This is a genomic window from Variovorax sp. 350MFTsu5.1 (genome assembly GCF_048302515.1).
GTDB lineage: Bacteria > Pseudomonadota > Gammaproteobacteria > Burkholderiales > Burkholderiaceae_C > Variovorax > Variovorax guangxiensis.
This window is the reverse complement of the sequence record NZ_CP157621.1, coordinates 394,563-509,905: the sequence shown is the minus strand read 5'-3', so window position 1 is coordinate 509,905 and position 115,343 is coordinate 394,563. Positions and strand designations below refer to the sequence as shown.

The window sequence follows — 115,343 nt, the reverse complement described above, 5'->3', positions numbered from 1 at the left end:
AATGGACGAGGAACTGCATGGGATCGCCGACAGGCGCTGGGCTGCCTTGCAGCGCACAGGTGAATCGCTTGCCTGGGAGGATGCAAAGGCCTACATCCAGGCACGTGCAGCCGGCAAGAAGGTTGCGCGACCCTCGGCACGCAAGCCAGGGGGTTGAGCGTTTTGATGATTCGCATCGAATTGGCGCCGGAAACTCTGGATGACATCGATCGCTTCATCGACCATTTGGCACGGCACAAGATCGTCGATGCGGCGGCTCGAGTCCAGGAAATTCTCGAAGCCATCCAGATTCTTTCACGCAGCCCCCTCATCGGCCGCCCCGTGAGGGACGGAAAGCGAGAATTGGTCGTCGGCAAGGACAGCCGTGGCTACGTGGCCCTGTACCGCTGCTTTTGAATCGATCTGGTCTGAACACATGCGGACAAGCCTGGCGGCCCGAGGCGTGGCAGGCTGTGCGGTCACGATAAAGCGTACGCAACAACAAGTTTGAAGGAGAGCAAGCGACCACGTGTGTGATGGGCCAGACAGGTCGGACCGGGACGAGGACGCCCCGATAGGGAATGAGGGCACCAAGCTCGATATTCAGATGGGAACCTTGTCAGCGAAAACCATCAGGACCAGCGGGCGTATCAGCCTGCACAACAGGCCGGATATAAGACTGCAGCCCTGCCGCGCCTCCTGCTTCTTCAAGCCATGAACTGCTTGTGATCCGGGAGGCGCCCATTTAGATCTTCCTTAAAAGCTCAATACAGTCCACTCGCGAGTGCAGCGATTGCCAAGCCATGCGTCAGCGCGGCAGCGGGCAGTCCGGCACGCTGGTACACGAGGCCCGCGACCAGTCCTTCGATCAACGTGAAGACCAACACTGGCAGGCCCACACGCGTGACGATCGCCGCCAGCCACACATGGCACAGGCTGAAGAGTACGGCTGCCACGACGACCGCACGCATCGGTGCCATGTGCTGCCTCAGTCGCTGCTGAAGCATGCCCCGGAACAGCAACTCCTCATAGGCATTGCCCAGCAGCGCGAAGACAAGGATCGGGCCGAGCAATGCCGGATCAGGCTTCGGCAGAGAGGACAGACCCAGGGCCGTTTTCAACGCGGCAGCCACCCCAGTGATGACCAACGCGCCAAGTACGCCATACAGGACCGAGGCCGCCGGACGCACGCCCCTCCACCATGTCAGGCGCTCGAGCCAGGCCACGCTCGTGAACAACACGGCCGACATGCCCGCCAATGCGAACAGCACAGGCGTCGGCGCTGCCAGCCGCATGGAGCCCGGACCCAGCTGCCAGAAGCCTGCAGGGCTCATCGCATCTCGCGCGAAGATGAAAAACAGGATGTGGACGCCAAGCCGTGCCGCAACCAAAGTGCGCGGAATGGCCAGCAGCAGAGTCAGCGCGAGCAGCCCCGGCGGCAGAATCGAAATGAGATAGTCGAAGAGTAGAGAAGACGATGAGGCCATCGGGATGGAGCATATGTCTTCCACGCCGATTCCGCCTGAGGGCGAACGACTTCCGTGGCTGCGTACATCGATCGACGCGGCTTGATCGACCTCCCAGCTTGCCGAAGCGACGCGCAGAAAATCTTGAACATTCAAGGCACTGACACGCGACAACTGGCCCCGCCGGGCAGCCGTACGAACCTCGCTCGCGGCACGGTTCAACCTGCCTCCCCCGCGATTGAAGAGTGGTTTGCCTGGTGCCTGACGGGTGGTTAAAGGTGTCAGGCCCGAGGGCTTGCATCAGCCCGAAACAAGCGTGCTGGGGCTGCTCCGACCAGGCCCGCTGTCGCGACCAGTTTCCGTGCCGCCTTGGAGGTGACGACGATCGGATCGCACAACGCGCTTACTCCGCGTGTTCGCGCACGTACGACCGAAGACCCTCGACGTTCAGCACGTCGATGCTGCCGTAGCGGATGCGAAGCAGACCCGCCTCCTCCAGTTCGTGCAGCGCACGGTGGGCGACCTGGCGAGAAATGCCGGCGAGCCGGCCAATCTCCTCCTGCGATATGTGAAGCACCGGATGGGTCTGCGGGTTGAGTTGAGGATTGAAGAGCTCAGCCAGGCAACTCGCCACGCGCGAGTTGATGTCGTGCATCCGATAGCTCTCAGCAAGCGCAATGAACTGGCCAAGCCGCGCGTTGAGCTGGTGCATCATGAAATGGCAGAAGCTCAAGCTATGGGCGACCAGGTAATGGAAGGTCTGGCTGGGCATCAGCGCGATGCGGCTGTCGTGCAAGGCGACAACGCCATAGGGACGCAATTCACCCTTGAGCACAGAACCCTCCCCAAGCCAGCCACCATTGGAAACCCCCGTCAAGGTGGTGCTTCTGCCGTCCGCCGCCAGGACGTCGACCTTGACCATCCCATCGACAACGCCGATCCAGTGCGTCGCAGGACTTGACTTGTGGCAGACGATCTCGCCGGCTGAATAGAACCGGTCCTGCGTCTCCAGTTCGACACGTTGAAGTTGCTCCTGCGTCAGTCCGCGAGCCCAGGCAGCCGCGCGCAACGTCGAGATGGTCTGCACGTGCTTTGTCATTGGAAAGACTTTCTTCCTCGGCCTTACTGCCTAGCATGCGCTGCGCAGGCGACATGCCTGGGGCGCCCGAGTTTATGTGGCAGCACGAACAGGAGACAAATCATGAAAAACCCTCTCTCGATGACAACCTGCGCACTGTCCATCAGCCTGCTGGTGGCCTGCGGCGGGGGCGGTGGTGGAAGCAGCTTGCCAATGCTGTTTCCGACATCCACGCCCACGCAAACTCCGCCATCGCCATCGCCGACGCCCTCGCCGGTCGCGTCGGCGCAGGAGAAGTGCGCCGTCTTCGCCGGCGTTTCGCTCGCCGGTGCGACGCTGAAGGAGGCCACGCTCGTCCCCGCTACAGCAGCAGCCGCGGAGCACTGCAAGGTCACGGGCACCCTTCATGGCACGCTCAACTTCGAGGTGCATCTACCCACCGAATGGAACAACAGGCTCTTGTATGCCGGCGGCGGCGGTTGGGACGGCAGCATCAACATCGCCCCCATCTCGCCTAGCGGTTCAACCGCCGGCTACGTGCTCGTCGCCTCGGACGGTGGTCGCCAAGGGGATGCCCTGGACGCCTCGGTCTTTCTGAGCAATCCCACCGCCCAGGCGGACTTCGGCTACCTGTCGATCCACTCGGTCAATGAGATCGCCAAGGAGATCGTTCGCAAGCGCTATGACACGGATGCCGAGTTCAGCTATTTCGAGGGTTGCTCCAATGGCGGCAGGGAGGCATTGATCCAGGCCACGCGCTTTCCGAACGACTTCGACGGGATCGTCGTGCGTGCGCCCGCCTACTCGTTTACCGAACTGTTCCAGGCTTTCGTCGCGAACGGGAAGGCGCTCGCCGCGCCGGGCGGGCAACTCAGCGATGCGAAGGTCTCGCTCGTCGGCAAGGCCGTCACTGCGCAATGCGACAACCTGGATGGAGTTGCCGACGGCATCGTGAGCAACCAGGACGCCTGCACCTTCGATCCGTCGGTGCTGCGCTGCACCGCAGGCGATGCCGATACCTGTCTGACCGACCCGCAGATCGCAACCGCCAAGACGATCTACTCCGAGCTCAAGCGTGCGGACGGAACCACCGTCTACCCAGGCTGGGGGCCCGGCGGTGAAGACCTGGGCTGGCCGGTCTGGGTGACCGGCTCGGCCATCGGTGGCACGGGCCTGCAGTTCCAGTTCGGCAGCGGCTTGGTGAAGTACTGGGTCACCGGCGATCCGTCCTTCAACGTGCTTGGTTTCGACCCGGAGTTCTACTCCGCAGGACTGCGCCTGGCCGCCACCACGCTCGACGCGACGCCGGACCTGCGCTCCTTCTTCGGACAAGGCGGCAAGATGATTCTTGCGCATGGAACGAACGACTGGGCGATCAGCTACAAGGGCTCGGTCAAATACTTCAACGACGTCGCGACTGCGGTTGGCGGCGCGTCCACGCGCGATGCCTCGATGGAGTTCTTCCTCCAGCCCGGCGTTCAACATTGCGCTGGGGGCGTCGGCCCCGACACGGTCGACCTCGTGGATGCTGTCGCAAAGTGGCGAGAAGGCGGCGCAAAGCCTTCCACGCAGAATGTCGTGGCAACGAAGCTCGATCCAACGACCCAGGCGCCTGTGCTGGCGCGGCCCCTGTGCAAGTACCCGAGCTTCCCGAAATACAAAGGCAGCGGCGACATCAATTCGGCGGACAGCTACAGCTGCCAGAGTTCTTGAGCGACTTGGCAATCTGGAGTCGGTCGGAGCCGCCGTGGCAAGGGCTCGACGGACATCGGCCGAGCGTGAAGCGATGTTTCGCTGGCGCTTGCTGCTATCGCGCACTGTGATCCGACGGAGTTCTTGAACCGGCTGCGCAATACCTTCAGGGCCTCTGCGCCACATCCCGATGATCAAACATCCTCTTCTCGTGTATGACACGGGCAGATGCGCTTTCCTCGGTGTCTCTCGGGCAGCAGAACCGCGACGGCCGACTCGCATAGCTGCAAGCAGCTACGGCCTCGGACTCTTCATGCGCGCGGTTGTCGCAATCGTGCGAGCTCAGCCCGTCCGAGCGGCGTGATGCGCAGAATCACGCCGTAACGCTCCGCGTCGTCGCCCGGCTCAGGCAGGTTCGCGTCGATCAGCTTGGCGGCCACCAGAACGGCGGCACGCTGCACATCGGCCTCGTCATGGATGGCCAGAGGGAAAGAGGCCTCCTCGATGCTTCGCAGGAAGTCCATGGGCATTGCAATTCCTCCACAGTTCGCCCGAAGGGCTACCCATATAAGGATAGATTCCTGCGGCCTCAAGCACCGAGCCGTTCGATGGACCAACATATCGAAGGAAACGTGGTCAGCGGCACTGTCACTCCCCCAAGTTACTTTACCTTGAATTTCAAAGTACTACGCTTCGGACGGGGCGGCCACTTCTCTCTTCCTCCTCCCTCCACCGGCTGTCCTTTCAGCCCGCTTCGGCGGGTTCCATCGCCATGACGAATGACGCGTCTGCAGGTACGGTGACCAAAGAAGAGAGCAGCGTGCGGGCGCAACTGGCCAGGTTACGGTGCGAGCTGAGCGAGACGCCCAAGACGCCGAAAGCACCCTGTTCGTCGGACGCCTTCCCAGGCGCTGCTCGCGCACCGGGCGCGCATGGGGCATCGCGGTGAACCTCAGGACAAGACCCACCCGGACCCTGAATGCAACCGACACCCGCTCTCTGCCGGCGAGGACATCGACAAGAACTGGGGCCAGAGACTTCCTCGCTCTGACTCGACAAGACAACTTTGTCAACGCCTCTTCTGCAAGCGCTACAAAGCGGTTTAAGCGTTGCGATGCCTACCCCCTGTCGAACAGTTGCCAGAATCGAGCGATGCCGCGCATCTGAAATCGAGGCAGTCGACCATCACTGTGGTCGTAGCGACTGAATGGTCTGAATCGATTCGACGTCTCGCTTGGGCAGCAGGGACAAATACGTGGAGATGATCACGGCTACAGCCTGCGGGTTATTCAAAATGTTCAACACGTCAAGCCTGCACGAAGGCACGTCTGGTTCCTGACTTACCGACTGAATTTCAAGCAGAACCTCTCGGGCAAGTTCATGATCGCTACGAGGTCGTCCTTGCGGCATCAGCCAGAAATTGACCTCCTCGGTCGGAACGCGACGGAAAATGCCAACCACGAGAGCCCACTCTTTCGCCTCCTCGCAAAGCGGAATCCGCATCTGGCAAGTAAGAGGATCTTTCGATGTACTTGTCACCCCAAAGCCCTCATCTGACGTCCCCTCAGCGCCGTTATGGACACAGCGGATGCGGTTCCTAGGGGACTAGGCACCCAAAGCAACAGTCCAACCTGCTCGGACCTCTCCTGCGCACGTGCACGCTCTGGCATGAGGCGTCTTCCTCCTCAACTTTGGTATTCATGGGCACAATTACCGCCCAAACGCGCTTTGACGGGAAATCGTCTACCGCCTTCTCTTTGCGCGCAAGATGTTTATGCATCGCGTAGCCACCGGGGCTGCGAAGCCATAGGACCTCTCCTCTGTGCCTGGCGCAGGCGCCCTTGGACTGCGTGCGACTGCCAAAGAGGCGGGCCGAAATGATCGTGAAGGTCCAAGGTTCGCAGCCTCGACCCGATCGTTTCGTGCCGGGCGAAGCGCCTGAACCTCGGCTTTGGGTCGAATCGTGGAGAAGGCTCCGCTGCGCAGAAATGAGCTCTCGCCCATTGCCTAGCGATCCAGTACGTGATGACGTCAGCATGTCGGCTTGCTACAGCTTCCGAGAAGCTTTCATCCTCCATACCATGGTCGAAATAGCGATCTTGGCGGACGGGAGCCGGGGCGCACAGGCGTCGGCGTGAGGTCGACGGGCGCCCAATGCGATCTGCAAGGTGCTGTGGGCGCAGCGCGTTCTCGTCACCAAAACAATGATGCAAGCCCCTCCATCGAACGCGAGGAATAGGGGTTCTGTCAAGCTTTGAAGCCAGGCACTCCTCGGCGAACCGTCGCTTCGCGGCTGCATGGCGTTTGTCCCGAGCACGCCTGAACGTTTCGCGCCTGTCAGCCAGACATCCGTTCCTTGGATTCCACGAGACTTCGGGCCGTTGGTTCGCACCTGCACACTCGACGAATGTCGCTTCACGACAACGTGACTCGGTTTTTTTGACGACCTTGAACAACTTCGCCCTACATCGCGTGTTGGCGGGTTGGCGCAGCAGGCTCCATCATTCGCAAGTCATAGCCTGCAGGAGGCGAACATGGAGTCACGCTGCAACACCAGAGACCGTTGCTTCGCGCAGGAGACGACCATCGACCGGCTGCGCACCGCGCGTTGCACCCTCGGAAGCTGCACGCAGGCGCACCAGCGCCCTTCCCTGCAGCCATCGGGCAGCGCCTGAGCCGTTCTGAGGAAGATCCATCATGCCTACGAGGAACTTTTCAACCATTGATGCCGCCAGCAGGGCCATCAATTTCGTGCTCACCGAAACGGAGCTGGGGGCCACGCCAGCGCACTACTTCGAGCCGACCAATCTGGGGGGCCTCCCACCGACAGAGTCTGAGCTCAGGGTCAAGGAAGACACGGAACTGGGCAATCGCACCCGCTTCGCGACGCACATGTGCCTCATGTCGGCGAGTCAGGCCTTGAAGGCATGCCTGGATCTGCTCAGCTGCGAAGTCGATCTGCCGCCTCATGAACGCACCCGCCAACTGGCGGAAATCGCCAGCAAGGCGCGAGCCGCCGAAGAGATGGCTGCGCAGGCCGCCGGCGTCCTAAGGGGCGAAGTCACCGTACCCGAGAACGCCTCGATCGTGGTCTCGCGCGGCACACGGTGATTGCAGCGGGCCTCGGAAAATGCGCAGGCCGAGCGCGCAACGACGCATAGGCTGGAGTTCACACGGGGTCACGGGCCGAACCTTGCCAGGCAGTCAGCCCCTGCCGCCAGATGCGATCGGTACGATATAGCTCGCGCCCGACAGAAGGCGTAATAAGGCCCTTCAATGACACGCTACGCGTTTCACTTCCTGCTTTTTTTGGAGCGGGCTCCTATGTTCGCCTGCCGGGTCCGAAGATCGAAGAAAGATCGAAGTCGAGGCTGATGGCCGAATTCGCGCTCTCGTGTTGCCTGCAAGCCAGCGCGGCCCTATCCTCGTCGGCCTTGGGGACGCAGCTGTCCACGCCAGGCAGCCGTAAGGCGCAAGCCCCCGAACGCCGCTTCGATGAGGTGCGCCCCAAGAGGCAAGGCAGGCGGCCTGAGCCCCCGTCCCTCAGAGCGAATGCCACTGAAGGTCGAACATTTCAGGTTCTGCTTGCAGTTGAACTGGGCATCGCGCGTCGGTTACCGCTGCAAACTGACGATGAGCGGGCACCGCTCTGTTTCGCGCCGTTCGCAACAGTCTTGAACCAAGCTGGACAGCGCCGCCTCGATCCGATGGAGGTCCGCGAGCTTTCCCCTGATGTCCACCAACTTCTGCTGGGCCAGCACGCGCACATCGCAACAGTGCGTACCGTCTTCCAGTTCCAGCAGTTGCGCCACTTCGCCAAGGCTGAAACCCAGGCGCTGTGCGGATTTGATGAATCGCACGCGTGCCACGTCCGCATCGCCATAGCGGTGGACACTGCCGCCCCCCGGCTTTCGGGGCATCGGCAGCAGGCCTTTTCTTTGATAGAACCGGATCGTCTCCACGTTAACGCCTGCCGAGCTCGCGAAGCTTCCGATACTGAATTTGCCGGCTTTCTGATCCATGGCTGTTGACTCCGTACTTAGGTACGGAGTTTAGGATCGGGTGCAAAAACATTGTCAAATCATCGTGACGTCACAGCAGACCGTCCTGTCCGGGCCTCTTGTTTCTACCGGCGTGGAGGAATCGTGCAACTTTGAGTTTGGCGCGCGCGAACTCGAGCTACCTCGCCAAACGGGCGAATCCGACTTGCATTGGCCGCTGCATGGCTCATCCGACGTCGACCGTCGGCTTCCCTTCCTGCGACATCCCGACGTCGTCGCCGCCCACGCTTGGACATGCGTCAGGATCGAAGTGGAGGCGTTGACCCCAGCGGCGTCCTGCGCCAGCGTCGCTGGCGCGTGGCCCATGAAAGTACTGAAGTCACACCGTGATGGCCCTGCCGCGATGTATTCGGTATTCCTGCGCTTGATCTCCGGTGCCGCCGAACGCGTCGCTGACTTTGCCACCTGCCTGGAGGCGGTGGACTACGCAAGCGCCATCATGGGAATGCAATGGAACCTGGGACGCTGTCTACCGCGTTGCGGCGAACTCTTCGCTCTGCAATGCGTCGTGCGCACCGCTGGCGTACATTTGTACCTTGGGCGAAATTCGACTGTCGATGCACCCGAATGGATCGAAGATCCTGCATCCGCAATAGTGTTCGGCCGAGGCGAAGCCAATGAGTCGTCGCTGATAACGCAAGCGCTGCGAGGCGAGGAAGCCGCGCGCAAATGCTCTTGGCTTGCGGCACAGGTCCTGCATGCGCGAGTTGCACAGGCAAGAGCACCTGAAATCTGTGCCGTGCCTGAAATGGATGTTTGGATCGGCATGGCGACGGTACTTGATCTCGTTCCATCGTTTGCAACGCTCCACGTGAGCCCAGGCTTCGCATCCACGCTCTTGCGCTTGCAGCGACTGTGCCAACACGCTTCGTTGAAAGAAATACGCGCCGAGACCACCGCGGTGTACTGGGGTTCGCCAGAGGTCTTCGGCGCACGGCACCACCAGCGGGGCGAAATGATCGTGACGCCCGCCCTGGTGCGATTTGCGTCCCTTCCGAGCGCGCGAGGTTGTCGCATGGAGACAGTGACACTGGACGTTTTCGAGTTCATGCAGGCCGTCCAGTCATACCGCTGGGATGAAGGCACGTTGGTGGTGGATTTGCATGGGATTGCAAAGGTGCCGAGCGCCTGATGGGGCCAGGACACGCCGAGACGCGCCCCGAAAGCGCTTCTGCCCAAGCAGACAGCCGGCCGTCCTCCGCTCCCATCGAGAAGCCGGTGTGTTTGCATGCTGCCTTGCTGAAGATGATGAGCGACCAACCACCCTGTAGGGACCGCCTGTGTGGATCCGGCCCTCGAACAGGAGGCAGCAGGTCAAATGTTCCTCGGCCCACGCCGCTGCAACCGGCCGAAGACGTTCCTTTGGAGTTGCGCCATGGTGCCAGCGTCCTCTGGTGATTCGGCCGGCCGGGCGGCCGGCAAGCTCGGCAGCCGTGGTCGAAGGCGTTGCTGCCTTCGCCCGGCGCATCGCCGCGCGCCGGGGCACAGGGTCAGTGCACAGGACCGCCGCGCCAGCTCGGAAAGGGCGCTTTCCCCAGCGCCACGGCCACGCCCCTAGCCGCCAGCAAGCGCGTGGAGTCGAGGGTCGGCAACGGTGAGTCGCCAGGCCCGATGAGCAGCGGAATCTCGGTGCAGCCCAGCACCACGGCATCGCAACCACTCTGGGCCAAGCGGGCGATAACGCGCAGACATTCGGCACGTGATGCATCGCGCAGGACGCCGTTGCACAGCTCTTCGAAGATGAGCCTGTGGACGAGCGCCCGATCTTCGTGCGCGGGCGACCTGCACGCCAAGCCTTGGCGTTCCAGAGCCTCGCGGTACAGTGGCCCTTCCATGGTCCATCGAGTGCCCAGCACGCCCAGCGTCCGATGGCCTGCATCCCGTGCCGCTTTCGCAACCACATCGGCGATGTGCAGACCGGGCAGCGCCAACGCGGGGCCTTGGGCCTGCAGGGCCAGGTGTGCAGTGTTGTCGGGGCACAGGAAGAAGTCGCACCCGGCAGCCAGCAGGCGCTGGACCGTCACGGCCAGCGTGGCACGGATCGGCTGCAGCGCGTGGCGCTCCCATGCAGGCATGCTGTGTCCCATTGCGATCACCGAGGTCGTGATGTCGGGATGCAAGTGGGGGCCGAGCTGTCGGCTGCCTTCGTGACAGGCCGCGAGGTAGCAAAGCGCCGAGCCTTCGGCGCTGTGGGCGAGGATTCCGAGGTGCTTCATGTGCGCATTGGATAGAGGTGGCAGAGAATCGTAGAGTTCGGCCCGCGAAATCGGCGCGCTCGTTCGCCTTCGGCGCTTTCCGGATGTTTTGTTTTTCCGCCACGAAGTGAATATCGTGAAGCTCGATGCCATCGACCGCCGCATCCTGGCCTGCCTGCAGGAGGACAACCAGATCTCGAACCTGGCGCTGGCCGAGCGCGTCGGTCTCTCGCCCCCGGCCTGCCTGAAACGCGTGCGCGCCTTGCGCGAGGCGAAGGTCATCATCGGCGACATGTCGATCGTGGACCCGAAGGCACTGGGCCAGTTGGTCACCGTCGTGATGGAAGTAACGCTCGCGCGTGCCAGCCTCGACGTGGTCGATGGCTTCAAGCGCAAGATGGTCGGGCAACCCGAGGTGTCGCAGTGCTACCTGGTGACGGGCGCCTCCGATATCGTGCTGATCGTGCAAGTGGCCGACATGGAGGCCTACGAGAGTTTCCTCACACGGGTGCTCTACAGTGACGCAGCCGTCGCGACGGTTTCCAGCTTGGTGGTCGTCAACCGGATCAAGTTCCAGCCACGCGTGGTGGTGGATGGCAACGGGCCATGAACGTCCAGCACTGCCGGCCGCTTCCTGTGCGGGGCATGCATAAACGAAGACGCCATGCGAGATCCGGAAGGACGACATCGCCGTCTGCCGCAGCGCGCTCTTGGAGATCTTGAAAATCCTCGCCCTTGAGAAGCCCCATGTCGCTGTATTCGGCGTGCGGTCAGACGCGGCGCTTACGGGGTGGGCTCCTCATGCCCCGAGCGCCCCGTTGTCAGACGGCCGCTGAAGGGACCGACTGGTTGCGCAGGTGGCGCTGCATGAAATCGCGTGCCTCGTCGGCCGGCACAGGCTTGCACAGCCAGTAGCCCTGGGCTTCGTCGCATCCGCGGCTGTGCAGGTAGTTGAACTGGACGGGCGTCTCCACCCCTTCGGCCACCACCTTCATCCGCAGCCCGTGGGCCAGCGTGATGATTCCGTCGATGAGCGCGCGCGCGTCCGCGTCCTGCGAAAGGTCGTTGATGAAGGAGCGGTCGATCTTGACCGTGGAGAGCGGAAAGTGCTTCAGGTACGACAGCGACGAGTACCCCGTGCCGAAGTCGTCGATGGCCAGGCCCACGCCCATGTCGCGGATGGTGCGCAGGATAGCCACCGCGTGCTCCGGGTCCGCCATCATCGCGCTCTCGGTGATCTCCAGCTCGAGCAGCGAAGGATCGAGGCCCGACGACTCCAGGATGGCCTTGACGTCGGCCACGAGCGTGCGGCTTTCGAACTGGCGCGGCGACAGGTTGACGCTGGTCAGCACCTCCGGCAGGCCGTGCTTCTGCCATGCGAGCGCGTCGGCACAGGCTCTTTCCAGCGCCCACTTGCCCATCGACACGATCAGGCCGAGCTCCTCGGCGATCGGAATGAACTGCACCGGCGGGATCATGCCCAGCACCGGATGGCGCCAGCGCATCAGCGCCTCCACGCCGACGATGCGCTGCGTCTGCAGGTTCATCTTCGGCTGGTAGTGCATTTCCAGTTCGCCGCGCTCCAGGGCGTGGCGCAGGGCGCTTTCCAGCATGAGCTGCTCGGTGCTCTGCGCGTTCATCTTCGCCGCGTAGAAGCGGTAGGTGTTGCGGCCCTTTTCCTTGGCGCGGTACATGGCGGTGTCGGCGTTCTTCAGCAGCGTCTCGGCATCGCCGCCGTTCTCCGGATAGATGCTCACGCCCACGCTCGCGGTGACGTGCAGTTCACGCCCCTCGATCACGAAGGGTTCGGCGCAGCGCACGAGGACGCGCTCCGCGATCACTGCGGCATCGTTGGCGCTGTCCAGTTCCTCCAGCAGCAGCACGAACTCGTCGCCGCCGAAGCGCGCCACCACATCGGTCTTGCGCAACAAGGCCTTGAGGCGCTTGCCGCAGCCCTTGATCATCTCGTCGCCCACGCCGTGGCCGAGCGTGTCGTTGATGTGCTTGAAGCGGTCCAGGTCGACGAACATCACGGCGAACTGCTTCTGCTGGCGGTTGCTGCGCCGGATGGCGCGCGCAAGCTCCTGCTGCAGCGACGAACGATTGAGCAGCCCCGTCAGCTCGTCATGGCTGGCCATGAAGCGCAAGGTCTTCTCGGCCTCCTTGCGCTGCCGGTACTGAGAGATCTGCAGTGCGATGACCCGCAGCGACTCCAACGTCTCGGCCTCACTCACGGAGGGTCTGGAACCGAAGAGCTCCAGTGCCGTGGCCGCCCCCGGGGCCACGATCGGCACGATAAGACCGGTGATGAGTCCCGCTTCGCGGGCCATCGCATCGCGGGCGAAATGGGCCGGCGACGCCTGCGTGTCGATGCGTACGACGCCACCAATGCCCAGGGCGCGCCCCAGCGAGCCTTCGTCGGGCCGGTACTCGCGCGACCGGCTGGCGCAGGCGAACTGCGACACCGCAGACTCCTGGTCTTCGGCATGCCAGATGGCGTCACAACGAACCACACCGTCCTCGCCGACGCTCCACAGCGCGCCACAGTCCCAGCGCAGTTCGCTGCAGATCGCCTCCAGGGCCAGCGCGATCACCGTCTCGGTCCGGCCGTCACCGGCGAGCAGCCGTGCGATCTTGTACTCGAGTTTCTGGCGCAGCGCATCCTTGCGCGGCCGCGTGGTGTCGCGCACCGTGCCGCGCACCAGCATCTTGCCCGCCTCCTCGCCCGACTGCGCGATGACATGCAGCCAGCGCTCGGTGCCGTCGGGCATGTTCAGGCGATGTTCGAATTCGCTGCGCTGCGCGGACTGGACGGCCGATGTGATTTGCTGGTGGACTGCCGCGCGCTCCGAGGCCGGCACGCGCGAGAGCATCGCGTACAGATCCGGCGGCGAGGAATCTCCCGCAAAGCCCAGGATCCGTCGCGCTTCCGCGGAGCATTGCAGCGCGCCGGTTTCCGGATCGAGGGTCCAGCCGCCCAGACTGGCCAGCTGCTGGGCGTCCTTCCACTGCCGTTCGCTCACCCGCAGGTGGCCGGTCATCTCGCTTGCCAGGACCTGGGCCCGGCTGCGCGAGGTGGTCAGCGAAAAGACGATGCCTGCGAGCAGCGTGCTGGTGGCCAGGCCACCGAGAACGACGAACCACGGGGTCGCCTTGTCGAGCGGGCCGAAGACCTCGCTTTGGTCTTGTTCGACCTCGACAAACCAGGAGTGGCCGCCCAGCTCGAAGCCGAGCATGCGCCGGAAGCTGTGCGCAGGCGAGGCGATCTCAACGACGGGCTTCGCCAGGGCGGCGCTGTCGAACAGCAGTTGCTGCTCGCTGAATGGGGTGGGCGTCACGAACCTGACCTCGACGCGTGTGCCAATCGCCCCCTTGCCCGGCCCGGCATCGGCAAGGCGCAATCGCAGCGTCCGCGCGCGATCGGGGCTGACCACGTCGCGCAGCATTCCGGCGATGCTCAGGCCCGTGCCGACCGAACCCATGTAGGCGCGGCGCCGCTGATCGAGCGTATCGAGCGGCATCTGCGGGCGATAGACCGGCAGCCGCATCGCCAATCCGATGTCGGCCTCGCGCCCAGGGATGCGGACCTTGCGGCCGGACGTGACGAGCCCACCGGTGTCGCGCCCCTGCTCCAGCGCATTCCCCCGGTCGGGCATCGCGCCCAGGTCATTGCCCAGCAGCTTCTCGTTGCCGACCTGGGGTTCGATGTAGAGCAGCGGATAGTAGATGTCCCGCTCGCCAGGCGGCTTGATCGCGAAACCGGAGGCAACGCCAGCGCCGAGACTCGCATCGCGGCGGACCTGCTCCTCGAAGGCGCCCTTCTCATCGGCAGCAACGAAAGGGGCGTAGGTGGCGGCCTGAAACCCAGGGTAGGCACTTGCCAGGTTGAGCCCCGTGACGTAGTTCCTGAAATCGATCCGCGTCACGACCTCGGGCGTATTGAACCGCGCCCGCAGCCCGGTGAGGACGGCGACATAGTCGTCGAAACGGTCCTCGACCTTTCGCGCCAGGTCCAGCGCGGTTGCATCGAAGCGCGTCCGCGCGCTGCGCTCGATCTCCTGGTGGACGGAGATACCGAGCGCGATCGACATCGCGAGGCCAACCCCAAGGATCGCCAACGGCAGGCGAACCTTGACCCCGATGGACTTTGACATTGGACTTGCCCCCGTCGCTGGCTCAGACCCTATTTACATCGTTGCCGCAATATATCGAGGCCACGCAGGTCCGTCACGCAATTCGTTACGAAGATAACAAGGCCGGATTCCGACGGGCCTTCAAGACTTAAGCCTTAAGAATTAAAGGCGTGACACTGGCGCCCCAAGGCAAACGGCAAGCCGTCTGTTCTCGAAAAGAGCGTCGTCGACGCTGCTCGGGCCGCGCGAAGGCGTTCGAGCGCCATTCAAGAAGTGGGGGAATGTGCCGCCGCACATACGCGATCGCGTCCCTCGATCTTGGCCTGGTACAGGGCCTTGTCGGCCGCCTCGATCAGTTCCTTGGACTGCCCGTCCGATGCGGAAGGCCTCAACGCCTCCACGCCGGCACTGAGCGTCACGAAGCCGTTCTCCACACCCGCATGCGCGATCTTCAGATCGCGCACTGCATTGCGGATCCGTTCCGCCAGCAGAAGCGCGTCCTGCACGTCGGTGTTGGGCAACAGCACCGCCAATTCCTCTCCGCCATAGCGAGCCGCGAGATCACCTGGACGCCTGGCGGCCAGGGCCGCGACCGTGCGCCCGATCTTCTGCAAGCATTCGTCGCCCGCCGCATGACCATAGATGTCGTTGTACTGCTTGAAGCAGTCCACATCGATCATGATGAGCGCCAGGGTGCTGGCGTCGCGAACAGCACGCCCGATCTCGGTGTTCAGGGTCACGTCGAACTTGCGGCGATTGGCAAGGCCGGTCAGCCCATCTTCCATCGCGAGCGTGTTGAGGGTCCCGTTCAAGGTCTCCAGCGCATCGCGCGCGCGCCGCAACTCGGCTTCCGTCTGGACCTGCAGCTCGAATTGCTTGACCAGGCGCCATCCGACGGCACCGACGACCAAGACAAGAAGAACGACGCCGGCGGAGTGCCACAGTGTCTCGCGCCACCAGTCGGCGAGGATTTCCTCCTTGGAAAGGGACGCCGCGACGAACAGCGGATAGTTCGGAAGACGCCGGAAGCTGTTGAGCCGCAGGACCCCGTCCTGCGCAGACCTGATGTAGGCCGTACCCACCGGTCCCTGAGAACGGTAGGCCTGAAAAAGGTCGCTGCCGCGCATGTCGCGCCCCGCCGTGCTCGGACTGTAGGGACGACGCGTGATCATGGTTCCATCCTCACGAATCAGCCCCAGGGCCCCTGCCTGCCCGATGTCGAGGCTGGCGTAGAAGTTCACGAAAAAATCGATCCGGATCGTGGCGAGCGCAACCCCTGCAAAGCTGCCGTCGGCATGGTTGATGCGCCGCGAAATCGGCACCAGCGCTCTGCCGTTGGTCCGGCTCGTCACGGGTACGCCGACGTGCGGCCCACGGCTCGTGTTCGCGCGATGGAACTGGAAATACTCCCGGTCAGCGTTGTTCAGGTTCTGCGGCCAGATCTGGCGGGAGTTCGCAACCCAGTTTCCATCCTCGTCGTAGATGTGAAGCCCGTCCAGTTGCGGAAGCTGCGCGACGCGTACTGCGAGAAATTCGCGCAGCCGCGCGATCTCGGCAGGCCCTGTTCCCTCGGATTCGATCCGCTCAACAAGACCGACGAGCACCGTGTCGACCAGCTTGATCTGATCGTCCGCCTGCTGCGCCATGGCACGCGCGAGATTTGATGTCGCCACGCTCATCTGGCGCAGTTGGAGCTGGCGAGACTGCCAACTGTTCCAGCCATCGATCGCGAGCAGGCCCAAGCACACGAGGGCAACGAAGACCACCGTCCTGGATGCGAGGGACAGTCGTCGCAGCACTGCTTACTCTTGCGATGAGAGGAGGAGAGCCATGCACGGACTTTGACACATCCAAGGCGATTTGAGACCCGTGGACGACGGGTTTCTCCGCCCGGAACCGCACCACTCGCGCTGAACGGTGGTCAAGCGTAAGCGGATGGTGTTACTCCTTCGCCCCACCACGCTGCCAAGCTCTGATTCAGATCGGCAGCAGGCTCGCAAGGGGTCATCGATCTGCGCGACATCGGCGAGCGCGGCACAGGTGGTGTGGCAATGACCATACGACAGCGGCCGCGCGCGCAACGGCAACAGCCGAATCCTCGTGTGTCCGAAAACGCTCACCACAAGAGGATCCCTCCGGAAACCCGCAGGGAAACAGAACCAGAACCGTACCGACGCCAAAGGGGCGTGGGCCCTCAGCACTCGATCAAAGGGCAAGCACCCGTCGGGACTACCGTCCACCGACACCCATACCGACCCAACATGCGCTAGGCACTGTAGAGTCGGCTGACTCGAGGACGTCCAGGAAGGAGGATCACGTGCAGCACTTCGGCAGCGATTCCAGTGAATCGATGTTCGTCCAGGCATCGACCGCCCAAGCCCATACCAAGATCGTAGAAGTGCACGCGTTCGATCACCAGTTGCTGCGCTTGAAACGGGCATTGGGCGTTTCCGCCGATGGAGAGGTTGCCAAGGCCTTGGGCATGACCAAGGCTGCTTTCTCCGAGCGCAAACGGCGCAACGCATTTCCCAAGGACAAGCTCTTGGCCCTCGCCGGCTTTCGGCCGGAGTTGAAGCTGGATACGGTGCATGTCATGACCGGAATACCGGCAGCGACCGCAATGCCGGAATCCGTCAAGGCCACAATGCAGCAGGCCGTGTTCGAACAGCTGCGACAGAATCTGCCGGTTGACGAGCAACTGCTGCTGGACGGGTACCGCGCCTTGGACGATCAGGCCAAGAAGCGGTTGCTCAGCCAATTGATCTCTGTTTGGCCGCCCTCCTCAAGGGATGGGTAGGCCGTGACCGCCTTGGGCAGGACAGACCTGCCGCGACAAGGTGCTTGCCCGCGCCGGAGCGCGCGCCCCGCCGGCGAACTGGGACCCTCGACACTGATTGGCATCAAGGCGAGTGATGCCCGGCAGAAGGTAAGCGCCGATGCAAGGAATGAGCATGCACATTTCACGGTCGCACGGACCCAATCGGACATGCGATGTGACATATCTCTCGCTTTCCATGCCGAGATGATTTCGCCTGCCGCACTTCGCAAAAAATGAAAACAAAATATTGTGAATCGGCGAATGTTTGCCATCCATAGGCAGCTTCCCGAAGTCGAAGCCTCGAGCCGCTGGCGTCCTTCGCTGACACCAGCGATCTGAGGGCGCCCGCTCGGCACTTGCCCCCCGGGCCTGCCGGCAGCTTCATTCGCCTGTCTCAGCATGGGCGCAACGATCGCGGCCGAAGCCCCTTTCACCGTCAAACGTAGAAACTCGCATGGAGCTACTTCTCACGCCTTCGTACAACGTGCCGCTGGTCGCGTTGTCGTATTTCATTTCGGTCGCAGGCTCTCTCATCGCGCTCGTCGCCGCCCGCCGCATCGTGGGGCCGGGAGGCCGCATCAGCGTCTATCACTGCGCGACCGCAGGGCTCGCCTTGGGCGGTGTCGGCGTGTGGGCCATGCACTTCATCGGCATGCTCGCACTGCAGCTTCGTGTGGGCGTCTCGTACTCCATGTTCGAGACGTTGATCTCGCTTGTCGCCGCGGCCGCAGCGACAGCCATTGCGCTTGCTTACGTGGCCGCGTCGCCTCGCAGCACGGTGCGACTGGTCGTGGCCGGTATCCTGCTGGGAATGGGGGTGGTCGTCATGCACTACCTCGGCATGTTCGGCATGCGCCTGGGCGGCTTCATCGAGTGGTCGTACCCGATCATCGGCCTGTCCGCCCTCATTGCCGTGGTGGTCGCGACGGTGGCGCTATGGCTGGCGTTCAACACCCGCACCATCCTCATGCGCGTGCTGGCCGCCAGCGTGATGGGCGCTGCCGTCTGCTCGATGCACTACACCGGGATGGCCGCAGCGGACTTCATCTGCACTACCGCGACGCCCCAGGCCATTCCTTCCGGCCTGGCCGTCGTCAGTGCCCTGCAATTGCCCGGCTGGGTTGTGATGTTCACCGTGGCCGCATTGTTTTTGCTGGCGCTCGATCAGTTCGTGCGCCATACGGTCGAGTCGGCGCAGGCCAAGCCATAAGCCAACTCAGGAGCGACCAGCGTGCAAGCTGGCCTGGACGCTGGAAGCCGTTCGCAGGGCGCATGGCTGTCAGGTCACGTTCATGTGCGCCTTCCTGCATTCTTCAGCTCCGTCAAGGCAGAATTTCGGACGGCCAAACCTCGGCAAGTCTGCGCACTGCAGTCTCCCGGACACTTCATTGCTTTGGCGGCTCGGGTCTCACGGAATCTCTAGTGACGGCAGGTCCACGGTGAAAGCCCGGCGCGCCGCCACTCGTCTGTGGGTCAAGTGCGAAGAGGCGGACAAGGTTCAATGCCTTCTCGCTGGGCATAGCATGCGAGAAGGCCGCAGGCAGCGTTGACCGCGCTCCCGGTCGATAGCAGTTGCATCCTGAGGAGTCCCCTTTGCCGACGCAGCGACGGAGCAGTTTCAAGGAGAAACCGCCAAGACGAAACGCGGCGCTGCAACGAAGTCAGCTTTTCACGCCCGCGAGCGATGAAGCCTGCATCGCTACCACGCGCAGCCTGCATGAATGCCGCCCCGATCAAGACGGTCTCCCAAGCCCCCGCGCCGAAACCTCTGGGCATCAACGCTCCTCTGAGATTCGTGCTCCAGTTTAGAACGTCCCTTCCTGAATGCGAATCAGGCACCCGTGAAACGGGTCGCCCTGGGGTCGCCTCGCCCCTGTCGCCCCTTATCGTTTCATCATCGGCACGGACACCGAGATGTGGTCGACCAGAGCACCGTCGCGGTAGTAGGTTCGCACTTGGCGACCGTCGAAGGTCCATTGATCCCATTCGAAAACCGCCTCATCCTCCATGGACCGTTGAGGCTCGCCATAAACGCGCAAGGCGCTCTCCCGCGTCGTGACAGCCGAATGCCCGAACGGCGCGATGCCCGCATAGCCATCGACGTGGTCGTCGCCCGCGGGGCAGAAGAAGGCGCCCGCGAAAATGTAGGGGCCGCGGCCACGCGGTTCGCCGCGCTTCAGCTCAAAGGCCGCTCGAGGGACAAAGGTCAAACTCACGTCCTTTGCCTCCAGATGAACGAAGTCACTGCCTTCTGCGCTGAGTGTCTTCGGCGACAGCGCGGCGACCGAACCCCCATGCGCTTGGATCGCATCGGCGAGCTGCGCATCCGTGTTGCTGAGCCCGAGCAGCTGGTGAATGTTCTCGATGTTCATGCGTGTTCTTTCCTGCGCTGCGCGCATCCGCGCAGATCATTTCCCGTCCTGATTTCATGCGCTTGTGCAGGCCTGCACGCCCGCGCCTTGGTACCGCTGCAGCGGCACCTCCACAGCTTGGCGCGGGGACCCGCGGGGCACGGGCAGCGAGCAACAGTGTCGCGCAGTCGGTGCGGCTGCCTAGCTGGCGGCTGCCGACGCCTCTTCCTCCTTGGTCACCCGGGCGGCCTCGATGGCCGGGAGATGCTTCTCGGCCCAGGACGACAGCGTGCTCAGCGGTTCGATCAGGGAGCGGCCCACGGCGGTGAGTTCGTATTCGACCTTCGGTGGCACCGTGGGATAGACAGTGCGCTTGACGAGGCCGTCTTGCTCGAGACCACGCAGCGTCAGGGTCAGCATCCGATGCGACACGCCGTCGATCAGGCGCAGCAACGCGTTGAAGCGCATGGGGCCTTTCGACAGGCCGCCGACCACCATGATCGTCCACTTGTCTCCGATGCGATCGAGCACCCGTCCCAGCGCCTTGCAGCGTGCATGCTCGTCCTGCCCGACCGCGGGCGCCGCCTGTGTTGTCTTGCGGGTGTTCGTCATGGCGCTCCTGCGGCTTTTCTCTTCATCGGGAACATTTTTGTTCGCTGCGAACCTGCCTGTTCGTTCTTGCGAACCTAGCCGATTGCACGCACATTTGCGCGAACATTTTGTTCGTAACGATAAAAAGGTTATCAAATGAAGATCGGCATCAGTGGCGCCAGCGGCCAGCTTGGCAAGAAGATCCTGTCCCGTCTCGCCCAGCACGGCCATGGCCACCGGCTCGTGGGCATCTCGCGCTCCCCGCAAACCATCGAGGAGGGAATCGAGGGCCGGTTCGGTGACTACGACAAGCCGAACTCGCTGACTTCAGCCTACGAAGGACTGGACCGCCTGCTGCTCATCCCCAGTGCGGACCTCGCACCAGGGGTGCGCGCCGGCCAGTTCAGCGCTGCGATCGAGGCGGCCAGGCAAGCCGGCGTCGGCCATGTCTTTCTGATGTCCGCAAGCGGCACCTGCGAGGCAGCCGTTCCCACACTGGAGCAAACCTATTAGGTGGGCGAGCAGACGCTGATCAGAACCGCGCCGCGGTGGACCATCCTGCGGATGAACTATTACGCCGAATCCATGGCCGACGAGATCAAGATGTCGCTGGGCACAGGCGTGCTGGCCGGCCTGGGCGACGAACGCGTGGCCTACGTCTCCCGGGACGACGTGGCGGCCGCAGCAGCGGGTGCGCTGCTGGGCGAGGGGCATTCGGGGGCGATCTACAACCTGACCGGCGCGGTCGCGGTCACGGGCTTCGAACGGGCCGCCATCGTCTCGGAGATCGCCGGCAAGCCCATCGCCTATGCGCCCATCACGGTGGCGCAACTCCGCGCTGGCCTGGCCCAGGCCGGCCTGCCCGAACCGATCGTGGATGCCATGGCGGAAATCAAGGCCAGTTTCGTCGCAGGCAAGTTCGACATCGTGACGGGCGATGTCGCACGTCTTTCCGGGCGCCCGCCGAAATCGCTTCGTGACGTGCTCACTTCGGCGCTTGCATGAGACCGCAAAGACGCGTGGCCCGACGCTGAGTGCCTGAGGGCTTCAGCCCAGGGAGAGCCCGCGCTGCCTCTCCCAAAGCCGCACTCGACGGGCCTTGTGCCCGGATCGCGCGAGCACGAGAGGCGGCTGCAGCTGTCTCGCAGACCGATCCGGATGTCCACCTCTTGCTCTAGCCGCGACAGCGCGCGCAGTTGTGCTGATGAAGATCGAAAGCACATCCCCAAACGCCCGCAAAAAGCGCATCATCGTGTCTGACGAACCCACGGTGCAGGCTGTTCGCGAGGCAGAGCATGACTTGGTTCAAGAAGCTGTTCTGGATCGGCGCCGGGCTCGCCGCCGCGGGCACGCTTGCCCTGTTCGTGAGGGACGAACTGAGGACCTCCCGGCTTCAATCGGCCCTATGGCACGACCTCGCCAGCGATGCGCACTACAGCGTCGAGACCGGTGCCAGCGACGCCATACGCTTTCCGCAGACTGGCCCGTTCGACGAACGGCTGGGCTATCGCCAGCTTCCCGACTTCATCGAACGCCTGCAGGGCCAGGGCTACGCCGTCACGCGCCAAGCCCGCATGTCGCCACGGCTGCTCGAACTTCAGGACTACGGCCTTTTCGCTCCCTACCGCGAGAAAAATCAGGCCGGCCTCATCCTGCGCGACTGCCGCAACGATGCGCTGCTGCATATGCAGGTGCCCAGGCGGGTGTACCAGCGCTTCGAGGACGTGCCGCCGCTGCTGGTGAACGCCCTGCTGTTCGTCGAGGACCGCCACCTGCTGGACGCGCAGCCGCCGCAGCGCAACCCCGCGATCGACCCGGAACGCTTTGCGAAGGCCGCGCTCGAGCAAGCGCAGCGGGCGATCGGCCTGGGCCGCACTGCAACGGGGGGCAGCACGCTGGCCACCCAGATCGAGAAATACCGCCATTCGCCACAAGGCCGTACCGGGTCGGTCCGCGAGAAGCTGCGCCAGATGGCATCGGCTTCACTGCGCGCCTACCAGGATGGCGGAGACACGCAGGCGCGGCGGCACCAGATCGTTGTCGACTATCTCGACACCGTCCCGCTGGCAGGGCGTGCCGGCACAGGCGAGGTCCATGGCCTGGGCGACGGCCTGTGGGTCTGGTACGGACGCGACTTCGATGAGATCAACCGCCTGCTCGCCGGCGGTGCCGAGGAAGAGGCGCCTGCGGACGAAGCGTTGCTGCTGCGCCAAGCCGAAGCCTTCAAGCAGGCCCTGTCACTGATGATCGCACAGCGCCGCCCGTCGCAGCACCTGCTCGGCGACGGTGCCGGCTTGGCCCGGCTGACCGACAGCTACCTGCGGCTGATGAGCGAAGCGGGCCTGATCACACCCGCTCTGCGCGACGCGGCACTGCCGCTGCCCCTACATCTGCAGCCCGGGCTGCCGCCGCAGCCCCGACCGGACTTCGTGCAGCGCAAGGCCGCGACCGCGCTGCGCACTCATCTCTCCGCGCTGCTCGGGGTACCGCGCGCCTACGACCTGGAGCGGCTCGACCTCGACGCCGACACAAGCCTCGACAGGGTGGCGCAGGCGACGGCCGCCCGGGTATTGGCCAGCCTTCGAACGCCCGCCGCGGCAAGGGCCGCGGGGCTCATCGGCCCTCACATGCTCGATCCGGGCGCCGATCCAGCGCCGCTGACCTACAGCTTCACGCTGTTCGAGCGCGGCGCACAAGCGAACCTGCTGCGCATCCAGGCCGACAGCATGGACCAGCCCTTCGATGTGAACCAGGGCGCGCGGCTGGACCTGGGTTCGACCGCCAAGCTGCGCACATTGGTGAGCTACCTCGAAATCGTGGCCGTCCTGCACGCGCGTTGGTCTGGCCTGAGCCCGGCCGAACTGTCAGCGCAGACACCGAGCCCCCGCGATCCGCTGGGCATGTGGGCCAGGCAATACTTGCTGCGCGCCAAGGACCGAAGCCTCGCGCCGATGCTCGAGGCAGCCATGGAGCGGAAATACTCGGCGAACCCGGGCGAGGCTTTCTTCACCGGCGGGGGCCTGCACCAGTTCGAGAACTTCGAGCGCTCGCGCAACCCCAGCTCGATGACCGTGCGCGAAGGCTTCAAGCATTCGGTCAACCTCGTGTTCATCCGCCTGATGCGCGACCTGGTGCGGCATCACATGTTCGGTGGCGCCTCGGACGCGGAACGGCTCCTGAAGGACCCCACCGATGCGCGTCGGCGCGAGTTGCTCGCGCGTTTTGCCGATCGCGAGGGTGCAGCCTTCCTCGCCCGCTTCCATCGCAAATACCAGCACCTGTCGAGCGCACAGGCCGAGACACTGCTGCTGCGCGACCTGAAGCCCACGGCACCGCGCCTGGCGAGTGTGCTGTTCACGATCGATCCGGAGGCCAGTGACGCTGGGCTCGACAAGTTTCTCGCGCGGCAACTCGGCCACGGCCCCAGATCTGCAGGGGAGCTGCGCGCGCTGCGCACCACCTACGCGGGGTTGTCGCTGGCCGACCGTGGCTACGTCGCCCGCGTGCATCCTCTCGAACTCTGGCTGGTCGGCTTCCTGCGACGCCACCCCGACGCCACGCTCGCCGAGGCAGTGAGCGCGAGCGAGAAGGAGCGCCAGGACACCTACGCCTGGCTCTTCAAGACTCGGAACAAGAGCGCCCAGGACAGGCGCCTGCGCGAGTTGCTCGAACTCGACGCCTTCGCGCAGATCCATCGTTCGTGGCAGCGTCAGGGCTACCCGTTCGCATCGCTGACGCCGTCGTATGCCAGCGCCATCGGTGCGTCAGGCGACCGGCCTGCAGCCCTGGCTGAGCTGATGGGCATCATCGTCAACGACGGCCTACGGCTGCCCACGCAGCGGGTCGGCGCATTGCACTTTGCGCGCGACACGCCCTATGAGACGCGGCTCGAGCCACGCCATGCGAGCCCCGTGCAGGTGCTGCCCGCGGAGGTGACGGCAACGGTGCGGCGCGCGCTGTTCGAGGTAGTGGACGGCGGTACGGCTAGGCGCCTGAAAGGCGCGCTCGTGGATGCGAACGGCCGCGCGATCGGCATCGGCGGCAAGACCGGCACCGGCGACCATCGTTACGAGCGCACCGGCCAGGGCGGCCGGGTGATCTCCGAACGCAAGATCGACCGCTCGGCCACCTTCGTGTTCATGCTCGGCGAGCGCTACTTCGGCACGGTCATGGTTTATGTGCACGAACCCCATGCCGCCCGCTACCGGTTCACGAGTGCGTTGCCGACCCAGTTGCTGAAATCGCTGGGGCCACAGTTGCTGCCGGTGCTCCAGCGTGACGGCTGCGGCGGAGATTGACTGGCGCGCAACTCCAACCAACATCAGTCAGGTGCCCTGCCCGGGCCCAACGCTGTCGAAAGGCTTGATCCGGCACATCCAACGTGGCGTGTACGCCCTGCCCCTAAAGCTCGAGCTGTGGTCTACGCGGTCTTGATGGTCTCTTTTTCCAAAGCCCCGATCTCAACTGAAGCGCCATACACAAAGCATATCGTCGCAACGCCGGACCAAGCCAAAGCACCTGCTCGAGGTTGGGTTCGGCTTCGAAAGCGGGCGACGTGATCAAGGGCGCTGGAGTCTACGCAAGATCCGTTGGATCCGCCCCGGCATGGGCAGACGCCCCGGGATGATTTGTTTCAACCGCAACGAACAGGGAAATCTGGTGCTGTTGCTGGTCTACGTGAAGGCGAGGTTCGACAACACTCCCGCCGCAGGGGTGGTGCGATGGTGCCGGCAACGAGGATATACGCGGATCGAATCAGGTGCGCCATCCAGCCCAGGTGCCCCTCGACGGCCGAGGGCGCTCAAGCTGCACAGATGGCATCTTGGCTTTGATCGTGGACTGCGGCGTTCCCAGCCATTGCGCAACAGAAGGGGCTTACCCGCTTTCGCTCTCACGGGTACTGGCGCCATGATGACAACGTCAACGCCGGCAGGTGATCGCCTGCAATCAATAACTATTCCGGAGACCTCGGTGGATCGAACAGAAATCTTGGCCACAGCCATTGATATGGCGCGCATGGGGCGCGGGTTCACGGCACTCGATGCGCTCGACTGGATTGTGGCGATGGTCGGCGAGGAAGATCCAACGAGCGCCTATCACGACGCCAACGTTGAAAGGCTGCTGCGTCTGGCGGCGTGCATCTGGTCACTGAGGCATGGACTGCTCCTGTCGCACCCGCCGGATTCGGGCCCGTCAGATGATCTTGACACAGGATGTTGAAATTGCACCCGTTGCGTCCGACCGTCGCGTGCGGCGCGCTTGCCCTGATGCAGTTGGACACTCCGAACGGAGGTCAGCGCACGACCGAGACAAGCATTGAACCCAGTGCCTTCGCGGAACTCCCAGTCTTGCCGGAAGCTCCGAGCAAAACGGCAAATCAGAACAGGTACCGTGCATGGAGCACCGGCCGCCCGCTTGACTGTACGCCCCCGAATTCTGTTCGTAAACAACGAAGGGCCAGAACAGGTGGGGCAGGCGATCACTGTCCTCGGGCGCCCCCTCGTCGTCGGCGGCACGCCCATCCGCGCCGTCAAGCGCCCTGGCTCTGCTGCGATGCTCTCCAGCCAACCATCGATTGTCGCAACACTCGCGAGCAACGCTGATGACGTGAGTGCTGCGACAAGGAAACCGGTCTCTTCGAAGCCTGTTGTCAGCACCTCCGATTCCGGGCAGAAGAAATCAGGCAGCCGCCGCCAAACTCCTTTCCCACCTCCAAGAGCGCGCGATGCAGCCAGTTGCGCCGCGAGTAGGTAGAGAGTTGGGGCGCCTACCTCGATCGCCGCGACCAAACCTGCGGCTCGCCGCAAGCAGTGCCGGAAGGATGCCGGGCAACTCGCATTCCGGCCTTGAAAGTGTCCAGAGGAAAAATAAGTCGCCATCCCGACCGTTCCTCGGGCGTTTCTGCCGCGTCGAATCCCAGCAGGAGTGGGCTGGCAAGGGGCTGCGTCGAGAATTCGATGCATAGCCGGCGGCTGAGACCACTGGCGACCGGGGACGGATCGGTCATGCGCTCGCGAACCAACCGCTCGGGTCCGTCCCTGGATTGATCCACAACATGCAGCAGCCTCGAAGCTGCCTTACGGATGTCTGAGATACACCGCCGCGAATCAATTCGACGCGCGGCGGATCCTCATCTCACCACTTCACGCGCACGCCCACCGAGCCGTTGATCGAGCTCTTCACCCTGGCGTTGCCGCCGCCCGCCCAGAGCTTGCCGATTTCGCCGTACAGGCTCGTCGACTCACCGAGGGCCAGCGTGAAGCCGCCCGCGAGTTCGGTGCTCGTGCCGCCGGTCGGGGCTGCGATGTCGGTGGTGGTCGCGCCGTTCACGAAGCGGGCGATGTCCGCGCCGCTCGACGTCCGGTAGACGTTGAAGCGGCCGTACGGCTGCAGTGTGCCGACGCCGGTGGCGATCTCGCCCTTCACCCGCACGCCAGCACGCGCGATCCAGCCGCTGTCGGCCTGCGGCTGCACGACGGCGCCGACGATGGCGGAGTTGCCCAGGTCCATGTGCTGGTGGATCAGCTGCAGCTGCGGCTCGATGCGCCAGCCGCTGCCGCCCAGCGCGAAGGACTGCCCCACCTCGATGGAGCCCAGCAGGCTGTTGCCCTTGCCGCTCATGCCCTGGCTCGCCAGCGGCTCGACGGTGTAGCGGTGGCGGCCCGATTGCACCACCGCGTCGGCATAGAAGCCGCTGTCGCTGGTGTAGGTGCCGTACACGCCCAGGTACTGGCTGCGCAGGTCGTTGCGCCCCACACCCAGGTTCTGGATGCCGCTGGCGAAGCCTCTCACGCTGGCATCGCCGTCGAGTTGGCCGACGTAGAGGCCCGCGCGCCAGTTCGGTGTGGCCAGCAGGTCGGTGCCGGCCTGGAAGCCGGTGAGCCGGCCCTTGCTCGATGGCGATACCGCGCCGCCCTGCTGGATGTCGATGTCGGTGGAGAGCACGCGCGCCCAGGCGCGGCGGCCCAGGGAGGGGGACGCGAGCGAAGGTGACCCGTCGGCGCTGACCTTGGCATCGTCATCGCCCACCCGCAGGTGCAGGTTGCCGAGCATTGCGAGGTTGCCCTGGCGCAGTTGGCCCGGAAGTGCCGCGTAGAGCGGCACTTCGGCCCGGTAGGTCGGGACCTGCACAGCGGCAGCGCTGCCTGTGGCGGTCGCATTGATCGCATTGGCCGTGTTGCCCGTCGCGGCCGTTGCCGTCGTGGTCGAGCGCAGGTACCAGTTCTCGCCTGCGCCGTTGGCATCGGCAGCGTACAGCCGGTACTCGTAGGCACCGGCGTCGACGTGACCGCCTGCGAGCGAGAAGGCATCCTTGGTGGACTGCGCGGTGGTGGTGGCGCCGTTGAGCGCCGCGATCACCTCGATGCCGTTGCCTGTGGTCAGCGCACCCAGCCCGCCGAGCTGGGTGATCTGCACCGTCGTTCTGCCGCTGGCCGAGGCGCTCACGCCATTGAGCACCAGCCGATCGCTCAGGCTGGTGCTGTCGCCAAGAACTGTCCCGAGCCGCAGCACGCCGTTGTTGCCCACGTAGGCGCCGTTGACGGTGAGGGTCGTGCCCGGTGCCGTGCCTACGAGCGAGACCGTGCCGCTATTGGCGAGCGAGGCGACCGTCTGACTGAAGCCCGCGAGGTCGAGCGTGGCCCCGCTTTGCACGGTGTGCGCCGAGGCGGCGCTGAAGGTCCCCGTGGCACCCGCCTTCAGGGTGCCTTCAGCCACATTGGTCGCGCCCGTGTAGCCATTGGTCCCCGAGAGGGTCAGCGTACCGCTGCCCAGCTTGGTGATGAAGCCACCTCCGCTGATGGCGCCGCTGAGGGCCGCGTTGAAGACGCCAGTATCGATGACCGGGTCGTTGCTGCCGGTCAGCTGAATCGCATTGGCCAGGTTCAGGCCGTCGGCCACGAAGCCGAGCGTGGTGCCGTCATCCATCGCCAGCGTGCCGGTACCCAGCGCCTGACTGTTGCCGACGTTCAATCGGCCTTGCTTGAGCGCAGTGCCGCCGGCATAGGTGTTGGCCGCGGTGAGCGTCGTGGTGCCAGCGCCTTCCTTGACGAGCGAGCCGGAACCGCTGATCGTGCCCGATACCGTGAGCGCGTCCGAGCGGTTGATGGCCAGCGTCGCGTTGTTGAGGATGTTGCCCACGATGCTGCCGGAGGTGCCGCCGTTGCCGAGCTGCAGCGTGCCGGCGCTGATGACGGTGCCGCCGGCGTAGGTGTTGTCGGCAGCGAGGATCGTCGTGCCTGTGCCGGCCTGCACCAGCGAGCCGGTGCCGCTGATGGTGCCGGACAGCGTCAATTCGCTCGAGCGATTGACCGCCAGCGTCGCGTTGTCGACGATGGCGCCTTTCACTGCGCCAGTGGTGCCACCATTGCCGAGTTGCAGCACGCCGGCGCTGACCGTGGTGGTACCTGTGAAGGCTTGATCCTGCGTCAAGGTGAGCGTACCTGCGCCGGTCTTCTCGATGCCGCCCGTGCCGCTCACGAGGCCACCGTAGGTCGCGTTGTCGGGCTGGGAGAAACGCACCAGACCGTTGTCGGTGATCGACGAAGGTGCGAATTGCGCGCTGCTTTGCAATACGCCGGCCGGACCCACGGTCATGCTGCCCGTGTAGGTGCTGGCGTTGGCGCCGAGGATGAACGTGCCGCCGTTGACGGTCGTGCTGGTGATGCCCGAGGACGGCAGCGCGACGTTGAAGGTCCAGGCACCGCCATTGCTCTGCAGCGTCTGGAAGCCAGCCAGGGACCGCGGCGCGAACGTCGCGGCGGCGCCGTCGTCGCTTTCGAGCGTCAGGAGGTTGGCGCCGCCACCGCCGCTGATGTTGCCGGTGATCGACGACCCCGTGTAGACATGCAGCGCATCGTTGCCGTTGGCGAAGTTGAGCGAGCCGATCACGCTGCCCTTGTTGGTGAAGTCGACAGCGGAGGTCCCGTTGGCGCCGAACACGGTGGCGGTGCCGGCATTGGTGTTGCCCGCCACATAACCCGCTTCCATCGTGCCGGTGTTGAGGATCGTGTTGTTGCCGGAATTCGCCTGGAACCAGATCGCGGCGTGGGTCGATCGCACGGTGCCGTGATTGATGATCGTATTGCCGCTGCCCAAGGGATTGACAGCTTCCGAGTTGGAGGCCGTCCCATCGGCAAAGACGTTGGCGCCTTGCTCGACGACGAGGGTGCTGTTGTTGTTGAACTCGATCGTGTTGGCGCCGAGGTTGCCTCCGTAGGGGCTGTCTGCGCCGGTGGAGCTGTTCTGGACCGTCGCCTTGCTCTGGACCACGATGCTGGCCGCGTTGCCGACGCTGATACCCGAGCTGTTGCCGGTACTGACCGTCGTGCCCGACGTGACCACGACCGCGACGCCGCTCGGCGTCGCCGGCCCGCTGCCCACGGTGGCGGTCTGGTCGGTCCCCGTGCAGCTGACCGTGTTGGCGCTCGTGTCGGTCGCGCATGCGGCAGCGGCCGGCAAGGAAACCGCTGCCAGCAAGGTGGCGGCAACCAGGCTTGCACCCTGGGAGGCCGCTGTCGATCTCGCATGGCCACGCCCGAATTCGGAGGCGACGGTCCAAAGGGCAAGTGCGTCGTTCCAAACGACGCGAAATATCTTGTTCATTACTTGAGTCCTGGCAATAAAGAAAGATGGCGCATCCGGATGACCGCGCTCTCGATCGCGTGTGACCGGCACTGCGGCCTCGGTGACGGGGCGGACTCTAGTGCACTCTGGGAAACGAAAGTTGCCATTTCTCGAGCGCAATTTGCATTTCTCCATCGAACGCCAAATCGTTCACATTTGTTAACTCTCATTGATTCAAGAAATGGAATTCACCCGTTCATTTGTCGATGCAATCGATGTGGCAAACGGACCAGTGCGCTCAAGTCGATGAGATCGACGAGCAACGGCACCGACATGCGCAGGGGCCAGAAGGTGCACACAGGCACTCACGCGGCCAGCAGTACGGGAGCCTTGGCCAGCAGGAGATCCCCGGCTCAAGGCGCCCGACGGATCGTCTTTGCAATGGGAGAGTCGCCCCCGCTGCTGCCATTGGCAGCGCCGCGCGTCGAGGAAGAGGCCGCGCATGCCCCTGCGAAGACAGTCATTGACGGAAAGGCAAGAACTGCTCGCTGCGAGCGACGCAGTTCATGCATGATGCTGACTCGATCAGCCCGTCGCCATGCGCATACCCGGACGCTTGCGCCAAAGCAGGCATGCGCGAGTCGCCCATCGGCAGCAGTGCTCGCGAGCTTCACGGCAAGTGACGGCCCGATCCCCGAGGTCGCGGCCTCGCATTGCGCAAGGGCGACTCGTGGCGACGAGGCCGCCCTCGTGCCAGACACACGGCAAGTGTCGCCCGGCACATGGCAGCGCGCCTTGACCACCTCAGACGATCGCGCGGCCCATGGCGGCGTGGTCCTTCAGGCCGAGTCTCTCCACCACCATCTCGACGAACATGGAAACGGCCAGCGGGCGGCGCCCCCGGCTCGGGTACACGACGTTCAAGCCGGGGTCTACACGCGTGTATCCCGGCAGCACCCGCACCAGCCGTCCCGCAGCGACATCAGCGCCTGTCAGGATCGAGGGCAAGGCCGCAATGCCGAGCCCCGCGCAGGCCGCCTTGCGCAGTGCCTGGTGCGCGTTGCTCTTGAAGCGCCCCTGGACTCGCACGTTCGTCTCCACGCCGGCCATGTCCCGCAAGCGCCATGTGCTGCCGCTGGCGTCGGATTGCACCACGCACGCGTGCTCGCTCAGTTCCTCCGGCGAGGCCGGCATGCCTTGAGCCGTCAAATACGCAGGGCTCGCAATGAGCTCTGCGTCGCTCGCGCAAATCTTCCGGGCCGCATAGCTGGAGTCCTGCAAGGGAGCGCAGCAAAAAGCGACATCGATGCGATCCGCGATCAGATCCAACGGCAGATCGCTGGGTACGAAATCCAACGTGACCAGCGGATGAGCCGCCAGGAACGCCGCCACCCATGCCATGTCGAAGAAATCGAAGAAAAGGGTCGGTACAGCCACCCGTACCGGGCCACTCGGCGCCGAGCTGTCCGCGATTTGCAATTGCCCGGCCTCAATGAGTTGCTTGATGGCGGGTCCGCAGCGTTCGTAAAAGGCCCGCCCTGCACTGGTCAGCTCGAGCTTGCGCGTGGACCGCTGCATCAGCCGCGTGCCCAGCCGCGCTTCGAGCTGCTGGATGCGCCGGCTCACCGTTGGGGACGGCATGTTCAGCCGCCGCGCGGCCTCGGCAAAACTGCCACACCGGACGACCTGCACAAACATCGCCACTTCATTCAGATCGAGCACGAAGATTCTTTCTATTGTTGAGATTCGGATGGTTGCCCCCTCCTCCTGCGCCAGGGCACGCAACCCGCGTGCACCTTCGGTTCCTGCCAGGCGCCTTCGCGCGAACTCAAAAACCCGCAATCCGTTCTCCCGATCGCTCGAAAGTGCTTGAGCAACTGAGCAATCGGGAGACCTGCCCCTGCAAAGTCCATTGCGGGAGCTCGCGGATGACGTCCCGCTGACTTCGGACGAAGCGAGGCGCCTGTACAGTCAATCAGTCAGCCCTGAACGCGCAGGGCAACGCGCGGTCGGGTGTCGATGAACGCCTCGACCCCAGCGCATGAAGCGCTGGGAATCCGATGGGTTTCCAATGCCTAATCCACCGGATCCCGGCCTGAGCCCTCATGGCACTCGCCGGGACAGCGATCCCACCGGCCATGTGGGGACCTTAGAGCCCCGGCGGCCTATCGCTCGCCGCTGACCTCGAGCTCGACGCGACGGTTGGGCTGCAGGCAGGCAATGAGCTGGCTATGCGGCCCGCCGTCGGTACACGGGACCAGGGGCTGCGTCTTGCCGACCCCGAAGGCGCGCAGCGCCGAGCGCGGCAGGCCCTGCGCGATCAGGTAGTCGCGCACAGTCGCCGCACGCGCGGCCGACAGCGCCTGGTTGTAGGCATCGCTGCCCAGCCTGTCCGTGTGGCCGATCACGGTGATCGTGTCGACGCGCTTGTACTGGCCCTTGAGCTGTGCGGCCAACTGGTCGAGCTGCGCCCGCCCGTCGGCCGACATGTCGGCGATGCCCGACTTGTCGAAAGCAAATAGCGCGTCCGCGGCCAACTTGAACCGCTGCGGCGCCGCCGCCACGGCGGCGGCCGGCACCGGTCCCGCCACCTCGGCCTTGGCCGCGACATAGCCCGCGCAAGCCGGGTCCTTCCAGTACATCGCGTCGGACAGCCCGTCCCTGTAGACCACCTTGTACTGGCAGGTGACGAACTCGTCGCCGCGCCCGGTGCGGAAGTTGAACAGATAGTCCCACTCCTTCGGGCCGAACAGTCCTTCGCTGAAGTGCGGATAGCTGATGAGCTCGCGCACCTGATTTTTCGTCATCCCCCGTCCGACGCGGCGCAGTTGCTCCACATTGACGAAGGTCCCACCCTTGAGCCAGGCACTGCCCGCCTCGGGAAAGCGCACCGCCTCGGGAAAGCGCACCGCCTCGGCGGCTGCAGGTGCCGCGCCTGCCTGCTCGGGTGCTTGGGTGCCCGACGCGCAGCCCCCCAGGACTGCCAACAGAGCGGTCAGTGCGAGGCTTTGGATTGCATTGTGTGTTTTCATAGATGTTGTTCCTCTTGCGCTCAGTCGAACGAGAACCCGAAACCCACGCGCACGATGGCCTTGCTGCCACCGGTGGCCCAGCCCACGCCCGCATGCAGGGTGGTCTGTCCGTTGTCCGAGCGTTTGAGCAGGTTGAAGCCGATGCCCGCCTGCCCGTTGTAGCCAGCCACCGCCCCGCTCACGTGGTATCGCCCGGGCTCCACCGGCGTGACCACGGCCATGGCGGCCGAGGCCGCGATGCCGCCCGAGAGCATCCGCGCGTTGGCATCGACCTTGTCGCCCAGGGCGTTGATGCGGTTGTTCAGGCCGGCGCTGGTCGCGTTGAGCTGGTTGACGTTGACCGCGTCGGTGCCCGCCACGCCCGGGGCCACGTTGTGCACCGTGACCGGGCCGGTGGCGTTGCTGCCGCCCATGGTCACGCTGTTGTAGTTGGTCGTGCCGTCGGCGTTGGTGTCGTACTTGACCGTCGACTGATCGATCACCGCCACCTGGCCCTGCACGCCCCGCAGCTGCGACACGTTGACCGCATCGCTGTCGGCCGTGCCCGCGGCCACGCCGGTGATCTGGCGGAACTGGCCGCTGGCGGCATTGCCCACCGACACGGCCGCCAGCGTGCTCGTGGTCGCACCGATGGCGATGCGCTGCGCGTCGGTCGCGGTGGGCGGCACGTAGCCGGCCACGCCCGCCGCCGTCGAAGCCACCGAGCCCGCGCCCAGCGCCACGCCGCCGGCCTGCGTCACGCTGGTGCCGGCGCCCAGCGCCACGCCCTGCACCGCGGCGGCCGAAGACTGCGTGCCCAGCGCGATCGAGTCGGCCAGGTGCGAGGTCGAGCCCTGGCCGATCGCGATGCCGCCGGGCGCGCTCTGCTGCACCACGGCACCGTTGCCGATGCCCACGCCGTTGTTGCCGTTGACCACCGTCTGCGGGCCGACCGCGACGGATTCCGCGCCGATGGCCAGCGAGTCGGCCGCCGTGGAGTTGGCGTGGAAGTACTGGATCGGCGTGACCGCGAAGGACTGCAGCGCGCCGCTGAGCTGGCGCACCGTGACCGCGTCCTGCGCCTGCGTGCCGTCGGCGACGTTGGTGATCTGGCGGTAGGTGGTCGCGCTGCCGACGGAGAGGGCGCCCAGCAGCGTGCGGTCGGTCGTGTTGAACGGGATCAGGGAACTGCCCGCCGGGATGTTGCCGGTGCTGCCCGCGACCGTGCGGTCGGAAACGGAGCCCGAGCCTAGTGCGACCCCGTTGTCGACGGTGGCGCTCGCATCCTTGCCCACGGCGACAGCGTCGGCACCCGTGGCGCCGTTGTTGTTTTCGTTGCCGCCGCCGGTGGACTGGACGCTGAAGTACCTGATCTTGTTGGCGGTGACCGTGCTGCTCAGGTTCTCGATCGACTGGTTGGTGAAGAAAAGCTGCGAACCGTTGACGGCATCGGTCGACGAGCCCGAGAGCCTGCCGGCTGCCACGTTGGTGATCGTGCGCTCGGCTCCGACCGAACCGACACTGACTGTGCTCGTCGGCGCGGCGCCGGCGAAGTTGTAGGTCGTGCCGTTGATCACGGTGCTGGCCGTGCCGACGGCCGCGGCCGTGGTGGAGCCGGAGCCGAGCGCTACGCTGTTCGCGTCGGCCGCGGTGGCGCCGAGGCCGATGGCCACCGCCGATGTTCCGGTCGCTGCCGCATTCTTGCCCGAGGCGATGGCATCGGCTCCCGTTGCGCCGTTGTTGGTCTCGTTGCCGCCGCCTATGGAGTTGACGCTGTAGTACTTGGTTTTGTTGGCGGTGACGGTGGCGCTGAGGTTCTCGATCGACTGGTTGGTGGCAAACAGCTGCGAGCCATTGATCGCGTCGGTCGAGGTACCGGAGATCCGGCCGGCTGCCACATTGGTGATGGTGCGCTCGTTGCCTACGCTGCCCACGCTCACGGTGCTCGTCGGCGTGGTGCCCTGGAAGTTGTAGACCGTGCCGTTGATGGTCGTACTGGCCGTGCCAACGGCCGTGGCCGTGACCGAGCCTGAACCCAGCGCCACGTCGCCTGCATTGGCCATCGCCGTTGCCGCATCGCCGATGGCCACGCCGCCCGCCTTGCCGGCCGCACCGGCCGTGGAACCGTTGCCCAAGGCCACCGAGCCTTGGCCAATGGCCTTGTTGCCATTGCCGATGGCGACCGCGCCATTGGCCTGGTTGGCCGCTGTGGCCGAGGCCGTGCCGTCGCTGTTGGCGATGTTGTTGGCACCGCCGGTGAAGGCACCGGTGCCGCTGGCATAGCTCGGATCGCCGATCGCCACGGCTCCGTCGCCATAGGCGGTGTTGCCCGAACCGATCGAGATGGCCTTGCCACCGGTGGCTCTCGCGTTCTTGCCGATGGCCACCGCCTCCGCGGAATCGGCCGTCGCCGTGCTGCCGATCGCGATGGTGTCCGCGGCGCTGGCGCGCGCGCCGTTGCCCATGGCGACGCCGCTGGCGCCTGCGGCCAAGGCGTTCACGCCCGCAGCCAGGGCATTGATGCCGGTGGCGCCGTCGTTCGCATAGTTCGCCTGCTGCGTGCCGTTGTCGTTCACGGCGTAGTAGTGGTTCTTGGCGCCGTTCACCTGGGTGGTCAGCTGCGTCATGTTCACCGCATCGGTGGGAGCCACGCCGGGTGCCACGTTGGTGATCACCGTGTTGTTGGCGTTGATGCCGGTGTTCGTCACGCTCGGGCCACCCGTGATCGTCAGGCCATTGTTGTTCAGCACCGTGCCGCCCGTCGTCACGCTGGTGAAGCTCGGCGTTGCGCTGGTGGCGATCTGCACCTCCGAGCCGTTCTGCGCGATCGCGATGTTGTTGCCCGCCGTGTAGGTGGCGGTGCCGCCCGGAGCGATGTTCTGCACGCTGGTGCCCGTCACGGTGCCCGTGCCCGTCTGGGCCGTGGTCACGTTCCAACCCTTGCCGGCCGTCACTCCGATATTGGCCAGCTCGGTGTTGGTCGCGAACAGCTGCGAGCCGTTGATCGCATCGGTCGATGTGCCGGAGATCCGGCCCGCGGCCACGTTGGTGACGGTGCGCTCGGCGCCGACGGCGCCCACGCTCACGGTGCTCGTCGCCGCAGTGCCCTGGAAGTTGTGGACCGTGCCGTTGACGGTCGCACTCGGCGTGTTGACCACTGCCGCCGTGACCGAGCCAGCGCCCAGTGCCACGTCGCCAACATTAACGCCCGCCGTCGCGCCGGTTCCGAGCGCCACCCCGTTCACGGTGCTGACTGCCGCGTTGTTGCCCATGGCCACGCCGCCGGTGGCCGCCGCAGTGATGCTGGCGCCCACGCCAGCCGCAATGGAGTTGATGCCCTTCGCGCCATCGTTGTTGACGTTGCCCCCGGCCACGCCGTTGTCGTTCACGCTGTAGTACTTGGTCTTGCTGGCCGCCACCGTGGTGGTCAGTTGGTCCACGTTCACCGCGTCCGTGGGTGCCACACCCGGCGCCACATTGGTGATCACCGTGTTGTTGGCATTGATGCCGGTGTTCGTCACGCTCGGACCGCCCGTGATCGTGAGGCCGGCGTTGTTGACGACGGTGCCGCCCGCGGTCACGCTTGTGAAGCTCGGCGTCGCGCTGGTGGCGATTTGCACCTCCGAGCCATTCTGCGTGATCGCGATGTTGTTGCCCGCCGTGTAGGTGGCGGTTCCGCCCGGGGCGATGTTCTGCACGCCGGTGCCCGTCACCGTGCCCGTGCCCGTCTGGGCCGTGGTCACGTTCCAGCCCTTGGCGGCCGTGGCAGCCACATCATCGATGGCGGCATTGGTGGCAAACAGCTGCGAGCCGTTGATCGCATCCGTCGAGGTGCCGGAGATGCGTCCGGCCGCCACGTTGGTGATCGTGCGCTCCGCGCCTGATGCACCGACACTCACTGTCGAGGTCGGGGTGGTGCCCTGGAAGTTGTAGACCTTGCCGTTGATGGTCGTGCTGGCCGTGCCGACAGCCGTGGCGGTGGTCGAACCGGAACCCAATGCCACATCGCCGGCGTTGTTGGCGACCGAGTTCGAGCCCAGCGCCACGCTGTTCGCCGCCTTGGCGCCGGCCGTATCGCCCACGGCGACGCCGCCCGCTGCCGTGACGGACGAGGCGTTGCCGAGCGCCGTGGCACGCGCCGCCGCGGCGTTCGCGCCGGTGCCCACGGCTGCGGCGCCCTCGCCCGATGCGCTGGCGAACTCACCGACCGCAAGGCTGTTGGTGGCGCTGGCGTTGGAGAAGGCACCCACCGCCGTGGAGCCGCTGACGCCCGATGCCACGGCGTTGACACCGATCGCAGTGCTGCTGACCGCGGACGCCTTGGTGCCGGTGCCGATTGCAATGGCGTCGCCGGCCGTTGCACTCGACTGGAAGCCCTGCGCCACCGACTGATCGCCCGCCGCCGATGCGGCGACGCCGGCGGCCAGCGAATTCGCGCCGGTCGCGCCGTTGTTCGTGTAGTTCGCCTGTTGCGTGCCACCGTCGTTCACGCTGTAGTAGTGGGTGGGCGTGCTGGCTGCGATGGCCGCGACGGCCTGATTGGTAGCGAACAGCTGCGAGCCGTTGATCGCGTCGGTCGAGGTCGCAGAGATCCGCCCCGCCGCCACGTTGGTGATGGTCCGCTCGTTGCCTGCGCTGCCCACGCTCACGGTGCTCGTGGGCGTGGTGCCCTGGAAGTTGTAGGTCGTGCCGCCGATGGTCGCGCTGGGCGTTCCCACCGCCGTGGCGGTGACCGAGCCGGAGCCCAGTGCGACGTCGCCCGCATTGGCCGCCGCCGTCGCCGCATCGCCGATGGCCACGCTGCCCGCCTTGCCGGCGGCGCCGGCCGTGGAGCCATTGCCCAGGGCCACCGACCCTTGGCCGATCGCCTTGTTGCCGTTGCCGATGGCCACTGCGCCGTTGGCCTGGTTGGCCGCGGTGGCCGAGGCCGTGCCGTCGCTGTTGGCGATGTTGTCCGCGCCGCCGACGAACGCGCCTGTGCCGCTCGCAAAACTCGGATCGCCGATGGCGACAGCGCCGTTGCCATAGGCCGTGTTGCCGGAGCCGATGGACACGGCCTTGCCGCCGGTGGCGGTGGCGTTGGTGCCGATTGCAACCGCTTCGGCCGAATCCGCCCGGGTGTTGCGGCCGACCGCGATGGTGTTCAGGGCCGAGGCGTTCGACAGGCGGCCGATTGCGATCGCTTCCGTCTGGGTTGCGGACGATTCCCCGCCGATGGCGATGGCATTGGTTCCCGCTGCATTGGCACCTGCGGTCGTGTTACCGCCAACCGCCACGGAACCGGTGCCAGTGGCGCGCACTGCGGTGGCGGCGGTGGTTCCGCCCGAGCCGAGCGCGGTGGCGTTGTCGGCACCCGCATTGGTTCGGGTACCGATCGAAACCGAGTCGACGCCGGTCGCGTGATTTGCGATACCCATCGCGACAGCGCGTGTCTGGGACGCCTCCACGTCCGTGCCGACAGCGATGGCGGCCTGGGCCGTGGCGCCCGTTCCCGCCACTGTGCGCGCGCCAAGATTGATGGAGTTGATCTGGGAGGCGATGGCTTGGAAGCCGATCGCAATGGCGTTCCGCCCGCCTGCGGTGGCAGTGCTGCCTTGCGCGACAGCATCCATTGCGGAAGCGCTTGCCTGGGAGCCGATTGCAATCGCCCTGTCCGCGGTCGCACCTGCGTTCAGGCCGATCGATGTCGTCGCGTTGCCCGCGACCCCGATGCCAGCGTTGGTGCCGATGGCGATGTTGTCGTTGCCGCTGACCAGGCTGCCTGCCGAAGCCTTCAAGGTGGCGTCGTAGGCGACAGAGCCGTCGCCTGTGCCGAGAGCGACGTTGCGTGTTCCCGTGACGCCCGAGCCCGCGCCGCGCATCACGCTCGCAGTGCCTCCCCCCATGGCGGTGTTCAGCGCGCCGCTGACCAGCGCTCCGGCCGCAATACCCACTGCGATCGAACCCGTATTGGCTGTCGTCGAGCCCGAACCCGCGCCCTGGCCAACCGCAACTGTGCTCGCCCCGCTGGCAAGCGCTTGCGCTCCGAGCGCAAGCGAACTGTTCCCCAGCGCCCGGGCACTGTTCCCTACGGCTGTGCTTGCGGCGTCGCTTGCCGTCGCCAGATGCCCTATCGCAATGGCATCCGTTGCAGCCGCGTTGGCCTGACGTCCCAGTGCCGTACTGCTGTCTCCGCTGGCGACGGAGGCCCACCCCCCGGCCAACGCAAAGTTGGCGTTGGCCCAAGAGCTGACACCTATCGCCGTGGAATTGCCTCCCGCGGCATTGGCGAAGGTGCCTAATGCGCTGGCGCCGGCTGCAGTGGCACTGGCGTTCACGCCGATCGCGACTGTATTGACGTCGTTCGAGACGGTGCCGCTACCTATCGCGACCGCGCCTCCCGGGCCCGTAGCGGATGCCAGACGGCCGATAGCGACCGAATATTGCGCCGAAGCTACGGTCTGATAACCCACGGCCGTCGCCCAGTTGAGAGAGGCTATCGCCTGATATCCGAGCGCCGTGGCTCCATCCGCGGTAGCTTGGGATTGCCAACCCATACATGAGGCGGTGCCGTTGTAGTAGTTGTAAGGCGACGCAGTGCAGTTCACCGACTGCGCCTGCGCCATCGAGGCACCTCCGAGCCAGCCCAGGGCCAACAACGCACTCATGACCCCCGCGCGCAAGAGCCCCGAGGGGCGCAGGCTGAGCGCGCGCGGCACAGCCGCCTTGCGGCTGCCGCCACGCTTGCCGCGGGCGCGGGTGTTTTCCGACGCCGCAACCCAGGCACCAAGGGATTCATTCCAAATTGAACAATAGATCGTATTCATGGGGCTCCGTCCGTTCGATTCAAAAACCGCTTCTCCCTGGGAATTTCGCAATTAACTGTTGTTAACAACTATTGATGACGACGTTAACGATTGCAACTTGGCCTGTTGCTTTTCGGAGCAATTTGGTTGAATCGATTTAAATTTACGAATGGAAAGCACTCAATAATAGTAATATTAAGTTACTAATAAATTTATTCGCTTACCACATCATTACCGCTTCAGAGCGTGAGTTTTTTGGCTGAAATTTGCACTTTCTATTGAATCCAACTTGCTTGACCCCGCTTTTCGTGGCGTATTGCCGCGATTGCGAGAAAGTTGCGCAGTGAGTCGTTCCATCGGGCGGCGACACCCAGGTGAACGCCTTGGGCGACGAGGTATGCCCCTGCCTCAACCATCGCGCCCGATGAGGAGTGCGCCCAGGAAACTGCCCGCGAGGTTGGCTGAAGGCTCAGGCGCTCAATCCACTTCCTAGGGTGGTTTTCTCCAATGGAGTCGGGCCACCAGCAGTGGGCCCCGGTGCTTGGCGAGCGTGCTTTTCCAGCCTTCGCTTGGATTCCAGCCGCCAACGCAGATGTCAGGGCGACACCGCAAGCCAGGGCTGACGGCGCGGGTACCTGCAACAAAACTTCGCTGACACTTGGCTACTTCTCTGGGGCAAGGGGGCCCGCATATCAATTCACCCTTCGCGGACCAGCAAGCATGCGATGACCTCACCTTGCAAGACATAGCGTCAAATGCGTGAGGTTTTTTTGATGCCGCCTCATCCCTTTTTGAGTTGTATACATGCAACATATTCGTCTTCTAGCTCTCGCAGCTCAAAAGCCTTGCCTCGATTCCATCAAAAAATGAACTGGTGAATTTCAATTTCAATATGAATAAAAAGCCACAATTCATGAATTCCCATCGATCGCGTCCCCATGCATGCGAGCACGAATTGAAGTTGTCTAATTCACGTGCCCTTCCCTTCACACCATCGCCTATTTCTGGCCGCGGACTGCGATGAGCTTGGTCAGCGACGATCCGCATGCAAAGCACGCTGTGCAACAAGTAGGAACTCTTGCTTGATCGCACGCACATGGAGCCCAGGTACGGCGGACTTGCGGCGGGGCGGTCACGGAGCCCTGTCCAATCCATCGGAGCCACCGGCCCTCGTCGCGACTAGCCCAGTGCTCAACCGAGGGATCCCCTGTCAAAGGAGCTGTCAATCGCGCGCCCGAAGCGGCCGAAGACGCGCATGCTGCGAGGCGAGCGGCGCGCTTACAGACTGGATAGCTGGCCTGGCATCACGGGTCCCTGCCTTCCAGCCTGCCTCCTATGAACGTGGGATTCGTGAAGAAGCCTGCCCTGGTCCACTGGGCCGCCAGGAAGCATGGAAAGCACAGCAATGCCTAGACGGACCATCCACAACGCGACCGTGACCTTGAAACTGCCGTTCGACATCGGTGCCAGCGCGGAGCTCATCGCCCTGCGGGCGGCCGGCATTCCGGTCGATGCGCTGGGCAATGCGGAACGGGGCTTTCTCTTCGTGCGGTCGAGCCATGGCAGGAGAAGCCAGACCAACATCTTCCGATGGTTTGCCGGCAAAGTCGGACAAGTGCCTGGCTAGCCGTGCTGGGACGTCGGCCCTGCGCTCAGCGGCGGGCGCGAAAGAGATCGCCTCGCCCACTGGGCTCGAACATATAGCCCACGCCCCAGATCGTCTGGATATAGGAAAATTCGCCGTCCTCCAGCAGCTTGCGCAGTCGTGAAACCTGCACGTCCAGGCTGCGATCGAAGACACCGAGTTCGCGCCCATGCGCGGCCCGAGCGAGCTTTTCGCGCGACAGCGGTTGCCTTGCATGACGAACCAGAACCTTGAGGAGCGCGATCTGGACCGTCGTGATGCCGAAGATCTCGCCGTTCTTGCGCAGCATGCGTGTGCCCAGGTTGAACTCGAAGGGCCCAAATCGCACAACCTCATTGCCCATTGAGGGGCCGCCCGGCTCCTCCTTCGCAGGACTGCGCCGCAGGATCGCCTGAATGCGCGCGCGCATCTCACGCGAATTGAAGGGCTTGCCGACATAGTCGTCGGCTCCCATCGTCAAGCCCCTGATCCGATCGGAATCCTCCGCCCTCGCGCTCAGGACGATGATTGGTGTGCGCACACACGCTGCACGCAGTTGCCTGCAAAGAGAGAAACCGTCCTCACCCGGCAACACAATGTCGAGCACGATGAGGTCGACGACGCTGCGAGACAGGATCGATAACAGCGATGCACCGCTGCGGGCCTCCAGCACCTTGTAGCCTTCTTGCGCAAGATAGCCGCCGAGCAGTTGTCGCGCGTGCGGGTCGTCATCGACGATGGCGATCACGTCGGCTCGCGGGGACGTTGTCATGCCAACAGAGCGTCGCGACCAGGCGAGCAGGTCCCGTGTCGGCACCTCGCGCGACACTGTCGCGAACTCGCCCTCCTCCCGATCGTCGCTGGCATTGCGCCACATTGATTTCAGATTCATGGGAAATGCCGGCCCATCCACTCAGATCGACCAGAAGCCTTAGCAGGAACGAAGAGGCTTGATTTATAGGGTCACGTCCATTGATTGATCAAATTCATCAGTTGTCAACTGTCGTGCGGCGGCGGCGTTGTGCGAAGTAGGACACCGACCGTCAAATGAGCACCCCTCGGCACCAGGAAGGCCGGGCGCGTTGCATTCCCAGTTCCTTGTCGATCAACCAGTTCAGGCGGGACGGGCAAGGTTGCGATCGCGGCGATGTGAACCGGGTTTCCTCGGCGAATGCTCGATGCTTGGATGGAACAAATGGCGTTGCGCGTCCGCGGGATCTTCATGGGCGGCTTTGGAGCGCCTCATCGCCGCCGAGTCCTCGCATCGTGACGGCCACCGCGTTTCACTCAGACTTCTTGCCCCCTTCATTCGATCCGGCAACAACGCTGCCACTATGGGCCTACGGATAGATAAGAGGCTGGCATGCTGAAAAAGAAACTCCTGGATATCGGACTGGGGACAGTGATGGCGCTGTCTCTGCTGTTCGTCTGCATCGCGGCAAACGCGTTCTCCGGCGATGCCACGGACAACGCGTTCGCCGCCTTGCTCTCCATGCCCGGTGCGGAACCGGCCGAAGGATTCTGGGATTTCCCGAAACCAGACGATCTTCCGGTGGCCAACCAGGCGGCACTGACCGCCTATCTGGCGAAGCAGCAGAAGGCCGGCGCGGACTTCAACGCCTACCGGCACGGGGGGACCCTGCTGCACCACGCCATCCGCGCCGGTCAGGACAGGACCGCGATCTGGCTGCTGGCCCATGGTGCGGATCCACGCAAGACGCTCCAGGGCGGTACTGACACCGCGGTGACGCTGAGTGCGAACTACAAGCGCGACAAGGTGTTGAAGGTGCTGGGCTCGGTCTACGGATTGACGACGACTGTCATCCGCCCCGCGCCGCCCAAGGCGCCGGTGGATGCCGCGCGCATCGCGTCGCTGTCCTTCGGCTCGCCCTCGGACGACAAGCTGGCGCGCGAATACATGCGCAAGCTGGCGATATCCGTGAGCTCCTACAACCCAAAGACCGAACAGTTGGCTGCCAGCGAAGCCGCCATCGCCGGATGGAGCGCGCTTGCCGGACGGCTCAAACCCGAAATCTACGCGCGCATCGTCGACGACGATCAGGCCCTGGGCAATCTGGTGCTGATGAACAGCCGCTCCGCAGCCGGTCTCGACAGCGCACTGGCCGGCGTCCCGAAACCAGTGCTGCAGCGCCACGCCCAAGCGGCGCTTCGCGGGCTAGTCCAACGAGCCTGGGTTCAGTTCCCGCACGATGCCAGCCAGTCTCCCAGCTACGGAGTGCCGCCAGAGCTTTGGCGCGCGCTCTGGCGACATCTGCCGAAACCGATGGACTATGCCGAATGGCCCGCGCTGGCCGGGCGCATCCAGCCGGAGCTCTGGGACGAACTGTTCGCCAGTGGCTATGCCAACCATGACGCTGACACCGCCTTGCAGTGCTTGCCTTCGGACATGGATGCAGGCAGCTTCAGGGCTGCATGGCCCCTCATGCGGGAGCGATTCGCCAATGCGCGCGAGGCCGTCGCGCGCACCGTCCTGAGCCCGTTCCGCCTGATCGGCTCGCAGCATCCCGCCTGCTACGCGGCCAAGGACACCGAGACACGCGACAAGCTGCTGTTTCTGGCCTCGCAAGGCATCCCCCGGCCGATCCGCGGCATCGACCGCAGACGGCTCGGCGACAGCGCCAAAGTGCTGCTTCCGGCCATGAACCCTTTCATCGATGACACGCCTGCGGGTAGGCCTCGGCTCGTCGATGCCAACGTGAATTGCCGCTTCGAGCTGAGCGATGTGCTGTACCGCGAACTTCTGAACAACACTGTGGTGAAGAACGCGGCGGACGGCACGATGAGCGCGCGTATCGAAACGGTGCAATTGGTCGAGATTCCGGGGGACGCGGACTGTGGCCTGCTGGTCGGCGGCAGCAGCCAGATCGGTGGCTATGTGAGCGGAACAGTCGATACCTTCACAGGCCCCGAACTCAACCCCACGCCCTCGTGCCCCGATCCAAGCGATTGGTACGAGGTGTGGCACGAACGCGGAGGAAAGATCGAGCGGCTGAACACCGACCTCGGTGGCGAAGACAACGTGCCACGACTGTTCCCCGTGAAGGACACCGTCACGGGCCGCCGCTACTACCTGCACGACGGAGGACAGAACGGAAAATGCCACGGAGGCCGCAGGCTGCCGTTCACCTTCGAATGGAAACAATCACCGCAAGGCCTCGCGCTGATGAAAAACACCGCCTCCCCCGACCTGGAAGACGCGCTGTACGCGCAGTGCACCTTCGACGAAAAGACGTACGTGCACTGCGACGGCCTCCCGGCGATGAATGTCACGGCCGGGCCCTCTACCGAAATGAACCGGAACAGCGCCTTCAAGGACATGGACCTGCAGGCCTTTTTCAAGGTGTTCAGAAAGACCCAGTTCGACGAGTACCAGGCAGCGGTGCAGGCACTCGACAGGCCACGACTGCAGCAATTCAAGACGGAAGGCGTACCCGGTCCGTGGACCGCGCAAGCCCTCAAGTCGCTCGCCGGCTCGGCCCTGCCGCTGGCCGACAAGCGCCATCGCATCGCCTGGCTGTTCGCCGATCATGCTCAGCTGGCGCGCGCTCTGGACGGCGAAGTTCTCGAATCCTTGGCAGGCTGGTTGCCACGCAAGGACTGGGGGCCGGTGTGGGGTGTCGTGACCAGCGATCGTGAGGCTTACCACTACGGCCTCGCCTACCTGCGCGCGAATGTCGCTGAGAAAAAGAACGACGCGCTGGCCTGCGATATCGACCACGCGCAGGGGCTGATGTGCGGCGAGACCTGGGGGGTCGACCGATGAGCATGTGGATGTCGGCCTTCGCCCGACATGCAACACTCGAGCTCATGGACGAAACACTCTCATCCTTCGCACAAGACCCGGATCTGGTGTCGTTCGAGTCGTTGATTCCGGGCTGCCGTTGGCGTGTCCTCAAGCCACGTCACCTGCCCATCGAAGCAGGGATCCGCGCGGAGCAGGCCAGGCTGGCAGGCAAACGATGGCTCGTGGTCGGGTTGCTGCGGGAGCTCGATGGTGATTACCTGACTCTCGATACCGTGCATCTCGATGCAGCGTTCGATGATGAAGGCGAGGCCCTGACGCGCGCGCGTTCGCTGCAAGCGGAAATGATGGCGACGATGCGCGTGAAGTTGAAAGATGCGAACTGCCAATCTGAACCCCCCAGGTGGCCTCTGAAGGAGGCATTGTTTGGAAGGCCTGTGCTGCACGCGGGGGACACCGCCTACTTCGATGCCCCCAACCTCTGGTCCTGGGCGTGGGTCGATGTCGCCGTCCTTCCCATCGACCCTGCATCTCCGCTCAACGTCGAACTCATCGACGCGATCGGCGAGCCTTACGATCTGGGTGCGCTTCAAAAGCATTTCGAGAGGGTTGGGGAGTCGCTCGGTGTTGGTGTACGCCCACCATGGACGATGCCGCCCGCAACCGCTCCCATGACGCCGCCGGAGTTCTCGCACCTGAACGTCAAACGCCCGCCCATCTTCTGGAGACTCTTGTCTTGGTTGGTGCCTGCACTGGGCATCCTGGCCATGATCGCCGGCTATTCTGGGGTCATCGGCCATCACTCTCAACGCCACAACGCAGCGCCGACAGAGCACCGCTGAGCGTACAGCGCATGTTCGGTCGGTGCGACGCAAACAAGGCGTGCAGCCTGCTGCGATCTCTACGCACCGACCGACGACATGTTCAACCAGAGGGAACGGCTCCACTGGAACGCTCGCCTGGCTAGCGGACGCCCCCCGTATCCGCCCGTGCCTCGTTCAAGAGCGCCTGAGCCGCCACCCACGCCCGAGCGGCGGCCTTCGAATCACCAACGGCCCGTGCATCAGCTGTGGCGCCGCTGAGCAGCATCACGTACACATTGGCCAGCCGACGCGCGGCACTGCGATTGACCACCTCTCGAAGCAGGCGCTCGATCATCGCGAGCAGGTCATTGCGATAGCGCACCGCCACATCGGTCACCGTGGGACACGTATCCCCGAACTCCGCCAGCGCTCGCTCGAACAGGCAGCCCGCAAACGTGGGACTGCGAAACCACGTCCCATACCAATCGAAGATCCCTTTCAGGCGCGCGCTAGCGTCGGGCATGGGCGCGAGCTTGGCAGCCATGCTGTCCATGATGAAGGCGTAGCGCTGTTCGAGCACTGCCCTGATCAAGTCTTCCTTGCTGGCGAAATGATGGTAGAGCGTCATGCGGGCGACCTCCGCCTCGTCGATGATCCGCTCGATGCCGACCGGGTGAAAGCCATGAAGGGAGAACAGCTCGCCGGCCTTGTCCACCACCTGCTGGCGCTTGCTCGCGCGCATTCCGTCGTCTCCTGGTTGTACGACGAAATCTTAGCTGAGCTTTGGCAGTGGCGATTGCCCATCGGTTGCGCCTTGTCGGATTGACCAGTCGCAGGAGCCCAAGGAAACTACCGCCATGAAATCGCTTCGCATCCCCGCCCTGTGTGCAGCGCTGTACCTTGCATCCACATCATGCATTGCCGGCGGGCCATGGAGAGCTCGAGTACACGCCCGGATCTGTTCTTTGCGTGGCTCTCGTCCGCCGACGATAGCGAAGGGGTTGTCGTCAATCTTCAGAGGCATGCGGATTTTCTCCGGCTGACTGAGCATTGCAAAAGCGGATTGCCCGTCTACCGCTACGGGCAGAACACTCGATACACATGTAAGGCCGAGCCGTATGACACCGGCAGTCCGGATAGCAGGAAAATCGCCCAGGTCACAGTGAAAGGGCCGACCCCGAAGTCAACAACAGCTCAGTTCGGCATGTTCTCGTTGAAGCCCACGCGGACCACGCGCTGGAACACAAGAGCCATCACGCCCGACGAACAAGCTGCACTGAAGAGCTTTATCGATGTCCGCAAGCCGCGTCTGCGCGTGGCCGTCAAGCAGCTGAAACTCGCCGCGGTCACCGTGACCTTCGCCTCGGATGAAGAACGCGCAACGCTCATCGTGCCAGGCAACGAAGTCCGGGACGAACCAGGCGGTTACTACGCGCAGCGACACTATGTCTTTGTCAAGGACCATGGCGCGTATGCCTACCGAGGCATGCTGCCTGCCAAACCCGTGCAGTACTTCGACCTCGACGGCGGCGATCTTCCCAACGTTCTTGTCGAGGAGGATTGCGACGGCTTGTGCATTTCCCTGTGGAGCATCTCCAAGGGGATCCGCAGCGTCGCCGGGTTCGGTGGTCACTGACGCTGCCCCGATGATGAAGTTTGTGCAGTTGTTCGAGAGGCTGATTCAGACGTGAATGCTCACACGAACGAAGGCGGGTCCAGCGTCCGTTGCGCAAGAATGCCTCGATCGACGAGCAGTTTCAGCAGTTCCGTGTATGTCTGGCATGCGCTGGCAGCGCTGTGCTCCAGCGCCTTCCCAAGCTCGTCCTCGCTGCCATGCACACGCGTGTATCGCAACGCGACCGACGTGTTCAGCGTGGCAAACGCTCCGCACAACTGGACGAACGCAACTGTCTCCTCGAACAGCCTGGTCTTGACCTCTATGGCGATCATCATGTCAGAGCCGTATCCGCACTCTGCGTCCACCTTCGCGGCATAGGCATTCAAGTCGTATGCAGGAAGCCAATGCGGCGCCCAACCATTCAGGTTCGAGGCGATCTGGCCGATGCTCGCGTTCAATGCCATCGTGAAACTCCTCTCGCTCCGATGACGTGGTTACAGGCGGATGAAGTCTCGGCCGCTAACGATTCCGCCCCGGCGAGCTGCAGTCCGTGTAGTAGACGTGGCACCCGGTGTCGCCATCGCTGCTGCAGATCGCCATGCCTTTCTGAATGGCTTCCTCCTTTGTGCCGGCGGCCGCCGTACTGAATCCACGGCTTCCGACGAGCATCACTCCGCATCCGTTGGAATAGGAAAGCTGGAGCTTGCAAGGCGATCCTCCCTTGGCTTGGCAATCGGCCAAGGCCTTGCACTGAGCACCTTGCTCACTGCGCTCCCCGATAGCAATCCCAAGCACGCCCTTCACGCCGTCGGTAGCGATCGCGCCCCAACGAGACTCCAGCGGGGCGGGAGAACCATAGCCACTGTTTTGAGGGGATTGCTGCGCGCTGGGGGCACGCCCGCAAGAAGTCGCACTGTAAGGAATCCAACCCGGCGGGCAGGCCACCTGCGCGCGAGCGTGGAGTGCGAAGACAAGCATGCCCAGCACGGCCAGAAAGGAAATGAAGCGCCCCGCGTTCATCGTATTCACTGGTCCTTCGCAATGGACAGGTACTTCTCCAACACATTGGCGCGTTCGCAGAGCCTGAAAATCCCATTGAGCTTGACCTGCATGCCCGCGATGGGCTCGTCTGCGTAGAGCGCTTCCTCGAAGACGGAACTCCTCGTCTGCAGTTCCAGCCATGCCCGCTGCGCGCCCACAAGACTTTCCTTTTCCCGCGCGCCGAGCCTGGCGAGCAGTGCCTTATAGGTCTTGTTCAGGCGTGCGTCCTGTTTCGCCTGTTCATCGGAGTGGCATGCGGCGATGGCGATCCTGTCGGAGCTGGCCTTGTCGATGCATGCGAAGAACGCAGCAGTGATGCCCTTGGGCGCCTCGCGCCTGATCAACTGGCCGGTGCTCTCGTCGGCCTGGGCTGCGACGCAATGGACGAAGACGGCAAGAGAGATGGCGATGGTCTTGAATGTTCTCTTCACGATTTCATTACCGCTGGGGATTCCTGTACGGAGCGAGCCGGTGGCTTGCCGGAACGCATCGAACGCACACGGTGTGCGTTGAATGTATACCGATCAGTCTGATTTGAATAGAATTCCGGGCAATCGATCGAGCATGATCGCACTCGAGTTGCCGATGAACTTTTCGCGCATGAAGCCAGGCTTTTTTCGCACTGCAGCCAAGAGGGTTCGCGGTGTCCGGGAGTTCCACATGACGCATGTGGCTTCAGCCAGACATGTATTCGGCGCAGGCATCGCGGCCATCGGCATGATGAGCCTGTGCCTGGGATGCGGCAGCGCCCATGGCCAGCCTTCCGATCAGGGTGAAGCGGACCGCGGGCCAACATCGCAGCCCCTCTCCTCATCGGACCTCAGCGCGGACCAGGCTTTGCAGCGAATGCTGGAGTTGATCCGCAGCAGCAGAAGCGTTGCCGATGTCACGCCCGCATCCATGCAACGTGCGCTCGGCGTGCAGGTCAAGAAGGTCGACTCGCAGCAGTTTGGCTACGGCCAGCGTCTTCCCGGGAACTGGGCCTTCGGCATCATGCGGCAGGACGTGAGCGGCGCGGGGCGGGTGGACCTGACCTTCAGTCCGTTGCCTGGAATGCAGCCTGTGCCCTGGAGCCGCTGCGAACCCGATTTCGCCCGCTTCACGGCCCGGCTGGCAAGCATGGGCTTCGCACGCCATTCGTCCTATGGCGAACATGGTCGATGGCTGTACGACGTCTTCGAGCGGCCCGGCATGCGGGTCGAGGTGTACCCACTACCGGCCGAGCCCCGCAACGACGGGGCCCCGGCCCCTGCATGCGTCCAGATGGTGCTGATGCAATAGCACACCCGGCCGCGGCCGGTCAGTTGTTGAGCACGCCGAAAGGCAAGGTCCATCCGGAAAGGCTGCTTCCCACGTTCGACGGGTCCTTCACCGCGCGATCGCCCGGCATGAAGACCGGGCCGGCGCGATGCTCCATCGTCTCCTTGGGCGTGTGACCGAACTCGGCCTTGAAAAGGCGATAGAAGTACTTTTCGTCTGAGAAGCCGTGCGTCCATGCGACCTCGGCGATGCGCACATGCCGACGCCGTGGGTCACTGAGCACCTGGTACGCATGACGCAGTCTTCGGCGCCGGATCTGCCGCATGATCCCACCCTCCACCTCGAATAGCTGGTAGAGCCTGGCCCGTGAAAGCCCGACCTCCCGGCAGATCCTGTCGGGCGTGAGATCGGGCTCGAGCAGATGCGCATCGATGTAGTGATGAATCCGTTCCAGCAGCGCTGCACCGATCGAGCTGCCGGCCTCCCGTATCGTTTCGTCGGTCGGTGAAACGGCGGCGGCCATCAGCAGCAGCATCGACTGGACCACATGGGGCACGTCCTGCTGCCGCAACGTGGAGAGGTTCCGGAACAGCGACAGCATCTGGTCGGCCAGGAGCCGGCCAATGGCGCCGTTCAGCTTGCGATCGTGCAGGAATGCGGCGTGGCCCGGCAGGAGATACCTGGGCACGACCACGCTGATCACATCCCCCGCTTCGACGATGCAGTCGTTGAGTTGGGCCACGTCGTAGAAGAAGAGGTCACCGGCTCTCTTGATCGCGTCCGGTCCCATGTCGCGGCGGGTGACCTGCCCGCCCAGCAGCAGCGTGAGGCGAAAGGAGTCCTGCCCGTCCAATCGGATGCGCCGTGCGTTGCGGTCGACCGAATAGGTCAAAGGCCGAGTCCGACCGGGCCAGCGCCGTCCCGAGATGACCAGAGGCCCGAGGGCCGCGCCGGTGGCTTCCGCGTCGAAGGAACCATGGCCGTCGTCCTCGAATACGCAGTCGCAGAGGTTGTCCTTGACCCACAGGTGAAACCGGTCCCGCACGGGATAGTCGGTCGTGGAAAACCGGAAGACGGGAACGGCGTCCGGCCGGACCATGGCAGCGAGTTTTCTTCCCATAGGCCGAAGATCATCGCCGATCGCTGCTACAGCGCCGATGGACTGCGGCTCGCATCGGTGTTCTGCACGGCGCATGGGTGTCATGCCTCAAGGCTGCCTGGCCTTGTCGAGCAGCAACTTCGCCGCCTGCCATGCGTCATGCACCAGTTCCTCCGGATTTCCATGGGCCTGCGCCGCGGCGCCCGCGCCATGGAGAAGCATCGCGTACGCGAGCGCCAACCGCACGGCAGGCGCCTGCGGGAGCAGCATGCGCAGCATCTCGGCCATCTGCCTCTTCAGCGTGCTTCTGTAGCGAAGCGCCACATCCGAGATGCCCTTGGTGTGGACACCGAACTCCGACAATGCACGCTCGAAGAGGCATCCCGCGAACGCGGGCGTGCGAAACCAATCGCCGTGCCAGTCGAAGATGCCCTTGATCTTTCCGATAGGGTCGGGAATCTCCTCCAGCCTTCGCGCGATGCTGTCCAGGATGTCGTCGGAGCGCTGCTCGAGCACGGCCTGCACGAGATCTTCCTTGCGCGAGAAATGGCGATGCATCGCGATGCGCAGTTCGTCGGAGCCCCCGACGATCTCTTCGACGCTGACAAGGTGAAAGCCTCTTTCAGAAAAGAGTCGAGTCGCCTTTCCGACGAGCCGTTCACGGCTCTCCTGTTCCATGCCTTGTCCTCTGAGTCGCGACAGTCTGGCGATCACCATCGTCGGGGAGTAGTGACGGCGCATCGGGGATCCCGCGGCGTCGCCGAGTCAGGCGCATCGTAGTTCAGGAGCTTGCGGGCGCGAGTGTGATTTCATCCATATCAGGTGGAGATCCGGCGCCGCTACAGGCGCCAGGGCGCAGAAGGTTTCAGCAGGGAATCCGGCCGCCGCCCATCATGCACCAGCGCTGCGTTTCCTGTTGTGGCGGTGGGTACGGCAGCCCGGTCCTCGGATTGATCTGGTCGAGGCCTTGACCGCGGAGATTGTTTGTAGCGCGGATTGCCGCAGCTTCCGACAGAACTTTTTCAGTCGCTGCGCGTTGTTGCGCGAGGTCTGCCTTCTGTGCGACATCCACGTTCTTGGTCATGGTCACCAACCGTGCGAACTTCGGGTCACGAACATCCTGCAGGGGTGGCAGAGGCGGCAGGGCAGGCCCGATGAGTATCGGGCCGTCGTATCTCGGGACGGGCAGCTTCGACGGCTTGCCGAAGTCTGCCGCCATGCTGATGTCCCACGAGGCTGCGTTCATTCCGAGCGCGTATTCGTAGTCCCGATTCACGCTTGCCAGTGTGAGCGGCTCTGCTGGCGCGGCAAGCGGCTGTAGGGAAGCCGGCAGGGCCTGTCGTGCGGCAGGGTAGATGGCGCGCATCCAACTCCCTACGGCGAGGGAGTACTGGTACAGGACTGTTTCGTATGCGGCGAGTACCTGCGCCTGGCTGTAGCCGCCGGGATTTTCGAAGAACGGCTTGTAGGCGAGCAGGCTCTGGTAGTACTGCGCGTTGGCATTGCGCTGCGCGACGACAAACTGCTGCTGCGGATCACTCGAGGCGGGAGGCGCGTTCACCGCGCATCCTGAGAGCGCGCAGGCGACGATCACTGAGCCTGCCATCGCTCGCAGTACCGACCGGAGTTGGCGTGAAATTCCAGATGCCTGGAGCGCGGTGAGAACTTTCATCTCTATGCCTTCGTGGTGACTGTGTCGGTTGCGTCGGGCCCTGGAGGTGCGCGAATATATACCAGTCGATCTAGTTTGAATAGAATTCGCCGTGCGCAGACAGACAGTCATTGCGGAGGGTTCTTGATGCCGGCGAAGAGCGCGAGCGCAATGTCGTTTGATGTGTCGTCCCGACGTGCACACGTGGCTCGCTTCACACCCAAACTCACGACTGCAATCTGATGCTGGCACGTTGCCTCAACAACTCGACGCATCCTCGATCGCCGCATCAAAAACGCGTACGGACCCCGTCTTCATTTCAAACTTTCAATATGCTGTCACGCCCCTTTCTGAAAACCATCGGTGCATCTGCCACACGCCACGCGGCACTCGCGCTCGGTCTCGCGCTCTGCTTGCCGGCCATGGCTCAAACCGGCGCACCAGCACCGCGCGTGCAGTCCGACCTGAAGGACATCCGCATGCGGGCGATCACCAGCCTGCCCAAGGCGGGCGGCAGCGCCGACGACCGCAATAGCTGCTCATGGCGCGTGATCCAGCCGAAGTCAGCTGCTACCAAGGTGGTTGCGGCGCAGGGCTGGGCGGTGATGGCCGATGTGCCACTGGGTTCGTATCGCGCTGTCAGCTTCGCCGGCCAGATGGAGGCTGGAACGAGTGGCACCTGCACGATCACCCAGGGCAACGTGGCGGTGTTCGATGGCGACAGGCTCGTCGCGCTGGCCTACGGCAAGTCGCCCGAAGACCCCGCCATCGGCAACCTGACCGCGCTGGAAGGCGGCTCCGTGCGCGTGTGGGACGGAGACCTCGTCGGCTCCCCGGTGGGCGACCTGCGCGTCGAGGCCGACGGCACCCTGCACCTGGGCAAGCTGGCCGACGAGGAGTCGGTCTGCAAGGGCCGAGCCAAGGTGCCGAACGTCTACGGCATGCCGATCGACAAGGCGCGCAAGGTTCTGGCTGCCAACGGATGGAATCCGGTGCGCGGCGGGGCCAGCAGCGAGTCCCGGCAAGCCGGGCTGGTCAAGCGCGGCATCGCCGAAGCCGAGTCCTGCGCGGGTACCGGCCTTGCCTATTGCGACTTCGGCTATTCCGGCCCGGCAGGCCGACTGACCGTGACCACCGTGGGCGAGAAGGATCTTCCGAACGTCTCTGACTATGAGGTCAAGTGCCGCTGACCGCCGAGCGTTGGCGACCCCGTCCTGCTGTCCCCGCAACCTCAGAACTTCACACGCAACGTCTACCCATGCGAACCGCTACCAACGACCTGCGCGCACTGTCGGCATGTGCTCTTGTGATCTGCTTGAGCGCGTGCGAACCTGCCACGCCGCCCACCAGTCCCGCGACGGCACCCACGACACGAACAACGGCAACACCTGCGCCGAGCGCCCCTGAGCAGGTCAAGAATACGGCGTCGTCGCTGCAAACGCTGCTGAGCGTGTTCGCTGGTCAAACGGCCGAGGACTGGTCCGCGTTCGACAACCTCTCCGGTGTGCGCTGGAGCGATCCGAAGCCGCTGGACAACCCCGACTCGGTCTCTCCCGATGCCACGCACTACCGCGGCGGCGATATGCTGCTCGCTGGCTTCGGCGAAGTGGATGTGCCCGATGGCAAGGTGGGCGCGGAAGCCGGTATCAGGAAGGACAACGAAGGGCATGTCGGCGTGGTGCTCCACGGCAATGCGAACACGGTGCAGTCGATCGCGCTGCAGAAGTTCTATCCGAGCGACGACACGAAGAGCATCCTGCAGCGGCAGTTCGGTGGCGATGCGACGGTGACGCCCATCGCCGGCGATTGCGCGTTGGACGACGGCACGAGCGCTGCGAACACGCAGAAAAACGCCTTCTACGAACTGAGCATCGCCAATGTCGCCCTGCCTGTGTTCGCGGAAACCTATGTCGACGAAGACGGCGGCAACCAGGGACCAGGCTCGACGAACTTCGTCTTTTACCGGGCCAAGCCACAGCAACGCATCGCAAGGATGCACTGCAAGGCATCCTGAATCCGCGCGAAGAAAAGAGCATCCATGCGCCATATCCCTTCCCGCACTGGCCGCCGTTACCTGCAAGCCGTCGCGACGACAGCGTCGTTGCTTGCGGGTGCCGTATCGGCCCAGCCTCTGCAGATCGCTGCGGTTGGCAACAACACACCGCTGGAGCTGCTGCTGACCGACACCGTCAGGCAGGTCCCCTACAACCCCTACGCATCGCAACCCGGCGTGCGGTGGAAGAACGGCAAGGACGCTGGCCCCGAAGCCGAAGGCACCATCGAATTGCCCGGCGCGGGCGGCAAGCCGTCCGTGCAAGCGGTGCTGAGCGTCGAGCGTGACGCGCAGGGTCAGACCACGTCGGTCGGCGTGCTGATTCCGTCAGCCGGTCGCCAGAAGCCTTCGACGCAGTTCCGGGAGATCCTGCGCCAGCAGCTAGAGCCCGGCGCCACCGTCACGCTGATCGCCGACAATTGCGCCTGGGACGAAGGTGGCATGGAGCCCTGGAGCAAGGACGTCTTCATGCGCCTGAACTGGCCTGGGGAGCGGCGCGCCTTGTTCGTGCGCGGCCGCCTCAAGGCCTGGCCCGATGCCTCGTCCAGTGCGATTCATTCAGCATTCTTCTTCGATGCCGAGGATCCGTCGCAGCTGATCGAGCAGATGGGTTGCAAGCGTGCCAAGCAACCGTAGAGGCAGCCATGCCGTCTCGCATTGCGCTGTTCCTGCTGCTGCCCCTGATCGTAGCGTCGGCTCGCGCCGGAGAACCGAACGGGATCACGCCACAGGTCCAACAACCGCCGGCGCTGACCCGACAGGTTCCTCTTCGTTTCAAGCGCCACAACTTCCAGGCACTGTGCTACGACAGCATCGGATGCACCGTCGTCTACAACGGCCATCCACAGGTGCAGCAAGCCGAAGGCAAGCCCTCGCCCCCCAAGCCTGCCGGCGACAACGGCAAGGCCTGGGGATCGACGGAGCTCGGCATCCGGAATTTTCCGAAACCGGCTGAGGTTCGCTGGAAGTCGAAGGACGGGACGACGCACGAGGCGAGCGTCGACATCGGTTGGATCTTCAGGGACGAGCTCATCTGGCACGCCGTGCCCAAGGACGAGATGACCGACTTCCATGCGGGTCCCGTCGCCGGCGCGCCGGACGTTTACCTCGAGGTGGACGACCGCACGATCAGCGTCTACACGGCGATGTTCATTCCGACGCGAGACGAACAGGTCCACGGCAACAGGGACAGCAATTTCAGGAAGGACATCTTTCTCGTATGGCGCAAGACGTACTGAAGAAGCCCATGGCCACGACCGGGGGAGATGCATTCGCCATGAAGTTCTTGCTGCTGCTCCTGCTCGTGAGCCTATCGGGCATTTACCCCCTCGCTCATGCGGAGGGCGGCTGTCCTGCCGGCATGGTTCCCGAAGGCGGACAAGGTGTCATGTCTTGCAGACCGACCGGAGGTTACGGTCAAGGTGGGCAGGCCAACTCGGGACCGGGCAGCGTGACGTACATCGAGCGGTGGGGAGCTGTTGCGATGGACACCTACGAAACAGCGAACGTGGGAGCCTCGCATGACAAGTCCAGCCGTGCCGAAGCGGAAAGGATCGCCATGGACAACTGTCTCGGCCTGGGCTCCAAGAAGTGCCAGCTGATCTCGACCTATTCCAATGGCTGCGTGGCTTTGGCGGAGAGCAACACCCACTTTGGCATCGCGAGCAAGCCCACGTTGGGTGACGCCCAACGCGCCGCGATGCAGGAATGCAACGGTGCTCCTTGCAAAGTCGTCTTCACCAGTTGCAGCCAAGCGAAAGCGATTCGCTGATCTGCCGCGGCGCCAGAAAAAGGCACATATCGATGAAAGCAAAGATCCTTTTGCTCTGCTGCCTGTTGGGCCTGAGCACCCAGCTTCATGCGGAGGGCGGCTGCCCTGCCGGCACGGTTCCTGAGGGTGGACAGGGCGTATCTTCCTGCCGGCCCCTCCCAGGTTATGGTCAGCCTGGAGTCCCCGCTCCGTCGGGGCCGCGAAACGTGACGTACATCCAGCGGTGGGGAGCCGTTGCCCTGGACGCTCGATATACGGGCAACATCGGCGCATCGCGCGACAAGTCCAGTCGGCCCGAGGCGGAGAAGATCGCTATGGCGAACTGCATTTCTCTGGGCTCGACCCAATGCGAACTCGTCTCCGCCTACACCAACGGGTGTGTCGCTCTTGCGAAGAGCGACACGCACTACAGCGTTGCGAGTCGGCCTGCGTTGAACGAGGCGGAAAATGAGGTGCTGGGCCTGTGCGGTGATGCATCCTGCAAGATCGTCTACAGCAATTGCAGCAAGGCGATAACAGTTCGTTGAACCGCCGAGCAACCCGGGAAAATCTCACGGGGCGTGCTTGTTTGTTGGCGCCGACCGGAAACTGAGCCAGCGGGGGTGCGGATAAAAACTTGGACTGGTTTATGCCGCAAGTCCAAGGCTCACCGGTATTCAATAGGGCCGCGAGGCTGTGCGGGCGTGGATCCAGCGTACCGGACTGCGATCGGACGACTTCCTTTTCCCGAGCCGAATGCAGGACTCGCCGCACCTCGGCACCCGGCAATACGCCCGGATTCTTGGTGGCTGGGTCAGGGAGCTTGGCTTGGACCCTGCCGACTACGGAACGCACTCGATGCGACGGACGAAGGCAACGCTGATCTACCGGCGGATGAGGAACCTCCGCGCGGTGCAGTTGCTGCTCGGCTGACCTGCCCCCTCTTGCCATGCCATTCATAACGAGGAAGTCCGGGGTTGCAAGATTAATTGATCTCGGTGGTGTTTGAGCTGGGCCGAGCTGCATCGCCAGCGCGCTGGCGATGCAGCTCGGCGAACTTGGCTGGCGGCATGCGATTGCAACTGCTGTGCGGCCTGACCTCGTTGTAGTCCTGCCGCCAGGCGGTGATGGCCGACCTGGCCTGCACCAGCGTCTCGAACCACTGCTCGTTCAGGCACTCGTCCCTGAATTTGCCGTTGAAGCTCTCGATGTAGCCGTTCTGCATGGGTCGCCCGGGCTCGATAAGGATGTGGCGGATGCCATGGGTCTGGGCCCAACCCATGAAGGCGCGACTGGTGAACTCGGGGCCGTTGTCCGTGCGCACGGCCAGCGGATAGCCTCTGAAGACCGCCGCCTGGTCCAGCAGCCGCGTCACGTACTGCCCAGAGATGCCCCAGTCCACCGAGATGCTCACGCACTCGCGGCTGAAGTCGTCGGCCACCGTCAGGCACTTGATGCGCCGCCCGGTGCTCAGGCTGTCGCTGACGAAGTCCATGCTCCAGACCTCATTGACCGTCCTGGCCAGTTGCAGCGGCACGCGCTCGCTGACGGGCCGCTTGGCCTTCTTGCGCTTGCGCACGGCCAGGTTGGCCGCGCTGTAGAGCCGGTAGACCTTCTTGTGGTTCACGCCGGGGAAATGCGGGCGCAGCATGTCGTGGATGCGCCGATAGCCGAAGCGCCGGCGCACATGCGCGATCTCGACGATCTTGCTGCTGAGCTCCTGGGTCATGGCATCGATCTCAGGTGGGTTGCGCCAACTGTCGCGTGAGAGCCCCACAAGCCTGCACGCCCGTCGCTCGCTCAGATCGCATTGCTCGATCATGGTGGCGATGGCGGCACGCTTGGCCTGTGGGGCTAACGCTTTACCCCGAAGGCGGTGTTCAGCGCGTGGATGTCCAGGTGGGCTTCGGCCAACAGCTTTTTGAGCTTGTTGTTCTCCGCCTCCAGTTCACGCAGTCGCCTCGCATCGGGCACCTCCATGCCACCGTACTTGGCTCGCCACTTGTAGAAGGTGGCGTCGCTGAAGCCGCCCTTGCGGCACAGCTCCTTGATCGGCAGGCCGGCCTCGGCCTGCTTGATGAAACCGATGATCTGCTCCTCGGTGTATCTGCTCTTTCTCATGTCCGTCATTCTCCAAGTTGACGGACTTCGCTGCCATTACGCTGGTACGGCCGGGAGGGGGCAGGTCACGGCCACTCCAAGCTCGAGTCGACAGTCAGATACCTGGGCATCGAGGTGGATGACGCCCTGGAGATCTCAGAGCAGGCGGAAATTTGAAAGAGCGTCGATTGAGCGGTGCAAATCCGTCCGCCTTGCTGCAGCAGTGAGGCGGATCGATGCCCCACCAGATGGCTCGATTGTGGCGCACAGCTGTCATTCAGCTGGCCACGCCGACTGACTGCTGCCAGTCTGAAGCGTGCGTACGCGCAGGATAGCTGTGCAGCGACAGTCGCCTCTACTTCGGATTGACCGACGTCGACTTTATTGAGCCGTCAGCGCCGACGACGATGGAGATTTGGCCTCCCAATTGGGACTGCCGAGCACCGATATACCATTCGCCAGATTTGCGGCCGATAGAAAAAGCCGGGCCCCATCGGAGGCCCTCGCGCAGGGCGTGGCCTCTTGCCGCGCGAAAGGCTGCCACCGCATCCAAACCATCGGTATCGTCAATCAGCTGGCCATCGCTCTGACGAAATCGGAAAGTCACCTCAGAATCGAATGTCACATTCCATTCGCCGCCTTCAAGATCCCACCAAAAGGTCGGTAGTGTGTCGCCCCAGCGGGAACGGCCTATCTCGATGGCTTTCGATAGTGCTTCTACTTCATCCATAGTGACTGTCCGCTCTTTATCTACATTGTGCCGTCGCAACGAACGGCTGGTTCTGGCCGATTGTGTTGAAAAACACTGCCGAATTCTAGGAACTGGCTCGCGGTTTGCATGCCCTTCGTCATCGATGGAGGCATGCATCATGATGGGTCAGAGCATCGTTCAAGATCAGCTGTTTTACGCATTCAAGCTCGAGGATCACGTCCCACGCGATCACTTGCTGCGAGGCATTGACCGCTTCCTCGATCTTGGCGATCTGCGCCAACATCTGGCGCCGTTTTACAGCCATACCGGCCGACCCTCGATCGATCCCGAACTCATGATCCGCATGCTGGTCATCGGCTACTGCCTAGGCATCCGATCCGAGCGTCGGCTGTGCGAGGAAGTCCATCTCAACTTGGCCTATCGCTGGTTCTGTCGCCTTGGCCTCGAGGACAGAGTGCCCGATCACTCGACCTTCTCCAAGAATCGCCACGGCCGCTTCCGCCAGAGCGATGCATTGCGCTTCGTCTTCGAGGCAGTGCTGCGCCGTTGCATGAGCGAAGGCCTGGTTCAAGGTGAGGGATTCGCCGTCGATGCCAGCATCATCAAGGCCGACGCCAACCGTGCACGCAACGTTCCTGCTTCCGACCTCGCGCAATGGCGCCAGGGCACCCAGTGCAACCGCGCGGTGCGCGAGTACCTTGACGCGCTCGATGCCCAAAATCCGGTGACCGAGGATGTGCCTGAAGAGGTACACGAAACGGCGGCTGCATCACGGAACGTCTCCCCGACCGACCCGGCTGCGCAGTGGACCGCAGCACCAGGTGGTCCTGCGTTCTACGCTTACTCAACCAACTACCTGATCGATCTGTCGGCGGGGATCATCATGGACGTGGAGGCAACGCCGGCACACCGCACGCAGGAGGTCGAATCCACTCGGACGATGATTGACCGTGTAGAGCAGCGCTTCGACATCAAGCCGCGACGGCTCGTGGGCGACACCGCGTACGGCACCGCGCCACTGCTCGGCTGGATGGTCGAGAGCAAGCAGATCGAACCTCACGTGCCTGTGTGGGACAAGACCGTGCGCAAGGACGGAAGCCTGTCAATCGGCGAGTTCCGGTGGCAGCCTGAGCGCAATGAATATGTTTGCCCTGAAGGCCGTGTGCTGCGTAACGACCGGCGGCAGTTCACGACGCCGCGCACCCGCATCACCAAAGCCGACACCATCATCTATCGGGCGAGCCAGGCGGACTGCATCGCCTGTGGGACGAAAGATCGCTGCTGCCCGAGCACGCCATTCCGGAAGATCGCTCGCAGCATCCATGAGGGTGCACGTGAGACGGCACGATCCATTGCGCAGACACCGCATTACAGCCAGTCGCGCAGGGAGCGCAAGAAGATAGAGATGTTGTTCGCGCACCTCAAGCGCATCATGAAACTGGATCGGCTCCGGCTTCGCGGGCTCAGTGGTGCGCAGGATGAGTTCTTGATGGCCGCCACCGCCCAGAACCTGCGGCGAATGGCGAAGTGGTTGATGCCATCTGAAGCGGATACGGCAATGCAGGCGACGTGAGAGGGCTGCAAGGCTGCCACGTGCTCCCGAAGCGCCAACTCGACTACGAGCCTGTGGAATCGCCAGTGCAGGCTAGTGTGCTGTCCCGCTGATACGCGAGCAAAGTCGATGCAGCTTTTCGAGGATGGAATCGGCGGTGGCAGTCCAAGCGAATGGTTTGCAGGACTTGTTGTATGACGCGACGAAGTGATCGATCTTGGCAACGAGGTCCTTGACCGAAGAGAACGAACCGCGGCGGATGGTCTTGTCGGTGATCAGTCCGAAGAAGCGCTCGACCTGGTTCAGCCACGAGCTGTAGGTCGGGATGAAGTGCATGTTCCAGCGCGGCCTTGTGGCGAGCCAGGCACGCACCTTCGGATGCGAATGCGTGGCGTAGTTATCGACGATGCAGTGGATGTCCAGCTCGGCTGGCACCGACTTGTCGATAGTGCGCAGGAGCGCCAGGAATTCTTGGTGCCGATGGCGTGGCTTGCACTCGGCGAGTACCGCGCCGTTGAGAACGTTCAGGGCCGCAAAAAGCGTCATCGTACCGTGGCGAACATAGTCATGCGTGACCCCTTCGACATATCCCAGACCCAGCGGTAGCATCGGCTGTGTGCGCTCCAGCGCCTGGCATTGACTCTTCTCGTCCACGCACAGCACCAGTGCGTTGTCCGGCGGACTCAGATACAGCCCCACGACATCTCGCAGCTTCTCGATGAAGAACGCGTCGGTGGACAGCTTGTTGGATTCCACCGATCTCTGACCCTAGATTTCCATCGAATACTGACCCACCCGCTTTGTGAGCCTGAAGGCTTCACGGTGTGGATAAGTGCTTGATGTTCTCCTTTTTAGATTGAGGTGTGTGGATCTGTCGCAGATTGCGCCGCTGTTTCCGCGATTTGGTGGCCTCGATCGCGAGCCAGGTCGCGAGCTTGTCGGCATAGGGATCGAGCTTGCTCGAGCTCGCCCGCTTGGCGTAGCGCGGCGCTTCTTCGCCGGCTCGTAGGTACTTCTTTTACGGTGTTGCGAGACAGGCCTGTACGCCTGGCTATCTCGCGGATGGACATCTGCTCGCGCAGGGCCCAGCGTCTGATGACACTCAATGTCGCCACGTCTATCACTCCTAGAATCCCCTGCCTTAAAAATGAGCAGGGTAGGGTTTTACGTGGGTCAGTCTTAGACGGAAATTACCGCGTTTAAAGGGTCAATTTTCAGTGGCATTCAACAACGCACCCATCCCGAACCACAGGGTGTTCAGGGCCAAGAGGATCGTCCAGCCTGCCAGTTGCATCGTCTTCACTTTAAGGTCAATAATATTGACATGAAAGATGCTACCGAAAAATCGCCGCCCGCCGAAGCCCCCGCGATCAGTGGACTGCAAGTGCTCCAGGCCATGCAGGCCGGGCGCATCGAGCGATCGAGCATCGCGCACACGATGCCCATGCAATTGACGAGCGTTCAGCCAGGCGAGGTCTGCATGATCGTCACGCCCGACGCGCGCCACCTCAATCCGGCGGGCATGGTGCACGGTGGCTTCGCGGCGACCTGCCTCGATGGCGCGGCCGCGCTGGCGCTTTTTTCTGCGTTGGACGCCGGCACGCCATATTCGACCGTGGACCTCAACGTGAAGTACGTGCGCCCACTGGTGGCCGGCATCGGCTATGTGGCCACCGCCCGCTTGCTCGAGAAGACGCGCAGCATGGGCGTATGCAATGCGGAGATTCGCGGCCAGGACGGCAAGCTGCATGCACTCGCTTCGGCGACGCTGATGATCAAGCCGGCCTGAGCATGCACTCATCGCGTGGTGAACTGTTGCATCTCGTGCGCGGGTGCTGTGCGGCCTTCGCGGCGAGCGCTCTCGATGCGCTGTGCGCGCTGGTCACGCCGGACAGCGAGTTCGAAGCCCCCGGGCTCCCCGATTTCATGCCGTGGGCGAGTGCCCATCATGGACGCGACGGCGTCCGCAGGTTCGTTGCCGCCCTGGACGCGCACCTGATCTTCCACGCCTTCGAACCCGCGCGCTTCCTCGTCGACGAAGAGGCTGCATCAGCGGTCGTGGCCGGCAAGGCCGTGTGCACGTCACGCGCACCGCGGCGCCGCTACGACAACCAATGGGTACATCTCTTCGAAGTGGCGGCCGGCAGGGTCGCTCGGTTTCGCGAGTACCCCGACACGGCTGCACAGCTCGCCGCGATCCACCCCCGGTGGGCCGCCGGCCCGCTGTCTGTCCACGGCCGCTAGGCCAGCCGGGCCAGCGCGGTCATCACCTTGCGCCAGGCGTCCTGCTCGTTGGGCGACACCGTCTGCAGTGCGGATTCCATCGCCTCGCGTTCGTGTTTCGAGGCCAGCTTCTCGACGCGCGCGCCCAGCGCCGTCAGCCGCAGCCTCTTCGTGCGGTGCTCGTTCGCATCGCGTTCGGCCACGACGTAGCCGGCGTCCTGAAGGAACTTGAGAGGGCGGTGCATCGCCTGCTTCGTCACGCCCAGGAGTTCGATCAGCTGCCCGATCGAGATGCCTTCGGCGCGCGCCACCGCGTAAAGCAGGCGATGGTGCACGCGCGAGAGGCCGTGCTCCGCCAGGAAGGCATCGGCCTTGACCACGAGGCCCCGAAAGGCGAAGTGCATGAGCAGCAACGCGCCATCCTGTGGATGGAGTTCGCGCATGCCCGCACGGGCAACGCGCGGCAGTTCGAAAGCCGGGTTCGGCAGATGAATCGGCTTGGAGGAAGTCTTGGGCATACCTTGTCGTCACGCACGGGGCCATGCTCGGCGCGCCGGCGCAGCTTTTTCCGCGATGTGGCCGCGGAATCGCATCCGGCCAGTTGGCACGTCGGGAATGCCAGCAATCTCGACCCGCTTGGAAGCGCGGCAGTGGAGTTCACCAACCATCGCACAAGCATAGCGCAGGGTTCGCAGCACGTGCCGTTTCTCGCGCGAGGAAGTGGTCAGCTGGGCCAGCTTGCCGATCAGGTATGCGAAGACCACAGCCGCGCGAACTCGGTCGAGCGCAACTACCTGGCCGCGCGCACGGGCCGCAGGTGGCGCTCGGCGCGGCGATCGTGCATGCGCCCACTTCCGTGGCATTGCTTGCAACCGGTTGGGTCTGCCCCCCGCCCCTCGGGCGATCCAACGCTCTGTCGCGACGCGTGATCGACCAGATAGGCATCGACGCTCCGCGCACGACGTTGCGGCAGGGTCATGTCGCGATCGGATTGCCGACGCTGTCCCCATGGCCAACCACGCGGGCGGTGACGCCAGGCTCCTGCGCGATGGTCTGGGCCACCTGGTCAAGCACGCGGCGAAATGCGGTCTTGATCGTCGCACTGTCCGCATCGAAGGCGACCTGGCTGGGAACGCTGGCCTTCAGGGAGCCGTCCGGCTGTTCGACGATCTGCGTGCCGGCATCGACTGTCGGGCGGTGAGCTTGTTGCAGATGCTGCTCCAGTTGTAGCCGACGCCTGCTGTAGCGACCGCCCCCGCTGCAGCGCCGATGACCGTGCTCTTCTTGTCGCGGCCGATCGCTCGCCGGCTCCAGTCTCACACGAGCACCGGGCCGAAGCGCAAACACACTTCCAGGGCCAACAGCGCTCGACGCAGGCCCTCCTGCGCCTGGCGCTGCTGCCGGCATCCGCTCGGCTATCCTTCGCCCGCCGCGGCCGCAGGCGCTTTGCCTTTGCCGTGCCAGCGATGAACGCCAGACCGATCCACCTCTTGCCTGAGAGAAAGACCTCGCTCCATGTTCCGAACCTTGCTGAAGTCCAAGATCCACCGCGTCGCGGTCACCGACTGCGAACTGCACTACGAGGGCTCGTGCGCCATCGACGAGGACCTGCTCGATGCGGCCAACCTGGCCGAGAACGAGCAGGTCCACATCTGGAACATCAACAACGGCGAGCGTTTCGTCACCTACGCCATCCGTGGCGAGCGGGGAAGCGGCATCATCTCGGTCAACGGCTCGGCCGCACGCCGTGCGTCGGTCGGCGACCTGATCATCATTGCGGCCTTCGGCCTGGTGCCGGAAGACCATGTGAAGAGCTACAAGCCCAAGCTGGTGTTCGTGGACGGTGCCAATCGCATCAAGGAAGAGCGCGCCCACATCCCGGTGCAGGCCGCCTCGGGCGAAGCTGCCATCGCCTGAAGACGCCGAACACCCATGGCGATGAACGAGATTTCGGCCGATATCGTCGCGCAGGCCATCGAATTGCTCGGCGCGGACGGGGCGACCGAGGAACGTCTGGCCGATCAGTTCATCGCCCTGATCGGTGACGACATGGGCACCCGCCGCCTGCGCGACTGCATTCCCGAGGCCTTCGGTCTGGTGCTGGCGTCGCACCTGTGCCCGACCCTGAAGCTGCCGGACTATTTCCAGGCGCTCGATGCGAACGGGACGTGGCAGCGCATTCCACTGCGCGCCGAGCCCGCTTTCGTGCATGCCCTGCCGATCGCGCTGCACATCTTTCACCACGGGCCTCGGGCACGCTTTCGAAACATCGCCGACATGAGCTCCGTGGTCGCTGCCTTGAACAACGCCCTGAACGCAGGCGACTCGCTCGACGGATGCACCCTCCATGGTCCTCAGATGCAAGGCCTTCCGGCAAGCCTCTACGAGGTCCCAACCGATTCGGGGAACGATCCGCCAGGACACTGAGCTTCGGTAGACCGCGGCCTGCACAGGCCTTGGAGGAAGCACCTCCAGCTTTTGGTTGCTGCCTCGAGCAGCCGGCAAACGTCACCGATTTCTCGATCCGGTGGAACTGCTGCCCGGCATTCCATTACGCTTGCGCCGTTCAGCATCCTCTCCGATCCCCCAGACGACTTTCAGCCCCCGAGGCTCCACTTGTCCCGACGCATCGACGCCTACAGCCTGCGCCTTTTTGTCTCTGCCGCACGAGCAGGCTCGATCGTGCGCGGCGCGGAGCAGGAGCACATCGCTGCGTCGGCGCTGAGCCGTCGTATCGCCGACCTCGAGCACGCTTTCGGTACACCGCTTTTCGTGCGCTCGCCCCGCGGCATTGAACTCACCGAGGCGGGGCGCGTGGTGATGGCGCGCGGCGAGCGGATCGACGACGACCTGCAGGCGCTGGTACGCGAAGTGCAGACTGAGGGCGGCTCGGTGCGCGGCACAGTGCGCCTCTATGCCAACATGTCCGCCGTCATCGGTTTTCTGCCCGAGCGGCTGCACGCCTTCATGGCCACCCATCCGCAGGTCGAGGTATCGCTGCAGGAACAAGACACCCGCGACGTGGTCCGTGCCTGCCTGGATGACCGCGCCGATGTCGGTGTGGGTGTCGATCTACCCGTGCCTGCGGGCCTGGAATCGTGGCCCTTCGCCACCGATCCGCTGCAGGTCGTCCTGCCGGCCGGCCATGCGCTTGCACGGCGCAAGTCGCTGAGCTTCACGCAGGCACTCGAGCACCCCTTGATCGGTGTCCACCAAGGAGGCGCGCTCGACCGGTCGCTGCACGAACGCGCCGCGGCGCTGCACCGGTCGTTCGCACCCACCGTCTCGGTCAGCAGCTTCGATGCGGTCTGCCGCATGGTCGAGGCTGGACTCGGCATCGCAGTGATTCCCCAAAGCGCGGCCGCGGCCTATGCCGGGAACCCACGCTTCGTGCGCCGTCCACTCGACGAGCCCTGGGCGGCTCGCAAGCTGCGCATGTACGCGCTGCGCAAGACACCACGCCTGCGCGCGGTGGCAGCATTGATCGACGCACTGCACGGGTAAGCCCGGATCTCGCATCTTGCGAGAGCCCGTCTGCCGCATCGGCGCTTTTCGGTATGCGCCGGTGCCGTGAAGATTCGGCATGCCAGTCACATCGCCGGCCCATGGCGCCGCCCTCTCCTTTGCACCGAACCCTCTTTTCCTGAGCTGCTCGGCCAAGGTGGTCTCGCGCAGCCTTCGAGGCGAACGTGTCGTACTCGCCGAAGCCCGTCCGCTGCGCGACGATATCTCGACCGACGAGATCACACCGCTGCCGATTCTCACGCACTATGACGACAAGCTCGGCCGCTATCCTTACACCGGCTTGCGCGCCGGCGACGCCACGCCGATCGGCATCGACGCGATCCGCGCGCAAGGCGTCGAAGTGGTGGTCGCGGGCAAGCGCTACGGCAAGGGTTCGTCGCGCGAGCACAGCCCGGCCGCCGAGAAGCTGGCTGGCGTGCGACTCGTGATCGCCGAGAGCTTCGAGCGCATCTACCGCCAGAACGCCGACAACATCGGGCTGTTCACGTCCACCGACTTCCGCCTCGTCGCGCGCATCCAGGCCGGCGAGGCAATTCCGATCGAGGAGCTGGTGGCTGGGCGCGATGCGCTGGCCACCACGATCCTGAAGAGCGGGGGACTGCTACGCTTCGGGCAGCGTTTCATGCGCGAGATCTCTGCGCCGGCGCACGTGCAGGAAACGCGCCCGCGCACCCTGTTCGAGAAGATCGTGGCGCGCCACGCCTTGACGACCGAGTTGACCGAAGCCCGTCCGGCACCGGGCGACGGGGCCTTCGTGCGTGCCGACTGGCGCTTCATCCACGAGTACTACACGGGCATGGCCGCGCACATGCTGCATGCGACCTTCGGCCGCCCCCTCGCACTGCACGACCCGGCATCGATCCTCGTGTTCGAGGACCACACCTCCTACGTCGAGGAAAGCCCGGCCCATGTACACGACGGACTCGTGCCGAACGTGATGCGCATGGTCGGGGCGCAGCGCGAGTTCGCCTCGTCGTACGGACTGCACACGCACCGCACGCTCACCGAGGCACAGGCCGCTGCGGACGACGGCAGCAACGCCGCGGGCATCTCGCACGCGATGGTCGCGGAACACTACGCGCTGCCGGGCCAACTGGTCGTGGGCACCGACTCGCACACCCCCCACAGCGGTGCGCTCGGTTGCGTGGCCTTCGGCGTCGGCACCACGGACATGGCCAATGCCTTCGTTACCGGAGCCGTGCGACTGACGATGCCGCCATCACTTCGCGTCGTGCTCGACGGCCACCTGGCCGCCGGCGCGACGGCCAAGGACGTCGTTTTGCACCTGCTGGCCGATCCGTTCATCCGTGCCGGGGGGGGCGTGGGCAAGGTGTTCGAGTTCTGCGGCGCGGCACTTCGGCACCTCTCGACCGACGAGCGCGCGACGCTCACCAACATGACCGCCGAGCTCGGTGGGTTCACCGGCATCGTCGCACCCGATTCGGAAACGGTGCGCTTCCTGCGCGAACGCCGCGGCATTGATCTCGTGCTCGAGCCGTGGATGGCCAGCGACGAAGGCGCTGCGTACGCGCAGACCCTGCACATCGACTGCGCCATGGTGCCGCCAATGGTGGCTCGCCCTGGCGACCCCGGCAACGGCTTGCCGCTGACCGAGGTGGTCACGCCAGTGCGCATCGACATCGCCTATGGCGGATCCTGCACCGCCGGCAAGCGCGAGGATTTCGATCACTACCACGCGGTGCTGCGCTGGGCCGCGGACCGTGGCCTGCGGGTCGCGCCCGGCGTGCAGTTGTTCCTGCAGTTCGGCACCACCTCCGTGCGCGACCACTGCATCGCAGAAGGCTACATGGCCGCGTTCGAGCAGGTCGGCGCGCGCATGCTGCAGCCGTCCTGCGGCGCCTGCGGCAATTGCGGTCCCGGCGGCTCGGTCCGCGCCGATCAGGTCACGGTGAGCGCCATCAACCGCAACTTCCCTGGCCGGGGCGGACCGGGGCAGGTCTGGCTTGCGAGCCCACCCACTGTGGCCGCAAGCGCCATCGCGGGCGAACTCGTGTCGTTCGAGACGCTGCAACAGCGCTACGCATGAATTTCAAGACCCAGGAGACAACTCGCCATGAACCTCGACACCTTCACACGCCGCACCGCGCTGGCGGCATTGCTCGCCTGCGGCTGCGCCGGCGCGCACGCCCAATCCGACAAGCCGCTGCGGCTGGTCGTGCCGCTGGCGGCCGGATCCACGGTCGATGCCGTGGCGCGCGCGATCGCACCGGGATTCGGCAAGGCGACCGGCCACCCGGTCATGGTCGAGAACATCGTCGGCGCCGGCGGGATTCCGGGCACCAGCCAGATCGTGAAGGCGCCCAAGGACGGCCTCACGCTCGGGATGATCTCGTCGAACCACGTCATCAACCCCGGCATCTACAAGACCATCCCCTACGACAGCCTGAAGGACATCAAGCCGATCGCCGTGCTGGCGACCGTGCCGCTGGTGCTGGTGGTCAACCCGACATTGCCGGTCAAGAACGTGAACGAACTGCTCGACCATGCCAAGGCGAACCCCGGCAAGCTGAACTACGGTTCGGCCGGCAATGGCAGCACGCTGCACCTGGCGGGCGAGTTGCTGATCAGCGAGACCGGCATCGACATGAAGCACGTGCCTTACCGCGGGACGGGTCCCTTGATCACCGACCTCATCGGTGGCCAGGTCCAGCTGGGCTTCGTTTCGATTTCGCAGGTCGCGCCGCAGATCAAGGCCGGCGCGCTGCGAGCGCTGGCCATCTCGACACCGACGCGTTCCGCCGCGCTGCCGGATGTTCCCACGCTGGCGGAAGCCGGCGTGCGGAAATACAGCTTCGATGCGTGGATCGCGCTCATTGGCCCGGCAGGGCTGCCCAAGGCCATCGTCGACGCCGACCATGCCGCCATCAAGGCAGCGCTGGCATCACCGGAAGCGCAAGCGGCCGTGGCGGCACAAGGCCTCAACATCCTGCATACCGGGCCCGATCTCGCACCCACGTTCTTCCTATCCGAAATGACGAAGCATCAGAGGCTCGTGAAGCAGTCCGGCGCGACATTGGATTGAGACATGGGGTTTCCCGCATGGGCCGAACATCTCAGAAGCGAGCCGCAAAACGACGCGCAGCGCCTCGCCCGCGATTTCCTGCTGGCCTAGGTCGCCGCCGAAAAGGAAGGCCAGAGCGAACTCGGTGCGATCATCGGCACCTTCGAGATCCGCCTGGCAAGCCCGGACTAGGACGGCCCGCCGGCCCTCGGCGGTTGGCGCCGAGGGCCGGCGTTCGCCCAAGGACGGACAACGCTCGCCCTCACCGGTGATGCGGTCTGCTGCCGGAACTGACGTGCCACGGGACTGTCCCTCCAGACCACGGCCTTGCCTTCGTCGATGGCCTCGCGCCCGTAGAGGATCCAGCCATCGCACACGGTACCGATGGGCTCGATGACCTCGAAGCGCTCGGTGCGCGCAGCCGCGAACGACGCGAAGACGATGCCCGCGCCGTAGCGCCCTTCCTCCAGGCCGGCCTGGACTGCGAGCACCGTGGGTTCATGGACTTTCTCCGGCCAGGCGGACAGGTCGGCATAGCTTTGCGTGGCAGGCTGCACGCCCACCCTGGAGGCATGGACCTCGCTTCCCTTGGCCTGCACAAGCGCCATCGGCTGGCTCGGAGATACGAAGGCGTCGACCACCACCATGGCGCTGCGATAGGTGCCGGTGATCTCCGCTGCCGCGGGATGAACGGCGCATTGCAGCAGGTAGTCGGCTTCGCTGGCCACCAAAGCACGCGCGCCGCTGTGGAAGTCGTCGAACAGCGCCACGCGTGCGAGCTGTTCAAGTCCGTGCGCGGCGAGGTATTGCTCGAGAACGAAGTGGTGGTTGCTGCCTCGCGGGCCCAGTGTCGAAAAGATGATCATGTGCTTCAACGGCATAACAGGACGGCTAAAGGAGGGTCGCCTCCACCCGGAAGCCTCGCGAGGCGTGCGGCATCGGAGATGCCAGAGGGGCTGTGCCTCGAGACCCTTGCGGCCGGTGGAGGAGAGGCGGCTTCATGCAGCAGCGGCAGGTGCGCCGATGATCTCGTCCTCCAGCCTGCAGGTCTCGGCGATGATGAGTTCGTAGAGGGCGCGCAGGAACGGCGGGCTCATGCCGTGTTCGGCGGCAAAGGCCGCCGCACGCTCCTGCACCACGCCGATGCGATGCGGCTGCATCATCGGAATCGCATGGTCGCGCTTGTGCAGCCCGATGCGGCAGCAGCAGTCCAGCCGCTGTCTCAGGGTCTCCAGCAGCATGTGGTCCAAGCCGTCGAGTTCGTCGCGCAGTGACTGCAGGATCCGCTCGGCGGCAGTGCTCTGCGCGAAGGAAGATGAAGGAGAGACCGCCTCACGGGCCGCGGCCGACGCGTCCTCGCCGCCTTGCAGATGTTGGGATGGGGTAGTCATGCCAGCGCTCCTCATTCGAGCTTGATGCCCTGGCTCGCGATGATCTGCGCGAGCGCCGCCGTGTCAGCCTTCACCCGATGAAGCAATGCCTCGCCCGATATGCCGACGGCCTCGTAGCCGTGCTGGAAGAGTTTCTGCTGCACCTCGGGCGAGCGGATGATCTCCGCGAGGACCTCGTTCAGGCGCCGCGCGATGGGCGCCGGCAGGCTGGCGGGAGCGGCAGCCGCGGTCCAGATCTCAAGCTCGAACCCTTTGAGCCCCGCTTCCTGCAAGCTCGGATAGTCCGGCACGAGCGCAGATCGGCGCGCCGAGGTGACCCCGATCGCGCGCAGCTTTCCGGCCTTGACCTGGGGTTCGGCAAGGCCCGGCGGCAGCAGGGCGAGTTGCAGCTGCCCGCCGCCCAGTGCGGTGATGACCTGTGGATTGCCCTGGTATGGCACATGCACGGCACCGATGCCAGTGCGGGTCTTCAACAGTTCCATGCCGAGGTGGCCGATCGTGCCGATGCCCGGTGTGCCGTAGCTCCACTTGTTGCCGGCGGCGCGCGCCGCATCAAGAAAACCCCGCGCGTCCGTCTTCGCGACTTCAGGGGCTGCAGCGAGCACCAGCGGCGCCGTGCAGATGATGCTCAAGGGCACCAGATCCTTCTGCGGGTCGTAGGAGATCGACGGGTTCAGGACCTTGGCGATGGTCATGTTGCCGTTGATGAGAATACCCACGGTGTGCCGGTCGGAGGACTTCGCGACGATGTCCGCCGCGATGTTCCCGCTGGCGCCGGGCCGGTTCTCCACGATCACGGGTTGGCCCAGCGCCTTAGCCAGCGGTTCGGCAAGCACGCGCGCCACGAAGTCGGGTGAGGAGCCACCGCCGAAGCCCACGACCAGACGCACTGGTCGCGTCGGCCAGTTCAGCGCCTCGACTGGGGGACCGGAGGTTCCGGAGGAGCGCGCTTCAGCGCGCGCGGCGCTGGCGTGCTGCGCGCAGGCCGCGCCAGCGCATACGAGGGCGCCAGCCAGGCACATCAGGCGCGCGAAAGGTGATCGAGACAGCAGGAGGGACATGATGTTGGAAGTTGAAATGGGGGCGCCAGTCTTTCGTCGACCGCGCTCCCGATCAACTCCTGCTTGGTACGCAAGAAGCTGCCTATCACCTCCAAACGCGGCAGGCCCCGTCTGCCCCCTGACAAGCGCAGTGCCGCGCATGTGTGCTTGCCTGCGATGCAAGTTCGCTACGGCGCGCCAACAATCTCGACCTGCCGGCACACCGGCCGATGGCGAGCCCGTGCCGCACCGCGGCCGTGCAAGACACCGCCCTTCAGGACTTCGACAGGTACATCGCCGTGGTGGTCGGCGAGGCATGGCCGAGGTTGTTCTGCACCACCGCCAGCGATACCGGCGCACGCCCTTCTCTTCCACGCAGGGCATGGGCTCCATGGGAGTGCCGCAGCCAGTGCGTGCTGGCCTTTCTCAGCTGTGCGGCTTCGGCCGCTTCGAGGCCGAGCGCCGCACGCGCGAGAAAGGCCTTGATGGCCTGGTAGAGCCCCGAAGGCGACCAGGCGGCGGGATGCTCGGCCCCCGTGCCGAAGCGGGCCAGCAAAGGAACACCGCGGTTGCCGGGCGCATCCACCTGCCGATCAAAACCATGGCGCGCCAGCTCCTGCCCCAACTCATCGATCAGTTCGACCGGCACCGGCACCTGCCGACGCTCGCCGCGCTTGCCAGTCACCGACAACAGCCAGTCGCTGTCGCCGCGCCCATCGGCAACAGAGGATGGCCCCGGCTGCAGGTCCTCGCAGCGCACACCTGTGATCTCGGCCAGGCGCAGCCCGGTGGCATAAAGCCAGCGCATGCCCCGGCGCAGCCGCCGTCCAGGTTCGGTGTCCACATGGCTTCGCAACAATCCATCGAGGTGATCCCACTGCGCGAAGCTCAGCATCCGTTGGGCGCCGAGGCGACCCTGCGCATCGGGCGGCAGTGCCGATTGCGCAAAGGGATTGCCCACCACGTAACCCTGCTGCACCAGAAAAGCGAACAGGCTGCGAAGAATGATCAGCGACTGGCGCAGCGCGACCGGCGTCAGCGCGCCTTCCAGCGGTCGCCACATGGGGGACCAGCGCTGGTGATGGCGCGCACCGCACCACTGGGCAGGCGGATTCTCCAGAAAGGCCTGGTAGGCCTGTGCATCCTCGCTCGTGAGCGAAGAGAGCGCCTTGCCACGCTCCAGCACTGCCCACAGCAGCAGCCGCTCCGCTTCCTTTCGATAGGAGCGCTGCGTGGAACTCATGGATGTGCGGGTCGCGTCGGCGCTTCCCTTGGCAGCGAGCCACGCACCGACGGCCGCGTGGTCGTCGGACGCCGCAAGCCGGCAGACCTCCCGCGGGGCGCGGCACGCGCCCGCGCGGCCGTCCAACTCGGCGGGCAGCACGAATTTCTCGTAGGGCAACAAGGCGGTGGCGGCCGGCACGACCCCGTGCAAGACGGACGACGCCAATTGCGCGCGCGGCACGCTGGCGTGAGCGCTCACATGCAGTCCGAGCACCTGCTCGTTCGCGTGCAGCCAGTCCAGAATTCGCGCGGCCTTGCGCTGGCCCACGCCCGGCACCTGAACCCACCAGCGCGCCCCGCTGCGGTTGACGTGCGCCACCAGCGTCGCCAGTGTCGCCAGCCCCGCGCGCTCCAGCCGCTCGGCCAGTGCCGGATGCAGCCAGGCCGCCACGCTGTCTGCCGGGCGCGGGTCTTGGGCGACCAAGCGCTCCAGCCAGTGCAACGCCTCGAGCTGGCGCTCGATGACGCGCGCACGGCGCGAGGGCTGGCCGCGCCCCCTTCCCGATGCACCACCGCCTTGCGCGAAGGCCGCCTCGTAGGCCTCGATCTGCTCGGCTTCCGAGAAATCCTCCAGGCCCTGGGCTTGCGCGAACTCGGCCAGGCTCGGCAGCGCCGGCGTCGCGGTGAAGCGCTCGGGGTCCAGCAGGATCAAGCGCGCCGTACCCGGCTTGCGCTCGCGGCGCGCGGCTGCGGCAAAAGCATCCCGGATCCAGGCGATCGTGCGGCGCACGGTGCGCAGGTCGACATGCTCGCCCTCCAGCCGCAGGTAGCGCTCCCAGCTGGCGCGCTCGTCCACGCCCTGGGCGAGCGCACGCATGAAGGCGAAATGGCCGCGGTGGAGCTTGCGCGGAGGGACCTTCTTCACGGGGACGGCGCAGCTGCGGAGCCCGGTCGGCTCCTCCAGAACTTCCACCAGCGGCGCGGCTCGGTCTCCGGCGGTAGCGGCAACTGCTGGGCTCGGCTGACACGAACGCGCTGGCGCCACTCGACTTCCAATGCATGGGCGGCGCCATAGGCCCGCGTGTCCCCGCGCGCGGCACGCGCGCGCCACTCGCGGGACAGACGCTCGAGTGCGTCGTCGTCCAGCGACGCCAATTCTTCACGGCTCGGCACGGGGTGGCGACTCATCGGCTCAGCTCCCTCCCCCGCCCTTGCGGATCGGCGTGCGAGACGCTGACGGGATGCCAACCACTTTGCTCCGGCCCAGGTTGGCCCGCGCCCTGCCGCTCGCTATGGACACTGGCGTCACTGGCCCGCCCAACAGGGGACGTCCTTGTCCTGATACTCATGCTCACCGCAACCCCCATTTGCTTCGTATTCCTCGATGCTATCGGGACCCTGGGCCCAGCGAAATCATCTCGCCCACCTGCGTGTTTTCGCCGCTGAACAAGCAGATCCATTCCACCCAAGGCTGACATCATTCACATAATCATCAATGATAATTTGTGCTGTCGGAATGCGCAAAGCAAAGAAGGTAGGCACAGGTCCTTCGCTAAGTTATTGATCTATAGGAGTTTTTTACGGACGATGGCCGTGCCGCACGATCCGGTTCCCGCTGTGCTTCAGCATGCTGTTGAGCAGTTGCCTTCGCTTTGCGCTGCAACTGGCTGTCCAACTTAAGGATTCCGTCATAGGGCTCCGGCCGGCATCTCGCCCTCCTCTCACGGAAGGCTGCGGCCGGGGCGAGCGGCCGGCTGAATTGCTCGAGTCGATCCCAAGCAGTCCACGCGACCCGAGCACGTTTCTTGAGCATGCATCTCGTTGACACCAAGTCCATTGGACTGGACTTGCCGGAGCGAGCACGAGCCTGCCTTCTTGGACTGCGCATGAGGCCTGCGATCGCCACGCCTTCGGCACTCCCGGTCGCCGTATGTGCAACTTTTTGGGATTTGGGCGCACAACATCGTGAATATGGAGTGAGCGCAAACTTCAAGTCGAGTTTTTTGAGAAATCCTTCGGGATCTAGAACGGACGATGGCGAATTTGCAGGGAACCTGAGGTGGAAACCTGGTTTCCATCCTCAGGGAGCATTTGAAGTGCATTGCCATACACACGCAGGATCATCCGACCAGATCGCGAATCAAAAGCTGCAGTGACCGAGGGCGCCCTGTGCGCGGCGGCGGGTCGTCCAGCAGAAGGACATCCGGATCGAGCAGCCCCTCGCGCCCGATTGTTCGATACTTGGACTTGAGCGCCCCCAACGGAAGGAGGCACAGGAAAAACAGTCTGGCCGGGAAGATGCTGGAAGCCAGGCCACCGGCGGAGGATCTCGCTCATGTCGAGTGATGCCGCTGACCCGATTTCAGCCTGCCCCCTGCCCTGTCCGGCCACAGTGGGCACCATTTCCCAACGGTGCTCACGTGCCCGGTGGGGTCTCTGCTCAGCCGAGCAGCCGAACCTTTTGCAGAGTCTCGGACATGGATTTCAGCAATGCCTCCGGCGCGAGTTCGGACACGGTGCCAGGCAGCAAGGTCAATTTGATGGTGCCGTCGGGCGCCCGCAGGCAGGAGCCCACTGTCTTGCCTTCGCTCTCGATGGCGAGCTTTTCCGGCTTTGCGCCCGCATCCAGTCCCAGCAGTCGCGCCACCACCGCAGCTGGCGCGAGCTTCAGGCCACGCACCTTCTCGGCGCGCTTCAGGACGCTGCGGCGGTCCTTGTCGAGTGCCGCATTGAGCTGTTCTGCGTGCCGGTGCTGCACCTCGAGGGGACTGCGGAAACACTCGATCACGGCCGATGGCAGTTGCGCCACCATCAGCGCCTTGCGAACCCAGGTATGGCTCCTGCCCACCTTCTCGGCCAGCTGACGCTGGGTCGGGAACAGATGCTCGTCCAGTGCTCGCTGGTACATCACACCCTGCTCGTACGCGGAGAGATCCGAACGCTCCCGATTCTCACGGTCCATCGCCGTGAACAACTCGATGTCGCCCAGTTCGTCGAGCCAGATCGCGGCCAGCACGGGGATGCCGAGATCCAGGCATGCGCGATGACGCCGGTGACCGAACACCAGCTCGTAGCATCCCGGCTCATCCGCCAAGGCGCGCACCAGGATCGGCTGCACATTGCCACCGGCCTGCTCGATGTCGGCCTTCAGCGCAGCGAACTCCGAGGTCTCAAACGACGTGGGATGGCGATTGGCCCAGCGCGAGGCGCGGATCGTCGTGGGGTCGAGCTTGCGCGTGGGCGTCGAGCCATCGTGTTGAAGCAACCGCTCGCGCAGGGCCGCGAGCTCTCCTTCCACGGCCTGCATCTGGCCGCGGAATGCGAGCATCTGACCTGGTCCCGTGCGCGGGGCGGTGGTGCCTGTCTGGGCTGGTGGAAACCTGGTTTCCACCACGGGCGGGACAGCCACGCCGGGCAGCACCGGGGGTGCCGGTATGTGAGCGACCGGCGCTGCGGCAGCAGGCACCGGTTCGGGGATCGACAGTCCTGCGGTCAAGGCTTCGAGGCGTTTGCGTGTACTAGCCATTGGAATCTCCTTGGCGGTGGAAACCTGGTTTCCAGGCGAAGCGCTCGGCGCCCGATTGACGGAATGCGAATGCCCCCTGGCCTTGCGATCGCTGTGGAAACCAGGTTTCCACACGGCACGTACGGCGCCACGCCCAGGCCTGGAAACCAGGTTTCCAGGCAGGACCGACGGCCGAGGACAAACGACGCGAGATCCACCGCGCGCAGGAGCGTTCAGTCCTCCGCGAGAGACCGCCAGCCAGTTCGCCTGCCCCGTGAGGCAAGCGACGCGCTGCCGGTCGGTCCGTGGAAACCTGGTTTCCACCCGGCGTTCGCATGCCCTTCAAAAGAAGTGATGTCTTCCTCATTGCACCTGTGCCTTGTCCGACCAGCTGCTCACCACGGACTGCTCGACCAGGTCGACGAAGGCGTCATAGGCATCCGAAGCGCGCTTGTAGGTCTTGGCAGCGCCTTCGTACTTCTGCACGTCATAGACGGTCGCGAACTCGGCCGCCTTGTTGCTCGTCACGCTGGTCTTCGGGATTTCCACCGGCAGCGTGTATTCCCCATACGTGGCCTGGATCCACTGGCGCACGGCCGGCGTGGCCGGGTCGCTCGGGTCCACCCGGCTGAGCAGCACGTGGAGGAAGTCGAAGGCCTTGCCGGCCATGTCGCCGCCTTGCGCGTCGAGGTTGGCGCCCAGGTCTGCGAGCAGCGACCAGAACTGCGCGGACGAAGCGAAGTCCAGGCCCGAGGGCGGCACTGGGACCACGATCCCGTTGGCCGCCCACAGCGCGTTGATGGTCACGTAGGACAGCGAGGGGGGCGTGTCGATGACGATCACGTCATAGAGATCACGCACGCTTTCCAGGCCGGCGTTGAGCACATCCCAGAAACGCGCGCCCGGCTCCTGCATCTGCCGCGCCGGCAGTGCGAACTCGGCCGAGAAAAGGAAAGGGGCCGCGGCCACCAGGTCGAGCCCGTCCCAGTAGGTCGAGCGGATCGCGTAGCGGATGTCGGACTGGCTGCCATCGCACAGTGGTGCGATCGTCATGTCCTCGCTGATCTCCGCTTCGGGCAGCAGACCGTGCAGGGTCGTGAGCGATCCCTGCGGATCGGTGTCGATGGCCAGCACCCGATGGCCGCGCAGGCTCAGTCCCTGCGCCAGAACCATGGCGGTCGTCGTTTTGGCGACGCCGCCCTTGAAGTTGCCCACCGCGATCGTGAACGCCTTTTTCCCAGCCGGGCGCATCTTGTCGGCGCGGTAGGTCCGGGTCCAGCTGCGCAGCTCGCTGAGTTCGAAGTTGCGCTTGCCGCCGGCCGGCGTCAACCGGCCACTGGGCAGATCCTCCTTGGTGATGCGGTAAGCCACATGCGCCTTGTCGACGCCGCACAAGGCCGCCAGCTGGGCGGTGGAATAGATCGGCGCGACCTTGCGCGCTTCAGGCGCTAGCAAGCGACCACGAATCTGCTCGACCATCGAGCCGGCACGTACGGCCAACGCAGCGATACGCGGCATGTCGATGCGTGCGCGAGCAGGGGAGGGGGGCAGGGAAGAAGAGGAGGCGGACGTGGAAACCTGGTTTCCAGCACCGGCGGGGGCGGGCAATGCCATGAAGAACAGCCTTATTCGACAGAATTCAGCCATTCTATGGGATTCCGTCGAATGGACAAGATCCGCAAAGAGACCCGGCGATTCGACCCTGTCAATTGTGAGAGGGTTTGGGGACCAAGGTGAGGTTCTTTGGGGTTCTCTCTCGGGTGCCGGCGTCCGAGGCGAACAAAATCACCGTCGATCCGCCAACCACTCCTTCTTGGACCCGGCTTCAACCGCGTTCCTAGGGCGAACCCATGCGTTCACGGTCCCTTGACGGCCCCCATCGCTTGGCGCACCCCCAATCCACTCACGTCAAATCCCAACCGTCCACACGTCAAGCGCCTTCAAACCCCATCCGATCTCACATTCAATCCCAAAACCTCTCACACGAAATCCCAACCGTGCTCACATCAGTGCGTGCAAGTCCTTGTCAGCCTTCAGAAAATCACTCCGTCAAATCTTCAATCCTTTCAAGTGTTTCTTTTCAAAGTCTCAAGAGGCTTCTCGTGCATTTGTAAATTGACCGATTCACAAAACAACGGCATGATGTGAAACCGCAGATATCTGAAAGAGGCCCCATGGAAGACGGCGAAGTTCCGCGACAGCCGCCCAAACCGCCGCCGGCCCCTGATGAACAAAGCGTTGCCAAGGCCAACGAGGCCATCGCGATCCGACCCAAGCGGGGCCGCCTGACCCTGCTGTCGCGACGTATCTACAACGCGCTGCTCTATCACTCTCAACGCCAAGGCGTTGACGAACCCGTCTACAAGCTCGCCCTCAGTGAACTGATTGGCGATGCCCGTTTCAACTCCAACAACACGGAGCTGCTGAAATCGCACCTGCGCGACATGCAGGCAACCACCATCGAATGGTCGACCAGCGGCACCGGCCTGAAGCGCTGGGTGTCCTCCCAGTTGCTCGGAACCGTCACCATCGAGGAACAGGGCAGGGGCCGGCCCTGCACCATCACCTGGCGCTACCCCGAGGAGATCCGCGAACGGCTGGTCAAGCCACACCAGTACACCCGCGTGCTGCTGGAGATCAGCGGCCAGATGCGCAGCTACCCGGCCGCCGTTCTTTACGAGATCGGCGCACGCTACCTGAGTTCGCCAAGCCGGCTGTCCATGCGCGAGGACGTGCTCTGGTGGGCAGCCGTGCTCACTGGGCGCAGCGACATCACCGAGGTCGATTACCGCTTTCTCAAGCGCGATGTCATCAGCAAGGCACTGGCCGAGATCGATGCCCTCTGCGAGGACTTCAGCCTCGAACTCATCGAACACAAGCAGGGGCGGCGCGTCGAGGAGATCCAGTTCCGCGTCCTGCCCAAGCTGCAGCAGCGCCTGGGCGCCGCAGACGATCCGAGCCGCAACGTGTTCGACCTCGAACTCGTCGGCAAGCTCATCGCGCTCGGCCTGAAGCAGGACGAGGCCCAGGATCTGTATGCGACCACGGATGAAGGGCAGTTGCGCGGCACCCTCGAGCACGTGGAGCAACGCCTTCGCAGCCAGGCGCTACCGGAACTCAAATCGCCGGCGGCGTATTTCAAGGACGCACTCAAGAAGGGATATGCCGGGGTAAAGGGGGCGATCGAGGTCTCCGAGCCGGCATCCACCCCGGCGTTGGCCCGCAGCCGGCCCGCGGCCGAGCTCAGCGGCGAGGACCGCATGCATCGAATCCGCGAGCTGTGGGAGAACGACCGCATGCAAAAGGCCAAAGTGCTCTACAAGGAGATGCCCGAGGCCGCACAGGCCGAGATGCGATCGCGCTTCGAAACCGAGCGGCTCGGGCAGATCGCGGCACCCATTGCGCGTGCCTGGCGTCGCGACGGGCCGGCCAGCCGCATTGCCGCGACGACCTTCCATCGCTGGCTGGCACAGGTCACCTGGCCCGAGGAACCCTCCGACCGCGTGTTGCTCGACTTCGCGCTGGCCCAGGGCGTGGCTGGAATGTAGGTAGGTCCGCAAAACCCGCCCGCTCACGCCGGCCTCGCGGACCAGCGCGGCCCCTTCGACACCGCCTCGGACAGCCTGTCCCGTCAGCGTGCCTTGGACCTGTCGCCACCCGGCAGGAACAACCGGTGCCTCAGGCTCCAGATGGTGGCACCGAGACGCAGATGCCTCTCGACGTTGAAGTCGTAGGCGCTGTCATGCAGATCTTCCTTTGCGATCAGCTCGGCGATGACGTCGAGCGCGTCCGCCGGCGTGTACCCCAGGCCCTCGCGCCCCATCTCAACGATGGTGGCCAAAATCTTCGTTCTGTCCATAGGTAGGAGGGCCTGCGGAGAAGTTGGGTGCTGCACCTTGGCTTCGAGCATCGTGTCTTGCGCGCGCAAGGCACCGATACGGGAGGTGTCGGGACAGGACGATCATGTGGAAAGCAATGAGGCTGCTGCGTTGTCGACGGCCTCTTGTCAGCGAACGCAGATCGCTGCCGTGGTCATCCATCGGCTCTCGTCGCCGTGACCCCCGCAGGTGCTCGTTCGTGTCTGGCCCTCCGACGAGTGGACGGGCAAGGATGCGTTTGAAGAATATGGAATGAATGGACGTCCGATGGGCATTCCGTGAAGGGGGCGGATCCGACGCACGCAGCGCTTCGGGACATCGGAGCAGGTCCCGAAAAAATGAAGGTCACGGGAACGTCACGCACGCGTGAAAGCATTCCGGCCTTTTGTCCACCGGACTTCCCCCATGCGCCCGAACTCCGTCCTCCGCCGCGCCATTGCAGGCGTACCTTCTTCGTCCCTGGGTCTCCTCTCGCTCCTGCTGGCCTCCTGTGGAGGCGGCGGTGGTGGGAGCGCTCCCTTGGCGCTGCCCCCGGCGCCCACAGCACCAGCGCCGACACCAGCGCCGACACCAGCGCCGTCACCGGCAACGACGCCCGCCAGCGTCAGCGGGATGGTGGTGGGAAGCTACTTCATCAATGCCAAGGTCTGCCTCGACACCAACGCCAACGGTCGCTGCGACGCCGGGGAGTCCTCGACACGCACGGACAAGCAGGGTGCCTTCACGCTCACCGGTTCAGGCGCGGGGATCGTGGCCGAGATCGGCACCGACGCCACCGAATTCGACCCGACCACATCGGCCTCAAAGCCCGTGAGCGCGCGGCTCGTGCTGCGCGCGCCGAAGGAAGCCCCGGGCGTGGTGGATTTCCATTCGACCGCGGTGGTCGCGGAGATGGAAGCAGGCGGTCTCGATTTCAAGGTGGCCAGCAGCAAGGTTGCGATCTCGGTCGGTGTAGTGGCGGCCAAGCTGCTCGGCGATTTCAATACCGAGAGCGATCCGGTGGCCAAGGCGGCGCTCCAGGCCGCGTCCGACGAAGGACTGCAGCGCATCCGCGACGCACTGGCATCGGCGACGGCCGACGACGACATCCGGGCCGTGCTGACGGCTGCCGCCCTGACCGACCGCTACTACCAGACCAAGGCGCCGTACCGCGCCCAGCAGGACGTTAGCACCTACGAGGTGGCGCCAGCTGGCTTTTCGCCGGTCTACACCCAGATGATCGCGCGCCACGGATCGCGCGGCCTGTCCAGCCTCAAGTACGACCTGGCCATCTACAACATGTGGAAGAAGGCGCAGGACGATGGCGCGCTGACCCCATTAGGCGAGAAGCTCGGCCCTGATGTGCTGAAGATCATGAAGGCCAACTTCCTGCTCGGCTACGGCGTGGCGGGCATCAGCACGCCGGGCTACGGCAATGAGACGCAGGTGGGCATCAACGAGCACACGCAGCTCGCGGCACGTCTGGTGCAGCGCCTGCCCGCCTACTGGAAGCAGGTTGCCGACAGTGCCGGATCGGCGCCGCGGCAGATCGTGACCGTGACCTCCGGTGTCGATCGCGCGGTCGACAGCGGCAACTTCTTCGTGCAATCGCTCAAAGCTACACAGCCCGCGCTGGCACCGCTGGTCACCTATCCGGCGGCACCGGGGCCCTACCCTGATGCCGGCGCCGCGGTGAGCCAGCCGGCGGGCACCAACCGCTTCCTGCTGTACTTCCACAAGCTGGTGAAGGCCACCGACCTGGTGAGCAAACCGGCCGATCCCCTGTACACGACCTACCAGGACAGCCAGGCCTATCAGGCGTACAAGTCAGGCGATGCCGACCTGCTTGCCAAGCAAAGTGGCCTGACGCTCACGCCCGAGGCGACGGCGGCCGGCCGCTTGCTGCTGGAGCGGCTGTTTGCCAGGAGCTTTGTCGACAAGATCGCCGACGGCACCTACAGCTTCGCCAACTCCGGCAGCTTCAGCTATACGAGCGACGATGGCAAGTTCTCACCCAACCTCAGCGGCGACGGCAAGACCACGATCAAGTCGCTGGGCGACGCCGGATCGCTGATGTACGAGCTCTACGTGATCGCGCCGGCGATGCGCAGCGAGGCCGGCGTCGACTTTGCCGCCTACATGCCTGCCACGCAGGCGAAGTTCTTCGCCGCGCTGAACGACGGGTCCGATTTTTACGACAAGGGCCCCGGCATGAGCGAGAAGGGCGACATCACCTCGCGCATGTCGCAGATCCTGGTGGACGACATGTTCAACGAGGTCGATGCGATCGAGCGCGGCGATCGCTCGCATGCCGCCAAGCTGCGCTTCGCGCATGCGGAGATCCTCATGCCCTTCGCTGTGCGCATGGGCCTGAAGGGCGTGGACCAGAGCGTTCCCAAGACCGCGGCCTTCAGCTACGTGGGCAATGCATGGCGCGGTGAATACGTTTCGCCCATGGCCGCCAACATGCAGTGGGACGTGTACGCGGACGCCAGCGGCAAGCTGCTCGTGAAGATGCTCTACAACGAGAAAGAGACCGACTTCAAGGCCGCCTGCGACGGCGCGAAGAAGGCGGGAACCGCTCACTTCTACGATTACACGGCACTGAAGACCTGCTACGGCCACGTGGCTCCCTAGCGCCTTGCGGCGAACGAGCGGGCCGGCGGCGAGTCGGCCATGTCCCCACGCGGGGAAGCAAAGGCGGGTACATGAGGAGGCAATCGCGATGGTGGCCGATGTCGCCATGCCTGCGGACAGTTCGACAGTTCGCCCTATCCCAGGCTCCCAGGCTCTCAGACCCTCAGCCCCGCAAGGCGCTTTCAGCGAGGTTGGATGCCCGGCTGACGTGGGGCCGCAAGACGATCCCGCTGCTCGGGAGCTGGCCGCTTCGCGCTGGCGTCTCGGCCATGGAACCAGCCGATCGCCGTCGGCGCTTTTCCCCGAAGAGCCTGCTGCCTTTGGCTTTGTCCTTGCGTCAATCGTTTGCCGACCGGTGCAGCGACCCTCCAACGCAGCCTGAGAAGTCCGGACGGAAGCACGCGCTGAGCGTTGCGCTCGTGTGGTTCGACCGCGCTGGCACCAGCCCGTGGGGCAGGCGGCACAGCCGTGCGCGCGTCGACGGGGCCGGGTGATCAGGGCAGCGCAGCACCGCCGCGTGCAATGCCGAAAAAACCTTTCCGGCAGGCGCTTTCCATGGCGGATGCTGCCAGAACGGGAAGCGTGCCAATAGGCGTCGAATGATTAACGCATATCGAAGCACGTTTTTCGTATTTAACGAACGAAGCATCGCTGCCTAGCATCCGGTCTCGTCCAACCGGTCATAACAGGTCAGCCAGATGTCATCCGCCAAGGCGTTCGAGCCCATCGCCTTTTCCCCCGTTCCCCTCTATACCCAGGTGCGCGAGACGCTGCGAGAGCGCATCCTCGACGGCAGCTACGCACCGCACGCGCAGCTGCCTTCGGAAAGCGAGATGGTGGTGCTGTTCAAGGTCAGCCGCATCACGGTGCGCCAGGCATTGAGCGACCTCCAGCGCGAGAACCTGATCTTCAAGATTCCGGGCAAGGGCACCTTCGTCGCCAAGCCCAAGGCGTTCCAGCACCTGGGCCAGCTCGAGGGCTTCGCCGAGGCGATGGTGCGTATGGGCTACGAAATCCGCAACCAGGTCACGAGCCACAAGACCGTGCCGGCCGCGCCGCGCGTGGCACAGCGCCTGGGTCTGGCCGAGGGCGCCCCGGTCGCGCAGATCAAGCGCGTGCGCCACCTCAACCGTTCCCCGGTGTCCTACGAAGTGACCTACCTCCCGCATGCGATCGGCGAGCGACTGCGCCAGGCGGATCTGGCCGGGCGCGACATCTTCCTGATTCTGGAAAACGACTACGGCATCGCGCTCGGCCACGCCGATCTGCAGATCGACGCGATGCTCGCCGACGAGGTGCTCGCGCGGGCGCTGGTGGTGGCCGAAGGCACGGCCGTGCTGCGGGTGGAGCGGCTGACCCACACAGCCGGCGGTACACCGCTGGATTTCGAAGACCTCTACTTCCGCGGCGACGCCTTCCAGCACCGCCTGCGCATCGCGCGTGCGACACCGGCGCCCGCGCAAAGCAGCCACACCCCGAAGGGCAGCCCATGAACATCGTCACCCGCATCGTCGACGTGCTGGTCATCGGCGGCGGCACCGCCGGCCCAATGGCGGCCGTGAAGGCAAAGGAAGCCAACCCCGCGCTCGACGTCCTGCTGCTTGAGAAGGCCAACGTCAAGCGCAGCGGCGCCATCTCGATGGGGATGGATGGCCTGAACAATGCCGTGGTGCCCGGCTTTGCTACGCCCGAGCAGTACGTCAAGGAGATCACCACCGCCAACGACGGCATCGTCAACCAGAAGACGGTGATGGCCTATGCGCGCAACAGCTACGCGATGATCGAGGAGCTCGACCGCTGGGGCGTGAAGTTCGAGAAGGACGAGACTGGCGACTACGCGATGCGCAAGGTCCACCACATGGGCACCTACGTCCTGCCCATGCCCGAGGGCCACAGCATCAAGAACGTGCTGTACCGGCGCCTCAAGCGCGCGCGCGTGGAGATGTCGCAACGCCTCGTGGTCACGCGCCTGCTCACCGCGCCCGACGGCGCGATCGCAGGGGCGATGGCCTTCGACTGCCGCACGGCCGAGTTCCACGTGGTGCGCGCCAAGGCCGTGGTGTTGGCCACCGGCGCAGCCGGGCGACTGGGCTTGCCGGCCTCGGGCTACCTCTTCGGCACCTACGAGAACCCGACCAACGCAGGCGACGGCTACAGCATGGCCTACCACGCGGGCGCCGAGCTCTCGGGCATCGAGTGCTTCCAGATCAACCCGCTGATCAAGGACTACAACGGCCCCGCCTGCGCCTACGTGGCCGGGCCTTTCGGCGGCCACACCACGAACAACAAGGGCGAGCGCTTCATCGAGTGCGACTACTGGAGCGGCCAGATGATGATGGAGTTCTACAACGAGCTCCAGGGCGGCAACGGACCGGTCTTCCTCAAGCTGAACCATCTGGCCGAGGAGACCATCGCCACCATCGAGCAGATCCTGCACACCAATGAGCGGCCGAGCCGCGGGCGCTTCCATGCCGGTCGCGGCACCGACTACCGCGCGCAGATGGTGGAGATGCACATCTCCGAGATCGGCCTGTGCAGCGGGCATTCCGCTTCGGGCGTGTGGGTGGACGAGCATGCGCGCACGACCGTGCCCGGCTTGCATGCCGCCGGCGACCTGGCCTGCGTGCCGCACAACTACATGCTTGGCGCTTTCGTCTACGGCCGGCTTGCCGGAGAAAGCGCGGCACGCCACTGCGCCGACATCGAACTGCCCGAGCTCGACGGGGACCAGGTTGCGCGCGAGCACGCCCGCGTGAGTGCGCCGCTCGTGCGTGGCAGCGAACAGGGCAGGGCGGGGCTGCCGCCCGCGCAGGTCGAATACAAGCTGCGCCGCATGGTCAACGACTACCTGCAGCCGCCCAAGGTGACGCGCAAGATGGAGATCGGCCTTTCGCGCTTCGAGCAGATCCACGAGGACCTGGAACAGCTCAGCGCCGCCGGCCCGCACGAACTGATGCGCGCGATGGAGGTGCATGCCATCCGCGACTGCGCCGAGATGGCCGCGCGCGCTTCGCTGTACCGCACCGAAAGCCGCTGGGGGCTCTATCACCACCGCGTGGATTTCCCCCAGCGCAACGACCGCGAATGGTTCTGCCACGCACAGTTGCGCAAGCAGGGTGAAGCGATGGTGAGCTTCAAGCGCCCGGTCGATCCCTACATCGTGCCGCTGGATGCGCACGAGATGTCGGCCTACCAGCATCTGCGTGTACCCACCGTGGCCGGTGAGACCGCCGAGGCCTGAGCTTCGGCGCACGTCCTTGCACAGCATCCACGACAAGAAGAGAACCCACATGCCACTCGCTTTCAACCCCACCAGCGTGCCCGTGCGCGTGGACGAGGACAAGTGCATCGCCCACAAGGGCTGCACGGTCTGCGTCGACGTCTGCCCGCTGGACGTGCTCGCCATCGATCTCAGCAAGGGCAAGGCCTACATGAAGTTCGATGAATGCTGGTACTGCATGCCTTGCGAGAAGGACTGCCCCACAGGCGCGGTCACCGTCGACATTCCCTACCTGCTGCGCTGAGCCGCAGTCCGCACATTGCAACCGGAGCATCACGATGAAGACCCAGAGAATCCTGACCGCGTGGGCCGCGGCCCTCGGCCTGCTGCTGGCACTGCCCGCGGCTCAGGCCGAGACCATCCGTATCGCCATCGGCACGCAGGACACCACGATCAATTGCGCCACTGGCGGTTTGCTGATCCGTGAACTGAAGCTGCTCGAGAAGTTCCTGCCACGCACCGGCAAGTACAAGGACGCGCAGTATCAGATCGAGTGGAAGAACTTCACTTCGGGGGCGCCGCTGACCAACGAGATGGTCGCGGGCAAGCTTGACCTGGGCTCGATGGCCGATTTTCCTGGCAGCTTCAACGGCGCTGCCTTCCAGAAGGCCGGACGCAAGAGTATCTTCATCACGGTGCTTTCGGGCAGCACGAGCGGCAGCGGCAACGGCATCGTGGTGCCGAAGAATTCGAAGGTGCAGTCGATCAGCGAGCTCAAGGGGCGGACCATCTCCGTGCCTTTCGCATCGACTTCACACGGCATGCTGTTGCGCGCCATCCAGGCGCAGGGCTGGGATCCGCTGAAGGACGTGAATATCACGACCCAGGCGCCCGAAGTGGCGGGGCCCGCGCTGCAGGCCGGCAAGGTCGAGGCGCATGCCGACTTCGTGCCGTTCGCAGAGCTCTTCCCCTACCGCGGGTTCGCACGCAAGATCTACGACGGCTCGCAGGCGAACGCGCCCACCTTCCACGGCAGCTTGGTTGACGAGGACTATGCGAAGAAGTACCCCGAGGTGGTCGTGGCCTACTTGCGCGCGGCGCTCGAGGCCGACCGCCTCGTGGCGGCGGAGCCCGAGAAGTACAGCGAACTGATCGCCAAGGTCACTGGCATCGAGGCCGAGGTCAACTACCTGTTCCACGGCCCGCTGGGCCTGCAGACGCGCGACCTGAGCTGGAAGCCCGAGTACCGCCAGGCCGTGAAGACTTCGCTGGACACGCTGCGCCTGCTCAAGCGCACCGACAACGACATCGACGCCAATGCCTTCGTGCAGGACGGCTACGTCCGAACCGCCTTCAAGGAGGCGGGGCTGGACTACGACCGGCAACTGAAGAACTATGCGCGCGCACCGTTGGCGGCAAAGGACGCCGCCACGGGCAAGCCGATCACGGACACGAGCCGCGTGGCGCAGATCTGGGTCGCCGGCGAGGCGCTGGTGCGGCACTACGCCTCGCCCGAGAATGCCTTCGGCGACCTGCAGAAGCTGGAAAAGGCCGGCAAGAAGGCGCGTGTGGTGTATGCGCAGGACCGCAACAGCGGCAACAAGCTGCTGGCGGCCGATGCCTGGTTCGTGCTCGGGCCCAAGGGCGAGGTCGATGCCTTCCTGCTCAAGGAGCAAGCCGAGGGTTGGGCTACCAAGCATGGGGGCAGGGTGGCGGACTTCGCTGGCGTTCGCGCCGCGCTGGCCGGCTGACACCCTCTCGGATACCTCGAGCACCGCGCGCTCCCATCCATGATGGCCAGCTACTTCGTCTCCTCTGTCGCGATCCTTCGCGATGGCCTGCCGCGGGCCACCCTGCGCGTGGCCGCGCTGTTCGGTTGCCTGTTCGCGTGGCATTTGGCCACCGGCCAGCGCATCGACCTGGGCTTCATCACCTTCCGCAACGTGCCCTCGCCGCGCGAAGTGGCCGAATCGGCGTGGGCGCTCGCGCAGTCGCCGCTGGTGCTGGAGCACCTGGGCGCGAGCCTGCGACGCGTGTTCATCGGCTTCGGGCTGGCCGTCGCGCTGGGCGTGGCACTGGGCTTGGCCATCGGCCGCGCACGATGGGCCGAGGACGCACTCCTGCCACCACTGGAAGTCCTGCGGCCGATCCCCGCGGTGGCTTGGATCCCGTTGGCAATCCTGATGTTTCCCTCCTCGGAAGCATCGATGGTGTTCATCACCTTCGTGGGGGCACTGTTCCCCGTGCTGCTCAACACCGTCCACGGCGTGGAGGCCGTGGATGCGCGTCTCGTTGCCTCGGCGCGCAGCCTGGGCGCTGGCCGCTTCGCCGTGTTTCGCGAGGTGGTCCTGCCCGGTGCGCTGCCGAGCATCGTCACAGGCCTTGCGATCGGCATGGGCACGGCATGGTTCTGCCTGGTCACGGCCGAAATGATCTCGGGCCAGTTCGGCATCGGCTACTACACGTGGATGTCGTACACGATCCAGAACTACGCCGACATCGTGGTGGGCATGCTCTGCATCGGCGTGCTCGGCATGGGCAGCAGTGCGCTCGTGCGCAGGGCGGGCGAGCTGCTGATGCCCTGGCGCAGGGTGCAGGAGGCAAGACGGTGAAGGACGACGTGAGAGCCGGACGCATCGTCATCGATGGCTTGCGCGTGCGCCTCGGGCATGGCGCGCAGGCCTTCGACGCAGTGCAGGACATCACCTTGCAGATCGAGCCTGGCGAATTCGTTTGCCTGCTCGGCCCCTCTGGCTGCGGGAAATCGACGCTGCTGGGCGCGCTGGCCGGCCATCTGACGCTTGCCAGCGGGGCCATCCACGTGGATGGCGAAGCAGTGCGCGGACCGCATCCGCAGCGGGGGCTGGTCTTCCAGCACCACACGCTTTTCCCGTGGAAGAAGGTGCTGGACAACGTCGCCTTCGGACTGAAGATGCAGGGCGTCGGCCGTCGCGAGCGCGATGCCAGGGCGCACGAGATGCTGCGGCTCGTGGGCCTGGATGCCTTCGCGGGCTTCTATCCCTCCCAGCTCTCGGGCGGTATGCAGCAGCGCGCGGAGATCGCGCGGGTGCTCATCAACCATCCGCGCGTGATGCTGATGGACGAGCCTTTCGGCGCGCTCGATGCCCAGACCCGCCTGATGATGCAGCGCCAGTTGCTCGATGCATGGACGCGCGTGCGCACCACCATCGTCTTCATCACGCACGACATCGACGAGGCGCTGTTCCTCGGCGATCGCGTGCTCGTGATGGGGCCGCGGCCGGGCCGTATCGTCGCCGAGTTCACACCGGACTTCGCCCGCCCGCGTGATCCGTCGTTGGTCACTTCCTCCGAATTCATCGCGTTGAAGCGGCGTTGCCTGCAGCTGCTGCATCCGCATGCGGGATCCAGCGAGCCGCTGGAGCGCCTCACGCCACTCGGCAAGCCCGCTGCCGCTCAACTGCACTTTGCGATCTAGACACAAGAATGACCCTCTCGATCCTCGACAATCCCGAATTGCAGGCCATTGCCCCACGCTTGGTCTCGCCCGATGCCGAAGTGCGTCGCATCGCCGTGATGGACCTCGGCGACTTGGCCGATGAGGCGCACACGCCGCTGTTGGTCGTTGCCCTGCGAGACGCAGAGCCAACCGTGCGCGCCGCAGCGGCAATGGCGCTCGAGAGCATGGAGAACCAAGCTGCCGTCGAGGGACTGGCAGCGGCCCTCGACGATGCCGAGGTCGAGGTGCGTGAAGCTGCTGCCCACAGTCTGGCCGAGTTGAAGGAGCCAGCCTCTGCCGCTTGGCTGCTGCCGCATGCCGGTGCCGGCCCGGCCAGGGTGCGTGCCGCCGTCTTGCGTGCTCTGCGCGAGCTGCGGGCGCCCGCGAGTGCCGAACCTGCGCTCGCGGCGCTGCAGGCGCCGCCAAAGGACGCGGAGGCCGCCGGTGGCGCCAATGCCGCGGATGCCGCGGCTCTGCGCCGTGAGGCGGTCGGCGTGCTCGGCTACCTCAAGCATGCCGGTGCACTGCCGGTGCTGGCGGCGCTCTCTGCGGCCGATCCGGTGGATGAGGTGCGTCGTGCCGCCGTGGGCGCGCTGGCGTTTGCGACGGACGACGCGCAGGCGCGCGCGGCACTCGAAACCGCGCTGCGCGATGCGAGCTGGCAAGTGCGGGAGGAGGCCGCGACCGCGCTCGGCAAGCTGCAGCAGCCCGAGGCGGCGAGGGCACTGCTTGCGGCGCTGGACGATCCCTATTGGCAGGTCCGTCTTCGCGCGGCGCGAAGTCTCGGCAGACTGCGCAGCGCCGAGAGCGTCGCTCCGCTGCTCGCGGCATTGGCCCATGAGATCAGCAACCTGCGCAAGGAGGCCGCGCTGGCACTCGGCGAAGTCGGTGATGCAGGTGCGCTGCCGGGTCTCGAAAACGCAGCGCACGATCCCGACCCTGAAGTGCGCAAGTCCGTGCGACTGGCCATCGCGCAGATCGGCGGACGCCTTGCCGTGTCGCATGGCGCCTGAGTCCATCGTCGATCATCGTCTCCGCGGGGCGTTGGAGTTCCGCTGGACGGACGGGGCGCAGCATGTGGTGTCATATCAATCGCTGCGCGCCAATTGTCCATGTGCCGGTTGCAAATCGTGGCGCGCTGCATCGGGCAACAGCATCGCAAGCGAGCGGTTGCCGAATGAAGGCGTCGAGGTCAGGGACATCCAACCGGTCGGTACCTACGGTGTGCAGTTCGTTTTCAGCGATGGGCACGACAGGGGGATATTCCCTTGGGTCTTTCTCAGATCACTGGTGGCGGGAGTCCTGTGAACTCTGGCTGCCATGGCGCAGTTGCACGGTGCTTCGTCCGAGGGGCAAGCCTTGATCTGACAGAACGGCGCGTGTCTGCCCACCTGCATCAATCGTCGTCGGACCAGTCGTGGTAGTGGTAATGGTTGCTGTGATAGCTGTTGTGCTCGACACGCAGTGATGTGATCGGCGCTTGGTAGGCTGGTGGTGCGGGGCGATAGTAGACCGGTGGCGCCGGACGCACGAGAACTTGCGAAGGGTAGTACGACGGCGCCGGAACGACATAGGTTGGCGCTGGCTCGTAGTAGATGGGGGCTGGTGCCACGACAACGGGTGCAGGTACGCTGATACCGAAAGACCAGCTGACCCCTGCATGGGCCGGGGTCGCCGCCATCAGCGCAGAGAAGGGCATGACCACAGCGATCATGCGCTTCGTCAAGTGGTTCAAGAACATGGATGACCTCCAACATAAAAAATTCAGTCCTCGGAATACCGAGAGGCGGGCGTTCGTGGGCGTGTCTTTCCCGGTCAGATGACCGGTGGTACCCATGGAGCATGGTTATGACGTGCGTTGATAGAGACGCGGCGTGGCTTCCATGGAGATTCGGTGAAGATGGTGAACTGAACTGCCGATGACGGAGCATCTCCGGACAGGAATCTGGATTGCCAAGTCTGTTCGGAGCTTTCTATGCCGAACTCTTAATAGCGATGCTTCGAGAAATCTCGCTGGCATTCCCATCGGTCACGTTCTTTGCACGCGGTGTTGGCGAAGAAATGTTCGACGCATGGGCTCGTGGCATTCGCGCTGGCGAAGTCCATCGGGAATTTGATCCCTTTGAGCCTGCAGAGTAATAGCTGCTCTCGGCCAGATAGCCGGCGTCGATGACCTGCTCCCCATAGGGCGTACCAGTTGAAGGTTAGTAGAGTCCGTTTTCAGAGAAAGAACGGACATGAAGAAGAGCAGATTCACCGACGAGCAGATCATCGGATTTCTCAGGCAGGCCGAGGGCGGTATGGCGATCAAGAAACTGTGTCGGCCTGGGCGGCTTCAGCGATGCGACCTTATACAAGTGGCGCGCCAAGTTCGGCGGCATGCAGGCCAGCGAAGCCACACGGCTGCGTGACATCGAGAGCGAGAACGCCAAGCTCAAGAAATTGCTGGCTGAAGCCCACCTGCACATCGGAGTGCTGAAGGTGGGCTTCGGGGTAAAGCGCTGACCCCGCAGGCCAGGCGCCAGGCCGCTGCCAGGATGGTTGAGGAACTGTCCATCAGCGAGCGCCGCGCCTGTCGCTATGCGGGGTTGTCCAGGACCAGCTACCGGGAGCCTCCCAACATGGACGAGGCCACGGCCAGCCTGAGCACGCGAATCGTCGAACTGACGCATGAGCGCAGACGCTTTGGCTACCGGCGCCTCCACGATCTGTTGAGCCTTGAGGGGCATCAGGTGAACCACAAGCGCGTGTGGCGGCTGTACAAGTTGGCCAACCTGTCGGTGCGCAAGCGCCGCAAGGTCAAGCGGGTCAGCGGCGAGCGCCAGCCGCTGGCAGCCAGCCGGCACATCAATGAAACCTGGAGCACGGACTTCGTGATGGATGCACTATCCAACGGCCGGCGCATCAAATGCCTGACGGTGGTGGACGACTTCAGCCGCGAGTGCGTGGAAATTGCAGTGGACCACGGCATGGGTGGCGAGTACGTCATACGCTTGCTGGACCAGGCAGCGCAGTTCCGCGGCTACCCGTTGGCGATCCGCACCGACCAGGGGCCGGAGTTCACCAGCCGGGCCTTCATGGCCTGGGCCGCTACGCGCGGCGTTCGGCACTTGCTCAACGACGCGGGCTGTCCTACCCAGAACGCCTATATCGAGAGCTTCAATGGCAAGTTCCGCGACGAATGCCTGAACGAACAGTGGTTCGAGTCGCTCGCGCAGGCCAGGCGAGAGATCGCCCGTTGGCGACGCGACTACAACGAGGTGCGGCCCCACAGTTCGCTGGGCCGCATCTCGCCAGCAGGTCGCCGCCTTGCATCGCCAGCGCGCTGGCGATGCAAGGCAATCACCGGAGATCAAGTAGTCTCTACAACCTTCTCGCTAACTCAACATTGGTACGTCTGAAGGGGGCAGGTCAAAGGCGGTGAGGGCACCCATCACGCCGCGGGCTTCGAGCACGCCCAGGTGCCACGCTACCGCAGCCACGAAGCGCGGCTCACTGCCCAGTTTGCCGAAGACCGGGGCGAATCCGGTGAAGAAGGCGACACGCTCCTGCACCGAAGAAGCCGCGCCCGCCCGCGCGAGCCGGTTGGCCAGCGCGGCCGCGAGCGGGTCCTGTATGTCGTGCGTCGCACCGGTCTCGTCCACGCCGCGCAGGTAGTGAAGCCACGCGGCCACGGCCAGCGCCAGCCGGTCGATCGGCAGCCCCGCCGCAAGCCGCTCGCGCACGGTGCCCAGCAGGCGCTGCGGCAGCTTTTGCGAGCCGTCCATAGCGATCTGCTTCGTCTGATGTTGCAGGGCAGGGTTCAAAAAGCGCTGCAGCAGCCGGGCGCGATGCGCATCCAGATCCAGCCCCGGCATCGCCGGCAGCGTCGGCGCGATCTCTTCCCGCATCAGCGCGTCGATGTAGCCGCGCAGCTCCGGCACCGCCATCGCGCGGTCCACGGTGCGCAGCCCGGCCATCGCACCGAGATACGCCAGCGCCGAATGGCTGCCGTTGACCATGCGCAGCTTCAGCCGCTCGAAGGGCTCGGCATGCCCGACGAAGCGCGTACCGCCGGCCGTCCAGTCGGGCCGGCCGTTGGCGAAACGGTCTTCCACCACCCATTCGAGAAAAGGCTCGCCGACCACCGGCCAAGCGTCTTCCATGCCCAGCCGCGCGGAGATGCGCTCGCGGTCGGCATCGGTGGTGCGCGGCACGATGCGGTCGACCATCGAATTCGGAAAGGTGCAGTGCGCGTCGATCCAGTCGTGCAGCGCGCCGTTGACCTGCTTCGCGAAGGCCAGCACGATGCCGCGCAACGTGTCGCCGTTGGAGGGCAGGTTGTCGCAGGACAGCAGCGTGACCGGCGGCAGCCCGCGCTGGCGGCGCAGGTTCAGCGCATGCACCACGAAGCCGGGCATGGTGCGCGGCGCCGCCGGATTCGCCAGGTCGTGCGCGATGTCAGCGTCGTCCAGCCGCAGCTTGCCGGTGGCCGGGTCGTGGTGGTAGCCCTTCTCGGTGATCGTGAGGCCGACGATGCGCGTGTCCGGGTGCGCGATGCGTTCGAGCACCGCCCCCGGGTCTTCGGGCGCGACAAGCACGCCGAGCAGGTTGCCCACCACCTGCAGCGCCTCGCGCGGGCTGCCGTCTTCGGCCGCGTCGCGCAGCGCCAGCGTGTAGAGGCCGGCCTGCGGCTGCAATGCGTCGCGCGTGTCGGCGGCGCGAAGCGAGACGCCCACCGTGCCCCAGTTCAGATCGCCGCTCGCATGCAGTGCCGCCTCGTTGACGACCGCGAGGTGCGCACGGTGGAAGGCGCCCACGCCGAGATGGACGATGCCGGCGCGCAGCGCGTCGCGCGCATAGCGCGGCCTGGCGACGTCCGCGGGCAGTCGGGGCAGGGCGTCGGGATGCAGTCGCTGCACGGTGTTCACTCCGCTCACCAGTTCCACAGCGTGCCGTCGTGCTGCTGCCGGTTCACCGGCAGGTAGGCGCGCTTGTACGGGTACTTCGCCGCAAGCTTCTCGTCGATGTCCACGCCGTGGCCCGGTGCTTCGCCCGGATGCAGCATGCCGTTGGCGAAGCTGTAGGCGTGCGGGAAGACCGCATCGGTTTCCTCGGTGTGGCGCATGTACTCCTGGATGCCGAAGTTGGGCACCCACATGTCGAAGTGCAGCGCCGCGCCCATGCAGGCCGGCGACAGGTCGGTCGCGCCGTGGCAGCCGGTGCGCACCTGGTAGAGCGAGGCCAGGTCGGCGATGCGGCGCAACTGCGTGATGCCGCCCGCGTGGACCACCGTGGTGCGGATGTAGTCGATCAGCTGGTTCTCGATCAGGTCCTTGCAGTCCCAGATGCTGTTGAAAATCTCGCCCACGGCCAGCGGCGTGGTCGTGTGCTGGCGGATCAGCCTGAAGGCTTCCTGGTTCTCGGCCGGCGTCGCATCTTCCATCCAGAACAGGTTGAAGGGCTCCAGCGCCTTGCCGAGCCTGCCGGCCTCGATGGGCGTCAGGCGGTGGTGCACGTCGTGCAGCAAGTGGATGTCGGGGCCGACCGCGCTGCGCACCGCGTCGAAGAGCTTCGGCGTGTGCTCCAGGTACTTGGCGGTCGACCAGTCGTGCTCGCTCGGCAGGTCGGCGTCGGCCGGCTCGTAGAACATGGTGCCGCGGCCCACGCCGTACACCTTCTCCAGGCCAGGCACGCCGCTCTGCGCGCGGATGGCCATGTAGCCTTCTTCCTTGTAGCGCAGCACCTCTTCCACGGTCTGCTCGATGTCGCGGCCGTTGGCGTGGCCGTACACCATCACGCCGGTGCGGCTCTTGCCACCGAGCAGCTGGTACAGCGGCATGTTCGCGGCCTTGGCCTTGATGTCCCACAGCGCGGTGTCGACCGCGGCGATGGCGGTCATGGTCACCGGGCCGCGGCGCCAGTAGGCGCCCTTGTAGAGGTACTGCCAGATGTCCTCGATCTGGTGCGCGTCGCGCCCGATCAGGCAGGGAATGACGTGCTCGGTGAGGTAGGCGGCCACCGAGAGTTCGCGTCCGTTCAGCGTGGCGTCGCCGATGCCGGTGAGGCCCTCGTCGGTCTCGATCTTCAGGGTGACGAAGTTGCGCCCGGGGCTGCAGACGATGACGCGTGCATTGGTGATTTTCATGGCGTGACTGTTGTGCGTGTGTCTTGGGGGAAAGAGGGAAGGTCGGCGCTCAGCCGTTCCAGCCGAGATGGCCGAGGAAGTCGCGGGTGCGCTCCACCGTCGGGTTTTCGAAGATCTGCTGCGGCGGGCCCTGTTCGATGATGGCGCCGGCCTCGAACACCACGACCCAGTCGGCCACGCGCCGCGCGAAGCCCATCTCGTGGGTCACGACGATCATGGTCATGCCCTCCTGCGCGAGCTTCTGCATCACGGTCAGCACCTCGCCGACGGTCTCGGGGTCGAGCGCCGAGGTGGGCTCGTCGAACAGCATCACCTCGGGCTCCATGGCCAGCGCGCGGGCGATGGCCACGCGCTGCTGCTGGCCGCCGGAGAGGTTGGCCGGGAAGTTGCCGGCCTTGTTCGCCAGGCCCACCTTCTCCAGCAGCACCATCGCGCGGGCGCGGGCCTTGTCCTCGGGCATGCCGAGCACGGTGACCGGGCCCATGGCCACGTTGTCCAGCGCCGACTTGTGTGGAAACAGCTCGAAGCTCTGGAACACCATGCCCATGCGCTGGCGCACCTTGCGCACCTGCGACTCCTGCGTGGGCAGCGGCACGCCGTCGACCAGCACGCGGCCGCCGTCGATGCTCTCCAGCGCGTTCGTGCAGCGCAGCAGCGTGGACTTGCCCGAGCCCGACGGGCCGATCAGGCACATCACCTCGCCCTTGTGCACCTGCAGCGACACGCCGCGCAGCGCCACGAAGTCGCCATACAGCTTGCGGACGTTCTCGTAGACCAGCACCGGCGGCTGGTCGGCGTTCTTGCGCGCGGGCGCGAGCGATGCGTTGGGTGTGCTTGCGTTCATTCCTTGACTCCGTACTTGCGGTGGATCCAGTCCACTAGCTTGGCCTGCGGGTAGCCCATGAGCCAGTAGATGGCGGCCATGGCGGTGAGCATCTCCAGCACGCGGAAGGTCTGCGCACGGATCTGCATCGAGGTGTAGGCCAGCTCGCCCACGGCGATGACCGAGACCAGCGAGGTGTCCTTGAAGAGCGAGATCCAGGTGCTCGCGATCACCGGCAGGATGCGGCGCGCCGCCTGCGGGATCACCACCTTGAACATCGCCTGCCGCCGCGACATGCCCATGGCGAGCGCGGCTTCCATCTGCCCCTTGCGGATCGAGTTGATGCCGGCGCGGAAGGTCTCGGCGTTGTAGGCCGCGATGTTCAGCACCAGCGCCACCAGCGCGGTGGTGATCGGCGAGAACTGCACGTCGAAAGCCATGGGCATCACGTAGAAGGCCCAGTAGATGACCAGGATCAGCGGCAGGTTGCGGAAGAACTCCACGAAGCCGAGCGAGACCGACTGCGCCAGCCGGTTCGAAGACAGGCGCATCAGTGCCAGCACGATGCCGCCGGGCACCGCCAGCAGCATGGTGACGACCGTCAGGCCCACCGTGAGCGCGGCGCCTTCGATCAGCGCGGCGCGGTGCGTCCAGATCACGGACCAATCGAAATTCATCTTGAGGGCCTTTCCTACGAGCGGCCGAGGTGCGCGAAGCGGCGGTAGAGCCGGTCCACGCCCCGCGTCACGGGGAACAGGATGCAGAAGTACGCGACCATCACCGCGGTGAAGACCTCCACCGGCCGGTAGCTCTGGCCGGCCACGGTCTCGGCGCGGTGCATCAGCTCGGGCACGGCGATCACGGTGGCGATGGCCGTGTCCTTGATCGCGATGGTGAGGATCGAGCCGAAGGCCGGCAGCATCCGCACGATGGCCTGCGGCAGCAGCACCTTGCGCAGGATCTGCGCGCGCGACATGCCCAGAGCGAGCGCCGCGCGCGTCTGGCCCGGGCGGATCGACTCGATGCCGGCGCGGATCACCTCCGCCGCGTAGGCCGCGATGTGCAGCGTGAGCGCGACCAGCGCGGCCCAGAAGGGGGGGAAGGTCACGTTGGCGATGATCGGGAACGCGAAGTAGATCCAGATCAGCACCACCAGCACCGGAATGGCGCGCATCGAGTCGATGTAGAACACCAGCAGCGGCCGCAGCCAGCGCGGCCCGTACATGCGCAGCAGCGCGATCGCCAGGCCCGCCAGCAGGCTCGTGACCGCGCTGACGATGCTCAGCAGCACCGTCATGCCCAGGCCGCTGGCGAAGAAGCGCCAGTTGTCGACGATGGGGGAGAAATCGAAGTCCATGGCTGGAAGCTCCGTCAGTCGAAGGAGAGGAAGGAAATGAAGGCGAGGGCGGCCATCGTCGTCAGAACGTGACCATCACCTTCATCGCGCGCTGCCGGTCGGCCGCCAGCGCGAAGGCGTCGTGCACGCGGGCCACGGGCACGGCTTCGGTCAGCAGCGGCGACACGTCGAGCACGCCGCGGGCGAGGTAGTCGACCGCCCATGCGTACTCGTCGACGAAGCGGAAGCTGCCGACGAAGGAGAGGCTCTTCACCATGATCTGGTTGAAGGGGCAGGCCTCGCTGTTGCCGCCCAGCGTGCCCACCTGCACGATGGTGCCGCGAGGGCGCGTGAGGCGGATGCAGTTGGCCAGCCCCGCATAGTTGCCCGAGACCTCGAAGCTCACGTCGACCTGGCCCTTGCCCTCGGCCAGCGCTTCCAGCGCAGCCGGGTCCTTCGCGACGTTGATGGTCTGCGTGGCGCCTACCCGAGTGCAGGCGGCGAGCGTCTGGTCGACGATGTCCACCGCGATCAACCGGCTCGCGCCTGCCAGCTTCGCGGCCATGAGGATCAGCGCGCCGATGGGGCCGGCGCCGACCACCATCACCGTCTTGCCGAGCAGCGAGCCGGCTTCCTGCACGGCATGCAGCGCCACCGCCAGCGGTTCGCCGAAGGCGGCCAGCTCGAAGGGCAGGTCCGCGGGCACCGGCACGCACTGGCTCGCCTCGACCACGACCTGCTCGCGCATCGCGCCCTGCATGTGCGGCCACTTGCTGGCGCTGCCGAAGAAGTGCACGTTCTCGCAGTGGTTGGAGGCGCCCATGCGGCAGAAGCGGCACTGGCCGCAGGTGCGCGAGGGGTTCACCGCCACGCGGTCGCCCGCGCGCACCGACGTGACCTGCGAGCCCACTTCGAGCACCAGCCCCGAGGCTTCGTGGCCCGGCGTGAGCGGCGCGCGGATCAGGAAGTCGCCGACGCGGCCGTGCTGGTAGTAGTGCAGGTCGGAGCCGCAGATGCCCACGGCCTTGATGCCGACGCGCACCTGCGTGGGGGACAACGCCTCGACGGGCGCTTCTTCCACCCGCAGGTCGCGGGCGCCGTGGATCTGGCAATTCAACATGATGGGAGCCTCGATGAAATGATGGGCAAAGGGCGACCCGCGGGCAGCGCCGATGGCGGCGGCCCGGAAGGCGCTATCAGGGAAAAGGGGCGCGCCCCACGGGGCGCTCAACTCACTTGAGGTTCTGCGTCATGCGGCGTTCCTCCGCGGTCACCGCCGGCTGCATGCGCTGCGCCACCGCGCGCAGCCAGTCGAGGTACACCTGCTGGTCCTTGGCCACGCCCATGCCGGCCTGGATCTCGAAGATCTTGCTGTCCTGGCAGTCGTTTTCCTTGGGGAACGCGGCCAAGCCCTTCACCTTCTTGCTGATGTTGGGCCACAGCATGCGGTTGAGCGGCGCCACGTCGGAGCGGCCGGCCACCACTTCCTCGATGGGCGCCACCGAGCCCGAATTGGCCACGCCGCGCAGCTTGGCCTTGGGGAACTGCTGGCGCACCAGCGGCTCCTCGCCCGCGCCGGAGAAGTAGGCGACGGTGATCTCGGGCTTGTTGAAGTCCTCCAGCGTCTTCGCGCTGGTGAACTTGGGGTTGTCGGCGCGGCCGAACATGCACACGCCGGTGCTGGAGAAAGTGACGAAGTCGATGATCTTCGCGCGCTCGGCCGTCTGGTTCAGCGGGCCGATCATGATGTCCATCTGGTTGGCCACCAGCGCCGGCACCTTGGTCTCGTGGCTCACCGCCACCGGCACCATCTTCACGCCGAGCAGCTTGGCGAATTCCTTGCCCAGCAGCCACGAGGGGCCGGCCCAGTCCTCGCCGTCGCCGCTGGTGTTCTGCACCAGCCACGGCGGGTTGTTGACCACACCCACCCGCAGCACGCCGGCCTTGCGGATGGCGTCCACCCGTGCGCTCGCACCGGGTGCGGGCGGGGTCTGCGCCGAAGCGACGGAGCCCAGGGCCAGCAGCGCCGTGGCAAGAGTGGCGCGGGCCAGGAAAGTGGCGATCTTCATGACGGTCTTCCTTAGGGTTTCTGGTGTTCGTTCACTGCAGCCCGTTCACGATGCGCGCCTCGTCGGCATCCAGGCGCGGCTTCTGCGTCTTGGCGACTTCGCGCAGCCAATTCAGGTAGACGGTCTGGTTTTTGTCCACCGCCAGGCCCACGGGCGAGGCCTTCTCGGTGCTCGACTGGCAGTTGTTCTCCTTCGGCAGCACGGCCAGGCCCTTCACCTTGTGCTGCAGCGTGACCCACGGCACGCGGTTGATCGGTGCCGCATCGGCGCGTCGGGCCATGATTTCCTCCACCGGCGCGGTCGCGCCCGAGCTGGCGACGGCGCGCAGCTTGGCCTGCGGGAAGCGCTCCTTCACCCAGGCTTCTTCCGCGCCGCCGGTGAAGTAGGCGATGGTCACATCGGGCCGGTTCAGCTCGTCCACCGAGGCGGCCTTGCCCAGCTTCGCGTTGTCGGCGCGGCCGAACATGCACACGCTGGTGGCGGAGTAGATGACGAAGTCCACCACCTTCAGCCGCTCGGGCGTCTCGCCCAGCGGGCTGATGGTCATGTCGACCTGGTTGGCCGCGAGCACCGGCACCTTGGTCTCGTGCGACACGGGCACGGTGCGCAGCTTCACGCCCAGCTGCTTCGCGTACTCGTTGGCCAGCAGCCAGGCCGGGCCGCTCCAGGGCTCGCCCTGGCCGGTGGTGTTCTCGATCAGCCAGGGCGCGTTCTGCAGCACGCCCACGCGCAACTCGCCGGCCTTGCGGATCGCGTCGATGCGCGGGCTTGCGCCGGGGGCGGGCGCGGTCTGCGCGGATGCGCCTGTTGCGGCGGCCGCAAGCAAAGTCAGGGCGAAGCAATGCGCGGCGATGCGGCATCGCCGATTGACGGTCAGTCTCATGGTTTGTCTCCGTGGTTTTCGGGGTGGCTCCGGCCGCTGGCCGGTCACCGGGTGCCTGCTCTCAGCGCCAGGCTTGCGCGAACTCGCTGATCACGCGCTCGATGTGCGCGCGCATCGCCTTGCGCGCCTCGTCCGCATCGCGCTCCAGCAGGGCGTTGAAAACGCGCTGGTGGTCGTCCTGCGAGGCGCGGCGCAAGGCCGGGGTGTGGAAGTGGGCTTCCAGCTGGGACCAGATCGGCGCCTTGGTGTGGTCCCACACGGCGGTCACCATCTGCAGCAGCACGCTGTTGCCGGTCGACTCGGCAATGCGCAGGTGGAAGAGGCGGTCGGCCGCCTCGTTGGCTTCCTTGTCATGCATCTTCTCGCGCATCTCTGCCAGGGCGCTGTAGATGCGGTCGAGGTCGCTGTCCTTGCGGCTCTCGGCGGCCACCGCGGCGATCTCGCCCTCGATCAGGCAGCGCGCGCGCAGCAGCTCGAAGGGGCCCGGGCCGGGCGACAGGGTGTAGGCGGAAACGGGTGCTGCCGCGCCGGGCGCCGGCGCGCAGACGTAGATGCCCGAGCCGCCGCGCACTTCGACGTTGCCCTGGATCTCCAGGACGATGATCGCCTCGCGCACCAGCGTGCGGCTGACGTTGAAGCGGTCGGCCAGCGCGCGTTCGGAGGGCAGGCGGTCGCCCACGTTGAATTCGCCCTCGGTGATGAGGGCGGCGATGCCGGCCGCGAGCTTCTGGTACGAGCGGTTGTCGGAATCCGGCTCGCTCGCGGGCAGGCGTGGGAGTTCGTGGATGGTTGCCATGTGGTGAGCCAGTCTAAAAGTGGTTCACCAATTCCCCGGTAGTGGTTTACCACTAGGGCGCAGCGGGCCTACGATCAAATGTCCGGATCAGGGCTGCGCGGGCAATGTTTTGATTCCCATGCAATCCCGGCCCCGGCTTACGGGACTATCGGCGGATGCTTGCGGTTCGCAAGCCGCCTGCGCCAGTTAAATATCGGTTGTCATCCACCTCGCGAGATCGGCCTCCGTTCACAGGCCTATCGTTTGGATCGCGATTGAATCGATGAAGCCGTGGGAGGAGTTCTGCGAACTTCGCGGCGGCTGCCAAATCCAAGCTACGTCGCGCTCGCCCTATAGTGTCTCGTTCCCACTGAGCACTCCCGCGTTGCGCAATGCGGTGTTCAGCCATTTGGCCGCCGTGTTGCCGTTCTTGATAGCCTCGATGCGCGCGGCCTCGTCCTCGACCTTCTTCGCAGCCACCTGAAGAAGCGTCTCCACCTTCTCCCGTTCGACAACGACCACGCCATCCGCATCGCCGATGACGAGGTCGCCGGCGCGTACCGCCACGCCGCCCACCGACACCGGATGCCCGATGCGCCCCGAGGCCAGCTTGGTCGGCCCGTTGGGATTGGTGCCGACCGAGAACACCGGGAAGCCCATCTCGTCGATTTCCACGCTGTCGCGCACCGCGCCGTCGATCACCACGCCCGCGATGCCGACCTGCCTGCAGGCGTTCATCATGATTGTGCCCATGAGGGCTGCGCTCTGGTCGCCCTTGCCGTCGATCACGAGCACGTCACCGGGCTTCGCGAGTGCGATGGCGGCGTGGATCATCAGGTTGTCGCCGGGTCGCACTTCCACTGTGAGCGCGCTGCCCGCCAGTTTCATCCGGTGGCGCAAGGCCTGGATGCGGCCGTGCAGGGCGCCCCGGCGTCCTGCCACGTCGGCGAGGATGGCTGGCTGGAAGGCCGAGGCCTGGCGAATCAGGTCGGAAGAGACGCGCTCGAAGTCGCGGACGATGTCTGGAAGCTGGTTCATTCGCTGGCTCCCGTTCATTCGGCCTTGACGTCCGCGTCCTTCACCACGCGGCCCCACTTGCGCTTGTCCGCGGCCAGGAAGGCTCGGAACTGCTCCGGCGTGCTTCCCACGGGCTCCAGCCCGTCGGCGATGAGCCGCTTGGCGATCTCGGGCATCGCGAGCACCTTGGCGATTTCGCGCTGGATTCGTTCGACCACGGCCGGCGGCGTGTTCTTCGCGGCGCAGATGCCGGCCCAGGTCACGGGGTCGAAGTCGGAAACGCCGGCTTCCGCCACGGTCGGAATGTCCGGAAAGGCCGGCAGCAGGCGCGGGCTGGCCACTGCCAGCGCGCGCAGCTTGCCCGAGCGCGCGTACTGCATCGAGCTCACGGGCTGGTCGAAGATCATCGAGACCTGGCCCGCGATGAGGTCCGTCATTGCCTGGCCGGTGCCCTTGTAGGCCACGTGGACGATGTCGATGCCTGCGCGGCTCTTGAGCATCTCTCCCGCAAGGTGCCCGCCCGTTGCGGTGCCCGAGGAAGCGAAGTTGATCTCGCCCGGCTTCTGCTTGGCGTAGGCGATGAGTTCCTTCACGCTCTTCACCGGCAAGTTCGAATTGACCAGCAGCATGTAGGGCGCGTTGACCACCTGCGTGACCGGCACGATGTCCTTCTCGGAGTCGAAGGGCATGCTCTTGAGCACATGCGGCTGGATCGACAGCGTGCCCGTGGTGCACATCAGCAGCGTGTGTCCGTCGGCCGGCGCCGCGAGCATGGCCGACGCGGCGATGTTGCCGCCGGCGCCCGGCCGGTTGTCGATCAGCACCTGCTGCCCGAGCCCTTCGGCCAGCTTCGGTCCGATCAGGCGCGCGACCATGTCGTTGGAGCCGCCGGGCGAGAAGCCCACGAGGATCTTGATCGGCTTCGACGGAAAGGCATCGGCGGCCCATGTGTGGGTGGCGCCAAGCCAGGCGGTGCCGATGGCAAGCGCCGGCAGCAGCTTCAGAAGGGTGCGGAGTTTCATTGCGGTTCCTGGTTGATAGCGTGGCCCGAGAGTTCGTCGCGTGCCCGCGCCATGCGCCGGCAGCCTTCCTGCAGCTGTTCGGTGCTGGCGGCGAAGGAGACCCGGAAATGCGTGGGCACCCCGTAGGCGCTGCCTTGCAGAGCGGCAAGGTCCTGCGAATCGAGCAGGTGCATCACCCAGTCGTCGCTGCTGTCGATCGCCGTGCCCTTGCTGTTGCGAAGCCCGAAGAGCGCGCTGCACGAGGCGAAGACGTAGAACGCGCCGTCGGGCACCTCGCAGCGGATGCCGTCGATGGCGTTGAGCGCGGCGACCACCATGTCGCGCCGTTTCTCGTACTCGAGCCGGTTGCTGGCGATGGTGTCCTGCGGCCCCGTGAGCGCCGCGACGGCCGCGGCCTGCGCGATCGAGTTCGGGCCGGAAGTGCTTTGCGACTGCAGCTTGACCATCGCCTTGATGAGCGCCGAGGGACCCGCGCCGTAGCCGATGCGCCAGCCCGTCATCGCGTAGGCCTTGGACACGCCGTTCACGGTCAGCGTGCGGTCCTTGAGGTCGGGCGCCGCCTCGGCCATGGTGGCGAACTCGAGGTCGCCGTAGATCAGGTGCTCGTAGATGTCGTCCGTCAGTATCCAGACGTGGGGGTGGCGGCGCAGCACCTGCGCCAGCGCCTGGAGCTCGGCGCGCGTGTAGGTCGCGCCGCTGGGGTTGTTCGGCGAGTTGAGCATCAGCCAGCGCGTACGGGGGGTGATGGCACGCTCGAGGTCGGCGGGCTGGAGCTTGAAGCCCGCGGCCACCGGGCAGTCGACGAAGACAGGAACGCCGCCGGCCAGCAGGGCGATGTCGGGGTAGGAGACCCAGTAGGGCGCCGGCACGATGACCTCGTCGCCCGCCGCGACCGTGCAAATGAGCGCGTTGAAGATCACCTGCTTGGCGCCGGTGCCGACGATGATCTCGCCCGGCGCGTAGGCCAGCCCGTTCTCGGTCAGGAACTTGCCCGCGATGGCTTCCTTCAGCGCCGGCGTGCCGCCCACGTCGGTGTAGCGCGTCTGGCCGTTGGACATGGCGCGGATGGCGGCTTCCTTGACGTGGCCGGGCGTCTCGAAGTCGGGCTCGCCCGCGGTGAGGCCGAGGATGTCCCGGCCCATCGCGCGCAGCTCGCGCGCTCTCTGGCCGGCCATGGAGCTGGGGGACGGTTTGATCCGGTTCAGGCGTGGGGCGATGTGAAGCATGCACGCAGTATCAAAGTCCGCCCGCCGCGGGACAAACGAGAAATCGGACCGCCGCGCTATTCCTTTTTTTCCTGGCGGACCACGGGCGTACATTCCGCAGGCATGAACTTCACCTTCAAGCAGCTGGAGGCCTTTCTCTTCAGCGCCAAGCTCCAGAGCTTCAGCGCCGCGGCGGTGAAGCTGCACACCACGCAGTCCGCCATCTCCAAGCGGCTGGCCGAGCTCGAGGATTCGCTGGGCGGCCCCTTGCTGCACCGCACCTCGCACGGCCTGGAGCTGGCCCACTCCGGCCGCGAGCTACTGCCGCTGGCGGAAGAGGCCCTGCGCCTGTGGCAGCGCATCGAGCACGACATCAGTCTCGACAAGACGCTGCGCGGCACCTTCCGTGTGGGCGTGACGGAGCTGATCGCGATGACCTGGCTCACGCGCCTGATCCAGCTGCTGCAGAAGCTGCATCCCGAGGTGACGCTGGAGCCGGTGGTCGATGCGGGGCTGACGCTCTTCGAGCGCCTGGAAGCCAACAAGCTCGACCTGACCATCATGCCCGGCACCTTCTGGGGACAGGCCTTCGAGTCGATCAAGGTGGGGCAGGTCGACCAGGCCTGGATCGCGAGCCCGAGGCTGGGCATTCCGCAGCGGGCGCTGAAGCCGCATGAATTCGCCGACTACCCGGTGATCGAGCAGCCTGCCGGCGCCTCGAAGAACAGGTTCTACGAGGCCTGGCGCGCCGAGCACGGCTTCCGCTTCGGCAAGGTGCTGCTGACCAACAGCACGACCGTCTTGCGCGAACTGACGATCAGCGGCTTCGGCATCAGCCAGCAGGCGCTCGACTATGTGCGCCCGGACATCAGGAGCGGCCTGCTGCGCGTGGTCAGGAGCGACCCCATGCCGCCGCCGCTGGTCTACAGCGCGGTCTACCGGCGCGACAACGCCAGCCCCGCGCTGGCGCGCATCGTCGAGCTGACCGTGAAGACCTGCGATTTCACCTTGCGGGCGAGCCAGCACGATATTGCACAAACGCCTCCGCAGCGAGTCGTCGGTGTGCGGCGACGTACAGCACGCCAGAATGCGAAAAAGCGCACCTAGAGCCTTGCCCCGGTGATGCGTGAGCAAAGTCGGTGCGGCTTGCTGAACAGCTACGAGAGATCTGAGCGTCGGACAGAATCCGGCCACAAGGCGACGCGTGTAGGTTCTTCAGGCTTCGCGCGATGGAGGCCATTGAATGGCCCACCCGACCGATACAACTACCCGATCATTTGCCCAAGATGTGAAAAAGGCGAGATCGCCGCGACGACAATCAGATGCAACGGCGCTGGATTGTTCGTCTGTGAGGAGTGCGAGGCTACTTGGTTCGTCGCGTCCGAGATTGGGATGAAGCCCTTCGTGGACCTCGGTTCCCATCTGCAAAGCTTGGGACTCGCACCGACCTGGGATGAGCTTGACGCCCAAGTTTTCTAGACCCGACCCAGCCACAACGAGACTTCCAAAATGCTTGCCTAATTGCCACTGGAATCTTGCTAATACGTCACCGCAAACGGGCTTTTCGAGGGCCGAGTTGTCACGGCAACGTATGGGGGTGACATTGTTCTCTGGGGGAGAGGCAGAAGGGGCATCTGCCAACGCAGCCAACGCAGCCATGGAAGCCGACGCTTGCGCTCCAGGCTTCATCGCTTTTGCTGGGGACGGCGGTGGCGAGGTCTTCATGTTCGACAACGCCGGAGCCATCTACTTACTCCCGATGATCGGGATGGAAACGGTGGCTGCCATGCCCGTTGCCGAGAACTTTCTAGAGCTCTGCAAAGGGTTCCAAAACGAATGACGGGCACGTGCAGACTCGTGTGCCCCTGTGGCAAAGTTCGGCCACAACCGGGCTTTCGCACCGTCGGAACAGCACCATCTATGAGAGCTTCCGAGCGAACCGTCGGTTGGCGGATTCCGATCTCTCAGCCCCAATCGGACGGACCAAATTCCCGCCATCACAGCTTCATGCCCGAGCACCTCCCGGGCGAACGACAATGCCGAGTGCGAGCCACGCCTCCTGCGCATCCACCACATCCCAGTGCTCGACCAATAGCCCGTCTTGTAGGCGATAGCGATCCGCCGTGGAGAAATGCAGGGCTTTGCCGGTGGCAGGCACGCCGAAGAAGACGCCGGTGTGAGTAGCCTCCCACCTAGTCATCGCCATGAGCCCTTCGTCTTCGACCATGACCTCCTGGCGCACTGGCTTGAGGTCCGGCAAGCCGACGTAGAAGGTTTTCACGAATTCCTTGTAGGCGGGCCGAACATCGACGTGCGGTCCACTGCTCGATCGCGCTGCCTCCAGCAGAGGACGGACATTAGCGCTGTGGCTGGAGAATTCCGGATGCAGGTGGTCGTCGACGGCCGTGAGGTCGCGCCGATCGTAGAGCCGGCTGCGAAAGTCCAGAAAGCGTTCCCTGGTGCGGGCTGTTGAAGTCATCGGGTGTTCCTTCGTCGGTTGAAAAGCCCAGCGTAAAGCGCCTAATATCCCTCGACAAGACAGGAAGTTATCCAGGTATCAGAACCACCAGCCTCGCGCAATGAGCCATCCCTCCAGCCCCCAGGCGCGTGCCGAAGTGGCCGCGTTCCTGCGCAGCCGCCGCGAGCGCCTGAAGCCCGCGGAAGTCGGTCTCCCCACAACGGCGAGGCGACGCACGCCGGGCCTGCGGCGCGAGGAGGTCTGCCATCTCGCGGGCGTCGGCCTCGCCTGGTACACGTGGCTTGAGCAGGCGCGCGAGATCGAGGTGTCGGCACATTTCCTCGACCGCATCGCCCGGGCACTGAAGCTCGATGCAACCGAGCGCGCGCACCTTTTCACGCTGGCACATAACCGTCCGCCGCCGATCGTCCCTGGTCCCTCGCTGGCGGTCACGCCGCACCTGCGCCGCATGCTCGATGCGGTCACCGGGCCTGCCTACCTTGCCACGGCATCGATGCACGTGATTGCATGGAACGACGCACTCTCGGCCGTGTTCGGCGACCTCACGACCATCGCACCTGAAGACCGAAACATGCTGTGGCTGGTGTTCGCGAGCCCGGCGCACCGCGCGGCGATACCGCAGTGGGAAACCGATGCGCGCGCGATGCTCGCGCGCTTTCGCGTCGAGTTCGGGCGGCATCGCGACGACCCGGCCTTCCTCGCATTGATCGAGCGCCTGGAGGCCGTCAGCCCGGAGTTCAGGCAGTGGTGGCCCGACCATGATGTCAGCATGCGCATCGATCGGACCAAGCGCTTCGAGGTGCGCGGCGTTGGCCGGATGGAACTGGAGCAAAGCTCCTTCATGGTCGAGGAATCGCCAGACATGCGGCTTGTCGTCTACACGCCGGTCGATGCACAGAGCACACGGAAGTTGAGACTGCTGGAACGCCGCAGGAATGATCGAAATGCACCATGGTCAGTCACTGGCAAGTGACCGTTATCACGTGCATTTCGATACGCCTCCTGAGACACATGGCAGACTAGGCCTTTCCGGGGAAGAGCAATGCCCATCGCGTTCACCAGAACCGTCCATCCCATCGACTTCTCGGCCCTTTCAGGCCACGAGTTCGAGCGATTGGTCTTCGCCACGCTCTTGCGCATGAGAGCCTGGCACTCGCTGAACTGGCATGGCCAGACGGGAGGCGACGGCGGCCGCGACATCATCGGTCTCTGCGATGATCAATACGGGCACCGCTCCACCGTCGTTGTCGCGTGCGCGAACTGGCAAGCATTCACGCTGGGAAAAGCGAAAAGCGACATCGATAACTTCACCCAGACGCTCAGCTCTCTCCCGAACGAGATCGTCATCGTGGCAGGAGGCTCGGTCGGCGCTGACACGAAGGATAAGATCGACAAGCACGCGCGCTCCAAGGGTGTCCACGCGACACAGACATGGTCAGGCGCAGAGTTTGAGGAGCATCTGCGCTTTCATGCGGCATCAGTCTTGGATCGCTTCTTCCATGGCATCGAACTGCCGGACGAAGAGCAATCCTTGAAAGACTTCGTCCACAAGCTCGATCCCGCCACGGCCGCGGAAGCCGCCGAAATGTTGGCGAGGCTCTTCCGCCGGCCGGCATTCGAAACTCCGATCCAGCAAGAGAGCTCCTTGCCTGCATTTCGGCAAGCCATAGGAGATACCATTGGCGCGCTCAACACAGGGATCTGGCGCGACCGAGAAGGTGCCGTCATCTCGCGTGTGCCATCAATCATGACCTTCTCGGACAGGCGAGTCGTGGACAACTTCGAAAAGTGCGTCGCCAGTCTTAACAAGCTGCGCGTTGCTTTCGACGACGGGATCCGAACGAAAGGCATTCGGCCTTGTCAATGCAATGTGCCTGACTGCCCGGTATTCATGGTCGATGACAAGTATCGAGCGTTACTCGAAGCCGAGCGGGGTAAAGTCATGAGCTACGTCGAGCGAGCGTTGGCAGCACTCCGGGCGAGTCAAGCCTGATTGAGTCCGGAGTCTACGAGTGACGGCATGGCTGTGTCGGACGAACAAAAAATGAATAGTCAAAAGGGTCGCGCCGAGGGTGACCAAGGCAGGCGAGCCGATGAATCGGCGTCGGATGCAATGCATCGACTGTTGGGTCGACTAGTTCACGCCTACGCGCGGCTCGACCATTACGTCGGCCTTCAGCTCAAATGGCTTGGCGACTACCGCGCGCAGCCCGTCGAGCAACTTCTTCGCAAGACCATTCCCTTCGACATGCGGCTCCGCCGGCTGAAGAGGCTCGCAATCGAGACGTGGGGTCACACCGACCAGGCTGTTGCCAATGAGTTCCGGGAGTGGTTCGCGGCGGTCGAACGGATTCAGAAGCAACGCAACAACTTCGCTCACGGGCGCTGGGGAGATCCTCGAACGAGTGCGGATGTCGTCCAGTTCGTCGAGCTGACCTTCGAGACGGACGCCGACGAAACGAAGCCTGAACTCACCATTTCCCTTGCGGAGTTCGGTCGATTGGTGAGCGAGGTAGAGGGGCTTTCAGCAAGTTTCATGGCGCTCCAGAAAAAGTTCGAGAGGAGGGTGCGCTACAGGAAAGACCGGGAAGATGCCAGTCCCGCCGGATATGCAAACTGGGTGGCTTATCAGGGGGCGCTCAGCAAGCGAAAAAGCCATGCCACCGGTGCGCGTGGCGATCGCGCAGCGGCTGCTGGGTGAGCTTGAGTTCTCGGCACAGCCGCACACCGGCCACCTGTGGCTGAAGCTGCCACCCTCTTGGTCGAGCGCCGCCAGCGATCCCAATACCGAGTTCGAGTCTCAGCGCGCCCCCTTCTTGTCCTATATGCGGCGTGGGAATGGACTATGGCGCAAACCCGCCTGCACGCCAGAAGAATTGCAGGATCACAAACTGCACGAGCCACCACTGCCCCAACAGCAAGCCAGCGATCACGCCGGTCATAGACAGGAGGTTTACTCCTGTTCGCCGAAGAACCCAGGTGGCAAGACAGACGTTCAACACGCAGAGAAGAGAAAGCCAGGCCTGATACCACTCGGTTGCCCAAAGAGTCGTGTAGGCAATCCATGTGAGAAGGGATGCACAGGCAAAGCTTGCCCAGCGCACTGGAAGCACTGACCGTCCCGTCATGTTTCCACGTTCTTCCACGGCTTCTAGGAGATCAACAAGTCTGAATCGTCGTTGACCATCGAGACCATGAAGCCCCAGCAGACCGCGGCCAGAACTTCCAAGACGCCGATCGGCAGCCATGCGACTCCGCGTTTGCCCCGCAGGTCCTGAAGACCCAACTCACGCAGCGCAAAGGCGTGCCCATGCAGCGCCGCATCTTTCAGCATCTCGTAGGAGCGCGTGAGATCAAGCGAGACACCCTTTCCATGTGCCAGCGAATGGCCGACCCGGAACATCGAGGGAAGATGCTCTTGTTCTGCGCCCAACGCATAGAAGCGGTACGCCCTCTCATGTTCGTCGGCGCTCGTCAACCAGCGGCCGAAATAGAAGCAGCCCAGTGGATGCCCGTGGGCAGCAGCACGCTCATAGTAGGCCACGGCACGGCTTTCGTCCTTTTCGCAGCCAACCCCCTGTGACAGCATCCAGGCGACGAACACCTGACTTTCGACGTGGCCGTTGTCTGCGAGCACTTGATACAGATCGAAAGCCAGATAGAGCAGACGTCCTTGTACGCCTTGCGGGCGGCGATCAGTTTTTCTGCCCGATTCGCATGCACGAGTCGACACGTCGGATAGCTTTCAGGCAGAGGCGTCTCTACCGGAGTTCCGATACGGTCCACGGCTCCACATCCGTGTCAACAACCACCTTGATGAATTTGCGTCCATCACCAGTGTTGGCCCAGTAGGTGAAATACGACTTTGCGCCCGTCATTCGAAAACCGGTAAGCATCGCTTCATTGATCGACTTGTACTTGGTCTGCATGGCTGGGGCGGCCATCAGGTACGCACGCGCCAGCTCTGCCTCACGCGAGGTTGCCGCCGCATGCCAAGCAAACGCAAAGCCTCCAACGCCCAGCAGCACCACGGCGAGCATTGGCCATTTCAGTCGTCCCTTCATTTGCGTCCACTCGATTGATAGATGGAGCCTTGAATACCGATGGAGCCCCCGACCGACGCTCCTGTGCGTCCACCTGGCTCATAGCCAATGTTGCCCTTCAAGCTTGGATCGTTGTACTGTGACCCTCTACCAAAATCATACCCACGGCTGCCGTCGGCCTGTCCGCTGATGCCTGCCCCTGCGATGCCCAAGGTGCCACCCGCTGTGGCCGATATCCCAAGCGTCGCACCGCCTGGCCCAGGAGCGGCCTTTGTACCGCCCGGGCGTCCGGCGAGCGGATCGTACGCAACACCGCCGCCCAAGCCAACGCCCCATTTGCAGCTCAGAAAGCCTTGGCCTGTATTGGGATCTCGACCAAATGAAATGCCGCCGCCGAGGCCGCGATAGAACTCGATGGACACCTCCCAAAGCCCGAGCGGATCGCTGAAGCTCAGCGGATTGGCATCCACATACCCGAACCGGTTCCACCCGCCATCCAGCCCGATCGGATCGGGCTGGCTGTAGCGCCCCGTCCTCGCGTCATAGCTGCGGAAGTAGTTGTAGAACAGCCCCGACTCCTCGTCCGCGTACTGCCCCGGATACCGGAGGTTGAACTTCACCTCCGAGATGCCGGTCGTGCCCGGATTCGGTGTCACTTCGAGATTGGCGAATCGGTTCTTCGCCAGCGTCGGCTTGTCTTCGCCGAACGCGCTGTAGCTCCATTGCCAGACCGCCTGACCATCAGCGTTGCTGAGCCTTCTGGGCGTGTTCAGGTGATCGCTGTGCACCGCATATGTGGCGCCGTTGATCACCGCCACGACCGGCATCGGTCCGTTGACCGTCGGTAGATAGATGTAGCGCGTCTCACCGGTGCTGTGCGTGCCGCCGCTGCCGAGTTCGGCGATCAGGCTACCCTGCTCGTCGTAGAGGTAGGCGTGGCCAAGCTGTTCGGCTGGCGTCGTGGCCGGGCTCCACAGCTTGGTGAAGAACGCCACGAGGCTGTTCCAGAAACCCGGATCGGTTTCGTCGCCCTGGGTCGGCGGATACAGCGGCTCGGTCTTGAACACGCGCTGGCCAAGTGCATTGTGCGCGTAGCGCGTCGTCGGACTGACATCCGTCGCACCTGTGGTGGCGGTGGCCAGCCGGCCTTCCGCGTCGTAGCCGTAGCTCCTGAGACCATCGCTCGTCAGGTCGCCATTGGCGTTGTAGCCATAGGCGACGCTCGTGCTGCTCGCACCGTTGATGATCTGGCTGAAGCCGGCCAGGCGGTTCGAGCCAGCCTGCAGGGTGTAGCCGCGGCTGGTGGTCTGGCCCGCCAGGACGCGCGTGCTGGCCGTGCGGTTGCCGTTGGCGTCGTAACTGAAGCTCGCGCTGTCGCTGGCACCCGCCGCTGCGGCGAAGCTGACGATGCGGCCCGTAGTGCTGTAGCCCACGCTCCAGGTCGTGTCGGCCGCGACGATGGTGCTGTTGCCGGGATTGCTGTCGGCGGGTCCCCACAGGTTCTGGGTGAGGCTGCCGATGCGCCCGGCGGCGTCGTAGACGTAGCTGCTGAACTCGGTCTGGGTCAGGCGCGCCGCGCTGTCGTAGCTGCGGCTGGCCGCAAGCGCCGGGCTGGTGCTGGTGAACGCCCAGTTCCACCCGGTGGGCTGGCCCAGCGCGTTCCATGTGATGCCGGAGACCAGCGGGGTGCCGTTCCAGGTCAGGCCCGTGAGGCGGCCTGTGGTGTCGTAAGTGTGGCTCAACGTACCGCCGTTGGGGTAGCCGATGCTCGCCAGGGTGCCATTGGGGTTGTAGGCATAGCTGACCTGCTGGACGCTCCCGTTGACCAGGGTCTGCTTCTTGAGGGTGACGCGGCCCTGGTCGTCGCGGGTGTACTCGGTGATGCCGGCGCGGTCGACGATCTCACTCAGGTAGCCCTTGCTGTTGGCGCTCAGGTCATAGCGCAGGGTCGTGGTCTTCCCGTCGGCGAAGACAAGGCCGGTCGGGCGCCCCAGTGCATCGCGGGTGATGCTGGTGGCCTGGCCGAGCGCGTCGGTAACCTGGCTGGGCAGGCCCAGCGCATCGAATTGGCCGCTGCGGGGGCCGCTGTCGGCGCTGGTCTCCGAGGTGGCATTGCCCAGGGCGTCGCGGCTGTAGCTGGTGGCGATTGCGTTGAAATCGCTGGCCTGCGTGATGGCGTCCAGGGCGTTGTAGCCCAGGCCGGCACTGGCATTGGCTGCATCGGTGACGGTCTTGACGCGCGCCAGCGCATCCAGCGTCCAACTCGTGGTCTGGTTCAACCCGTTCGTCTGGGTGATGCGGTCACCGCTGGCGTCGTAGCCGAAGCTTTGGTTCTGGTTGGCCCCTTGAGTTTCGGTGGCGACGCGGTTGAGCTTGTTGATGGTGCGCGCCGCAATCCATGCGACCGAGCCGGAGGTGTTGAGCGTCTGCTCCGTCAGCCGGTTGCCCGCGGCGTCGAGCGTGTAGGTGCCGCTCTCGCCACGGTTGTTGCTCCAGCCTGTCAAGCGCTGGGCAGCGTCGTAGGTGTAGCTGGTGACCAGCCCGCTGGGCAGCGACACTGTGGCAACCGTGCCGGTGGGGTGGTAGGTCAGCGTGGTGGTTTGGCCAGGGCTGCTGCCCACGGTGCGCGACAGCATCCGGTCGAATGCATCCCACGTGAAAGTCGTGACCAGTCCGTTCGGATCGGTCTGGCTCGTGAGACGGTTGGCGGTGTCGTAGGTGTAGGCCGTGACATGGCCGAGCGCATTGATGGTGCTCAGCACGTTGCCGCGGGTGTCGTACGCATAGGTGGTGACGGCGCCGTTGGGCTCCGTGTACGTGTGCAGCAGGCCTTCAGTGTTGTAGGTCTGTTGACTCGTGCGCGCGGCGCCCGCCGTGCCACCGGTGTCGGTGATCGTCTTGGTGAGCAGTCGCCCGCTCGTGTTGTAGGTGTACGCGGTGTCCCTGCCCGTCTGGCTGACCAGCGTGGGCACGGGCAGTGCCGTGTCCCAGGTTGTGGCGACGGTCCTCTGCTCGGGCGCGCCGAGCGCTTCCGTGCGCGAGGCTTCCAGGCCGCGGGTGTTGTATGTGAAGCTGGTGACGCTGCCGGTCGCGTTGGTCTGGCTCGCCAACAGGCCCCGGGTGTCGTAGGTGAACGAGGAGTTGCTGGCCGGGCAGCCGGGTGCCGGCTCGCCCTGGATCTGCGAGATTCGCTTGACGCCGTTGACGACGGTGTAGTGGTAGGTCGTGGCGCGTCCCACCGAATCGGTCACAGTCGTTGTGCCGTTGGTGTTGTAGGCCACCTGCGTGAGTCCAGCGTTGCCAGCATGCGTGGTGCTCGTCGCGCGGCCGAGCGAGTCGTAGGCGTAGGTGGCGAAGCGCACACCCAGCTCGTCGGTCACGCCCGTGAGGAAACGCGGGTTGGACGTGTTCTCGTAGTGGTAGGTGCGGCTCGTCACGGCCGAGCCAGCGGTCTTCGTGACCGAGGTGAGCCGGTTGGCGGTGTCGTAGTTGTAGGCAACGCTGAAGTTGGGCGTGGTCAGCGTGCGCGGCTGGAAGTGCGCATCTTCCGTGTAGCCGATGCTGTTGCCGAAGCCGTCGGTCACGGTCACGGCACCGTTGGTGCCGTAGGACAGGCTGTGATACCACCCGTCAGGGTGTGTCTGTTTGGTCAGGCGTCCGGTCGTGTTGAACTCGTAGCGGGTGTTGTCCGC

96 protein-coding genes and 5 pseudogenes (2 of these 101 cut by a window edge) are annotated in these 115,343 nt (G+C 64.7%); 50 read left to right on the top strand and 51 right to left on the bottom strand.

All coding sequences use genetic code 11. The features are described 5' to 3' along the window. Window positions 1–157: the 3' portion of a ribbon-helix-helix protein, CopG family gene (locus tag ABL843_RS33795; protein ID WP_184642473.1), read on the top strand. 128 nt of this gene lie to the left of the window's left edge; 157 of the gene's 285 nt are visible here — the last part of the coding sequence; its start codon lies off the left edge, out of view; its stop codon occupies window positions 155–157. Window positions 158–165: 8 nt separating this feature from the next. Next, window positions 166–396 carry a type II toxin-antitoxin system RelE/ParE family toxin gene (locus ABL843_RS33790; RefSeq protein ID WP_184642474.1) on the top strand — a complete coding sequence of 77 codons (231 nt, stop codon included), beginning with the start codon at window positions 166–168 and terminating at the stop codon, window positions 394–396. 347 nt (window positions 397–743) lie between these two features. On the opposite strand, the gene ABL843_RS33785 is transcribed toward ABL843_RS33790, so the two are convergent. Both ABL843_RS33785 and ABL843_RS33780 read right to left on the bottom strand, forming a co-directional pair. Further along, window positions 744–1,667 (bottom strand): lysostaphin resistance A-like protein, encoded by a 924-nt coding sequence (locus ABL843_RS33785; RefSeq protein ID WP_418120705.1) that lies wholly within the window; start codon window positions 1,665–1,667, stop codon window positions 744–746. A 181-nt stretch (window positions 1,668–1,848) separates the two neighbouring features. Further along, a complete protein-coding gene (locus ABL843_RS33780; RefSeq protein WP_184642476.1) occupies window positions 1,849–2,544 on the bottom strand; it encodes a Crp/Fnr family transcriptional regulator in 696 nt (231 codons plus the stop codon). Between the two features lie 102 nt (window positions 2,545–2,646). On the opposite strand from ABL843_RS33780, the gene ABL843_RS33775 reads away from it, so the two are divergent. Next, window positions 2,647–4,236: a tannase/feruloyl esterase family alpha/beta hydrolase gene (locus ABL843_RS33775; RefSeq protein ID WP_418120704.1), complete on the top strand. Its 1,590-nt coding sequence runs from the start codon at window positions 2,647–2,649 to the stop codon at window positions 4,234–4,236. Between the two features lie 290 nt (window positions 4,237–4,526). On the opposite strand, the gene ABL843_RS33770 is transcribed toward ABL843_RS33775, so the two are convergent. Beyond that, the gene (locus ABL843_RS33770; protein WP_418120703.1) at window positions 4,527–4,745 is read right to left on the bottom strand and encodes a hypothetical protein; all 219 of its coding nucleotides are present in this window, start codon (window positions 4,743–4,745) and stop codon (window positions 4,527–4,529) included. Between the two features lie 655 nt (window positions 4,746–5,400). Further along, window positions 5,401–5,676 carry a hypothetical protein gene (locus ABL843_RS33765; RefSeq protein ID WP_418120702.1) on the bottom strand — a complete coding sequence of 92 codons (276 nt, stop codon included), beginning with the start codon at window positions 5,674–5,676 and terminating at the stop codon, window positions 5,401–5,403. 1,236 nt (window positions 5,677–6,912) lie between these two features. Here ABL843_RS33765 and ABL843_RS33760 point away from each other — a divergent pair. Next, a complete protein-coding gene (locus ABL843_RS33760) occupies window positions 6,913–7,326 on the top strand; it encodes a hypothetical protein (protein WP_418120701.1) in 414 nt (137 codons plus the stop codon). 503 nt (window positions 7,327–7,829) lie between these two features. On the opposite strand, the gene ABL843_RS33755 is transcribed toward ABL843_RS33760, so the two are convergent. Continuing rightward, window positions 7,830–8,237 carry a MerR family transcriptional regulator gene (locus ABL843_RS33755; protein ID WP_418120700.1) on the bottom strand — a complete coding sequence of 136 codons (408 nt, stop codon included), beginning with the start codon at window positions 8,235–8,237 and terminating at the stop codon, window positions 7,830–7,832. A gap of 343 nt (window positions 8,238–8,580) precedes the next feature. On the opposite strand from ABL843_RS33755, the gene ABL843_RS33750 reads away from it, so the two are divergent. Next, window positions 8,581–9,408, top strand: coding sequence for a hypothetical protein (locus tag ABL843_RS33750; RefSeq protein ID WP_418120699.1), 828 nt, complete (start codon window positions 8,581–8,583; stop codon window positions 9,406–9,408). A 358-nt stretch (window positions 9,409–9,766) separates the two neighbouring features. Here ABL843_RS33750 and ABL843_RS33745 read toward each other — a convergent pair whose 3' ends face one another. Further along, entirely contained in the window at window positions 9,767–10,492 is a 726-nt protein-coding gene (locus ABL843_RS33745) for an aspartate/glutamate racemase family protein (RefSeq protein ID WP_418120698.1), read from the bottom strand. Window positions 10,493–10,598: 106 nt separating this feature from the next. Here ABL843_RS33745 and ABL843_RS33740 point away from each other — a divergent pair, with 106 nt between their 5' ends. Beyond that, the gene (locus tag ABL843_RS33740; protein WP_418120697.1) at window positions 10,599–11,081 is read left to right on the top strand and encodes an Lrp/AsnC family transcriptional regulator; all 483 of its coding nucleotides are present in this window, start codon (window positions 10,599–10,601) and stop codon (window positions 11,079–11,081) included. Window positions 11,082–11,292: 211 nt separating this feature from the next. Here ABL843_RS33740 and ABL843_RS33735 read toward each other — a convergent pair whose 3' ends face one another. Both ABL843_RS33735 and ABL843_RS33730 read right to left on the bottom strand, forming a co-directional pair. Then, window positions 11,293–14,625, bottom strand: a complete 3,333-nt coding sequence (locus ABL843_RS33735; protein ID WP_418120696.1) for an EAL domain-containing protein — start codon at window positions 14,623–14,625, stop codon at window positions 11,293–11,295. Window positions 14,626–14,870: 245 nt separating this feature from the next. Further along, complete coding sequence (locus ABL843_RS33730) at window positions 14,871–16,403, bottom strand: diguanylate cyclase (RefSeq protein ID WP_418120695.1); 1,533 nt, start codon at window positions 16,401–16,403, stop codon at window positions 14,871–14,873. A gap of 518 nt (window positions 16,404–16,921) precedes the next feature. On the opposite strand from ABL843_RS33730, the gene ABL843_RS33725 reads away from it, so the two are divergent. Together ABL843_RS33725 and ABL843_RS33720 are read left to right on the top strand one after the other, a co-directional pair. Further along, the gene (locus ABL843_RS33725; protein ID WP_418120694.1) at window positions 16,922–17,401 is read left to right on the top strand and encodes a helix-turn-helix domain-containing protein; all 480 of its coding nucleotides are present in this window, start codon (window positions 16,922–16,924) and stop codon (window positions 17,399–17,401) included. A 475-nt stretch (window positions 17,402–17,876) separates the two neighbouring features. Next, window positions 17,877–18,632, top strand: coding sequence for an MHYT domain-containing protein (locus ABL843_RS33720; protein ID WP_418120693.1), 756 nt, complete (start codon window positions 17,877–17,879; stop codon window positions 18,630–18,632). 673 nt (window positions 18,633–19,305) lie between these two features. Here ABL843_RS33720 and ABL843_RS33715 read toward each other — a convergent pair. After that, window positions 19,306–19,794 carry a hypothetical protein gene (locus ABL843_RS33715; protein WP_418120692.1) on the bottom strand — a complete coding sequence of 163 codons (489 nt, stop codon included), beginning with the start codon at window positions 19,792–19,794 and terminating at the stop codon, window positions 19,306–19,308. Between the two features lie 180 nt (window positions 19,795–19,974). Continuing rightward, on the bottom strand, window positions 19,975–20,385 hold the full coding sequence (locus ABL843_RS33710; protein WP_418120691.1) for a winged helix-turn-helix transcriptional regulator: 411 nt from the start codon (window positions 20,383–20,385) through the stop codon (window positions 19,975–19,977). 135 nt (window positions 20,386–20,520) lie between these two features. On the opposite strand from ABL843_RS33710, the gene ABL843_RS33705 reads away from it, so the two are divergent. From ABL843_RS33705 to ABL843_RS33690, 4 genes are all read left to right on the top strand, one after another. Then, a complete protein-coding gene (locus tag ABL843_RS33705) occupies window positions 20,521–20,877 on the top strand; it encodes an NAD(P)H-binding protein (protein ID WP_418120690.1) in 357 nt (118 codons plus the stop codon). Further along, complete coding sequence (locus ABL843_RS33700) at window positions 20,878–21,369, top strand: hypothetical protein (protein ID WP_418120689.1); 492 nt, start codon at window positions 20,878–20,880, stop codon at window positions 21,367–21,369. It abuts the gene before it with no gap. A gap of 290 nt (window positions 21,370–21,659) precedes the next feature. After that, window positions 21,660–24,662, top strand: coding sequence for a transglycosylase domain-containing protein (locus ABL843_RS33695; protein WP_418120688.1), 3,003 nt, complete (start codon window positions 21,660–21,662; stop codon window positions 24,660–24,662). 610 nt (window positions 24,663–25,272) lie between these two features. After that, window positions 25,273–25,584, top strand: coding sequence for a hypothetical protein (locus tag ABL843_RS33690; protein WP_418120687.1), 312 nt, complete (start codon window positions 25,273–25,275; stop codon window positions 25,582–25,584). Between the two features lie 915 nt (window positions 25,585–26,499). Here the strand turns inward: ABL843_RS33690 and ABL843_RS33685 are convergent. The 4 genes from ABL843_RS33685 to ABL843_RS33670 form a co-directional block, all read right to left on the bottom strand. Then, window positions 26,500–29,967 (bottom strand): autotransporter outer membrane beta-barrel domain-containing protein, encoded by a 3,468-nt coding sequence (locus ABL843_RS33685; RefSeq protein WP_418120686.1) that lies wholly within the window; start codon window positions 29,965–29,967, stop codon window positions 26,500–26,502. A gap of 765 nt (window positions 29,968–30,732) precedes the next feature. Beyond that, window positions 30,733–31,650 (bottom strand): LysR family transcriptional regulator, encoded by a 918-nt coding sequence (locus tag ABL843_RS33680; protein WP_369662740.1) that lies wholly within the window; start codon window positions 31,648–31,650, stop codon window positions 30,733–30,735. A 443-nt stretch (window positions 31,651–32,093) separates the two neighbouring features. After that, complete coding sequence (locus ABL843_RS33675; protein WP_418120685.1) at window positions 32,094–32,960, bottom strand: OmpA family protein; 867 nt, start codon at window positions 32,958–32,960, stop codon at window positions 32,094–32,096. A gap of 20 nt (window positions 32,961–32,980) precedes the next feature. Then, window positions 32,981–39,745 carry an ESPR-type extended signal peptide-containing protein gene (locus ABL843_RS33670; protein WP_418120684.1) on the bottom strand — a complete coding sequence of 2,255 codons (6,765 nt, stop codon included), beginning with the start codon at window positions 39,743–39,745 and terminating at the stop codon, window positions 32,981–32,983. A 1,414-nt stretch (window positions 39,746–41,159) separates the two neighbouring features. On the opposite strand from ABL843_RS33670, the gene ABL843_RS33665 reads away from it, so the two are divergent. Beyond that, window positions 41,160–41,351: a hypothetical protein gene (locus ABL843_RS33665; RefSeq protein WP_369662737.1), complete on the top strand. Its 192-nt coding sequence runs from the start codon at window positions 41,160–41,162 to the stop codon at window positions 41,349–41,351. A 25-nt stretch (window positions 41,352–41,376) separates the two neighbouring features. On the opposite strand, the gene ABL843_RS33660 is transcribed toward ABL843_RS33665, so the two are convergent. Further along, window positions 41,377–42,240 (bottom strand): response regulator, encoded by an 864-nt coding sequence (locus ABL843_RS33660; RefSeq protein WP_418120683.1) that lies wholly within the window; start codon window positions 42,238–42,240, stop codon window positions 41,377–41,379. A gap of 471 nt (window positions 42,241–42,711) precedes the next feature. Here ABL843_RS33660 and ABL843_RS33655 point away from each other — a divergent pair, with 471 nt between their 5' ends. Continuing rightward, window positions 42,712–45,132, top strand: coding sequence for a hypothetical protein (locus tag ABL843_RS33655; protein WP_418120682.1), 2,421 nt, complete (start codon window positions 42,712–42,714; stop codon window positions 45,130–45,132). A gap of 44 nt (window positions 45,133–45,176) precedes the next feature. Then, window positions 45,177–45,953: a hypothetical protein gene (locus ABL843_RS33650; protein ID WP_418120681.1), complete on the top strand. Its 777-nt coding sequence runs from the start codon at window positions 45,177–45,179 to the stop codon at window positions 45,951–45,953. A gap of 121 nt (window positions 45,954–46,074) precedes the next feature. Here the strand turns inward: ABL843_RS33650 and ABL843_RS33645 are convergent, their stop codons facing one another. After that, complete coding sequence (locus tag ABL843_RS33645) at window positions 46,075–46,656, bottom strand: TetR/AcrR family transcriptional regulator (protein WP_418120680.1); 582 nt, start codon at window positions 46,654–46,656, stop codon at window positions 46,075–46,077. Between the two features lie 189 nt (window positions 46,657–46,845). On the opposite strand from ABL843_RS33645, the gene ABL843_RS33640 reads away from it, so the two are divergent. Then, window positions 46,846–47,550, top strand: a complete 705-nt coding sequence (locus ABL843_RS33640) for a hypothetical protein (RefSeq protein ID WP_418120679.1) — start codon at window positions 46,846–46,848, stop codon at window positions 47,548–47,550. Window positions 47,551–47,609: 59 nt separating this feature from the next. Here the strand turns inward: ABL843_RS33640 and ABL843_RS33635 are convergent, their stop codons facing one another. From ABL843_RS33635 to ABL843_RS33625, 3 genes are read right to left on the bottom strand one after another with little or no spacing between them, the layout of a single operon-like run. Beyond that, window positions 47,610–47,996 (bottom strand): hypothetical protein, encoded by a 387-nt coding sequence (locus ABL843_RS33635; protein WP_418120678.1) that lies wholly within the window; start codon window positions 47,994–47,996, stop codon window positions 47,610–47,612. Window positions 47,997–48,051: 55 nt separating this feature from the next. Next, window positions 48,052–48,552 (bottom strand): DUF4189 domain-containing protein, encoded by a 501-nt coding sequence (locus ABL843_RS33630; RefSeq protein WP_369662730.1) that lies wholly within the window; start codon window positions 48,550–48,552, stop codon window positions 48,052–48,054. A 5-nt stretch (window positions 48,553–48,557) separates the two neighbouring features. Beyond that, window positions 48,558–49,004: a lysozyme inhibitor LprI family protein gene (locus ABL843_RS33625; protein ID WP_369662729.1), complete on the bottom strand. Its 447-nt coding sequence runs from the start codon at window positions 49,002–49,004 to the stop codon at window positions 48,558–48,560. Window positions 49,005–49,137: 133 nt separating this feature from the next. Between ABL843_RS33625 and ABL843_RS33620 the strand changes: the two genes are divergently transcribed. Then, window positions 49,138–49,854, top strand: a complete 717-nt coding sequence (locus ABL843_RS33620) for a hypothetical protein (protein ID WP_418120677.1) — start codon at window positions 49,138–49,140, stop codon at window positions 49,852–49,854. Between the two features lie 19 nt (window positions 49,855–49,873). On the opposite strand, the gene ABL843_RS33615 is transcribed toward ABL843_RS33620, so the two are convergent. From ABL843_RS33615 to ABL843_RS33605, 3 genes are all read right to left on the bottom strand, one after another. Continuing rightward, window positions 49,874–51,028 (bottom strand): helix-turn-helix domain-containing protein, encoded by a 1,155-nt coding sequence (locus tag ABL843_RS33615; RefSeq protein WP_369662727.1) that lies wholly within the window; start codon window positions 51,026–51,028, stop codon window positions 49,874–49,876. Between the two features lie 12 nt (window positions 51,029–51,040). Next, on the bottom strand, window positions 51,041–51,610 hold the full coding sequence (locus tag ABL843_RS33610; protein ID WP_369662726.1) for a TetR/AcrR family transcriptional regulator: 570 nt from the start codon (window positions 51,608–51,610) through the stop codon (window positions 51,041–51,043). Between the two features lie 187 nt (window positions 51,611–51,797). Next, a complete protein-coding gene (locus ABL843_RS33605; RefSeq protein ID WP_418120676.1) occupies window positions 51,798–52,604 on the bottom strand; it encodes a hypothetical protein in 807 nt (268 codons plus the stop codon). Window positions 52,605–53,005: 401 nt separating this feature from the next. Between ABL843_RS33605 and ABL843_RS33600 the strand changes: the two genes are divergently transcribed. The 7 genes and pseudogenes from ABL843_RS33600 to ABL843_RS33570 form a co-directional block, all read left to right on the top strand. After that, window positions 53,006–53,773 carry a PASTA domain-containing protein gene (locus ABL843_RS33600; RefSeq protein WP_418120675.1) on the top strand — a complete coding sequence of 256 codons (768 nt, stop codon included), beginning with the start codon at window positions 53,006–53,008 and terminating at the stop codon, window positions 53,771–53,773. 68 nt (window positions 53,774–53,841) lie between these two features. Beyond that, entirely contained in the window at window positions 53,842–54,597 is a 756-nt protein-coding gene (locus tag ABL843_RS33595) for a hypothetical protein (protein ID WP_369662723.1), read from the top strand. 24 nt (window positions 54,598–54,621) lie between these two features. After that, window positions 54,622–55,272, top strand: a complete 651-nt coding sequence (locus ABL843_RS33590; protein ID WP_418120674.1) for a hypothetical protein — start codon at window positions 54,622–54,624, stop codon at window positions 55,270–55,272. A gap of 8 nt (window positions 55,273–55,280) precedes the next feature. After that, complete coding sequence (locus tag ABL843_RS33585; RefSeq protein ID WP_369662721.1) at window positions 55,281–55,874, top strand: hypothetical protein; 594 nt, start codon at window positions 55,281–55,283, stop codon at window positions 55,872–55,874. Beyond that, complete coding sequence (locus ABL843_RS33580; protein ID WP_418120673.1) at window positions 55,856–56,407, top strand: DUF4189 domain-containing protein; 552 nt, start codon at window positions 55,856–55,858, stop codon at window positions 56,405–56,407. The genes ABL843_RS33585 and ABL843_RS33580 overlap by 19 nt, the downstream gene beginning before the upstream one ends. Window positions 56,408–56,439: 32 nt before the next feature. Next, the gene (locus ABL843_RS33575) at window positions 56,440–56,934 is read left to right on the top strand and encodes a DUF4189 domain-containing protein (protein WP_418120672.1); all 495 of its coding nucleotides are present in this window, start codon (window positions 56,440–56,442) and stop codon (window positions 56,932–56,934) included. Window positions 56,935–57,073: 139 nt separating this feature from the next. Beyond that, a pseudogene (locus ABL843_RS33570) lies at window positions 57,074–57,316 on the top strand (tyrosine-type recombinase/integrase); the annotation flags it as partial. A gap of 55 nt (window positions 57,317–57,371) precedes the next feature. On the opposite strand, the gene ABL843_RS33565 reads toward ABL843_RS33570, so the two are convergent. Further along, a protein-coding gene (locus tag ABL843_RS33565; protein WP_418116623.1) for an IS3 family transposase occupies window positions 57,372–58,507 on the bottom strand; the annotation gives its coding sequence in 2 pieces (ribosomal slippage) (window positions 57,372–58,246 and window positions 58,246–58,507; 1,137 coding nt in all). A 69-nt stretch (window positions 58,508–58,576) separates the two neighbouring features. Here ABL843_RS33565 and ABL843_RS33560 point away from each other — a divergent pair. Beyond that, a pseudogene (locus tag ABL843_RS33560) lies at window positions 58,577–58,663 on the top strand (integrase); the annotation flags it as partial. A 178-nt stretch (window positions 58,664–58,841) separates the two neighbouring features. Here ABL843_RS33560 and ABL843_RS33555 read toward each other — a convergent pair. Then, window positions 58,842–59,357 (bottom strand): hypothetical protein, encoded by a 516-nt coding sequence (locus ABL843_RS33555; RefSeq protein WP_418120671.1) that lies wholly within the window; start codon window positions 59,355–59,357, stop codon window positions 58,842–58,844. On the opposite strand from ABL843_RS33555, the gene ABL843_RS33550 reads away from it, so the two are divergent. Then, entirely contained in the window at window positions 59,356–60,771 is a 1,416-nt protein-coding gene (locus tag ABL843_RS33550) for an IS1182 family transposase (protein ID WP_418120670.1), read from the top strand. The genes ABL843_RS33555 and ABL843_RS33550 overlap by 2 nt on opposite strands. A gap of 72 nt (window positions 60,772–60,843) precedes the next feature. Here the strand turns inward: ABL843_RS33550 and ABL843_RS33545 are convergent. Together ABL843_RS33545 and ABL843_RS33540 are read right to left on the bottom strand one after the other, a co-directional pair. Continuing rightward, window positions 60,844–61,503, bottom strand: a pseudogene (locus ABL843_RS33545) (IS630 family transposase); the annotation flags it as partial. Window positions 61,504–61,615: 112 nt separating this feature from the next. After that, a pseudogene (locus tag ABL843_RS33540) lies at window positions 61,616–61,874 on the bottom strand (helix-turn-helix domain-containing protein); the annotation flags it as partial. A 200-nt stretch (window positions 61,875–62,074) separates the two neighbouring features. On the opposite strand from ABL843_RS33540, the gene ABL843_RS33535 reads away from it, so the two are divergent. Together ABL843_RS33535 and ABL843_RS33530 are read left to right on the top strand one after the other, a co-directional pair. Then, complete coding sequence (locus tag ABL843_RS33535) at window positions 62,075–62,539, top strand: PaaI family thioesterase (RefSeq protein ID WP_418120669.1); 465 nt, start codon at window positions 62,075–62,077, stop codon at window positions 62,537–62,539. A gap of 2 nt (window positions 62,540–62,541) precedes the next feature. After that, window positions 62,542–62,994 carry a nuclear transport factor 2 family protein gene (locus tag ABL843_RS33530; RefSeq protein WP_418120668.1) on the top strand — a complete coding sequence of 151 codons (453 nt, stop codon included), beginning with the start codon at window positions 62,542–62,544 and terminating at the stop codon, window positions 62,992–62,994. Here the strand turns inward: ABL843_RS33530 and ABL843_RS33525 are convergent. After that, window positions 62,991–63,491 (bottom strand): MarR family winged helix-turn-helix transcriptional regulator, encoded by a 501-nt coding sequence (locus tag ABL843_RS33525; protein WP_418120667.1) that lies wholly within the window; start codon window positions 63,489–63,491, stop codon window positions 62,991–62,993. The two genes, ABL843_RS33530 and ABL843_RS33525, sit on opposite strands and share 4 nt — an antisense overlap. Window positions 63,492–63,981: 490 nt before the next feature. On the opposite strand from ABL843_RS33525, the gene ABL843_RS33520 reads away from it, so the two are divergent. From ABL843_RS33520 to ABL843_RS33495, 6 genes are all read left to right on the top strand, one after another. Further along, on the top strand, window positions 63,982–64,203 hold the full coding sequence (locus ABL843_RS33520; protein ID WP_418120666.1) for a hypothetical protein: 222 nt from the start codon (window positions 63,982–63,984) through the stop codon (window positions 64,201–64,203). A gap of 285 nt (window positions 64,204–64,488) precedes the next feature. Continuing rightward, window positions 64,489–64,890 carry an aspartate 1-decarboxylase gene (panD, locus tag ABL843_RS33515; RefSeq protein ID WP_418120665.1) on the top strand — a complete coding sequence of 134 codons (402 nt, stop codon included), beginning with the start codon at window positions 64,489–64,491 and terminating at the stop codon, window positions 64,888–64,890. A 15-nt stretch (window positions 64,891–64,905) separates the two neighbouring features. After that, window positions 64,906–65,400 carry a hypothetical protein gene (locus tag ABL843_RS33510; protein ID WP_418120664.1) on the top strand — a complete coding sequence of 165 codons (495 nt, stop codon included), beginning with the start codon at window positions 64,906–64,908 and terminating at the stop codon, window positions 65,398–65,400. 189 nt (window positions 65,401–65,589) lie between these two features. Beyond that, window positions 65,590–66,477 carry a LysR substrate-binding domain-containing protein gene (locus tag ABL843_RS33505; RefSeq protein WP_418120663.1) on the top strand — a complete coding sequence of 296 codons (888 nt, stop codon included), beginning with the start codon at window positions 65,590–65,592 and terminating at the stop codon, window positions 66,475–66,477. Between the two features lie 79 nt (window positions 66,478–66,556). Then, the gene (locus ABL843_RS33500) at window positions 66,557–68,545 is read left to right on the top strand and encodes an aconitase family protein (RefSeq protein WP_418120662.1); all 1,989 of its coding nucleotides are present in this window, start codon (window positions 66,557–66,559) and stop codon (window positions 68,543–68,545) included. A 27-nt stretch (window positions 68,546–68,572) separates the two neighbouring features. Beyond that, window positions 68,573–69,541 carry a Bug family tripartite tricarboxylate transporter substrate binding protein gene (locus ABL843_RS33495; protein ID WP_418120661.1) on the top strand — a complete coding sequence of 323 codons (969 nt, stop codon included), beginning with the start codon at window positions 68,573–68,575 and terminating at the stop codon, window positions 69,539–69,541. Between the two features lie 167 nt (window positions 69,542–69,708). Here the strand turns inward: ABL843_RS33495 and ABL843_RS33490 are convergent, their stop codons facing one another. The 6 genes from ABL843_RS33490 to ABL843_RS33465 all read right to left on the bottom strand — a co-directional run bounded on the left by ABL843_RS33490 (window position 69,709) and on the right by ABL843_RS33465 (window position 78,198). Beyond that, window positions 69,709–70,386 carry a hypothetical protein gene (locus ABL843_RS33490; protein WP_418120660.1) on the bottom strand — a complete coding sequence of 226 codons (678 nt, stop codon included), beginning with the start codon at window positions 70,384–70,386 and terminating at the stop codon, window positions 69,709–69,711. 132 nt (window positions 70,387–70,518) lie between these two features. Then, window positions 70,519–70,911 carry a chorismate mutase family protein gene (locus ABL843_RS33485; protein ID WP_418120659.1) on the bottom strand — a complete coding sequence of 131 codons (393 nt, stop codon included), beginning with the start codon at window positions 70,909–70,911 and terminating at the stop codon, window positions 70,519–70,521. A gap of 11 nt (window positions 70,912–70,922) precedes the next feature. Beyond that, window positions 70,923–71,972, bottom strand: a complete 1,050-nt coding sequence (locus tag ABL843_RS33480; RefSeq protein WP_418120658.1) for a Bug family tripartite tricarboxylate transporter substrate binding protein — start codon at window positions 71,970–71,972, stop codon at window positions 70,923–70,925. 253 nt (window positions 71,973–72,225) lie between these two features. Next, window positions 72,226–74,100: a phage integrase family protein gene (locus ABL843_RS33475; RefSeq protein WP_418120657.1), complete on the bottom strand. Its 1,875-nt coding sequence runs from the start codon at window positions 74,098–74,100 to the stop codon at window positions 72,226–72,228. A gap of 1,515 nt (window positions 74,101–75,615) precedes the next feature. After that, a complete protein-coding gene (locus ABL843_RS33470; protein ID WP_418120656.1) occupies window positions 75,616–76,701 on the bottom strand; it encodes a ParB/RepB/Spo0J family partition protein in 1,086 nt (361 codons plus the stop codon). A gap of 342 nt (window positions 76,702–77,043) precedes the next feature. Further along, window positions 77,044–78,198, bottom strand: coding sequence for an AAA family ATPase (locus ABL843_RS33465; protein ID WP_260319657.1), 1,155 nt, complete (start codon window positions 78,196–78,198; stop codon window positions 77,044–77,046). Between the two features lie 656 nt (window positions 78,199–78,854). Between ABL843_RS33465 and ABL843_RS33460 the strand changes: the two genes are divergently transcribed. Then, entirely contained in the window at window positions 78,855–80,228 is a 1,374-nt protein-coding gene (locus tag ABL843_RS33460) for a RepB family plasmid replication initiator protein (protein ID WP_418120655.1), read from the top strand. Window positions 80,229–80,311: 83 nt separating this feature from the next. On the opposite strand, the gene ABL843_RS33455 is transcribed toward ABL843_RS33460, so the two are convergent. Further along, entirely contained in the window at window positions 80,312–80,590 is a 279-nt protein-coding gene (locus ABL843_RS33455; RefSeq protein WP_418120654.1) for a hypothetical protein, read from the bottom strand. Between the two features lie 580 nt (window positions 80,591–81,170). Here ABL843_RS33455 and ABL843_RS33450 point away from each other — a divergent pair. From ABL843_RS33450 to ABL843_RS33410, 9 genes are all read left to right on the top strand, one after another. Then, window positions 81,171–83,174: a histidine-type phosphatase gene (locus tag ABL843_RS33450; RefSeq protein WP_418120653.1), complete on the top strand. Its 2,004-nt coding sequence runs from the start codon at window positions 81,171–81,173 to the stop codon at window positions 83,172–83,174. 698 nt (window positions 83,175–83,872) lie between these two features. Beyond that, entirely contained in the window at window positions 83,873–84,667 is a 795-nt protein-coding gene (locus ABL843_RS33445) for a GntR family transcriptional regulator (protein ID WP_418120652.1), read from the top strand. Continuing rightward, window positions 84,664–86,415: a fumarate reductase/succinate dehydrogenase flavoprotein subunit gene (locus ABL843_RS33440; RefSeq protein WP_418120651.1), complete on the top strand. Its 1,752-nt coding sequence runs from the start codon at window positions 84,664–84,666 to the stop codon at window positions 86,413–86,415. Before ABL843_RS33445 ends, ABL843_RS33440 begins: the two co-directional genes overlap by 4 nt. Window positions 86,416–86,464: 49 nt before the next feature. Next, the gene (locus ABL843_RS33435; protein WP_018904228.1) at window positions 86,465–86,698 is read left to right on the top strand and encodes a 4Fe-4S dicluster domain-containing protein; all 234 of its coding nucleotides are present in this window, start codon (window positions 86,465–86,467) and stop codon (window positions 86,696–86,698) included. Window positions 86,699–86,732: 34 nt separating this feature from the next. Next, window positions 86,733–88,145: an ABC transporter substrate-binding protein gene (locus ABL843_RS33430; protein ID WP_418120650.1), complete on the top strand. Its 1,413-nt coding sequence runs from the start codon at window positions 86,733–86,735 to the stop codon at window positions 88,143–88,145. A 42-nt stretch (window positions 88,146–88,187) separates the two neighbouring features. After that, window positions 88,188–89,006 (top strand): ABC transporter permease, encoded by an 819-nt coding sequence (locus ABL843_RS33425; protein WP_418120868.1) that lies wholly within the window; start codon window positions 88,188–88,190, stop codon window positions 89,004–89,006. Next, window positions 89,003–89,851, top strand: a complete 849-nt coding sequence (locus ABL843_RS33420) for an ABC transporter ATP-binding protein (protein WP_418120649.1) — start codon at window positions 89,003–89,005, stop codon at window positions 89,849–89,851. The genes ABL843_RS33425 and ABL843_RS33420 overlap by 4 nt, the downstream gene beginning before the upstream one ends. A gap of 8 nt (window positions 89,852–89,859) precedes the next feature. Further along, a complete protein-coding gene (locus tag ABL843_RS33415; RefSeq protein WP_418120648.1) occupies window positions 89,860–90,885 on the top strand; it encodes a HEAT repeat domain-containing protein in 1,026 nt (341 codons plus the stop codon). Continuing rightward, the gene (locus ABL843_RS33410; RefSeq protein WP_418120647.1) at window positions 90,875–91,180 is read left to right on the top strand and encodes a gamma-butyrobetaine hydroxylase-like domain-containing protein; all 306 of its coding nucleotides are present in this window, start codon (window positions 90,875–90,877) and stop codon (window positions 91,178–91,180) included. Before ABL843_RS33415 ends, ABL843_RS33410 begins: the two co-directional genes overlap by 11 nt. 88 nt (window positions 91,181–91,268) lie before the next feature. Here the strand turns inward: ABL843_RS33410 and ABL843_RS33405 are convergent, their stop codons facing one another. Beyond that, entirely contained in the window at window positions 91,269–91,613 is a 345-nt protein-coding gene (locus ABL843_RS33405; protein ID WP_418120646.1) for a hypothetical protein, read from the bottom strand. A gap of 496 nt (window positions 91,614–92,109) precedes the next feature. Between ABL843_RS33405 and ABL843_RS33400 the strand changes: the two are divergent. Next, window positions 92,110–93,273 (top strand): annotated as a pseudogene (locus ABL843_RS33400) (IS3 family transposase). Here the strand turns inward: ABL843_RS33400 and ABL843_RS33395 are convergent. The 12 genes from ABL843_RS33395 to ABL843_RS33340 all read right to left on the bottom strand — a co-directional run bounded on the left by ABL843_RS33395 (window position 93,250) and on the right by ABL843_RS33340 (window position 105,150). Then, window positions 93,250–94,773 carry a mannitol dehydrogenase family protein gene (locus ABL843_RS33395; RefSeq protein WP_418120645.1) on the bottom strand — a complete coding sequence of 508 codons (1,524 nt, stop codon included), beginning with the start codon at window positions 94,771–94,773 and terminating at the stop codon, window positions 93,250–93,252. The pseudogene ABL843_RS33400 and the gene ABL843_RS33395 overlap by 24 nt on opposite strands. 14 nt (window positions 94,774–94,787) lie before the next feature. After that, complete coding sequence (manD, locus tag ABL843_RS33390; RefSeq protein WP_418120644.1) at window positions 94,788–95,999, bottom strand: D-mannonate dehydratase ManD; 1,212 nt, start codon at window positions 95,997–95,999, stop codon at window positions 94,788–94,790. A gap of 49 nt (window positions 96,000–96,048) precedes the next feature. Then, entirely contained in the window at window positions 96,049–96,843 is a 795-nt protein-coding gene (locus ABL843_RS33385; protein WP_418120643.1) for an amino acid ABC transporter ATP-binding protein, read from the bottom strand. Beyond that, complete coding sequence (locus tag ABL843_RS33380; RefSeq protein ID WP_418120642.1) at window positions 96,840–97,499, bottom strand: amino acid ABC transporter permease; 660 nt, start codon at window positions 97,497–97,499, stop codon at window positions 96,840–96,842. Before ABL843_RS33380 ends, ABL843_RS33385 begins: the two co-directional genes overlap by 4 nt. 14 nt (window positions 97,500–97,513) lie before the next feature. Continuing rightward, a complete protein-coding gene (locus ABL843_RS33375) occupies window positions 97,514–98,179 on the bottom strand; it encodes an amino acid ABC transporter permease (RefSeq protein WP_418120641.1) in 666 nt (221 codons plus the stop codon). Window positions 98,180–98,240: 61 nt separating this feature from the next. Then, complete coding sequence (locus tag ABL843_RS33370; RefSeq protein WP_418120640.1) at window positions 98,241–99,278, bottom strand: L-idonate 5-dehydrogenase; 1,038 nt, start codon at window positions 99,276–99,278, stop codon at window positions 98,241–98,243. Window positions 99,279–99,390: 112 nt separating this feature from the next. Beyond that, the gene (locus ABL843_RS33365) at window positions 99,391–100,227 is read right to left on the bottom strand and encodes a substrate-binding periplasmic protein (protein ID WP_418120639.1); all 837 of its coding nucleotides are present in this window, start codon (window positions 100,225–100,227) and stop codon (window positions 99,391–99,393) included. A 31-nt stretch (window positions 100,228–100,258) separates the two neighbouring features. After that, window positions 100,259–101,110: a substrate-binding periplasmic protein gene (locus ABL843_RS33360; protein WP_418120638.1), complete on the bottom strand. Its 852-nt coding sequence runs from the start codon at window positions 101,108–101,110 to the stop codon at window positions 100,259–100,261. 61 nt (window positions 101,111–101,171) lie between these two features. After that, entirely contained in the window at window positions 101,172–101,906 is a 735-nt protein-coding gene (locus ABL843_RS33355) for a FadR/GntR family transcriptional regulator (RefSeq protein ID WP_418120637.1), read from the bottom strand. Between the two features lie 330 nt (window positions 101,907–102,236). Then, window positions 102,237–102,923 carry an RraA family protein gene (locus ABL843_RS33350; RefSeq protein ID WP_418120636.1) on the bottom strand — a complete coding sequence of 229 codons (687 nt, stop codon included), beginning with the start codon at window positions 102,921–102,923 and terminating at the stop codon, window positions 102,237–102,239. A 14-nt stretch (window positions 102,924–102,937) separates the two neighbouring features. Further along, window positions 102,938–103,924: a Bug family tripartite tricarboxylate transporter substrate binding protein gene (locus ABL843_RS33345; RefSeq protein ID WP_418120635.1), complete on the bottom strand. Its 987-nt coding sequence runs from the start codon at window positions 103,922–103,924 to the stop codon at window positions 102,938–102,940. Further along, a complete protein-coding gene (locus ABL843_RS33340) occupies window positions 103,921–105,150 on the bottom strand; it encodes a pyridoxal phosphate-dependent aminotransferase (protein WP_418120634.1) in 1,230 nt (409 codons plus the stop codon). The genes ABL843_RS33345 and ABL843_RS33340 overlap by 4 nt, the downstream gene beginning before the upstream one ends. A gap of 102 nt (window positions 105,151–105,252) precedes the next feature. On the opposite strand from ABL843_RS33340, the gene ABL843_RS33335 reads away from it, so the two are divergent. Then, complete coding sequence (locus ABL843_RS33335; protein ID WP_418120633.1) at window positions 105,253–106,236, top strand: LysR family transcriptional regulator; 984 nt, start codon at window positions 105,253–105,255, stop codon at window positions 106,234–106,236. 550 nt (window positions 106,237–106,786) lie between these two features. Next, window positions 106,787–106,969: a hypothetical protein gene (locus ABL843_RS33330; protein WP_418120632.1), complete on the top strand. Its 183-nt coding sequence runs from the start codon at window positions 106,787–106,789 to the stop codon at window positions 106,967–106,969. Between the two features lie 165 nt (window positions 106,970–107,134). Here ABL843_RS33330 and ABL843_RS33325 read toward each other — a convergent pair whose 3' ends face one another. Next, complete coding sequence (locus tag ABL843_RS33325; RefSeq protein WP_418120631.1) at window positions 107,135–107,608, bottom strand: ester cyclase; 474 nt, start codon at window positions 107,606–107,608, stop codon at window positions 107,135–107,137. A gap of 100 nt (window positions 107,609–107,708) precedes the next feature. Between ABL843_RS33325 and ABL843_RS33320 the strand changes: the two genes are divergently transcribed. The 3 genes from ABL843_RS33320 (at window position 107,709) to ABL843_RS33310 (ending at window position 110,309) form a co-directional block, all read left to right on the top strand. Next, window positions 107,709–108,581 carry a helix-turn-helix transcriptional regulator gene (locus tag ABL843_RS33320; protein ID WP_418120630.1) on the top strand — a complete coding sequence of 291 codons (873 nt, stop codon included), beginning with the start codon at window positions 107,709–107,711 and terminating at the stop codon, window positions 108,579–108,581. 69 nt (window positions 108,582–108,650) lie between these two features. Next, window positions 108,651–109,601, top strand: coding sequence for a hypothetical protein (locus ABL843_RS33315; RefSeq protein ID WP_418120629.1), 951 nt, complete (start codon window positions 108,651–108,653; stop codon window positions 109,599–109,601). A 27-nt stretch (window positions 109,602–109,628) separates the two neighbouring features. Further along, window positions 109,629–110,309, top strand: a complete 681-nt coding sequence (locus ABL843_RS33310; RefSeq protein ID WP_418120628.1) for a hypothetical protein — start codon at window positions 109,629–109,631, stop codon at window positions 110,307–110,309. A gap of 450 nt (window positions 110,310–110,759) precedes the next feature. On the opposite strand, the gene ABL843_RS33305 is transcribed toward ABL843_RS33310, so the two are convergent. The 3 genes in view from ABL843_RS33305 to ABL843_RS33295 are tightly spaced (at most 28 nt apart) and all read right to left on the bottom strand, a layout consistent with a single transcriptional unit that may run on beyond the window. Further along, window positions 110,760–111,341, bottom strand: coding sequence for a tetratricopeptide repeat protein (locus ABL843_RS33305; RefSeq protein ID WP_418120627.1), 582 nt, complete (start codon window positions 111,339–111,341; stop codon window positions 110,760–110,762). 28 nt (window positions 111,342–111,369) lie between these two features. Further along, on the bottom strand, window positions 111,370–111,672 hold the full coding sequence (locus ABL843_RS33300) for a hypothetical protein (protein WP_418120626.1): 303 nt from the start codon (window positions 111,670–111,672) through the stop codon (window positions 111,370–111,372). Beyond that, on the bottom strand, window positions 111,669–115,343 hold the 3' portion of the coding sequence (locus ABL843_RS33295) for an RHS repeat-associated core domain-containing protein (protein WP_418120625.1). It continues 762 nt past the right edge of the window; the window shows 3,675 of its 4,437 coding nt (coding positions 763–4,437); the start codon falls outside the window, past its right edge — the gene reads right to left on this strand; its stop codon occupies window positions 111,669–111,671. Before ABL843_RS33295 ends, ABL843_RS33300 begins: the two co-directional genes overlap by 4 nt.

Bases quoted from the DNA above. Each gene is read 5' to 3' on its own strand.
- ABL843_RS33790 (WP_184642474.1), top strand. From the start codon at position 166: ATGATTCGCATCGAATTGGCGCCGGAAACTCTGGATGACATCGATCGC.
- ABL843_RS33780 (WP_184642476.1), bottom strand. From the start codon at position 2,544: ATGACAAAGCACGTGCAGACCATCTCGACGTTGCGCGCGGCTGCCTGG.
- ABL843_RS33775 (WP_418120704.1), top strand. From the start codon at position 2,647: ATGAAAAACCCTCTCTCGATGACAACCTGCGCACTGTCCATCAGCCTG.
- ABL843_RS33770 (WP_418120703.1), bottom strand. From the start codon at position 4,745: ATGCCCATGGACTTCCTGCGAAGCATCGAGGAGGCCTCTTTCCCTCTG.
- ABL843_RS33760 (WP_418120701.1), top strand. From the start codon at position 6,913: ATGCCTACGAGGAACTTTTCAACCATTGATGCCGCCAGCAGGGCCATC.
- ABL843_RS33755 (WP_418120700.1), bottom strand. From the start codon at position 8,237: ATGGATCAGAAAGCCGGCAAATTCAGTATCGGAAGCTTCGCGAGCTCG.
- ABL843_RS33750 (WP_418120699.1), top strand. From the start codon at position 8,581: ATGAAAGTACTGAAGTCACACCGTGATGGCCCTGCCGCGATGTATTCG.
- ABL843_RS33745 (WP_418120698.1), bottom strand. From the start codon at position 10,492: ATGAAGCACCTCGGAATCCTCGCCCACAGCGCCGAAGGCTCGGCGCTT.
- ABL843_RS33735 (WP_418120696.1), bottom strand. From the start codon at position 14,625: ATGTCAAAGTCCATCGGGGTCAAGGTTCGCCTGCCGTTGGCGATCCTT.
- ABL843_RS33720 (WP_418120693.1), top strand. From the start codon at position 17,877: ATGGAGCTACTTCTCACGCCTTCGTACAACGTGCCGCTGGTCGCGTTG.
- ABL843_RS33715 (WP_418120692.1), bottom strand. From the start codon at position 19,794: ATGAACATCGAGAACATTCACCAGCTGCTCGGGCTCAGCAACACGGAT.
- ABL843_RS33710 (WP_418120691.1), bottom strand. From the start codon at position 20,385: ATGACGAACACCCGCAAGACAACACAGGCGGCGCCCGCGGTCGGGCAG.
- ABL843_RS33705 (WP_418120690.1), top strand. From the start codon at position 20,521: ATGAAGATCGGCATCAGTGGCGCCAGCGGCCAGCTTGGCAAGAAGATC.
- ABL843_RS33695 (WP_418120688.1), top strand. From the start codon at position 21,660: ATGACTTGGTTCAAGAAGCTGTTCTGGATCGGCGCCGGGCTCGCCGCC.
- ABL843_RS33690 (WP_418120687.1), top strand. From the start codon at position 25,273: ATGATGACAACGTCAACGCCGGCAGGTGATCGCCTGCAATCAATAACT.
- ABL843_RS33685 (WP_418120686.1), bottom strand. From the start codon at position 29,967: ATGAACAAGATATTTCGCGTCGTTTGGAACGACGCACTTGCCCTTTGG.
- ABL843_RS33675 (WP_418120685.1), bottom strand. From the start codon at position 32,960: ATGAAAACACACAATGCAATCCAAAGCCTCGCACTGACCGCTCTGTTG.
- ABL843_RS33670 (WP_418120684.1), bottom strand. From the start codon at position 39,745: ATGAATACGATCTATTGTTCAATTTGGAATGAATCCCTTGGTGCCTGG.
- ABL843_RS33660 (WP_418120683.1), bottom strand. From the start codon at position 42,240: ATGAATCTGAAATCAATGTGGCGCAATGCCAGCGACGATCGGGAGGAG.
- ABL843_RS33655 (WP_418120682.1), top strand. From the start codon at position 42,712: ATGCTGAAAAAGAAACTCCTGGATATCGGACTGGGGACAGTGATGGCG.
- ABL843_RS33650 (WP_418120681.1), top strand. From the start codon at position 45,177: ATGGACGAAACACTCTCATCCTTCGCACAAGACCCGGATCTGGTGTCG.
- ABL843_RS33645 (WP_418120680.1), bottom strand. From the start codon at position 46,656: ATGCGCGCGAGCAAGCGCCAGCAGGTGGTGGACAAGGCCGGCGAGCTG.
- ABL843_RS33640 (WP_418120679.1), top strand. From the start codon at position 46,846: ATGGAGAGCTCGAGTACACGCCCGGATCTGTTCTTTGCGTGGCTCTCG.
- ABL843_RS33635 (WP_418120678.1), bottom strand. From the start codon at position 47,996: ATGGCATTGAACGCGAGCATCGGCCAGATCGCCTCGAACCTGAATGGT.
- ABL843_RS33630 (WP_369662730.1), bottom strand. From the start codon at position 48,552: ATGAACGCGGGGCGCTTCATTTCCTTTCTGGCCGTGCTGGGCATGCTT.
- ABL843_RS33620 (WP_418120677.1), top strand. From the start codon at position 49,138: ATGATCGCACTCGAGTTGCCGATGAACTTTTCGCGCATGAAGCCAGGC.
- ABL843_RS33615 (WP_369662727.1), bottom strand. From the start codon at position 51,028: ATGCGCCGTGCAGAACACCGATGCGAGCCGCAGTCCATCGGCGCTGTA.
- ABL843_RS33610 (WP_369662726.1), bottom strand. From the start codon at position 51,610: ATGGAACAGGAGAGCCGTGAACGGCTCGTCGGAAAGGCGACTCGACTC.
- ABL843_RS33605 (WP_418120676.1), bottom strand. From the start codon at position 52,604: ATGAAAGTTCTCACCGCGCTCCAGGCATCTGGAATTTCACGCCAACTC.
- ABL843_RS33600 (WP_418120675.1), top strand. From the start codon at position 53,006: ATGGCTCAAACCGGCGCACCAGCACCGCGCGTGCAGTCCGACCTGAAG.
- ABL843_RS33595 (WP_369662723.1), top strand. From the start codon at position 53,842: ATGCGAACCGCTACCAACGACCTGCGCGCACTGTCGGCATGTGCTCTT.
- ABL843_RS33590 (WP_418120674.1), top strand. From the start codon at position 54,622: ATGCGCCATATCCCTTCCCGCACTGGCCGCCGTTACCTGCAAGCCGTC.
- ABL843_RS33585 (WP_369662721.1), top strand. From the start codon at position 55,281: ATGCCGTCTCGCATTGCGCTGTTCCTGCTGCTGCCCCTGATCGTAGCG.
- ABL843_RS33580 (WP_418120673.1), top strand. From the start codon at position 55,856: ATGGCGCAAGACGTACTGAAGAAGCCCATGGCCACGACCGGGGGAGAT.
- ABL843_RS33575 (WP_418120672.1), top strand. From the start codon at position 56,440: ATGAAAGCAAAGATCCTTTTGCTCTGCTGCCTGTTGGGCCTGAGCACC.
- ABL843_RS33550 (WP_418120670.1), top strand. From the start codon at position 59,356: ATGATGGGTCAGAGCATCGTTCAAGATCAGCTGTTTTACGCATTCAAG.
- ABL843_RS33555 (WP_418120671.1), bottom strand. From the start codon at position 59,357: ATGATGCATGCCTCCATCGATGACGAAGGGCATGCAAACCGCGAGCCA.
- ABL843_RS33535 (WP_418120669.1), top strand. From the start codon at position 62,075: ATGAAAGATGCTACCGAAAAATCGCCGCCCGCCGAAGCCCCCGCGATC.
- ABL843_RS33530 (WP_418120668.1), top strand. From the start codon at position 62,542: ATGCACTCATCGCGTGGTGAACTGTTGCATCTCGTGCGCGGGTGCTGT.
- ABL843_RS33525 (WP_418120667.1), bottom strand. From the start codon at position 63,491: ATGCCCAAGACTTCCTCCAAGCCGATTCATCTGCCGAACCCGGCTTTC.
- ABL843_RS33520 (WP_418120666.1), top strand. From the start codon at position 63,982: ATGGCCAACCACGCGGGCGGTGACGCCAGGCTCCTGCGCGATGGTCTG.
- panD (WP_418120665.1), top strand. From the start codon at position 64,489: ATGTTCCGAACCTTGCTGAAGTCCAAGATCCACCGCGTCGCGGTCACC.
- ABL843_RS33510 (WP_418120664.1), top strand. From the start codon at position 64,906: ATGGCGATGAACGAGATTTCGGCCGATATCGTCGCGCAGGCCATCGAA.
- ABL843_RS33500 (WP_418120662.1), top strand. From the start codon at position 66,557: ATGCCAGTCACATCGCCGGCCCATGGCGCCGCCCTCTCCTTTGCACCG.
- ABL843_RS33495 (WP_418120661.1), top strand. From the start codon at position 68,573: ATGAACCTCGACACCTTCACACGCCGCACCGCGCTGGCGGCATTGCTC.
- ABL843_RS33490 (WP_418120660.1), bottom strand. From the start codon at position 70,386: ATGATCATCTTTTCGACACTGGGCCCGCGAGGCAGCAACCACCACTTC.
- ABL843_RS33485 (WP_418120659.1), bottom strand. From the start codon at position 70,911: ATGACTACCCCATCCCAACATCTGCAAGGCGGCGAGGACGCGTCGGCC.
- ABL843_RS33480 (WP_418120658.1), bottom strand. From the start codon at position 71,972: ATGTCCCTCCTGCTGTCTCGATCACCTTTCGCGCGCCTGATGTGCCTG.
- ABL843_RS33470 (WP_418120656.1), bottom strand. From the start codon at position 76,701: ATGGCTAGTACACGCAAACGCCTCGAAGCCTTGACCGCAGGACTGTCG.
- ABL843_RS33465 (WP_260319657.1), bottom strand. From the start codon at position 78,198: ATGCCGCGTATCGCTGCGTTGGCCGTACGTGCCGGCTCGATGGTCGAG.
- ABL843_RS33460 (WP_418120655.1), top strand. From the start codon at position 78,855: ATGGAAGACGGCGAAGTTCCGCGACAGCCGCCCAAACCGCCGCCGGCC.
- ABL843_RS33455 (WP_418120654.1), bottom strand. From the start codon at position 80,590: ATGCTCGAAGCCAAGGTGCAGCACCCAACTTCTCCGCAGGCCCTCCTA.
- ABL843_RS33450 (WP_418120653.1), top strand. From the start codon at position 81,171: ATGGTGGTGGGAAGCTACTTCATCAATGCCAAGGTCTGCCTCGACACC.
- ABL843_RS33445 (WP_418120652.1), top strand. From the start codon at position 83,873: ATGTCATCCGCCAAGGCGTTCGAGCCCATCGCCTTTTCCCCCGTTCCC.
- ABL843_RS33440 (WP_418120651.1), top strand. From the start codon at position 84,664: ATGAACATCGTCACCCGCATCGTCGACGTGCTGGTCATCGGCGGCGGC.
- ABL843_RS33435 (WP_018904228.1), top strand. From the start codon at position 86,465: ATGCCACTCGCTTTCAACCCCACCAGCGTGCCCGTGCGCGTGGACGAG.
- ABL843_RS33430 (WP_418120650.1), top strand. From the start codon at position 86,733: ATGAAGACCCAGAGAATCCTGACCGCGTGGGCCGCGGCCCTCGGCCTG.
- ABL843_RS33425 (WP_418120868.1), top strand. From the start codon at position 88,188: ATGGCCAGCTACTTCGTCTCCTCTGTCGCGATCCTTCGCGATGGCCTG.
- ABL843_RS33415 (WP_418120648.1), top strand. From the start codon at position 89,860: ATGACCCTCTCGATCCTCGACAATCCCGAATTGCAGGCCATTGCCCCA.
- ABL843_RS33410 (WP_418120647.1), top strand. From the start codon at position 90,875: ATGGCGCCTGAGTCCATCGTCGATCATCGTCTCCGCGGGGCGTTGGAG.
- ABL843_RS33405 (WP_418120646.1), bottom strand. From the start codon at position 91,613: ATGTTCTTGAACCACTTGACGAAGCGCATGATCGCTGTGGTCATGCCC.
- manD (WP_418120644.1), bottom strand. From the start codon at position 95,999: ATGAAAATCACCAATGCACGCGTCATCGTCTGCAGCCCCGGGCGCAAC.
- ABL843_RS33385 (WP_418120643.1), bottom strand. From the start codon at position 96,843: ATGAACGCAAGCACACCCAACGCATCGCTCGCGCCCGCGCGCAAGAAC.
- ABL843_RS33380 (WP_418120642.1), bottom strand. From the start codon at position 97,499: ATGAATTTCGATTGGTCCGTGATCTGGACGCACCGCGCCGCGCTGATC.
- ABL843_RS33375 (WP_418120641.1), bottom strand. From the start codon at position 98,179: ATGGACTTCGATTTCTCCCCCATCGTCGACAACTGGCGCTTCTTCGCC.
- ABL843_RS33370 (WP_418120640.1), bottom strand. From the start codon at position 99,278: ATGTTGAATTGCCAGATCCACGGCGCCCGCGACCTGCGGGTGGAAGAA.
- ABL843_RS33365 (WP_418120639.1), bottom strand. From the start codon at position 100,227: ATGAAGATCGCCACTTTCCTGGCCCGCGCCACTCTTGCCACGGCGCTG.
- ABL843_RS33360 (WP_418120638.1), bottom strand. From the start codon at position 101,110: ATGAGACTGACCGTCAATCGGCGATGCCGCATCGCCGCGCATTGCTTC.
- ABL843_RS33355 (WP_418120637.1), bottom strand. From the start codon at position 101,906: ATGGCAACCATCCACGAACTCCCACGCCTGCCCGCGAGCGAGCCGGAT.
- ABL843_RS33350 (WP_418120636.1), bottom strand. From the start codon at position 102,923: ATGAACCAGCTTCCAGACATCGTCCGCGACTTCGAGCGCGTCTCTTCC.
- ABL843_RS33345 (WP_418120635.1), bottom strand. From the start codon at position 103,924: ATGAAACTCCGCACCCTTCTGAAGCTGCTGCCGGCGCTTGCCATCGGC.
- ABL843_RS33340 (WP_418120634.1), bottom strand. From the start codon at position 105,150: ATGCTTCACATCGCCCCACGCCTGAACCGGATCAAACCGTCCCCCAGC.
- ABL843_RS33335 (WP_418120633.1), top strand. From the start codon at position 105,253: ATGAACTTCACCTTCAAGCAGCTGGAGGCCTTTCTCTTCAGCGCCAAG.
- ABL843_RS33330 (WP_418120632.1), top strand. From the start codon at position 106,787: ATGGAAGCCGACGCTTGCGCTCCAGGCTTCATCGCTTTTGCTGGGGAC.
- ABL843_RS33325 (WP_418120631.1), bottom strand. From the start codon at position 107,608: ATGACTTCAACAGCCCGCACCAGGGAACGCTTTCTGGACTTTCGCAGC.
- ABL843_RS33320 (WP_418120630.1), top strand. From the start codon at position 107,709: ATGAGCCATCCCTCCAGCCCCCAGGCGCGTGCCGAAGTGGCCGCGTTC.
- ABL843_RS33315 (WP_418120629.1), top strand. From the start codon at position 108,651: ATGCCCATCGCGTTCACCAGAACCGTCCATCCCATCGACTTCTCGGCC.
- ABL843_RS33310 (WP_418120628.1), top strand. From the start codon at position 109,629: ATGGCTGTGTCGGACGAACAAAAAATGAATAGTCAAAAGGGTCGCGCC.
- ABL843_RS33300 (WP_418120626.1), bottom strand. From the start codon at position 111,672: ATGAAGGGACGACTGAAATGGCCAATGCTCGCCGTGGTGCTGCTGGGC.